The sequence below is a fragment of the Sorangium sp. So ce281 genome (genome assembly GCF_051527395.1).
Taxonomy (GTDB): Bacteria; Myxococcota_A; Polyangia; order Polyangiales; family Polyangiaceae; genus Sorangium; species Sorangium cellulosum_B.
The window spans coordinates 11,220,875-11,336,217 of the sequence record NZ_CP150322.1 but is presented as its reverse complement, the minus strand read 5'-3'; the positions used below and the strand labels follow the sequence as shown (position 1 = coordinate 11,336,217).

Sequence of the window (115,343 nt, the reverse complement as noted above, 5' to 3'; positions counted from 1 at the left end):
AAGAAGATCACCGCCCCGGCGACGAGCGCCGCGCCGGCGGGGCGACGTTGCATCATCGGGTTCGCCTCGGGGTGAGCCGCCGGGCCTCTCTCGTGTCGCCTCATGTCGAACAGCCTGCACCGTCGCGTTCGAGACCACCATGACATTGATCGCAACGGTTTCAGACCTGATAGATCTGAAACATGGAGCTGCGTCACCTGCGGTACTTCATCGCCGTCGCGGAAGCGGAGCACTTCGGGAGGGCGGCCGAGCAGCTTCACGTCTCGCAGTCGCCCTTGAGCCGGCAAATCGCTCAGCTCGAAGCGGAGATCGGCGTCGAGCTCTTCGTGCCCTCGGGACGCGGGGTGAAGCTGTCCGCCGCCGGCCGGAGCTTCCTCGAAGGTGCGCGCGCGACCCTGGCTCGCGCCGCGCTCGCGGTCGAGGACGCCCGCGCGACGGCGCGAGGCCGTATCGGGAGGGTCGTGGTCGGATTCGACGGCGCCCTGGCGGACACCCTCCTTCTGCCGGGGATCGTGCAGGCGTTCCGCGCGCGTCATCCGCGGGTCGAGGTGCGCCTTCGGCCGCTGCCGAGCGAGGAGCAGGTCGCCGCGCTGCGCGATGGCAAGATCTCGGTCGGGTACGGCTATCATTCGCCGGACGACAACCCGCTCTACCGCTTCCGCGTGCTGTATCGCGAGCGCGTCGGCGTCGTGATGTCGAAGAGCCATCGCCTCGCTGCACGGCGCACGCTGAGGGTCGCGGACCTGAAGCAGGAGCGCTTCCTCTGGCCTCCGCGCAAGGAGGGCCCGCGCCTCCAGGACGACATCATCGCCGCCTTCCGAGCGCACGGTCAACCGCTCGAGCTGGCCCACGAGGAGGCCAGCAGCGATGTGATCCTCATGCTCGTGGCGAGCGGCGAAGGTCTCAGCTTGTTTCCCGAGAGCGCCGCGCCGACGCTCCTTGCCGGGGTGGTGTTCAAGCGGGTTCGGGACCTCGATGTTGTCATCCTTGGCCGCGCGGTGTGGCGCGCCATGGACGATAACGACCCGCTCGTGCGGTCGCTCCTCGAGATCACGAATTCGGTGCATGGATCCTGCGCATAGGGGGCCGTGGAACGTTCGCCCGGGTCAAGCTCCGCGGGGACGGCGCCTGGCGAGCCGTCTTCGGCCCAGGCTCGCGACGATCACGGGAGCGGGCCGTAGGAGAGCAGGCCCACCTTCGGGGTCTTCATCGACAGCAGCGTGATGAGCCCGAAGTTGGTGAGGAGGGCGTGCTTTTCCGAGCCCAACGTCGCGAGCGCGACGCTCGCAGGCCCATCGAGCAAGCCGCCCCTGGCGAGCACGGCCGCTTTGCCGTCTGTCCCGACCCGGACGAGCGCGTTGCCCCCGTTGCCGGCGACAAGGATGCTCCCGTCGGCGTCCACGGTGATGCCGTCGGCGCCCTGGAGCGGCAGGCATGTCGCCGGATCCGAGGTGGAGAACTCGACCGCGACGTCCGGTGTCCCGTCGGCCTTGATCGGGATCTTGATGAGCGCCGCCTTGTCCGTATTGGCCACGTAGAAGGCGCTGCGCGAGAGCGCGAGGCCGTTGGCGCCAAACGGGATGCCGAGGACCGTCTTGCAGGGGTTCGTCGCGGCGATGTCCCCCTTCAGCAAAGGGTCGGTGAGCCAGTTGGTCACCGTCTTGCCGTCGGGGCTTATCTTGAAGATCGCGCCCAGGGCCGAGTCCGTGACGAAGAGGTTGCCATCCTCGTCGAAGACGAGCCCATTGGGCAGGTTCATGGCCGCGTCGGCGGCGAAGGCCGTGGTCACCGGACCGCCCGCCGCCGGGATCTTGTAGATGCCGGGCGCGTACGACGCCGGGTCGAGCGACGCGGCGGCCACGTAGAGATCGCCGGCAGCAGACTGGGTGATGCCGGTGACGAAGCCCGTGTTCGCGGGCGGCGCCGGCACGGTGGCGAAGGCAGACACCTTGTTGTCAGCGAGCGAGACGGCGACGATCTCCCCGGTCAGGGCATAGCCCATATACGCCGTCTTGCTGTCGGCGGTGACCCAGAGCCCCTCGGGGAGCTGAAACTTTGCTGCGTCGAGCTCGGCGTGGACATTGAGCTCCGGCGTCGAGACGCTGTCGCCGCTGCCGCTGCTCGTGGTGTCGTCTCCGCCGCACGCGACGAGAGATGCGCTGAGCCCCAGCGCCGTCAGGAGGATCGAGCGGGAGAGTGCCATGGTCGATTTCATGAGAGCTCCTTCGGTAAGATGCATTTACTATCAGGGCGGCTGCCGCCCCTCGGTGGGACGTGAAGGACCGTGAAAGGTCGTGCCCGCGCGAACGAGCGAACGAGCGAACGAGCGTCCGCCCTCGCGCCGCGAGGTCTCGCCAGCGCCCGCGACAGGCGGTAGCGCCGCGCGCGCGCCGTCGATGGCGATGGCGATGGCGATGGCCTGAAGATGAAGCGGCCTTCGTCGTTGCGGTAGAGTCCTCCGCCGGTTAAACTGTTCTGCTCACAGGACAATGCTGACCACCTCCCTGGACGATCTCCTCTCGATGGCGATCTTTGCGCGCGTGGTGGAGCGCAAGTCCTTCACGGGCGCGGCGAGCGCGCTCGGGCTCTCGAAGTCGGTCGTCAGCGCGCGGCTCGCGGCGCTCGAGGAGCGGCTCGGCGTACGGCTGCTCCACCGCTCGACGCGGCGCCTCGCGCTCACCGAGGAGGGCGTGCGGCTCTACGAGAGCTGTGAGCGCATCCTCACAGCCGCCGACGAGGCCGCGTCCGCGATGCATGGCGTGAGCCGGGTCCCCGAGGGGCTCTTGCGCGTGTCGGCGCCCATCTCGTTCGGCATACTGAAGATCGCTCCCTTGCTAGGCGACTTCGCGGCGCGCTTCCCGCAGGTCCGCCTCGAGCTCTCCCTCTCCGACAGCCTCGTGAATGTCGTCGGCGGGGGCTTCGACGTCGTGGTGCGTTTTGCGCGGCAGCTCGATGAGGCGCGTGTCGCGCGCAAGATCGGGTCTTACCGTCGTGGGGTCTATGCCTCGCCCGGCTACCTCGCGCGCCACGGCGCGCCGCAGGTGCCCGGCGATCTCGTCCGGCACAACTGCATCCGTCTCTCGGGGTAGTCGAGCGAGTGGGTCTTCGAGTCCGGCGCGGAGACGCTCGCCGTGCCGGTCAGGGGCAATCTGGTCGTGGACAATGTCGTCGTGCTCAGGCAAGCGCTCGTCGACGGGCTCGGCCTCGCGATGCTGCCGTACTTCGCCGTAGCAGCGGATCTGGCAGCCGGTCGGCTCCAGCCTGTGCTCTTGAGCCATGTCGGGCAAGAGATATCGATCTTCGTCGTCTTCCCTCACCACCTCCACCAGCCCGCCAAGGTCCGGGCGTTCGTGGAGCTCCTCGTCGAGCGCCTGGGGAACGAGGCAGGAGCAAGCGCCGCGCCGGGGAGAAGGAAATCCAAAGCAGCTCGGACATGACAAGCCCCGATTGCGCGATTGGCCCGCAGGCTGTGGAGTGACCGCGGCAACATGGTCATGTGCTGAAGCGCGCCTGCCCGTCGAGGCGGCGACCTCAGGCGCGATCCACCAGGCCGAACGGAGAGCGCCCCGCTCCGGCGGCCAGCCGTCGCCGCTGGTACGAGGCTTGCTTCGAAGATCAACATGAAAAAGCAGCAGAAGAATCAGCCGACACCGGCGACGAGCCAGCAGGAGCAGGCGGACCCGGCGGCGAAGAGAGAAACGAGGGAGTCCTCCCCGGAGGACGAGCTCGCCGGAGGCGCGGCCAAGGGGGCGCTCGTCGGAGGCCTCCTCGGAGGCGCCGGCGGCGCGGCCGTGGGCGGCGCGGCCGGCCTGATCGGCGGCGTGCTGGGCGAGGACGAGAAATCCGGCTGGTGACCGGCATCAGCCGCCCGGGTCGGTCGCCTGCGGCGACGCGCCCACCTTTTCGCCCCACCCCTTTTCGCCCCACCCCGGGCCGTCATCGATCGATGGAATGGCCGTCAATCGGAGATGGGGCACTGCTCGTAGCAGCGCCAGGCCTCCGTGTTGCGGTCCGTGCCGCCGGCGAAAGACGCCTTGATCTCGTCGCAGGGCGCGTCGAGCACGCACGACGCCCGACACGCCTCGTGATCGGAGCAGCCGGTGAGGTCGTCCTCGAGCTCGAGATCGTCGACCCCGCAGGCCTCGGCGTGCTCGACGGCATCCGCGCATGTCCCCGTTTTGCAGCCGGCCGCGAGGAGCGCGGTCGCAACGAAAATCGACGCCATGAGATAACTCTTTCGCATGGTCCAGCCCTGCAGCTCGCAACGTGTGGATGGAGGGGAGCCGGCCGGCCCATGCAGCGCGGCGCCCCGGAAGCGGCCCGCCGTTGTCGCCGGCCCCTTCGCCTTAGGAAGAACGTGACGGAGCCAGTCTGGGCACGGGCCGATGTCGATTGTTGAGTTCGCGTCTTGCTGGAATCCGGCGGAGGTTGAACCGGGCGCCGCACGCCGGCTCAGTAGCTCTCTGCGCACACGCCGTAACCGCACGGATGGACCATGAAGGCGCCGGCGACGGCGCTTAGCAAGCCCGGGAAGGTCGCGAGCGCCGCCCCCGTCTCGATGTCGTAGAGGACGCCGTCGTAGCGCGAGTAGAGCGCCGTCGACGAGACCGGCTGGATCCCGTAGTTGTCGCGCACGTCCTCGGAGTCGGTGCGGATAGGGATCCTCGGCAACGGCGGCGCGTCGACCGGGTTGCCGAGCTCGTCGTAGATCGTGGAGGCCTGGTACGTCCAGCGGCTGCTCTGGGCGAAGCGGGTGTATGACTGGACGAGAACGTGGGTGTCGTCGAGCCAGCCGATCGCGCAGCCGGGCACCACGTTGACGAGCGCGCCATCCTCGTAGAGCTGCGTGAACCCGCAGCCTTCCGAGGGGGCGGAGTCCGTGACGACGACGTGGTGACCGTCGGGGGAGACGAGCGGCGCCGGCCGGTGCCCGGTGTCCTGGAAGAGCGGCGCGCTGCCCGCCCAGTCGCTCACGACGCGCTCCGTCTTGTGCGAGTCGACGCGGTAGGTGCGGCCGACCGTGCTGCCGTCGAAGGACATCGAGAAGTCTTGAATCACCTCCTCGCGCAAGAGCGAGGCGAGCTGCGCGCCGTCCGGCAGCGAGAAGAGACGGAGTGATTTGTCCGTGACCAGCGAATCGAGGGCGGCGCGCGCCGCGAGCAGGTCGCCGTCCGCCGAGAGCAGCACCTTGTCGCTGTGGAACGGAACGACCGCCGAGGGTCCGGCGTCGAGCGCCGCCGTATCATAGACGAGCGTCTTCCCCGAACCCGTCGCGAGCGCCACGTGCCCCTCGCGAGCGCCTGCGACGGAGCGGAGCGTGCCGCAGCCGAGCAGCCCCGAACCCTCAGGGTCGGTGAGGGTGCCCTTGTACGAGATCGCGCCGTACACGTTCGAGACCGCCAGGCGCAGGTCCTGGTCGATGTGGACGCGGGCGTTCGCGACCAGCGGCGGCACGTGTTCACTCAGGGTCACCTCGGGGCCGTCGAGATCGATGATGTCGAGCCTCGACGCTTGCTTGTGGAGCAAGGCGAGCGCACGCTCGGTCGGCGCGAACGTGTAGCGATAGTCGGCTCGGTCAGGGTACTCGGCGACGGGGACGGCTCCGCCTCCGACGCGATAGACCATGAGCGGAGAGTCCGCTCTGTTGTCCGCGACCATCCAGAAATAGTCGCGCGTCCCCGCGAGTTGGTTGGTCGACGGCAGGTTGACGATGCCCTCCTGGATCCCCGCCTTCGAGTACACGCGCACCGTCGTGCCGACGGTGGTGAGAAATCGCTCGCCATCCTGGAACCAGGAGTGGAATTCGCCCGAGAGCTCGGGGGTGACCGTGGGAGGCGAGCCGTCAGCGGGGAGCACGGCGATGCTATTTTGCAGGGGAACAGGGGGCTGCGGTGCGATCCGGAGCGCGTCCGGCGCCGCGTGGACGTCGCCGTGGTGGCTCACCGCTGCGGACCAGCGCTCGACCCCCGCGGTGCTCCAGAGCGTGATCGTGCTGGTGGACTCGCGGCGCGTCCAGGCGTAGCTGCCGTCGCTCGCGAGCCCCGCCTGGTCGTACTCGGTGGTCACGGAGGCCAGGACGGAGCCGTCGATGGCGCTGCGCAGCTCGAAGGCGTGCTCGGGGTCCGTCTGGATCAGCACGATGTTGCCGCGGAGGGCCACGCCGCCCGGCAGCTCGAACGGCGGGATCCCGAGGTTCGGGCTGCCGGGGTCGAGGCCGCCCGGCGCGTGTCCGTCGGCGATCGCAGCGCTGGAGTCGGTATCCCAGAGCATCCAGCGATCGTAATCCCAGCTCAGCACGCGGCTTCCGGAGACGAAGAGCCGGCTGATGCCTTTCGGGTGACCGAGATCGAGAAAGGCCGCCCCCGGAGCCGCCCTCCGCGCCGGTCGTCGTTCCAGGAGCAGCTCCGCCTCCGCCGAGGTTTCCGCCCCCTGCGTCGGAGCAGCCGAGGAGAGCGACGAACGACACCGCGACAATCTGGGTGGATCTCGTGTGCATGGCGCCTTCGATGCCGCCGATCCCCTGGCCATTCATCGCCAAGGCAGCGCCAGGGGGCGTCGCAGGGCTCGAGTCTGCACAATCGACGTTGTTGTGCGCCCCCCTTCTACCACCCGAGGAGAGCGGGACAATGCGACCTTGAGAGTGATCTAGATACGGTCGAGCGCCTCCATCGCGTCGTCGGACAGCTCGAGATCTGCCGCCGCGAGGTTCTCGCGCAGGTGCTCGACGCTCGACGTCCCGGGAATGAGGAGGATATTCGGCGAGCGCCGCAGCAGCCACGCGAGCGCGACCTGCATCGGCGTCGCGCCGAGCTGACGCGCGACGTCGGACAGCGTCGAGGACTGGAGCGGCGAGAAGCCACCGAGCGGGAAGAACGGCACGTACGCGATGCCCGCCGCGGCGAGGCCGTCGATCAGCGCGTCGTCCTGCCGGTGCGCGAGGTTGTACAGGTTCTGCACGCACACGATCTCGGTCATCGCGCGCCCCTCTTCCACCTGCTTCGCGGTCACGTTGCTGAGACCGATGTGGCGGACCTTGCCCTCGCGCTGCAGCTTCATGAGCGCGGAGAGCGGCGCCTCGATCGAGCCTTCCGCGGGTCCCTGCGCGTCGAACAGGATGCGCAGGTTCACGACGTCGAGCGCGTCGACGCCGAGGTTCCGGAGGTTGTCGTGGACCGCGCTCGCGATGTCCTCGGCGGCGAACGCCGGCTCCCAGGAGCCCTGTGGGCCGCGTCTTGCGCCGACCTTCGTGACGATCACCAGATCCGTGGGATACGGGTGCAGCGCCTCGCGGATGATCTGGTTCGTGACGTGCGGCCCGTACACGTCGCTCGTGTCGATGTGATCGACGCCGCGCTTCACCGCCTCGCGCAGCACGGCGAGCGCGGCATCGCGGTCTCTCGGCGGCCCGAACACGCCCGGCCCGGCGAGCTGCATGGCTCCGTACCCGAAGCGCTTCACCGTGCGACTGCCCATCTTGAACGTCCCGACCCTGGCTAGATTCGTCATGGCTGTCGACGGTAGGCGGCGACGGGGTGTATGATAAGAGCCTAGAATCAGCACGGCCCGTACGGAAAGGCGAACAATGGCAGTGGATCTCGACGACGTCCGGGTCTTCGCCGCGGTGGCGCGCGCCGGCGGCTTCCGCGAGGCGAGCCGCACGGGCCGCACGAGCGCGTCGAGCGCGAGCGAGGCGGTGCGCCGGCTGGAGGGCGAGCTCGGCGTTCGGCTGCTTCATCGGACGACCCGCAGCGTCGCGCCGACCGAGGCCGGCGCGCGTCTCCTCGAGCGGCTCGGCCCTGCGCTCGCCGAGATCGCGGCGGCGCTCGACGTCGTGAAGAGCTCGAGCGAAAAGCCAGCCGGCACGCTCCGGTTGAACGTCCCCGTCGTCGCCGCGCGGCTCGTGCTCCCACGGATCTTGCCGCCGTTCCTCGCCGCATATCCCGATATCCGCGTCGAGGTGACGGCGGACGACACGCTCGTCGACATCCTCGCCGCGGGCTGCGACGCAGGCATTCGTTACGAAGAGACGCTCGAGAAAGACATGATCGCGGTCCCGATCGGCCAGCGCGAGCAGCGCCTGGCGCTCGCGGCGTCGGGCGCCTACCTCGAGCGGCACGGGCGCCCGACCCATCCGCGCAAGCTCCTCGATCACGCGTGTCTGCGCGGCCGCTTCCCGAACGGCGCGCTGTGCCCGTGGGAATTCGAGCGCGACGGCGAGGTCGTGAAGGTCGACCCGACCGGCCCGCTCGTCGGCAGCCTCGGGAGCGCGACGGACCTCCTCGTGGACGCCGCGATCGCGGGCACCGGCCTCATCTACTGGTTCGAGGACTGGCTGCACCCGCACCTCGAGAGCGGCGCCCTGAAGCCGGTCCTGGAGCGCTGGTGGTCGCGCTTCTCGGGCCCCTTTCTTTATTATCCGAGCCGCCGCCACATGCCCGCCGCGCTTCGCGCGTTCGTGGACTTCCTCCGCGCGGGCAGCAAGTAGTCATGGAGACAGCATGAAAAAGAGGTAGTCGACGAACGACGTGGGCAAGACGTTTATTCTACAACGCGACGCGCGCCCCTACCGCTCCCACCCCTCGCGGCCGACCTCCAGGCGCTCCGAGCGCTGCCTTCCGCCGCTCAGCGCGGCGTGCTGCTCGCCGCCGGCACCGCGGTCCGCTGCCCCGAGCCCGAGCGCGCGCCGCCCTTGATGCGCGCCTCGGTCACGACCTCGTCCCACTGCGCGTCGTAACCGTCGAAGTGGACCCGATAGGAGCCGGGAGCGACGACGCCGGTGATGACGGCGGGCTTGTACGAGCCCTTCCACTCGACCTCGATGCGGTCGCCGACCTTCCGCGCAGCGCCCTCGCCCGAGGCGCGCTGCTCCTCGTCGCGCAGGCGCCGGGCGCTCCCCTCGTGCAGGCATTGCTCGCGGTGGCAGGCGAGGCCTGAAGCGCAGTCGTCGTCCGCGCGGCACGGAGACCCGAGCGGCGCCTTCTTTCCGCAGGCGGCGAGCGCCCCAGGCACGGCGGCCAGGATCACGAGCGCTCTCAGGAAGGTAACGGCTCGAACGCGCACGACACGGCATCCCAGCAGAGCGGCCGCGGCCCGACAACAGGGATCGCGCGCCGGCGACCGGCGCCCCCACCGCCCCCGGCACGCCGCGCCCCGCCCCGCCACCGGGGCCGCCCTACCCGGGCCGCCCTCTGCTATGGTCGCCCCCGCTGTGCGTCTGCTCGCCGCCCTCGCGCCCGTGGCCCTGCTCGTCGCGGCGCCGCCGCTCCTGGGCTGCGGCGGCGGCCCCGCGAGGGACGCGGGCGTGTGCGCAGGCGCGGGCGTCTGCGGCGCCGGGTACTGCGTCGCCGGGCGCTGCCGGCCCGCGAGCGCCCTCCCCGCGCCCCTCGACGCGCGCCGCGTGCTGCTCCCGCCCGAGGACCTCGCCGTCCTCGTCGAGGACGACGCCGCGGCAGCGCCGGGCCTCCCCGACGCCGTCGCGCTCGGGCGCGCCGGGGGCGGTGAAGTCGTCCTGCTGCTCCGGTTCTCGCCGACCTTCGGCGTCGGCGCCGACATCGCGAGCGCCTTCGTCGTGCTGGAGCCGGCCCCGATGGCGCCCCCCGCCGAGCGCGCGCTCACCCTGGAGGTCGCGCGCGTCCTCGAGCCGTGGCGCTCGGAGACGGCGACGTGGGGCCGGCAGCCGCGGCTGTCGATCCCGGAGGCCGCCGCCATCGCGCGGCCCCGCCCGGCGACGCCGCTGCGGATCGACGTCACCTCGCTCGTGCGCAACTGGGCCAGGCGGCGCAAGGACGACCACGGCATCGCCATCCTCGCGGCGGGGAGCGACGCCGTCGGGGCCGCCTACTCGATGGGCATCTCCCAGGGCGTCGGCCCCCGCCTCGAGGTGTACGTACGGTGAGCAACGGCCAGGACGACGAGGACGACGACCTCGGCGCGCGGAACTCGCTCCCGCTTCCCCTGATCCGCCACGACCTCGGCGACAGGAGGCCGGCCGTGCCCAGCGCGCCTTCCCTGCCCAGCGCCCCGGCCACACCCGACGCCTCGAGCGCGGGCGCTCTTCCCGCGCCCGCCACGCCGACCGCGGGCGCTCTCCCCGCCCCCAGCACCTCCGCCGTCCCTCACGGCGCCCTCGCGCGCGGCCTGCTCGACGACGACGAGCCCGCCGTCACCCAGCGCTCGACGGCGAGCGGGCGCTCCCTCCCGCTGCCCCGCACCGCGCCGCCCCTCTCGCCCGACGAGGCCCCGCCGCCCACGCTGCTCCGGGTGAGCGACCTCCGCGTCTCGTTCGCCGCCGACGGCCGCGTCACGCGCGCCCTCGACCGCGTCTCGTTCACGGTGCCGCGCGGGCGCACCGTGGCGCTCGTCGGCGAGTCGGGCTGCGGCAAGACGGTGACCGCGCTCAGCATCCTGCGGCTCCTGCCCGCGCCCTACGCGTCCATCGACGGCGGCTCGATCGAGCTCGACGGCCAGGACCTCCTCGCGCTGAGCGAGCGCGAGATGCGCGCCGTGCGCGGCGGGAAGATCGGCATGATCTTCCAGGAGCCGATGACCTCGCTGAACCCGGTGTACACGGTCAGCGCCCAGATCGCCGAGGCCATCCGGCTGCACCGGCCCATGTCCCGCGGCGACGCCCGGCTCTACGCCGTGAACCTCCTGCGCAAGGTCGGCTTCCCCGAGCCCGAGGTCCGCGCGAACAGCTACCCGCACGAGCTGTCCGGCGGGATGCGCCAGCGCGTCATGATCGCCATGGCCCTCGCGCCGGAGCCCTCGCTGGTCATCGCCGACGAGCCCACCACCGCGCTCGACACGACCACGCAGGCGCAGATCCTCGACCTCCTCGAGCGGCTCAAGGCAGAGACGTCGATGAGCCTCCTGCTCATCGCGCACGACCTCGCGGTCGTCGGCGAGCTCGCGGACGAGATCGTCGTCCTCTACGCCGGCGTCGTCGTCGAGCAAGGGCCGGCGCGCGACGTGCTCGCGGCGCCCTCGCACCCGTACACGCGCGCGCTCCTCAGGAGCATCCCGGCGCGCGGGCTCCGCCCGCACCGCGTGCGCGGCGAGCGCTCGCTCCGCCTGCCGACCATCCCGGGCGCGCTGCCCGATCTGCGCGATCCGCCGCGCGGCTGCCGCTTCCAGGACCGCTGCGACGCCGTGTTCGACCGCTGCCGCGCCGAGGCGCCGGACCTGGTCGCCGTCCCGCCCGGCGCGGGGCACCACGCGGCGCGCTGCTTCCTCCTCACGGGCCCGGGGCGCGCGGGCAACGAGGGCGCCTCGTGACGCGCGACAGCGGATCCCCGCCGCCCACGCAGCGCGACGAGCCCGCCGCGCCGCCCCCGCGCCCTGCAGCCGCGGCGCCCCCGGAGGGCGCGGAGAGCGCGCCGGGCGAGCGGCCGCTCGTCCAGGCGGAGGGGCTCTCGAAGTTCTACCCGGTGCAGCGCGGCGCCTTCGCGAAGCCGACGTTCGTGCAGGCCGTCGTCGAGGCGACCTTCCACGTCCACCGGGGCGAGGCGCTCGGCCTGGTCGGCGAGTCGGGCTCCGGCAAGAGCACCCTCGGGCGCCTCGTGCTCCGGCTCATCGAGCCCACGGTCGGCCGGGTCCTCTTCGACGGCCACGACCTGAGCGCCCTGTCGAGCCGCGCGCTCAGGGCCATGCGCCGGCGGATGCAGATCGTCTTCCAGGACCCCTACGGCTCGCTCAACCCGCGCATGACGCTGCGCGAGATCGTCGGCGAGGGCATCGTCATCCACCACCTCGCGAGGAGCCGCGACGAGGAGACCGCGATGGTCGAGGGCGCGCTCCAGAAGGTCGGCCTGCGGCCGGACATGATGGAGCGCTTCCCCCACGAGCTCTCGGGCGGGCAGCGGCAGCGGGTCGCGATCGCCCGCGCCCTCGCCGTGCGCCCGGACTTCATCGTCTGCGACGAGCCCGTGAGCGCGCTCGACCTCTCGGTGCAGGCCCAGATCGTCAACCTGCTGGAGGAGCTCCAGGACGAGCTGTCGCTCGGCCTGCTGTTCATCTCGCACGACCTCCGCGTCGTCGAGCACGTGAGCCACCGCATCGCGGTGATGTACCTCGGCCGCATCGTGGAGATCGGCCCCACGCAGGGCGTGGCCGGGCGGCGGCACCACCCGTACACGCGCGCGCTCTTCGACGCGACGCCGTCGATCGAGCGGGGGAGCAAGGCGCGCCGCCTGCTGCCGGGCGCACCCGGGAGCGCGATCAACCCGCCCGACGGCTGCGTGTTCCACCCTCGCTGCCGGAGGTCCGAAGAGGGCAAATGCGACGTCGAGATCCCGCCGCTCGAGGAGCTCGTCCCCGGCAGCGGCCACCGCGTGGCGTGCTGGCACCCCGAGGTCGAGTGACGGCGGCGCGCCGGCGCATCGCGGGATGAGCCGGCCCGGCCGCTGGTTCGCGCGTTGAAATGTCGCCGGGATGGCCCGGAACAGCTGGCTCGCCGGGAATGGCGCCCTGGGAGCGGAGCAGCTCACCTCTCCGCCACGGCTCAAATTGGCACAATCGGAGATCCGGTGTGTCACGCGCCGGAGGCGCTCCTGCGGGATCTGCGTTTGTTGCGCGAGGCACCCCTTTTGCTGCACGCCCCGCGCCGCCGCGCGCGAGGTTCGGTGGCGGAGCCACGAGGTGATGCGATGACGAGCGACGTGCTTCGCGTGCTGGCGGCAGCCCTGCTGTCCGGTGCGTGCCTGATGGGATGCAAGAGCAGCGTGAATGACGGCGTTGACGCCAGCGGCGGCAACGGCGGCAGCGGCGCCAGCAGCAGCGGCGGCGGCGAGGACGGCACCGGCGGAAGCGGCGGCCACAACGGCGGCAGCGGCGGCGACGACAGCGGCAGCGGCGGTGACGACGACAGCGGCGAGGACGGCACCGGCGGCTGCGGCGACGGCAGCGGCGGCGGCTGCATCGACCTGTCGGACTGGCCGTGCGAGGTGCGCGACGTCGAGGGCACGATCCCCGGCGTGAAGATATCGATCGAGTCGCGCCGGTGCTCCTACCACGAACGAGAGCCGGCGGAGTTCATCTTCACGGTCACGACCGACTCGAGCGTCCCCCCGATCGACGTCGCGGCCTCCACCGGCTGCGGGCGCTGCGTCGAACCGACGAGCGATCCGCTCTCGTTCGTCTCCTACAAGATCAGCGGCCTCTCGTGGGGCGCCGATCCGCAACCGCAGCTCTACTGCCTGTGCGACGTGGGCTGCTGCGCTCCCGACGAGGCGGTGACCGTGCAGGTCGACGCGACGACGGTGACGCAGACGATCCGCTGGTCCGGGCGGCAGTGGACCGGGCCGTCCGACACGAGCAACCCGGAGGGCGCCTTCTTCCGGGCGGGGAGCTACGATGTCGAGGTGACGTTCGACGGGCAGGAGCAGGGCTCCGTGACGGCGAAGCTGCCGATCGAGATCTACCCCTGAAGCACGGCCGACGCGGCGCCCGCAGGCAGGCCGTGGCCCAGGGTGGCACAGTCGGCGCCCCGGGGTGGCGCGCGCCACGGCCTGTCCCTCCGGAGCCCGCGCGCGCCTCGCGGAGCATCTCCCTTGCTGCCGATCGCGCGCCGCCGCAGACAGGCGGCGTGGCGCGAAGGAGGGAGAGGTGAGGGAATGGCAAACGACATGCTTCGAGCTCTGGCGATAGCCTTGCTGTCCGCCGCGTGCGCGACCGGATGCGGCGGCGGCAAGGAGGGCGGCGGGAGCGGCGGCGACGGCGCGAGCAGCAGCAGCGGCGGCGACCGCGGGCTGCCGCCGGGGGCCGAGCCGTGCGCGGTGCGCGACGTCCAGGGCACGATCCCGGGCGTGACGATATCGATCGAGTCGAGCCGCTGCGTCTACTGGAGGGGCGAGCCAGCGGAGTTCGTCTACACGGTCACGACCGACTCGAGCGTCCCTCCGATCGAGATCGCGGCCTCCGACGGGTGCGGGCACTGCGTCGTGCCGAGCGCGGATCCGCGCTCGTTCGTCACGTACCAGATCACCGGGCTGTCGACGGCGGGGGATCCACAGCAGTACTGCCTCTGCGACACCGGGTGTTGCGCTCCCGACGCCGCGGCGAACGTGCAGGTCGACGCGACGGCGGCGACGCACACGATCTCCTGGTCGGGGCGGCAGTGGAGCGGGCCATCGGACACGGACAACCCGGAAGACGAGTTCTTCGCGCCGGGGACCTACGATGTCGAGGTGACGTTCGACGGGCAGGAGCAGGGCTCCGTGACGGCGAAGCTGCCGATCGAGATCGTCCGCTGATCGCGCGCGCGCCGGCGATCCCGCGGGGGATCCCCGGCGCGCGAGGCGGCGCCGCCGGGCCGCCCGGGCTTTCTGCTAAGGTCCGCGGGCATGCATGCCTGGCGCGGACACGCCTTCGGTCCCCCCGAGATCCTCGTCTGGGAAGAGGTGGACGACCCCCCGCTCGCCGAGGGGGAGGTCCGGATCGAGGTGGCCGCCGCCGCGATCAACTTCCCCGACGTGCTCTTCACGGCGGGCGCGCACCAGGTCAAGCCGACTCCGCCGTTCATCCCCGGCTTCGAGGTCGCCGGCGTCGTCGTCGAGAGCCGCGAGCCGTCCCTCCCGCCGGGCGCCCGCGTGGCCGCGACGCTCCCCGGCTCGGGGGGGTACGCGACGCGCGCGATCGCGGGGCCGCGCACCACCTATGCGCTCCCGGACGCGATGCCGTTCGAGGACGCCGCGGCGATGACCATCACCTACCAGACAGGCTATTTCGCGCTCCACCGTCGCGCCGGCGTCCAGCCGGGCGACACGGTCCTCGTGCACGCCGGCGCGGGCGGCGTCGGCAGCGCGGCGATCCAGCTCGCCAAGGCGGCCGGCGCGACCGTCATCGCGACCGCCGGCGGCGAGCAGAAGACGGCGGTCTGCCGCGCCCTCGGGGCGGACGTCGCGATCGACTACCGGCGCGAGGACTTCGTCGCCGTCGTGAAGGAGCGGACCTCGGGCCGGGGCGCCGATATCGTCTTCGACCCCGTCGGCGGCGACGTCTTCGATCAATCGACGAAATGCGTCGCCTTCGAGGGCCGCATCGTGGTGATCGGCTTCGCCTCCGGCCGCATCCCCGCGGCGCGCGCGAACCACCTGCTCGTGAAGAACTATTCGGTCGTCGGCCTCTACTGGGGCACCTACAGCCGCGCCCGGCCCGATCTCACGCGGAGGGCGCAAGACGAGCTCTACGCGCTCTACGGCCAGGGCGCGATCAAGCCGCTCGTCTCGGCCGCGCCGCCGATGGCGGAGGCGAAGGCGGCCATGAAGGCGGTCGCGTCCCGCGCGACCACGGGCAAGGTGGTGCTCACGACCGCGCGAGGCGGCGGCGCGTGACGCGCTGTTCACGGAGACCCGGCCCGCCGCGCGGCGGGCTGGGTCCCTCGGCCTATCGCACGAACGCCGCCGCCGCTGCGGAGAGTTGGGAGAGCGGCAGCGGCGCGGAGGATGGGATCAGTTGCAGCCGCTCGCGGTGGACGCTTCCGGGAGCGCCGCAGGCGTGTCCTTGTTCTCCGTCGTCAGGCCGAAGCCGTACGGGAACAGCGCGCCGTCTTCCCCGCGGTTGACCCGCTGGCAATCGGTCGCAGGCCAGGAGAACGAGAGCTTGCCCTGGAACTGCTGCTTGCCGAACAGCACGTCGGCCACGCCGCCGCCCTCGGAGCCCGGGAGCCACGCGGCCACGAAGGCGTCCGAGCGGTTCAGCTCCTTGTTGACGTAGAGCGGACGGCCCGACAGAAAGACCGTCACGATCGGCAGATCCGGCTTGGCCGTGCGGATCGCCTGGAGGACCTGCAGATCCTCGGGGTGGAAGACCGCGTGCTCCAGCGTCTTCGCGTGCGGCGTGTCGTCCGTCGCGAGCTGGATGTCCCCGTACATCTCGGCATAGGGCGTCTCGCCGATCACCACGATCGCCGCGTCGAAGTTCCCCGAATTGGCGGCGGAGCCGTTGGCGCTCAGCATCGCCTGCCCGCCGCCGGCCGACACCAGGTCCTGGATCCCCTTGAAGATCGACGTCGCGCCGGGGAAGTCGGCGTCCGTCAGGTCGGTGCCCTGCCACGTCCGCGACCAGCCGCCGCACTGGTTCGAGATGCTGTCCGCGGATTTGCCCGCGACGAGCACCTTGGCCGACGCGGCGAGGGGCAGGACCCCGCCGGCGTTCTTGAGGAGGACAAGAGACTTCCGGACCGCCTCGCGCGCGAGGGCCCGGTGCTCCGCTTGCCCGAGCACCGACTGATCTCCCGCGAACATCCGCTTCGACGGCGCCTGCTTGGTCTTCTTCGGGCCGAGGAGCCCCGCCCGCATCTTGACCCGCAAGATCCGCGTCACGGCGTCGTCGACCCGCGCCATCGAGATCTGGCCCCCCTTCACCTGGCTGAGGGTGTTCTCGTAGAACGCCTTCCAGTCGTCCGGGACCATGATCATGTCCACACCAGCGTTGATCGAGGCGGCGCACGAGGCGTTGGTGCAGCCCGACACCTGGCCATGACCGTTCCAGTCGCCGATGACGAACCCGTCGAAGTGGAGCTTGTCCTTCAGCACCCCGGTGAGCAGATCGCCCTTCCCGTGCATCTTCTGGCCGCGAATGCTGTTGTACGACGCCATGACCGTCTGCGCGCCCGCCGGGATGGCGGACAGGTAGCCCTGCCCGTGGATCGTGCACAGCTCGGTGTCGGAGGCGAGGTTGTTCCCCTGGTCATCGCCCTTGTCCGTGCCGCCGTCACCGATGAAGTGTTTGGCCGTCGCGATGACGCGCGTCGCGCCGAGGAGATCAGGGCTGTTCGCGGCGCCCTGGATGCCCTGCACGACCCGGCCCGCATAGGCGTTCACGATCTCGGGATCCTCCGAGTAGCCCTCGTACGTGCGGCCCCAGCGGTCGTCGCGCACGGTCGCGAGCGTCGGCGCGAAGGTCCAGTCGAGCCCGGTCGCGAGGACCTCCTTGGCCGTCGCGGCGCCGATGCGCTCGAGCAGCTCGGGGTCGTGGGCCGCGCCGAGGCCGATGTTGTGCGGGAAGAGCGTGGCGCCGCGGACATTGTTGTTCCCGTGCACCGCGTCGATGCCCCAGATGATCGGGATGGCCACGCGGCCACCGCTGGTGTCCACCGAGGCGTTGTAGAAGTCGTCGGCGAGCTTCACCCAGTCCGCCGCCGTGGCGTTCTTGTTCTTCCCCGGCCAGGAGCCGCCGCCGTTCAGCACGGAGCCGATGTTGTACTGCTTCACCTCGGCCGGCGTGATCTTCTGGATCTCGGCCTGCACCATCTGGCCGACCTTCTCCTCCACCTTCATCTTGCCGAGCAGCTCGGTGATGGCCGCCTCGATCGCCGGATCCTGCGCGATCGCGCTCCGCACCTCGGGCCAGCCGTTGTCGCAGGGCAAGAGGCCGACGCTGTCCCCGGCGCCGCTGCCGCCGCCGCCGGTGCTGTCGCTGCCGCCGGTGCCGCCGCCACCGGTCCCGGAGCCGCTGCCGGAGGAGCCGGCGCCGGCGCCGGAGCCAGCACCAGCGCCGGAGCCGCTTCCGGAGCCAGCGCCGGCGCCGGAGCCGCTTCCGGAGCCAGCGCCGGCGCCGGAGCTGGCTCCGGAGCTGGTCGCGTTGTCGGACGTGTCGTCACCGCAGGCGGCCGGCGCGAGAACGACAGCCGCCGCCATGATCCAAGTTGCATACCGTGTGAGGCGCATGGGTGCTCCCCTCTCTTGTCGATGAGATGAAGGATGGGCTTTAAGGGTGAATTGTGACAGTCGAGCAAAGCGTCGATCGGGACGTGTAAGAAATATAAGACAGGAAGGGAACGTTCTAATCCATGACTCCACCCGCACGCAAGCCCCCCTCACGCCGCGGACGAGGGTTCGCCCGCGTGACCGCGTGACCATGCGCGCGTCGCCGCCGCGTCCTCGCCGCCGTCGCCATGAGCCCGAGCCAGGCCTCCCTCGTGCCTCGTGGCGCGCCGGATGACACGGTGCGTCCTGGGACGCCACCGGTTAACCATAGTCCGAGTCGGGCCGCAATATACAAACCCGATGGCGCAGCGCGGTAATCCACCCGTGGCATAACGCGACAACCCGTGCACGAGCGAGGACGCGACGGGCTCATCGATGGATGCGGGCTCACCGGGGTCGAGCACATCATCTCCGATCCGAGGATCGAGAGGCCGCGCGAGGAGACAGGGAGGAGCGCATGTGTCCGCGCGATGACGAGAGACGCTCAGCGCGGTTGACGTTGGCTGCGTTTCGTCGGTTGTCGAGGGGGTCGGCGCTCAGCGCTCCATCATGAAGAGGACGGTGAACAGCTATCATGAGCCGTGGCACCACGGGGATACGAGGCAACGGCGGCACCACGCCGCGCGCAAGCGCCAGCTCGTCGAGCCCGCCCACGCGCGGTCGACCCCCCGCAATGCTGATTCCAGCGGGGTGCGGCGCGATCGACGCGGTCAACGCAGCGGGGTCAGCGGACAGAGCCATGGGCTCACGCAGCACGGGCCGACGGGCGAGCCGAAGCGTCTACCGTCGCGATTCAGCGGAAGCATATTCCGCCAAGGGAACAATGATAGAATCGTGACGCCTGCGCGGCAGCATTTACCCGCGAGACTGCACGTGCCTATTCTCCGCGCATGGTCTTTATCCCGCGCACTTCCATTCGTCTCTTCATGACCACCGGTACGCTGCTCCTCGCGCTCGCCGCGTGCGGTGACGACGAGGTCAGCTTTGGCGCAGGCGGCGCAGGCGGTGAGGCCGGCGGCGGCACCTCCACCAGCACCAGCGCAGGAACTGGCGGCGGCACCACCAGCGGCACAGGCGGCGAGGGCGGCGCAGGCGGCGCTCCTGGCACAGGCGGCGCGGGCGGCGCAGGCGGCGCTCCTGGCACAGGCGGCGAGGGCGGCGCAGGCGGCGCTCCTGGCACAGGCGGCGAGGGCGGCGCAGGCGGCGCTCCTGGCACAGGCGGCGAGGGCGGCGCAGGCGGCGCTCCCGGCACAGGCGGCGAGGGCGGCGCAGGCGGCGCTCCCGGCACAGGCGGCGAGGGCGGCGCAGGCGGCGCTCCCGGCACAGGCGGCGAGGGCGGCGCAGGCGGCGCTCCCGGCACAGGCGGCGCGGGCGGCACAGGCGGCGCTCCCGGCACCGGCGGCGCGGGCGGCGATGACGGCGAGCCCGTACGGTGGTCCGACGTGGAGCCGATCCTGCTGGCGAAGTGCTCGCCCTGCCACACCCGCACGGATCCCGCGCCGGCCAGCGGCTTCGCCATCACCTACGAGTCCTCGCTGCTTGCCTCGAGCTCGGAGCAGTGCGCCGTGGACGCGGGTGAAGTTCCGAGGACGCAGGGGGGATGCACCATCATCCGCATCCACGGCCTCGACTCAGCCACCCGCATGCCGCGCAACCGCGGATGCACCGGCGACCCGACGCTCGACGCCGCGAATTCTGCCTGCCTGACCGCGGAGGAGCAGAAGACCCTCGAGGACTGGATCCTGGACGGTCAGCTCGACTGATCCGAGGAGGCCCGGTCCCCGCCGCGCCTCACGTCACCTCGGCTGCTCCAGGAGCGCTCCGTCTCGATACGCGTCGATGAGCCGCTCCAGGATCTCGATCTCCCGCTCGAGCTCCTCCCCCTTCTCGGTGTCTCCCACCCGGCGCTCGGCCTCGTAGACCTCCACGTCCGAGATCACGGGGATGATGTCCTCCCCCGCCTCCACGGCCTGCTCGACCGACGTGAAATGGTGGTGCTGCGCGAGGCGCGCCCCGCTCGCCTCGAGCACGAGCGTGTACCCCTTGTCGCCGTACGCCTCCGAGAACGCCCCATCGATCGTCACCGCGCGGCGCGACGCCTTGATCGGCGACTCCCCCCGCTCGACCCGGACCGGCACGTGCCCGTTCACGATGAGCCCGCGCTCCTCGTCCACACCGAACTCGCGGCACACCCGGCCGCAGAACGCGGCGCCGTGGATCAGGTGGAAATAAGGGTTCTTCGTCTCCCTGTGCGTCCTCTCGTCGGCGACGAAATACGACTCGAACGTCGTCATCCGGTCCTTGCCGAACATGGGCGAGAGCGGCCCGGTCCAGAGGTACCAGAGCATGTCGACGTCCTCCTGCGCGCCCGCCCGGAAGGCCCGGCGCACCGTCCGCTCCAGCGCGTCGAACAGCGCCCTGCCGCGGCGAACCTCGCCGTCCACCACGAAAGGAAGGAGCTCTCCCTCGCCGTCCACCGGGACACAGCCGTGGAAGATGAGCGCCCGATCGCGCCTGAGCCACGTCGTCCCCTGCTGCACCATCCAGCGCATCTGGCGGGACAGCGCCGGGCTCCTCAGGAAAGACTCCTTCAGAAGGGCGACGCACGCCGCCTCGTCCGGCGTCAGCGCGTACGGATCGCCGGGGTCGAGCGTCGGGAAGCGCGCGTCGAGCAGCGGAAACACCTCGCCGTCGATCGCGACCGTGCCCGCGCGCGCGTCGATGCGATGGAGCAGGCAGCGGTGCTCGAGCGCGTACTCCGGGCGGCGCCGGCAGAGCTGCCCCTCCAGCTTGAACTGCAGGACGGCCGCGGCCTTCTGCATCCGCGCCATCAGGAGGGCGTCGCGCAGGCCCTCGCCGCGGACCGCGAAGCGCTCCGCCGGATCGTCGGCGTAGGCCGTGCGCGCGAGCCGATCGAGCGGCGCCACGGAGATGCCAAAGCCCTCTTCCAGCTGCGACAGGCGCCCGTACCGCAGCGAGAGCCGGACGACCGTGGCGATGAGCGCCTCCTGGCCGAGGCTCGCGCCCATCCAGCTCACGTCGTGGTTGCCCCACACGACCCGCACGCGCGGCTGGCGCATCAGGTACTCGATCACCTTGTCGAGGCGGGGGCCGCGATCGCCGAGATCGCCGGCCACCACGAGCTCGAAGACGGTCAGGTTCCGGATGGCGCGCGCCGTGGCGCGCAAGATCTCGATCTCGCGGCCGTGCTGCACGAACGGATCGATGAGCGCGTCGAGGTAGCCGCCCTCGCCGAGGGTGGCGCGCGCCGACACGAGCTCGCGGAGCAGGCCCCGCATGTCCTCCGGGAACGCCGCCTCCACCTGGCGGAGCGTGTAGCGCAGCGACAGCTGGCGGATGACCTCGATCTCGCGCGCGAGCGTCCAGAGCAGGAAGTCCCGCCGCTCCCCCTCGCTGCGGGACGCGACGCGGGCATGGCTCTCGCGAGGGTAGTAGACGGCCGAGAGCAGCGCGCGCTCCTCGGCCGCCGTGAGCCGGTCGCCGAAGACCCGCTCGACCAGCGGCCGCAGGCTCCCCGAAGCGTTGTTGATGATGTGCTTCAGCTTCCTGTGCTCGCCGTGGACGTCGCTGACCACGTGCACCGTCCCCTTCGGGAGCGACAGGATCGCCCGCAGATGGCCGATCTCCGAGAGCGCGGCCTCGGTCGTCGGGTACCGGGCCGCGAGGGCCCGGAGCAGCGGCAACTCCCGCGTGTCCAGCATGGCGTCGCAGCATAGAGCAAGGCCGCGGGTCGACGCACGCACGCGACGTGCTCCGCGCGCCGCGCTGAGCAGCCGGGCAAGCGCGCAAGGCGAGCGCATGCGCCTGACTCTGCCGCGTTTCTCCTTGCGGCCACGCGGCGTCCTACTAGCAAATGCAATGGGAGCCCATGCAATCTCGGGGCTGCGAGGCCGCACCTCCGCGCCGAGCGGCCTCGACGCCGGCCCCGCATTCACCAGCGAACGCCCTCTTCCCACATGAGCAAGTCTATCCTGATCATCGATGACGACGTGGATCTGGCGACGACCCTGGCCGAGACGCTGCGCGACCTCGGTTATGAGGCGACGCCTTTCTTCAGCGGGCGAGAGGCGCTCGAGCGGCTCCTCGACGGCGAGCGGCCCGGAGTGATCCTGCTCGACCTGATGATGCCGAAGATGAACGGCTGGAAGGTGTGCGACGAGCTCTGCGCGGTCCCCGCGCTGGAGGAGATCCCCGTCGTCATCATGACCGCGGCGTCGAACATCAAGCAGCCGATGCCGGCGCACGCGCGCGAGGTGCTCAGCAAGCCGTTCGAGCTCGACGCCCTGCTCAGGACGATCGACGCCGCCTGAGCGGCGCGCGCCGCCCCGAGCGTCGTGGGGGCGCGTCGCGCGTCGACCGCAAGTCCGTATGAAATAGGGGTGCAGCGCGCGGCCATCGCGCCATCGCCGCAGAAGGCAGAGGGCTCCGGCCGCCGCGCCGAGGCGGCCTGGGCGCCGAGCCCCGGGCTACCGCTTCTTCTTCGCCTTCGGCGGTGTGCTCGGCTTGATATCGATGCTCGTGGCCCCCTGGCACGGCACCTGCGCTGTCACACCCGCGCTGAGCCACTCGGGGAACTTCGTCTTCCCGACCCGGCCGACGCGCACGAAGAAGCGGCCGCAGCGCACGGCCAGCGCCTGGTTCACATCCCCCGCGTACTTGCCGGTCATGTAGACGCTCCCCGGCTGCGGAAACCCCACCGTGAGCAGGCCCTGATCCTTGGGCAGCGACGCAGGATTGCCCCCCTGCCGCGCCTGGCTCGCGGCCTCCTTCGCCGCGGCCTCCTTCGCCGCCGCCGCCTCCTTCGCCGCGGCCTCCTTCGCCGCCGCCGCCTCCTTCGCCGCGGCCTCCTTCGCCGCCGCGGCCTCCTTCGCCGCGGCTTCCTTCGCCGCCGCCGCCTCCTTCGCCGCGGCCTCCTTCGCCGCCGCGGCCTCCTTCGCCGCGGCTTCCTTCGCCGCCGCCGCCTCCTTGGCCGCGACCTCCTTCGCCGCCGCGGCCTCCTTGGCTGAGAGCGTCTTCGCCGCCTGCGCCTTCCCGGCCGGAGCCTTCTTCATGGGGGGCGACTCGCTCGCCGCGGACGTCGCCGCGGCGACGGGCTCGACGATCGCGGGCGCCAGGTCCACCGCGACAGCCGGCTCGGGCGGATCCCGCCGCGCCACGTAGATCCAGAGCCCCGCCACCACCGTCGCCGTGATCGCCGACACCGCGATCGTCCCGGCGGGCGACAGCGAACGCGGCGCTTGCCATGCCAGCGCAGGCAGCCGCGGGCGCCGCGACGACGCGCCGGCCGGGGGCGACGACTCCACCGGAGAGCCGCCGCGACCCTCCGCGCTCGGCCTCGGGTACGGCACGCCCCCGGGCGGCGTCAGGCCCGATGAGCCGTCCAGCGGCACCGTCACCCCGGACGGCGTCAGCCCCGTTGCGCCCATGGGCACGGTCACGCCAGAGGGGGTCACCGGCGAGCCGGAAGGCGGCTTGGGCGGCGCCCCCAGGAACGCGGGCGCGAGATCCGCCGGGAGGGCCGGCGGCGGACCGAAGCGGATCGCCTCCGGGATCACCGAGGTGGTCGGCACGAAGCGGGCCACCTCCGCGCCCGTGCCAGGCATCGTCGTGCCGTCCTCCTCGAATATCGGATCGACCTCGGTCAACGTCGGCGGCCCGCCCTCCGGCGGCCCCTCGTCGACCGCCGCCGCGTCGCGCTCCGCCGCGCGCTTCGACGCCTCGAACAGGCGGCCGAACGTCTCGCGATCCGGCAGCGCGGGCCTTCGTCCGTCGACGCCCTTCGCGCCGTCGCCCCTCACCTCGGACGCCGCCGGCACCGGGATCGTGATCGGCTCGGGCGCGCCGATCGACGCCTTGCCGTCCTGCCGCGCCGACCCGATCAGCGCCTCGGACGCCCCCGCCGAGGGAGGCGCGGTCTTCGCCTGCGCGCCGGGAGTCCGCAGCCTCGCGGCGCCGCCGTCCCTGGCCGCCTGATCCCTGGCGAAGAGATCCTTCGCGAGCCGCTTCGCCGCGTCCGCCGCGGGCCTCGCGGTCTGACCTCCCTTGCCCTTGACCGGGATCGTCGGCCGCCGGTCCTCCTCGTGATCCGCGTCCTCGATCTCGATCGTCGCGTGCGCCGATTGCACGCGCGTCACGAGCTCGGCCTTCCCCTTCTCCGGGCGAGCGACCTTCGCGAGCGCCTGCTCGATCTCGTGGACGGTGATCTTCCGATCGTCCGGCGCCGGCGCGAGGGCCGTGTCGAGCAGCGCCACGATCGGGCGCGGGATCTCCGGCCGGATCGTGGCGATCGCCTGCGGTCGCGTGCCGTCCGCGGGCGGCCGCCGCCCCGTGAGCAACGACCAGAGCAAGAGCCCCACGCCATAGATATCGGCCTTCACCGTGACGCGCTCGGCGCGCGCCTGCTCGGGCGCCATGTAGCCCGGCGCGCCCTTGACCACGCCCGCGATCGTATCCGGCGTGCGCCCGAGGATCTTGCCGATGCCGAACCCCGTCAGCCGCACCTGCCCGTCCCACCCGATCACGATGTTCTCCGGGTGGAGGTTGCGATGGATGATCGGCGTGGGGCTGCCGTGCTCGTCGACGGACCCGTGCGCGTGCGCGAGCGCCCCGGCGATGCAGTGGACCAGGTAGTAGACCGCCGCGTCGGCGAGCTTCTGCTGCCGCGACGCGAGGTGCTGGTGCAGCCGATTGAGGTTCACGCCCTCGACGTGCTCGAGCACGAGGACGAGCCGGCCGGCGTGCTCGAAGAAGTCGAACATCCGCACGATCGCCGGGTGGTTCATCGTCGCGCAGATCGACGCCTCGCGGGCGAGCTCGTCGGCGAAGCGCGGGTCACCCTCGGCGGTGTTCGGGACGAGCTTCAGCACGCAGACGCGGCGAAACCCGAGCGGCCCATCCAGTCGCCCGAGATAGACGCTGGTAGGCCCAGAACCGGACAGGCGCCGGAGAATCTTGTAGGCCCCAATCGTCTCGGGAGCGGGCTCCGTCGGAAACATCCGGGGCCGATCATACCCAAGCGGGGCGAAGCCCCCAAGCCAACGACCAAGACCGATCACTTCGCGGCGCCGGGAGGCGTCCCCGGGCGCCTCGGTACGAGCCCATGCTCCACGCGCCCTGTACGGCGCGTCGCTCTCTCGTTCGCCAGAGAGCGGTACAGCTGATCAGCAGATGCCCGAACAGCTGTGACGGATCCCCGTGGAGAACCCTCCGGCCGCGCTCGCGCGGCCGCGCCTCCGGCCTTCGAGCGGCGCGGGGCCTGGGCTATAAGCCGCCGCGATGAAGCTCCGCGCCTGGCATCGATTGCTCGCCGTCGTCCTCCTCGCGGGCTGCGAGGCCGCCGTCCCGCCTCCTCCGCCCGCGCCGCCCCCGCCCCCGTCGCCGAGCGCCGCCCCGGCCTCGGCGCCTGCGCCCGCGCCCGCGCCGGCCACGCCGGCGTCGCGGTTCCCCGCCGGGTGGCCTTACCCCGAGGGCGCGCCGCCGGTCCGCGGCCCCTCGATGGTCACGAGCGACGCCGGCCTCGCCACGAAGGTGGGCGCGGAGGTCCTCGCCTCGGGCGGCAACGCCGTCGACGCGGCGGTCGCGACGGCGTTCGCGCTGGCCGTGGTGCACCCGACGGCCGGCAACCTCGGCGGCGGCGGGTTCATGGTCGCGCGCGTCGGCGACAAGGAGCACGCGCTCGACTTCCGCGAGACCGCGCCGGGCAAGGCGACCCACGACATGTACCGGGGCAAGGACGGCAAGGCCACGGAGAGCGCGCGCGTCGGCCACCTCGCGGTCGGCGTGCCCGGCAGCGTGGCGGGGCTCTGGGAAGCGTACGACAAGCTCGGCTCCAAGAAGAAGACCTGGGCCGAGCTCGTCGCGCCCGCGATCCGGCTCGCGAAGGAGGGCTTCCCGGTCGACGAGAACTTCGCGACGACGGTCAAGGCCGCGTCGGGCAAGCTCAAGCGCTTCCCGGCGTCGGTCGCGCTGTTCCTGCCGGGCGGCGCCCCCATCGAGATCGGCGCCACGTGGAAATCGCCCGAGCTCGCGGCGACGCTCGAGCGCATCGCGGAGAAGGGGCCCGGGGGCTTTTACGAGGGCAAGACCGCCGAGCTCTTCGTGGCCGAGATGCGGCGGGGCAAGGGCATCATCACGGCCGCGGACCTCAAGGGCTACAAGGCGAAGTGGCGCGAGCCCGTCGTCTTCGAGTACCGCGGGCGCCGCGTCGCATCGATGCCGCTCCCGTCGTCGGGCGGCCTCGCCCTCGCGATGATCGCGCACCAGCTGGACGGGCTCGACGTCGCCAGGCTCGGCTGGCACTCGCCGTCGCACGTGCACGTGGTCGCCGAGGCGATGCGGCGGGTGTTCCTCGCGCGCAACGAGGTCCTCGGGGATCCCGATTTCGTGAAGAACCCGGTGGAGGAGCTGCTCTCGGTCGCGTGGGCCGAGAAGCAGCGCGCCACGATCGCGGCCGACCGCGCGACGCCCACGGACGAGCTCGCCCGCGGCGCGGCGGTCAAGGACTCGGGCGGGCGCGGCCCGCACACGACGCATTTCTCGGTGGTCGACGCGCAGGGCAACGCCGTCGCGCTGACCACGACGCTGAACGGCTGGTACGGCTCGGGGGTGACGGTGACCGGCGCCGGCTTCGTGCTGAACAACGAGATGGATGACTTCGCCGCCGTGCCCGGCACCCCGAACCAGTTCGGCCTGGTGCAGGGGGAGGCCAACTCGATCGCTCCCGGCAAGCGCATGCTCTCGTCGATGTCGCCGACGATCGTGACGGGGAAGGACGGGCGCGTGGAGCTCGTGCTCGGCGCCGCCGGCGGCCCGACGATCCTCACTGCGGTGTTCCAGATCCTCTCGAACGTGGTCGACTTCGGCTTCGACGTGACCACGGGGGTCAACGCGCCGCGCTTCCACCACCAGGACTACCCCGACAAGCTGTTCGTCGAGAAGGGCGGCTTTTCCGACGAGCTGAGGAGCGCGCTCGGCGCCATGGGCCACACCCTCGACGACCGCGGGCACATCGCCGACGCACCGTCGATCGGCCGCGAGGGCGCCGCGTTCGCCGGCGCGCGGGAGCCTCGGCGGCCCGGCTCCGAGGCGGCCGCCGGGAAGTAGCGCCGGCGGGGCGCCGCGCCCCACATCGGCTCACGCGACGCCTGCGTATCCCACAACGGGCGGGATCCATGGCCTGCTCCGGACCGGCAGACCGGCGCCGCGGCGCGCTCGGGGGCGCCGCCAGGCGGGGAGCCTCGACAGCGAGCCACGCCCCGTCGATGGACCCACCCGACCCACGTGACCCACCCGACCCACGTTGTCGCCCGCCGGGCGACGCATGTTCTCGGGACAACATCGCAACGATCAACCGGTCAGGCGTCTCCCTGCCTCTCTCCCAGGGGCCAATCGCCGCTCATTTCGATGGCCTACCGCCTCGAGACGCGCCGCGCATCAGGCAATTCCCTAAGGGAATCCCTCCTTGTCTGGCGCACGTTGGCCGTTCCCCGTTCCCGGCACGCGCGTGCACCACAGGCACGCGCGTGCGCCACAATGGACTGTGGCGCCCCTCCTCGTGGCGTCATCGCGTGATGCGCTCCCGGCGGCCCTCTGCGCCACGGAGCGCCGTGAGTCCGGGCGGCGAGGCGACGCTGTGTCGCATTTGCTCCTTCCCTCGAGCCGAGTCGTGCTTCGCTCGCCTGACGCGCGGCGTCTCGGCGGCGGAGCCCGCCAGGAGCGCTCGATCCGCGCGCGGCGCCGCGGCGGTTCGACCTTGACACAACCCGTCCGTTTCGATTGCGTAGGGCGATGCGCCCCGCCGAGCATGTTCGCTGCCCCGGCGGATCGCGCGGCCGCCTCTCGCCTTCCTTGAGTTCAGCGCCCCGAGGAGCTGCCGTGAAGCGGGGGACTGCGGCTTGACACGGACCGAGATACCGACTGAACGCCGCGCTGGGTAAATAGCCCTGTCACTCCAGGGGGGTCGCCGTCATGGTGGAGCTGTTGAATCACGAGTTGCTCGAGACGCTGCACGATGGTGCTCGCAGCAGCGTCTATCTCGGCCGGAGGAAGAGCACGGGCAAGATGTGCGTCATCAAGGTCGCGCGCAAGGGTGTCAATGGCACCCGCAACGTGGCGATCCTGAAGCGCCAGTACGAGATCACGAAGCACCTCGACCTGGATGGGGTCGTGCGGGTCCACGAGCTCGAGGTCCGGCTCGATTACGCCGCGCTCGTCATGGAGTACTTCGCCGGCCGCTCGCTGCGGGCGATCATCGACGGCAACGGGCAGGGCGTCGGGCTCGCGCAGGCGGTGAGGATAGCGCTCCAGCTCGCGGACACGCTCGGGGCGATCCATGAGCGGAACATCGTCCACAAGGACATCAAGCCGAGCAACATCATCGTCGACAGCGACGTGCGCACGTCGAAGCTCACGGACTTCTCCATCGCCTCGCTCCTGCCCGGGGAGCGCGCGGCGGTCGTCGACCCCTGGTCGGTCGGCGAGGGCACGCTGCAGTACATCTCGCCCGAGCAGACGGGCCGGATGAACCGGTCGATCGACTTCCGCTCGGACTATTACTCGCTCGGGGTCACGCTCTACGAGCTCACGACGCGGCGCCTCCCGTTCGAGACGACGGATCCGCTGGAGCTCGTGCACCATCACATCGCGAAGACGCCTGTCGCGCCGCACCTGATCCGGCCGGCGATCCCGGAGGCGCTCTCCCGGGTGATCATGAAGCTGCTCTCGAAGACGGCGGAGGATCGGTATCAGAGCACCTTCGGCCTGAAGGCCGATCTGAAGGCCTGCCTCGACATGCTGGAGCACGGGACGCCGGCCGTCGACTTCGTACCGGGGACGAAGGACAAGCCCACGCGGCTCCAGGTATCGCAGAAGCTGTACGGCCGGCAGGAGGAGGTCGGCGCGTTGATGGCGGCCTTCAAGGACATCAGCGGGTCGGGTCCGGAGGCGGCCGAGGGTGGCCGCTCGGAGCTCGTCCTCGTGGCCGGCTACTCCGGCGTGGGCAAGTCGGCGGTGGTCAACGAGATCCACAAGCCGATCGCGAAGGAGGCGGGCTACTTCGCCGCCGGGAAGTTCGACCAGTTCACGCGCAACGTCCCGTACGCGGCCGTGCTCGCGGCGCTGCGGGAGATCGTCCGGCAGATCCTCACGGAGAGCAGGAATGAGCTCGCCGACTGGAAGGCCAAGATCCTCGCGGCGGTGTCGCCGAACGGCCAGGTGATCGCCGAGGTGATCCCGGAGATCGAGCTCATCATCGGGAAGCAGGAACCTGTCCGCGCCCTAGGCCCCGCCGAAACACGCAATCGATTCAACCTGACGTTCCGGAATTTCATCGGCGCGATCGCGTTGAAGACCAGAGCGCTCGTTCTGTTCCTGGATGATCTACAGTGGGCCGACACAGGATCCCTCAATCTTCTCCGCGTGCTCGTGGAGGACCCCGACATCCATTACCTGCTGCTGATTGGCGCCTATCGCGACAACGAGCTCGACGATGCGCATCCGCTGACAATGATGCTGAGCGCGCTCGTCAGCACCAATAGGCGCACGCTCACGCTGAAGCCGCTAGCACCCGAGCACGTAAATCAGCTCGTATCTGACACACTGGGCTCATCCCACGACGAATGTCGCCCGCTCTCGGAGCTGATCTACAAGAAGACGCACGGCAATCCATTCTTTACAATACAGTACCTGACAAACCTCAACCGCGAAGGGCACCTGCGTTTCAGTTCGGATCAGGGCGCATGGCGATGGAATTCTTCTGAAATCGAGAAATTCGCGTCCGCGGAGAACGTGGTCGATTTCATGATACGTATGATAGGCGGCCTGGACGATGCCACACAGCGGGTCCTGCGGTATGCAGCATGCATAGGCAATAGATTCGACCTGAAGCTGATCGCATTCATCGATGGCGCGGGTCTGGGCGCCACCGAGGAGAACCTATGGGCAGCGCTAGAGGCGGGGCTCGTCATCCCAGTCGACGGCGCCTACAAGGTCGCGCGGTTCCTCGACGGCGAGCAGGAGACCTCGGCCACGTACAAATTCTCCCACGACCGTGTGCAGCAGGCGGCATACGGGATGCTTCCGGAGAGCGAACGCGAAATCATTCATCTGAAGCTCGGATGGCTGATGCTCCAGCAGACGCCGCCCGAGTCGCTCGAGGAACGCATCTACGAGATCGTCGCACATCTCAACATGGCCGCGCCGCTCATCGTCGACACAGGGAAGCGCTATGAAGCCGCATCGCTCAACCTGAGAGCTGGGCAGAAGGCGAGGCTATCGACCGCGTACGGCCCCAGCGTGCAATGTCTCCGCGCCGCCGCCGCCTTTCTCCCAAAGGACTCCTGGGAGACGAACCATGAGCTGTCGCTCCGCGTTTACACAGACCTCGCCGAGCTCGAGTACCTGACCATCAACTTCAAGCGCGCGGAGGAATGCGCGGAGATCGTCGAATCCCGCGCCAAGGACGTCTTCGAAAAGATCGGGATATACGAGACTCGCATCGAGTTCTATATCTCACAAAACCGCATGCACGACGCCATCGAGATGGGGATGAGCGTGCTCGCCATGCTCCATGTTCCGCTCTCTGCGGCACCGCCTGCGAACCTCGACCTGGCTCGGCTGGCCCAGCTCCCGCCGATCACGGACAGGCGGATGCATGCAGCGATAAAGATGCTCTCCTCCATATTTCCAGCCGTCTATCTCGCGAGCCCCCACCTGCTGCCGCCCATCGCGTTCACGATGGTGGACATCTGCACGCAGTACGGAAACTCTCCTATCGCCGCATTCGCTTACGCCATTTACGGCATCATCCAGTGCGGCTTCATGGGGAACTTCGACGTGGGGCTCGAGCTTGGCCGCGCCGCGCTCGACCTTGTCCAGCGCTTCGGCGCGGTCGAGCTCGAGTGCAAGATTTACGCGTCCATGTATGTATTCATTCATCCCTGGAAGCGCCACTTGAAGGAGACGATCGATCCGCTGCTGCACGCTGTTCAGGTCGGCCTGGAGACAGGCGACATTGACTATGTTGGCTACAGCACGGCTCGCCATTCAACACACTCGCTATTTGCGGGGGTGGATCTGGCGACCACGGAGCTGCGGATGAAGCACTCCGTGGAGCTGTCGATCAAGCTCAACCAACAGTACTCTATATATTACAACAGAATCTGGAAGCAGCTAGTTCATGGGTTGCGAGAGGTATCAGCGGAGAAGTCGAGCCTCGTTGGGGAGAGCTTCGATGAGACGACGATGATCCCATGCCTCGGGCAAGCCAGGACATCCATGTTCTCGCTGCATCTCGCGAAGGGCATGCTGCTGTACTACTTTGGCAATCCAAGGCATGCTTACGATTCGCTCCGTGCCGGCGAGGAGTACCAAGACGCGGTCGCCGGCATCTACATCGTGGTCCAGCACAATTTCTATTACTCCCTCTCAATCCTCGCCGCCTTCGGGGGGCTCGCGGAGACGGAACGCGACGCAGCGCTCGCCAAGGTGGAGGCGAATCAACACAGACTCGAGGTGTGGGCGCGCTCTGCTCCCGAGAACAACCAGCACAAGCACGACCTGGTGAGCGCCGAGCATGCGCGCGTGAAGCGGGCCACGATCGAGGCGATGGAGCTCTATGACCGCGCGATCCAGGGGGCTCGGAGCCACGGGTTCATCCACGAGGAGGCCCTCGCGTGCGAGCTCGCGTCGTCTTTCTACCGCGATCTGGGTCGGAGAGAAATCGCCCATCACTACATGACGATGGCCTACCGAGGGTACTCGCTGTGGGGCGCCAAAGCGAAGTGCCAGAGCCTGGTTTCCGCGTTCCCTCAGCTCATGCTCGAGGAAACGCCCGAGCAATCGTCGTCGGTAGCGGGAACGACCACTCACGATGGGGCGGCCCTGGATCTCTTGAGCGTCATCAAGGCGTCGCAGGCCGTGGCGAGCGAGATCGTGCTCGAGAGACTGCTGGAAAACCTCATGAATATCGTGCTCGAGAACGTTGGCGCACAATCAGGCGTGCTCGCTCTAGCCCGCGGCGAGGAGCTGTTCGTGGAGGCCGAGGGGACTGTGGAGCCGAAGCAGGTTCACGTGCTGAAAGGCCTGCCGATCGCCTCCTGCAACAGAGTCCCGCTGTCCGTGGTGAGCTATGTGCAGCGAACGCTACAGAGTGTTCTGTTGGACAACGCAGCCGCGGATCCCCGATTCTCCGGCGATCCATACATCCAGGCGAGGCAGACGAAATCGCTTATGTGCATGCCTATCATTCGGCAGGGTCGGCTCGTCGGCGTGCTCTACCTCGAGAACAATCTGTCGCTCGGACTCTTCACGAAAGATCGCTTCGAGCTCCTGAGCCTCCTGTCAGCTCAGGCGGCGATCTCGATCGAGAACGCGAAGCTGTACGATAGGCTGGAGCAAGCGGTCGCCGAACGTACCGAGGAGCTTCGCATCTCCAACGATCAGCTTCGTGAGGTGAACGACAGACTGCAGGTGGAGCTGGCGGAGCGCGAGCGCCTCCAGGAGGAGCGCGTTCAGATGCAGGAAGAAATCATCCAGGCCCAGCGCGCCCGGCTGCATGAGCTGTCGACGCCGATGATTCCGATCACGGACGACATCATGGTGATGCCGATCATCGGGACCATCGATGACAAGCGAGCCGCGCAGATGCTCGAGACCGCGATGGAGGGCGTAGCGGCGAGCTCGGCGCGGGTCGTCATCGTCGACATCACAGGGGTCAGGACTATGGATACGAGCGTGGCGAGCAGGCTGATGAGCCTGGCCAGAGCCGTAGCGCTGCTCGGGAGCAAGGCGATCCTCACCGGGCTCCGGCCTGCGGTTGCGCAAAGTCTGGTCGCGCTCGGCGTGGAGCTCGGTACGATCGAGACGAGGTCGAACCTCAAGGCAGGCATCGCCTACGCGATGAGGCGAACCGCGACGACGAGGCACGCCTGAACGGCGTTGCCGTACGCCCGAGAGCTCAAATGCGCTTCCGCGCTACGCGCGCTCGAACTGCACGTGTGAAGTTGACCAGGGGTGCGCTAGCGGAAAGTAGAGAGGGCGGGGCTCTGCCCCCCGGTGCGCCGGTCGCAGCCCCCTCTTCTTGCACCCGCGCGCTAGTGCGACCAGCAGGCAGACCGCCTCGAAGAGCGCAAGCCCGTAGCCCAGGCAGAAATGCGAACCACCGCCGAACGGCGAGAGCTCCAACGGCGTGGGGGCTTTGGCTCGACCCATCCAGCGCCCGAGATCGAAACGATCGGGATCGGAGAAGACATTCGGATCACGCCCGAGGGCGGCCGGGCTGATCGCGAGCGGAGTACCGGCCTTGATGTGACGACCTGAGCTCACGACGTCGTTCACGGCTGTACGAAGTATGAACCACACCGGCGCATGCATCCGAAGCGTCTCACGGAATATGGCTTCAGCGACGGGAAAGCTGCGCAACTCCTTCGGCGACGCTGGCAGGGAACTGTCCGGCTGAGCTTCATACTCGTCCACGAGCGCGTCCCATAGCGCGGGTCGGCGCGCCAACAGGAAGAGCATCCACGCCAGGACCGAGGCGGACGTTTCATGCCCCGCCAGGAGCATGGCGCGCAGGTTGTCGACCAGCTCGTCGGTCGAGAGCGGTTCACCGCTTTCGTCGCGAGCGTTCACCAGCCCGCTCAGTACACCGCCCTCCGCGTGACCGTGGCGTGCCCGGGCGATGAGCCGCGCAAGCTCGGCGTCGAGCCACATCCGAGCTCGAGCCGAGCGATAGCGCGGCAGCCCCGGCAGGTGGCCCGGCACGGGAAAGAGACCGAGCGCGAAATCACGGTAAGCCACCTTCCAGTCTTGCAAGCGATCGACGGGCGCGCCAGAGATCCGGAGGATAATCTCAAGCGTCAGATCCTTCATTTGCGGCAGCACGTCGACAGAGCCACGCGACAGCCACCTATCGATACGCGCCTCGATCAGCGACGCCAGCGGCACGGTGAGCTCGGAGATTGAGAGCCCGTGAAGCGACAAAGACGGGCTCAAGGCGGCACGCATGTGGCGGTGCGGCGCGCCATCGGTCGTGAGCAGAGACCGGCCTGCCATCTCGTCTAGATCGCTGTATGCGCCGTCATTGCTGACCGAGGGAGAGCGCAGGAGTTCGAGGCTCTCCAGCCCCATGCAAAAGAGCCGCTCGCGGCCGAAGCCGAGGTCAACCCAGAAGACCGGTCCGACCGTCGCCTGGCTGCGACGGAAGAGCCCTGTCGCATCCAGGTAGAGCAGCGGGAGGTGACCTAGAACGGGAACTCCGCCTGGAGCAACCGGATGATCCTCGCGTTGCGCGCAAGGGCGGCTGATCCGCCGCAAGGCCGCAGGCCACCGTGCACGCGAGGTATGGTCACCGGAGTGCTCTTGGCGCGTCGATGGTTGGTCACGGAGTGGAGGCGTTAGAGGAATCGCGCTAGCTGGCTCGAACACGTTCGTATAATTCATGTTAATGCCTTTGCTGATTCGATGTACCTGATGCGCTCATCGCCTTGGTGACACTCACGAATCCGGGTCGACTGGAGCCTCGGAGCTCGGCGTTGCATGTAGCGAGCGACCTCGAGACCGCCCCGAGGCGTGTCCGATGGTCCCGCCGGCGCGCCGGCAGGACCGATCCCTGGCTACAACGCCATGACCTGTTCGACCTTGGGATCCCCGACGATGCGCAGGTCGAGGGTCCGGCCGTAGGTGTACCGCGCTGCCAGAAGTTGCCACTCCAGCAGCCCACGCATCACGATCTCGAGGTGGTGCAGCCATGCGCGCACGGTGACGCCATCGGCGCCTGTCCACCCGAGCATCCTTTGCTTGATGGATATGTAACGTCGCACTTCGTCGTTGTGCATGAACACCGCGGTATGCAGCGCCTCCTCTTCGCTCATTCCGCTGTGGTGCATCAGCAGCGCCGGGACGTTCAGCGCATACGGGCGCCCTCGCTCCTTGTGAAATGACAGGATATCGTTCGCCCACGATATGACGACGGCTGCGGCTTTGCGCAGCTCCCGCATCGCGGGGTGCGCCGCGATCGCGGCTGGCAGCTCATGGCCGGAGGCGACCTCGATCAGATCGAAGATCGGGTAAGAGCCAGATGAGTCGACTCGGAGCTCCACGTAGTCCCTCAATCTCGGATAGGTCCCGGCGGTGCGATGCTCGATCTCGGCGAGCACGCCGCAATAGAAGTAGGTACGCATCGACTCGCAGAACCGAGATCTCCAGGCCACGCTGCTGAGCGCGCGCAAGCGTACGGCTAGGTCCAGCGCGCCATGGAGAAGCCTGTCCTGCGTGGGCTCCCTCGAAATGTCCGGCTCGGCCAGCGCGCTCAGGTACTCGTCGAAGCGCGCCGGAAGCACGGACGGCTTCGCAGTCGGGTGAATCAGCGACTCCATCGTATCATCCAGCAGCAGGTACCAGCCGATGAAATCGCTGATAAACTGCGCTACGTTCCCCGTCGCCGCCGGATACGCCAGCACCGTAGCGAGATCCGAGCGCATGCGCTTCAGGCTTCGGTGGGCCGGCGAGTCCGGCTGCACTACACCTTGCTGGATTGCCCAGGCCGCCGTCCTGTCGAGCAACGCATCATGCCCGTAGCGCAGCTGCACCCGCCAGCTCGTGGGATAGTACAGACCGATCCTGATATCACGAGGTTGCATACGACCCCTCGTGGTACGCGCACGCTCCCAGATCGCCCTTGCCGATGAGCGTGCAGGGCCTCCCATCTGCGCAGGAGTCCTGATTCAGCAGGGCCTGGGGAGCGTCGATCGAGCTCGCGCTCCAGTCGGCAGCGCCTGGCGCGACGCTCTCCCCGGTGTGGCAGCCGGGATGTCGTGGCAGTCTGATGGCCAGATTCATCACATCCGTCCGATATGGGGACATTTGTTCGTGTGCTCGTTCTCCCCCCTCTTAAGGCGCTGCGCTCGTCAGGCTGCGAGCACAACAGTTCACGACCGTCGAATTTTTCGTGAGTGATCCCCGCAACGCAGGAAGCCTCCCGAACAAATCGTGGGATATGTCATGGCCTTTTCGTCGCCTCTACGGGGCCATCGCAGATAGAATGACCATCAGGTCAATCAGTCCAGCGCACCTTACGTGAGGACGTAGACCAGTTCATCAAGGTGACGCGAATCACACATGACAACTGACACGTCGCGCCGTGCAGCCGTACCCGGTTACCGGCGGAAGACCGCTCGATTCCATTGCAGCGTCAGCAGCGAGCGACAAATCGAACACGCAATCGGTCGCTCCAAAGGCATACCAATGCCGCGATCCGACGCATGGCATACGCCTAGCCGTTCGCTGCACGCGCGGTATCCCGTACCTCCATCACAGCGAGTGCGGAGGCTCGTCAGAGGACCTTCAACGTCCCCACCTTAGCGTTCCGCCCACATTATGCAAGACAATACGACACGGTACGATTGCATGACGTGATGCCGGCGCGCTTCCATGACTTCACCGTGCATTCAATTACAGCTATGCGGAAGCACCTAGGATCTCATTGCAATGATGTGTACGCGGGGACTCGACGCTGCGGCACGGCGAGCTTGAGGTCGCGCCGCGCAAGGCCATGAGTGCATCGCGCAGGGAGAGATCGTGGCCTCCGTAGACGCCATCCAGAATCCCTCTGCTCGCTCATGGCGTTGACCGTCGCCGGCTCGACGGGAAGGCGATAGTGGATCCTCGCGCAGCGATCCGTGAGACCCGAGTGCAACGCGGCCTCAATCGCAGGAGCGCCTGCACGATCGACCGGACAGCGCGGCTGCCCCGCGGGTAGGGGGGAACCTGCAGATGCACCGTCATGCCGGGTGCAGGAAGATGTTGGCGAGCGGTTGCACCGGTCGATGAGTTCTTCACGCGGCCAGCGGGCGCACCGTCCGACTGCGCGGGATGCGCTTCAACCGCGCGACGTCAGCGGCGGTGCGTTGAACCACGTCAGTAGAGCAATTGGGGTTTAAACTAGGAGAGTGGAGGCCGAACGACGCGAGCATTCGAGGTTTTCCCGATGCCGGGCTCTCCCTTCACCAGCGCGCTCATGCGCTCGGCGTCAAGGCGTCGATGAGCGCTCGCTCGAGTGCCCGAGCGAAGCAAGCGAGCTATCGGCCCCTCTCCGTAGCCATACAGGTGGGTGTTTCACCGTTACGCGCGTCCAATGATGCGCCAATATTCCTCCATTTCGCGGGACGATATCATCGTCCACAACCGAATGCGCAATGATTTTTGTCATTCGCGAAGGCACGTCGCGACGCTCACGCGGCTGGAGGCGCCGGTCGACACCTGGCCCCCCGCAGGCTCGCTCCTCGCGACCTCAGACGCGACCAGCGAACGCCGCCAAGCGTTCGCAGTGAACTCATCCGATATGACTGCTGTCATTTTGGTAGTACTGCAACAGCGCTCGGCCGCGAAGCGTCGCGATCGCCGCCGGAGCCCCACGCGCTATCCACCCGATTTCGTCCATGCTGTGCAGCAATGAAATTTGCGGCAGGTTCGGGTTTCATTCGTGAAGTCCGGTTGGCCGATCTCGCTGCGCGGCTCCGCGGAGGGAACGAGCCCCAGAAACGGACCGCAGCAGCAAAAAATGACGCCGGACGCGAGCGTCGGGTCCACCAGGAGCGCCATCTCCCAGAAATGCTGAAGCGGCCGTAATCCAACGGCGGTGATATTTGCTTTGCAGCGAAGCAGGATTGCATGAGGCCACAGGACCTACATGCAAAATGGACGCCTGGCTCTATCGGAGCGCTTTCACGGCACCGCGATGTCGATCCCATACAGCGGGCGTCGCGGGATCACGACCATCGGCAATCGTCCCTTGCGGCAGCCGACCCAACCGGAGACAGCAGGACGAGGGCCGGATGCGCATGGCGCCGGATGGAATCGGTCCTGCTGGAATGGCAGAGCCATCGTCCCGGCACGCATTCTTCCATCAAGGCCCTGGGGTGCTGATGTTGGCAGCCCTCTCCGGCGGAGAAGTCTTTTTCTGGGGGCCACCCCTCCCCCGCGGCGTGCCGACCCCCGCCCCAATCCCTCGGGCACGGGCGTCGCGCTGGGGGCGGGGACCCCACGATGGCGAGAGGCCAGCGGCGCGGAGCGAGCGGCGCTCCGCCTCGGTGCGCTGACAGCCACCGCAGGTGAGGAATCTAACATCTCCGGAAGACGGACCGCCCGGCACCATGGTCCACCGCTTGACGATGCGACCGACCGGTCATATGACTGACCGGTCGCATGCCGAAGAGCACGTTCTTTGGGTTGCCCGAGGAGCGGCGGGGCCGCCTCGTGCGCGAGGCGATCGCCGAGTTCGCGGATCGCCCGTACGCCGAGGCCTCGCTCTCGCAGATCGCGCGCCGCGCCCGCATCCCCAAGGGGAGCTTCTATCAGTACTTCGAGGACAAGCTCGATCTCTACCGGTGGCTCCTGACCGAGGAGGTGCCGCGGCAGAAGCGCGCGTTCCTCGGCGCCGCGTGCCTGGAGGGGGACTTCTGGGCTCGCCTGGAGGTCCACATCGAGCGCGGCATGGCGTTCCTCGTGGAGCACCCGCGCCTCGCCCGCCTGTCCGCCGCGGCCGCCGACCCCACGGCGACGGCCGAGGTCCGCGGCCTCCACAAGGCCATCTGCGAGGCCGGCGCCGCGGAGCTCCGGGCCCTGCTCGCGGAGGGCATCGCGAGCGGCGCCGTCCGTTCCACCGACACGAGCCTCGAGGTGGCGACCCGGCTGGTCGCCGCCGTCATCGGCCCCGGGCTGACCGACGCGGTGCTCCAGGAGCTCGGGGCCGAGCTCCACGACGTGCTGGCCTCCGACGCGCTGCGAAAGCAGCTCGGCCCGAAGCGCCGCCGTCGCCTCGCCCAGCAGGCGGTCCAGTTCATCCAGCGCGGCCTCGGCGCGAGCACCGCGTGATTCCACCAGGAAAGGGAGCTTCATGATCACCTACGACTTCGCCGGACGCGTCGCGTTCATCACCGGGGGCACCTCGGGCATCGGCCTCGCGACAGCGCGCGCGTTCGCGCGAGGAGGGGCGCGCGTCGCCGTCGCCGCGCGCGACGGCGACGCCGGACAGCGGGCCTGCGCCGCGCTCGAGCGAGAGGGCGCGCCGGCGCTGTTCGTCCAGGCCGACGTGCGGGACGACGCCTCGATGAAGCGCGCCGTGGAAGAGACGATGAGGCGCTTCGAGCGGCTCGATTTCGCGGCGAATTGCGCGGGCGTCGGGGGCGACATGGCCCGCCTCGAGCGCGCCGATCAGGCGGTGTGGGACGACGTCATGGCGACCAACGCCCGCGGGATCTGGCTGGCCATGCGGCACGAGATCCCGGCCATGCTGGCGTCGGGCGGGGGCGCCATCGTCAACATGGGCTCCATCTACGGCGTCGCCGGGAAGCCGGCGCACCACGCCTACGTCGCGTCCAAGCACGCGGTCCTCGGGATGACGCGCTCGGTGGCGCTCGAGGTGGCGCCGCTCGGGATCCGCGTGAACGCCCTCTGCGCCGGCGTCACCCGCACGCCCGCCATGCAACAGGCGGAGGCGTTCGCGCCCGAGCTGGTGCAGGCGCTGGTCGCGCAGCATCCGATGGCGCGGATGGCCACCGAGGACGAGATCGCCGCCGCCGCGCTGTGGCTGTGCTCCGAGGGCGCGGGCTACGTGACCGGCGGCGCGATCCCGGTCGACGGCGGCTTCCTGGCGGCGTGACCGCGCCGATTGCGTGGGCCTCGACCGTCTGTTAGAGAGCACGGCTGACGCAAGAGGAGAGTGCTCCGGTGAAGATCAGCTCCTGAATCGGTCTCCGTCGCAGGTCGCGAGCGCGACAGGTGGCATCCCTGCTCCCTGGCCGCGCGAGGCAGCCTGCCCGTCCCGTGACCGGGCCATGTGGCCCTCTGGATTCAGGAGCTCGTATGTCGTTGTTGCGCGCGCAGCGCCTCTCCTTCTCTTATTCCGACGCGTCCACGATCCTCGCGGACGTCGATCTGAGCCTGACGCCCGGGTGGTACGGGATCGTCGGGCCGAACGGCGCCGGCAAGACGACGCTCCTCCGGCTCTTCGCCGGCGAGCTCGCGCCCGAGGCGGGGAGCTTGCGGCTCGATCCGCGGGGCGCGACCGTCGCGGTTTGCCCGCAGGCCGTGGAGCACGCCGACGCGGCCATCCATGCGCTGGCCGACGCCGAGGACGGCGCCGCGCGCAGGTTGCGCGGCGAGCTCTTGCTGGATCCGGCGGAGCTCGGGCGCTGGGCCACGCTGTCGCCCGGCGAGCGCAAGCGGTGGCAGATCGGCGCGGCGCTCGCCGCGGCGCCGGACCTGCTCCTGCTCGACGAGCCGACGAACCACATCGACGCGGACGCGCGGGCGCTGCTCGCCAGCGCGCTCGCGGGGTTCCAGGGGCTCGGGGCGTGCGTCTCGCACGATCGCGAGCTCCTCGACGCGCTGACCACCGGCACGATCCGGGTCGAGCGGGCCGCGGCCAGGCTCTATCCCGGCGGGTACAGCGCGGCAAAAGCGCTCTGGGAGGCCGAGGCGCGCGGGCGCGAGGAGGCGCACCAGCGGCTGCGCGCCGAGGAGCGGCAGCTCCGGCGCCGCCTCGGCGACGAGCGGCGGGCGCAGGCCTCGGCCGACGCGGACCGGAGCACGAAGCGGCGGATGAAGGGCCCGCGCGACAGCGACGCCCGGGGCCTGCTCGCGGACTTCCGCGTGTCGTCGGCCGAAGCGCGGCTGTCGCGCAACGTCGGCGTGACCCGGCGCAAGCTCGAGAAGGTGTCGGCCGAGGCGGGAGAGCTCGAGCTCGAGAAGGCGGTGGGCCGCAGCGTGTTCGTCGACTACGAGCGATCGCCCGCGCCGTGGCTGTTCGTGCTCGACGCGCCCCGGATCCACGCCGGCGGCGAGGGCGAGGGGCGGACGCTGCTGCGGGACGTGCGGCTCTCGGTCGGCCGCGAGGACCGCATCCGGATCGCGGGCCCGAACGGCGCTGGCAAGACGACGCTGGTGAACGCGCTGCTCGCCGGCGCGCGCGTGCCGGCGGACAAGGTGCTCCATGTGCCGCAGGAGCTCGGCGAGGCAGAGCAGCAGGCGCTCCTCGCGAGGGCGCGGCGCCTCCCTCCGGAGGAGCGCGGGCGGGTGATGTCGCTGGTGGCCGCGCTCGGGGTGGAGCCGGGGCCGCTGCTCGGGTCGGCGCGGCCGTCGCCCGGCGAGGCGCGCAAGCTGATGATCGCGCTGGGCCTCGGGCAACACGCGTGGGCGCTCGTGCTGGACGAGCCGACCAACCACCTCGACCTGCCCTCGATCGAGCGGCTGGAGCGCGCCCTCGCCGACTACCCGGGCGCGCTGCTCCTCGTCACGCACGACAGGGCGTTCGGGCGGAGCTGCACGTCGATCCTCTGGACGGTGGCCGGGGGAGAGGTGCGGGTGTCGTCCGACGACGCCGGCGCGTGACCCGCGCCGGCGTCCTCGCGATCGTGCTCTCGAGGTTGCGTCGCGCTCAGTCGATGGCCGGCTTGCCGCCCATCTCCTTCAGCACGGCGTCCGCGCCCGACACCGCGTCCATCACCCACTCCATGTAGCGGTGATCGACGTGGATGGTCCGGGTGATCGACGGCATGAACAGCCAGTCGGACGCCATCGCCTCGTAGTTGCCGTCGAAGGCGAGGCCCACGAGCTCACCGCGCGCGTTCAGCGTGGCAGAGCCGGAGTTGCCGTTCGTGATGTCGAGATCGCTCAGGAAGCAGACCGGCACCTCGCCGAGGTCCTTGTCCACGTACGGGCCGAACCGCTTCTCGCGCGCGGCCTCGAGCAGGGTCGTCGGGGTGTTGAACGGCGCCTCGCCGGTGCTCTTCTTCACGACCTCGCTGAGGGTGGTGAACGGGCGAACCACCGGCTTGTCGGCCTCCGGGCGGTACCCCCGCACGGTGCCGTACGTGACGCGGAGCGTGCCGTTCGCGTCGGGCGCCAGGAGGCCGCCCCGGTGCGCGCGGAGCGCCTCGACGAAGCGCGGCTTCACGAGGGCCATCGCCCCGGCGTAGGCCTTGTCGCGCGCCTCGATGGCCTTGTCGACCGGCGCGAGCTCGAGCGCCAGGCGGATCATCGGATCCCGGCTCGCCCGGAGCTCCTCGAGCGTCGCCGTCTTGAGCAGCTGGATCCGGGTCGCCGCGTCCTCGAGCGCCGTCTTCTCGTAGAGCGCGTCGATCGCCGCGGCGATGCCGGCCTCCGTCTGTGCCTCGCCGCCCGCGAGGGTCCCGAGCAGCGCGGGCCTGTCCTTCGGATCGAGCCGCAACGCGCGCCGCGTGGCCAGCTTGAAGGTGCTCCGATCGATCGCGCGGTCGTACGACTTCTGCAGCGACGCCTGCGCCTGCTCGAGGCGCTCCCAGTTGCGCTGCTGGTACTCGGCCTCGCGCTCGGCGTCGGCCTTCGGCCGCTCCTCCGCCATGCGCACGAGGGTGACCGCGGCGTCGAGGAGCCTCGCCGACGAGGCGATCTCCGACACGGCCGCGTCATGGTCGCGCGTCGCCAGCTGCCCGGCGTGCAGCGCCGCGATCCGCTCGATCGCGCCGCCGTAGGCCGCCTTGCGCTCGGGGTCGGCGTCGATCCAGGCCTTGAGGTCGCCCTCCTGCTTGGCCTTCTCCTTGGCCAGGCCGCCCTGGACCAGCCCGTCGAGCAGGCCGCGCGTCTTGAGCAGGTAGTTGGCGTAGCCCTGGATGGTCGGCTCCGCCTTGATCCGCAGGGCCGGGTCGTTCTTGCCGAGCTCCTCCAGGAGGGCGACCGACTCCTCGTAGAACGACACCCGCTTCGGGTACAGCCAGGAGACCGCGGACTCGACCTCCGCCGCGGTCCGGAGCCGGTTCGTCGTGCCGGGGTAGCCGGCGACCATCACCAGGTCGCCCTGGTGGAGCGGCGACGACGCGAGCTTCAGGTGGTGCGCCGGACGGTAAGGCACGTTGTCCTCGGCGTGGGCCGCCGGCCGGTTGTCCTTGCCGACATAGGCCCTGAAGAAGGCGAAATCGCCGGTGTGGCGCGGCCAGCGCCAGTTGTCGATATCACCGCCGAAGTTGCCGATCGCCTCCTGCGGGACATAGACGATACGTACGTCCTTGATCTCGAGCTGCTCGATCAAGGACACCTCGCCACCGCCGAAGTACTCGGCGATGGAGCAGCGGAGCTCGGGGCGCCCCTCCTCGCACGCGGTCACGAGCTGCTTCTTGCGCTTCTCGATCTCCTCGTAGCGCTCGAGATCGCCCTGGATGGCCTCGATGCCGCGCCGCACCTCGGCGGTGACGTCGCGGAACGCGCGGGTCACGAGCACGCGCGCGGTGGGGCCGGCCCATCGCTCCTCGGCGCGGGATTTCGCGAGGTAGCCGTTCGTCAGGAGGTCCTGCTCCGGGGTGGAGTTGTACTGGAGCGCCCTGGTCGAACAGTGGTGGTTCGTGGCGATGAGCCCATCGGGCGAGACGAACGAGGCCGAGCAGCCGCCCAGGCTCACCACCGCGCCGAGCGGGGACGCCGTGGGATCGGCGAGCGACTCGGGATCGATCTCGAGCCCGAGCGCCTTGAGCTGGTCCTTGTGCTGCCGCATCTGCTCCGGCATCCACATCCCGCCGGGGTTCTCGAAGGGCGCCGCCTGACCGGGCTCGGAGCCCGGCGGCCTGGTATCGCCCGCTTGCGGCCGCTCCGAGCCGCAACCCGGCGCGAACGCGGAGACCGCGAACAACGCCAGGAGCGTATGACTACATAGAGAGGAGTGAGACATGCGGTGTTGTTACCATCGTCGGTGAACAACGCAACCACATGGTAAATTTATAGTGACACAAGACACAGTAGAACGAGCCTAGTACTGCAGGTCAGAAATCCTGCCAGGGATCTGCCTCCCGAGCGGAGAGAGTTCAACGCAAAGACGCAAAGGCGCGAAGACGCAAAAATGCCCGACATTTGTTCTTTCTTTTGCGCCTTTGCGCCTTTGCGTCTTTGCGTTGAACCCTCTCTCTTGATCCGTGACCGGACTCCTGGTGCTTTGAGCTGGTGCGGGCAGGAGACGTGAGGATCCGGCTCGCGGGAAGCGTTGCGTGCGTGGTGATGGACACCGGATCTCATCGATGTTCATCGAGGCGAGCTTCGCCTGCTTCAGCGGGCTTGCCGGGACTTCATGTTCTCTGCGTCGGCCGGCCGAACTGGCATCCACGGCATTCCGGACAAGGCGCGCGCGGGGTGACGCCGCGCCAGGGCGGCGCGGGGGGTCGGTCGAGCTGCTCGTGCGGTGTGGCTCAGTCGACCTGGTGAGCCCGGAACGCGGCGACGGCCCCGTGGGTCTCCAGGCAGCGGTGGATCCAGGCGGCGTCGCGCGCGCGCACGGCGATGAGCCGGACGTTGCCGGAGCCGTCGAGCGCCTGGAGGCCCTGGAAGCCGACCAGCGCGGCTTCCTGGAGCGTCATCACCTGCGCGCCTGTCTCGCTCAGGACCTCGTCGCTGAGCAGGCCGGCGCCGTCGGATCCCTCGGCGAGGTGCACCTCGAACACGGTCATCATGAGGCCATGGTCGCCGGGCGGCGCCGCGCCGACAAGGGCCCTCGTGCGAGGCGGATCGCCCCATGCGCCCCTTCACCGATTGCCGGCGGCCTCGCGCTCCGTCGCGCCCTGTCACGCCTTGCCGGCGGCCTCGCGCTTCGTCTCGAGCTCCTCCCAGCGGCTGACCAGGCGCGCCGCGTCCTGCTTGGCGCGCTCGAGCTCCGAGAGCAGCCCCGCCACGTCCGCGCCGCGGCTCGCGTAGAGCGTCGGGTCGGCGAGCTTCGCCTCGAGCTCGGCGACCTTCTGCTCGGCCGCGTCGATCCGCCCCACGATGCCGTCGAGCTCCGTCCGCTCCGCGAACGTGAGCTTCGGCTTGTCGCCGGCCCGCGCGGCCGCCTTCACCGGCGCCGCCGCCGGCCGGGCCTCCGCCGCCTGGGCCTTCGCGGCCCGCGCCTCGGCCTCGGTCTCGAGCGCGGCGTTCGCGCGCTGCTCGCGGTAGGCGTCGTAGTTGCCCGCGTACCGCACGACCCGGCCGTCGCCCTCGAACGCGAGGATCGAGGTCGCCACCCGGTTCAGGAACCAGCGGTCGTGGGTCACGACGAGCGCCGAGCCGTCGAGCTCGATGAGCATCTCCTCGAGCGCGGCGAGGGTCATCACGTCGAGATCGTTCGTGGGCTCGTCGAGGATGATCACGTTGACGCTCTGGGTGAGCATCTTCGCCAGGGCGACCCGCGCCCGCTCGCCGCCGGAGAGCGAGCCCACCGGCTGCCGCGCCTTGTTCGGATCGAACAGGAACCGCTCCAGGTAGCTGCGCACGTCCATGGATCGGCCGCCGACCTCGACGCGCGTGTGCGAGCCCGCGATGTTCTCGAAGATCGATTTGTCGAGGTCGAGCCCGCTCCTGTGCTGGTCGAAGTAGGCGACGCTCGAGTTCTTTCCGAGCACGACCTCGCCTTCCATGCGGGGCCCCTCGGCGGCCGCGCCGTCGCCTTCGGCGCCGAGCTGGCCGAGGATCGCGCGGAGCATCGTGGTCTTGCCCGTGCCGTTGCGGCCGACGACGCCGACGCGCTCGCCCTTGGTCAGGGAGAAGTCGAGGCCGCGCACGAGCCATTTGCCGTCGACCGCGAGGCCGAGCTTCTTCAGCTCGAGGATGGTCTTGCCGGTGCGCACCGACTCCACCGAGAGCTGCGCGGTCCGCTCCGCCTTGGGCGGCGGCGCGCTCTTGGTCGTCTCGGCGCGCTGGATGCGCGCCTTCTGCTTGCCCGTGCGCGCCTTCGGCTGGCGCCGGAGCCACTCGAGCTCGGTGCGCAGGAAGTTCTGCCGGTTCGACTCGGTGCGCGCCTCGAGCGCGAGGCGCTCGGCCTTCTGCTCGAGGTACTCCTCGTAGCCGCCGTCGTAGCTGTAGACCTTGCCCTTGTCGATCTCGAGCGTGCGCTCCGCCACGCGGTCGAGCAGGTAGCGGTCGTGGGTGATGAGGAGGAGCGCGCCGGGGTGCTCCTCGACGAGGTAGCGCTCGAGCCACTCGACGGTCTCGACGTCGAGGTGGTTGCTGGGCTCGTCGAGCACGGCGAGGGCGGGCCGCGACACGAGGAGGCGGGCGAGCGCGACGCGCCTGCGGTCGCCGCCGCTGAGCACGCTCATGGGCGCGTCGGGCCGGGTGACGCCGACGTGGCCGATGATGGCGTCGACCTGGTGCATCATGTCCCACCCGCCGAGCCGCTCGACGTCGGCCCCGGCCTCGGCCTGCTCGGCGAGGAGCGCCTCGGCGTCCCCCGAGCCGGCCGCGAGCGCCCGGCTCACCTCGTCGTGGCGGGCCTTGGCGGCGTGCCAGGCGGAGAGCCCGGCGAGCACCACGTCGCGCGCGGTGTCGGTCGGCTCGAAGACCGGATCCTGCGAGAGGACGCCGATCTCGGCGCCGCGGCGGCGCGCGATGGTGCCGCTGTCGGGCTGCTCGACCCCGGCGAGGATGCGGGCGAGCGTGCTCTTGCCGGAGCCGTTGACGCCGACGAGGCCCACCCGCTCGCCCGTGCGGATGTTGACCGAGACGCCGTCGAGGATGGTCTGCGGACCGAAGGATTTGTGGAGATCGTGAGCGGTGAGGACGGGCACAGGGCGCGGAGCTTAGCGCAGCCGGGGGTGCATGCGCCGGCTTTGCTGGGCCGGGGGCTGGGCCCAGGGACCGGATGGTTCGGCCCCGAGGGGCGTGGCGCCGCCCCGGCCCTGAGGGGACGCTGGAGTGAGATGCTCTCGGACGGCGGGCGCCAGCGCAAGCGTCAGGGCGCGACGATCCGCCCGGGCGCCCCCTCGGCGCCGTTCTGGGAGTGGCAGCTGTTGCAATCGCCGCTCATCTGCGCGGTGAGCATCTTGCGCTCCTTGTCGCCCTTCACCACCCGTGCGGTGATCGGGAACTTGATGGGCGTGCGATCTCGGGCGGTGTCGAAGAGGAAGTTGCCTGACGCGTTGACCGGCAGCTGGATCACCCGAGCGTCGGCGGTCGTGATCTCGACGACCACGTCCTCGGCCTCCCCGTCGACGCCGAGGCAGTCGTCGGGCTCGTGCCCGGTCGGGAAGACGGTGCCGACGATCGGCAGGCGCGTCGCGACCCGCGGCTCCTTCATCGAGTGACAGGTCCGGCACGCCATGCCTGGGTGCATGAGCGGCGATTCGTGATCGCCCATCGTCCAGTGCTCGTCGCTGCTGCACACCGGAGCGTGCGCGAACGGATCATCGCCGCCCGTGCCCCCCGTGCCGCCGGAGCCGCTCGCGGCGCCCGAGCCACCGGAGCCACCGGCGCCGCCCGAGCCGGTCGCGTCGCCTGAACCGCTCGTGCTGCTGCCCGACCCGCTCGTCGGGTCCTCGATCCCCGTGCCCGTCGTGGTCGTCGTGGTGCCCGACGTGGTCGGCCCCTCGCCGCTCGAGCTCGTATCGTCTCCGCCCGCCGAGCCCGTCCCGCTCTCCGCGCCGGTGCCCTCCCCCGCACCGCCGCAGGCCACCAAAAGGATCGCTCCAACAAGAGTGAAGAACCGTGTCATCGCATGAACCTCCATCCAGCCTGCCCACGGACGCTCGATCCCGGCATGTCGGGATGGGTCACGATCCGAGGCATGCAATTGCATGTCGCGACTCTCGATGATCTTTCGCGTCGACGCAATAGCTCGATCGCGCTCTCGCATGGAGGCTACCGACAGCGGGCGTCGTGTCATTGCACGGCGACGCCACCCCGCCGCGCGAAATGTACAGCATCACGGGCCACAAATGCTGTTGATATAACGTTTCGTTTTCAGGAAGCCGCGGACCTCACGAATGCTGTTGATGTAGCGTTTCGCTTTCAGGAAGCACGCCCACCTTGAGCTCGCCTCGTACGAGCCCACGACGCATCGCCCCACGACGCACCGCGACCCCATGGGGAGCGACGTTATGGTCCGGGTGGAGAACAACGAGGTCACGGTGTGCCAGCGCCACCGCAAGCGCATCATCGAGCGCCGGGAGGCACCTTCTCGGGGTTCTTGCGCCAGAACTCTCTCTGGCACCACGCCGGGAGGAGCTGCTCCACGATCACCCCTTCTGCGGAGAGCGCCTCTTCGTGCTCGTGCCAGTCGGTGTCGCACGCGTTCACGATGGTGCTCTGACCGCCTTCCGCCCGGTGCGCGAGGTGCGCCGCCACGAGCTTCTTGTCGGAGTTGTCGAAGCGAGCGAGCCGCTCTGGCACGACGGCGTACTCGCCGTCGTACTGCACGGAGACGAACGCCGCCGTCCGGAGCTTCTCCATCGCCACGACGATGCCGTAGTCCTGGGCCGTCAGCTTCTTCCTGTACTCGCGCAGGATGCCGCGGGCCCTGTCGATGATCAGACGGCGCCCGTCATCGGCGCGAAAATCCTTGAGCCACGCGAAGACGACCCTCCGCTCGCTCGTCGGGACGTGGGTGTCCTTGAACGGCGAGGCAGGATCGGCGGCGCTCGCGACGATGAGCACGTTGGTGTCGACGACATGATCAGCCACGTTGCTCGTCCTTCTCCATGCGGTCGAGCATCCGCTCCATCTGTCGCTCGACCTCGCCCACCGTGTCACCGAAGAACTTGTCGGGCCAGTTCGCGACCCGCCCGTACTCGTTCACCTCGAGCGGCTCGAGCACCGAATCCCCTCCATTGCACCGGGCAAAGTACATGGCGCACTCGTCCGGCGTGATGCGCTCCTCGGCCATCAACGTCTGGATCCGCCGGAAGAGGTGCTCCGAGTGCGTCTCGACGAGGAGCTGCACCCCGCGCTCTCGCACGGCCTCGACGAGCAGGTCGCCGAGCGCGGATTGCGCCAGCGGGTGCAGGTGGAGCTCGGGCTCCGACATGATCACCGTCGAGCCCTCGGGCGCGAAGTACGCCGCGGTGACCACGGGCAGGACCTGGGAGACCCCGAAGCCGACGTCGAGCAGGTTCGTCCGGTGGCCCTGGAAGGTGATCATGACCTGGAAGAACGTCGTCGCCTGGCGCTCGATCTCCATCCTGTCCGCGACCCCGAGCCGCGCGAGCCCCGCGGAGACCTGCTCGACGAGGCGGCCCCGCTCGGACCCGTCGGCGTGGCGGCCGACGAGGCTCGCGATCAGCGCCGGGATCGCGTGCTCGCCGCTCGATCCGAGCTGCCCTATCGAGCGCCCCGTCCACGCGTAGTGGCGCGTGGGCACGCTCCGGTGGGGCCCGATGTAGGCGAGCCGCCGGAGCTCCCGCGTCAGCGCGAGCGCGAGATCCTGCGCGTCCGCCCCCGCGGCGCCGAGGGCGGCGACCGCATCGGCCGAGAAGCCGACGGAGCGCTCGGGCTCGTAGGTCCGCCGAGCTCGCCGGTCGTCGGGCAAGGGGCCGCCCGGCGCGGAGAGCGCGTAGGCGCCGTCTCGCTGGCGCGCGACGGCGTAGGCGCCCTCGGCGGTGGCGTACGAGAGCCGCTCCACGTAGGGACTCTCCTCGTCGGCGGCGCCAACCTCCACCTCGTAGTCCACGGAACCGAGCGTGCGCGGCGCGGCCCCCTTCCCGATGCTCACGGGGCCGAACGTCAGGCGGAAGCCGAGCCCGGCGCGCACGTCGCCCCCGGAGACGACGTCGGAGAGCCTGCCGAGGTCCAGCATCTCACCGGGCTGCCCACCCAGGTTGAGCGCCAGGAGCCGGTCGGGCGACTCGATGGTTTGCTTCAGGAGCAAGAGCGGCTGGAGCAGGCTCGTCTTGCCGGCCGAGTTGACGCCGAGCACCAGCGTGAGCGGCCTGAGGTCGAACGCATGTGCGCCACGCCAGGACTTGAAATTCCGGAGTCCGAGCTTCGTGAACATCCTCTGCTTCCCTTTCCACGGAGGGCTCGCGCCGCAACGGGGTTCGCTGTTCTGTTGCTCGAGACGCCGGACGCGCAGCTCAGCGGTCCAGCGGATCGGCCCGGTAGCCCGGCTTCGGACCGGCCGACGCGGAGGGCGCCGCCGCGGGCGCCCCCGCGCCGCCCGCCTCACCTTCGGCCGCGACGAACCGGACCCGCCCGAACCGCCGCGTCCTGTGGAAGTTCCCCTCGCCCAGGATCGGCGACCACGCCGCCCCGCCGTTGTCCTGCATGGCGTAGAAGTTCATCCGCCACGCGTCCCCCGGCGACGGCGGCGCCGCCTTCGCCTTCGCGAACGAGCGCCACGGGATCTTCGCCTCGACCACGTACCCCACGTCCTCGTCCGATCCGTCGTCGAGCGTCCCTCTCAGCGCGACCGCGCTCGCGAGGCCCGCGCTCCACGCCTCATGGCCGAAAGGCCCGCTCGGGCCGCCCCTCGGAGCGTTGTAGTCGTCGAACTGCGAGTCGAAGACGAGATTCTGAGGGTTTATCTGGATTTCGTAATAGTCTTTGTTATCTCCGTCGCCGTCCGGATCGATCATCACCTCGACGGTGTCCCGCTCCCAGAGGTGCGGATCCCGCGCGCCCTCGGGGAACCCGCCGGTGATCGTCCTGTCGCCGACGTCGAATCCGACGTAGAGGAACCCGTCGTCCCAGAGCAGCCGCGCCTCGCCCTGCGTCGGCAGCGACCGATCCTCGCGGCCCGTGCCCACGTTGACGAACGGGCCTGTCGTCGCCGCCGCCTGCCACGCCGGCTCGTCGAGGCGGCCGTCGATGACGATCGCCGCGCCGGGCGCGAGCTTGCGCACCGAGAGCTCCTTCACGACAGCAGGCGGTCGTCTCTGGATCTGTCCGGCGCCCGGGCCGCTGCTCGCCGGCGCGCGACCCGTCGTCCCGGACGGCGCCGCCTCCTGCTCACCCCCGCCGCCCCGGGAGCACGCGGCGGCGAAGGCCACGGCGACCAGCGCGAGCGCACGAGCGCGAGCGTGCGCGCCTTCCGCGCCGTGCGCTCCGTCGACAGCGCGCCGCCGGCAGCAGGGCCCGCGCACGCGGCCGCCGCTACTTGCGCCCCTTCTTGCGGGCGTCGCGCTCGCGCTTGCGCTGCGCCTTCTTCGCGTTGCGCTCGGAGGCGCTGAGCGTCTTCATCTTCGTCATGTTCGGCCCCCCGGCGCCGGCGCCCGCGAAGCCGCCCATGCCCGGCATCCCCATCCCGGGCATCCCCATGCCCGGGAAGCCCATGCCCGGAAAGCCCATGCCCGGCATGCCCATCCCGGGCATGCCGCCGCCGGCCATCATCTGCTTCTGCATGTCCCGCATGTTCTTGGCCATGGCCATCTGCTTCATGCCGGGGATCTTGCCCATGAGGCCCATGTTCTGGCCGAGGCCGCTCATCATCTGGCGCATGAACAGGAACTTCTGGACGAGCTCGCTCACCGCCTCGGACTTCGAGCCCGAGCCCTTCGCGATGCGCTCCACCCGCTTCGGCTCGCGGACCAGCGCGTACGGGTCGCTCTTCTCGAAGCGGGTCATCGACTGGATGATCGCCTCGATGCGGACGAGCTCCCGGTCGTCGAGGTTCACGTCCTGGGGCAGGCCGCCCGGGAACATGCCGCCGAGGGGCAGCTTGTCGACGAGATCCTTCAGCGACCCCATCTTCTGGATCATCCGCACCTGATCGAGGAAGTCCTCGAGCGTGAAGTCGCCCTGGAGCATCCGCGCGGCGTCTTTCTCGGCCTTCTTCTGGTCGACGACCTCCTCGAAGTCCTGCATGAGGCCGACGACGTCGCCCATGCCCAGGATGCGGCTCGCCATGCCGTCGGCGCGGAACGGCTCGAACTTGTCCGTCGTCTCGCCGATGCCGGTGAAGAGCACCGGCGCGCCCGTCACCTCCTTGATGCTGAGCGCCGCGCCGCCGCGGGCGTCGCCGTCGAGCTTCGTCAGCACGACGCCGCCGATCGACAGCCGCTCGTTGAAGCCGCGCGCCGTCTTCACGGCGTCCTGGCCGATCATCGCGTCGACCACGAGGAAGATGTTCTCCGGCTTCGTCGCGTCCTTGATCTGCGCGAGCTCCTGCATGAGCGGCTCGTCGATCGCGAGGCGGCCGGCGGTGTCGTAGATGATGACGTCGCGGCCGAGCCGCTTCGCCTCGCCGCGGGCCGCGGCGCAGATGGCGACCGGCGACTCGCCCGGCACGTTGAACACGGGGATCTTGAGCGACTCGCCGAGGACCTTGAGCTGCTCGACGGCCGCGGGGCGCTGCATGTCGGCCGCGACGAGCAGCGGCTTCTTCCCCTGCTTCTCGAGGTAGCGCGAGAGCTTCGCGCAGCTCGTCGTCTTCCCGGATCCCTGGAGGCCGACCATCATGATGCCCGTGGGCCCGCCGTCGGCCCAGGCGATCTCGTCGCCCTCGTGGGTCATCATCGCCTCGAGCTGGTCGTGGCAGATCTTGACGAAGTGGTCGCTCGCCGAGACCTGGTGGACCTCGCCGGCGTGCTTCACGCGCGTCTCCAGGGTGCGGCCGAGCGCGGCCTCCTTGACCCGGGCAAGGAACGCCTTGACCACCCCGATCTCGACGTCCGCCTCGAGCAGGCTGAGCCTTACCTCGCGGAGCGCGACGTCGATGTTGCCCGCGGTGAGCTCCGTGAGCCCGGCGAGGCGGTTTCTGGCCTGACGAAAGCCCCGTGTCAGCGTGTCGAACATGGCAGGGCGGGTCTTAGCACAGGGGACCGCGAGCGCGGATCCCCTTGCCCTCTTCAACGCCGCGCGACGCGCTGCGCGGGCGCGGCCGGCGCCCTCCCCGGGGGCGCGCGGCGCGGGCGCCTCGGCCGGCGCGGACGCCCGCCGGCGCGGCCCCGCGGACGACGCGGCCCCGCGGACGACGCGGGCCGTCACATCTCGCGCCGGCCCGAGCGGCGGAGGATCGCGAGCGCCTCGGCGCACCTCGGCATGACCTCGGCGCTCTCTTTGACCTTGGCGTCCGCCGCGACGAGATCCGCCAGCGCGCCGGGCCCGGCGGCCCCGTCGGGCGCCTCGAGCAGGGCGCGGACGCGCGCCTCGGCGGCCGTCGCGTCGAGCAGCAGGCGGTAGGCCCGCGCGCACGTGTCCTTGGCGCTCGCGGCGGGGGGCGTCGACGCGGGCTGGCGCTCGAGCTCCGCGAGCAGCGCCTCGCGCGCTTCGCGCGGCTCGCTCGGGGCGTCGCGGAGGACGTCGATCGCATGCAGCAGGGCGTCCGCCTCCTGCTGCTCGGCCGATCGGCCGCACCCGGACGCCGCCTGGACCAGGGCGGCGGCGGCGAGCGCCGCGGCGATCCGCTTCGCTGCGGCGATCCGCCGGACGGCCGTCCCTGCTGCGCCCGCCGTCCCTGCGCTGCCGGTCGCGCCGGGGTAGTGGTCAAATTTGAACAGGAAGGCGGGAAGGCGCGAAGAAAACATTAATGATCTTCCCGCCTTCCCGCCTTCATGTGGACTCTCTCAGGGGCGAAGTCGACCACTACCCGCGCCGGGCCTCGTCGTCACGCTGGGCGCCCTCAGTCGGCCGGCTTCGCGGGCGGGCCCATCTGGATGCGCTCGCCGAGGTAGGAGCCGATCAGCGTGAAGAGCACGCCGATGAGCGCCATGATCACGTACATGAACAGCGGCATCGTCCGGACGGTCTGGCTGTGCAGGAGGTAGAAGACGGTCGGGATCGCGACGAGGAACGACGCGACGACCGGCTCGAGGAACGTCTTTCCCGGCGAGATCATGCCGAGGAGGACGCCGCCGATGAACCAGACGGGGATGGCGACGATCATCCCGTTGGACCCCTCGAAGTCGAGCTGCTGCACGATCATGGGGAGGCCGCCGACGAGGGCCGCGGTGAGCACGCTCTGCAGGACGAGGGCGATGAGGCACCACAGGATCGAGAAGCCCTCCTGCTGGTAGCGGCGGTGGCGGTCGAGCTCGGAGTCGCGGAAAGGCGCGAGCGAGCCCATCCTGGCGCCGCACGCGATGCAGCGCCCGCTCGCCGTCACGGAGGCGTTGTTCGCGCCGCACGACGGGCACACGATGGAGCTGTCGTTCTTCGAGGGCATCGCGGCTAGGCTAGGCAAGGCGCCGCGTGCGGGCAAGCGCGCGACGCGGCCCCCTGCGCCGCGGCCGGGCGAGCGCGCGGCGAGCTCAGGGGCGGCCCGCGAGGACGGTGGACCGCTTGACGGTGCGTGCGGCGCCTGGCGACCATGCGGGCCCATGGCACGAACGGCGCCGGTCCCGAACATCCCCGCGATTCCCGGCATGAACCCCGGCACCTTCATCCTGGGTGGCGGGGGTGGTGGAGGCGGCGGCCGCGGCCGCGGAGGACGGGGCCGCGGCGGCGACCAGGGGGCGGGCGGCAAGAGCGGCGGCAAGGGGCCGCGAGGCGGCGGCAAGAACGCGGGCACCTGCGGACCGGGGAGCGGCGGCGGGTGCCCGAATCCGTCGCACGGGCGCGGGGGCGGCACGTCGGCCGGTGACCCGGTCGATCCGGTGACGGGGCGGGTCTACACCGCGAAGGCCGTGGATCTGGCGCTCGGCGGGATGATCCTGCCGCTCCGGATCGAGCGGAGCTACTCGTCGGAGACGAGCGACGTGGATCTGGGGCTCGGGTTCGGGTGGAGCCACTCGCTGGCGTGGGCGATCGAGGACCGGCGGAGGACGCTGCGTGTCCTGGAGCCTCACGCGGCGCCGACCGAGGCGGAGATCCCCGAGCCGGGCCGTCCCGTCCCGATGCCGTGCGGCGTGCTGAGACGTCATGAGGGCGGCTACACGCTGGAGGCCGACGGCGTGTTGCTCGTGTTCGGCGAGAGGCAGGAGAGCAGGTGGCTCTTGTCGCGCATCGTGGACCGGTACGACAACGAGGTACGGCTCTCGTACGAGCGAGGGCGCCTGTCCCATGCGATCGATGCGGTGGGGCGGATGGTGCGGGTGCGTCGGCGAGCGGACGGGAGGATCGCCGCCTTCGAGGTGAACGACGAGTCGCCGGGCGGAGGGTGGCGCGCGTTTCGCACCTACAGTCATGACGATCGAGGAGATCTGATCTCGGCGCGCGACGCCGCGGGCAACGAGGAGCGGTACGAGTACGACGAACAGCACCGCTTGGTCCGGCGCCGCGAGCCGGGAGGGCTGGTGGCGGAGTTCCGCTATGGCGACAACGGCCGCTGCGTGGAGGCATGGTGTCGTCGCGAGGGCAACGACGCCCTCGATGGCGACGTGCCGGGCACGCTGGACGATCGGGAGACCAGGGCCAAGGGCTTCTGTCACGTCAAGATCGACGATTTCGACCACTTCGTCGAGGTGATCACCTCGCGCGCGAAACGGCGGATTGACGGCAACCACCTGGACAAGGTGAACAGCGTCGCGTGGGAGGGCGGCCTGCACGCCTACACGTTCGATGCCGCGGGCAACATGCTGGCGTATCGGGACGCGCTGGGACACACGTGGCGCTACGAGCGAGACGACCTGGGCCGGCTGCGCGTCGTGACGGATCCGATGGGCGCGAGGACCGTGTACGAATACGACGAGCGGGGCTTCATCGAGGAGGTGCGCGACGCCATGGGCGGGTTCGCGCGCTACGAGCGAAACGCGCGAGGCGATGTGGTGGCCGTCGAGGACGAGCTCGGGCCGGTGATCGCGTTCCGCTACGACGAGCGCGGCATGCTCGTCGAGGCGACGCTGCCGAACGGCGGTGTGACGCGGATGGTCTACGACGCCCTCGGCAACCGTGTGGAGGTGATCGAGCCGGACGGGACGAGGCGGAAGATGCGTTATGATTTCCTGGGACGGGTGACGGGCTTCGTCGACGAGCGGGGACACGAGACGTCCTATGGATACGACGGCAGCGGAAGGCTCGTCCGTGTGCGGAGGCCGAGCGGGGCGTCGGGATGGTATGGTTACGATGTCGACGGGAATTTGGCGGAGATAGCCGACGCGGACGGCCGGGTGACGACGCTGCGGTGGGGCGGAATCGGGGTCGTGACGGAGGTGGTGAGGCCGGACGCGAGCGCCGTGCGGTACTTCTACGATCGGGAGCAGGATCTGGTACGCGTGGTCGACGAGTCCGGCGAGGAGCACCGGTACGTGCGGTGCGGCGAGGGGCGGATCGGCGAGGAGCGGACGTTCGACGGGCGGCGCATCTATTGCCGGCACGATGTGATGGGACGGATCACGCAGATCCGGGATGGGCTCGGCACGGTCGACTTCGTCTATGACCCGTGCGGCCGGCTCGTGGAGCGGAGGTTCACGGATGGGCGGACGGAGAGCATCGGTTATGACCTGCTCGGCCGGATCGAGGTTGTGACGAGCGGCGACGTGATGTGCGAGTACACCCATGACGCGCGCGGGAGGGTGGTGCGGGAGACGGTGACGCGGGGCGGGCGGCGGACTGTGGTGGAGACGGCGCACGACGCGCTGGGCAAGGCGGTGCGCGCGAGCGGACCGTTCGGGCGGATGGAGATCGCGCGCGACGTGGTGGGGCGGCCGTTGGCGGTGGCTGTCGGGGACGTCGGCGCGCAGACCATGAAGGTGCAGCTGACCTACGATCCAGCGGGTCAGCTGGTCGACCGGCTGCTGCCCGCGGGAGGGCGCATCGCGGAGGGGTGGACGCCCGATGGGCTTCCGTCGGGGGTGCAGGTGACGGGCCTCGGGGCGACGCCCGCGGTGCGGCCGGGCGAGCCGGCGTGGGTGGGGCCGCTGCCGCACGCGGTGACGTTCGCGCAGAGCTACGGATGGTCGGCGGCCGGGCTGCTCGGCGCGGTGGGCAGCGGCGCGCCGGGCGCGGCCTATGTCGAGTACCTGCGCGACGCGCAGGGTCGGGTGGTGGGGCGGGCGCGGGTGGACGGGGCGCGGCGGGAGCTCATCGAGGGGTATCGCCACGGGCCGAGCGGAGAGCTCCAGGAGCAGGCTGCGCCGCGGGAATACGCGCCAGGCGGGCAGCTCAAGCGGCGAGGAAGCGCCGAGTTCCTCTACGACGAGCGGGGGCGGATGACGACCAAGCGGCTGCCGGACGGGCGGGTCACTCGCTTCGACTGGGGCGACGACGACCTGCTCCAGGCGGTACGCCTGCCGGATGGGCGGGTGGTGCGCTTCATCTACGACCCATTCGCGCGGCGACTGGAGAAGCGGGTGGAGCGGGGGCGCGACCGGGTGGTGGAGAGCGTGACGCGCTATACCTGGAGCGGGGATGCGCTGGTGCACGAGATCCGCGAGCTGTTCGGGGGAGCGGGCGGGGAGCCGGTGGTGGAAGAGCGGGCGTATGCGGTGCTGCCGGAGGGGGTGACGCCGCTCGCCGATCGGGTACGGCGGGGCGACAGCAACGAGATGCGGTACTACGTCGAGGCGCCGAACGGGATGCCGGCGGCGCTTGTGCGCGACGATGGGAGGCTCGTCGGCCGGATCGATGCTTCGCTGTTCGGCAAGGTCGAGGGGGAGCAGGCCGGGCTGACGCCCGTGCGGTTTCCGGGGCAGTACGCGGACGAGGAGACGGGGCTCTACTACAACCGGTACCGGTACTACGACCCGGAGACGGGGCAGTACCTGAGCCCGGAGCCCATCCGGCTGGAGGGGAGTTTGATGGCGTATGCGTACACCGACGGATGGCCCATCGACTTCGCCGACATCGATGGGTTGATGCGATGTACCATCACGCGCAGGGATGGCTCAGTCGTGGAGGATGTTAGTGGATTCAATGATCCACTGACCGGAAATAAAAGGACACCAGACCAGCTTCATCCAGCCGTTCTGGCTGCCTTGCCTCCGTCCAACGCTCGAGGTCCAGCATCGCGAACGCCTTCATCTGGCTGCGCCGAGCCGTGGGCGTTGTCCAGGCATCTTGACGACTGGGAATCCCGTAACGCGCCGAAGACTTGCCGGCCTGAAGATCCCAAATGGCGAGATAACCTCAAGGCTGCGCTCGGAGAAATCACCCCGCGCGGAGGCATCGCGTCTGCGGAGGGCGACTTGCCGCGAGCATCTTGTCCAAACTGCTCTCAAACGATCCCTCGCCTCTGGGCGCTCGCCGGCCAGATGCCGCCGAACGGCGTGATCGCCCCAGGCTACCAGGGAAAGAGGCGGAGGGGACCAGTCGGGCCGACGACCGATCCTGCTCCTCTCTATTTCCACCACCAGTCGTCGAATCATCTCGCCAGCACGACCGACTATGGCGATCGCCAGCTTGGCACCTGGAGCCGCGGCGAAAATGGATGGAAGCGCCGTCCCCAGAGGTGAGAACCATGCACATCTACTCGTCGCGCGTGATGAAGTATCTATCAGGGCCCCAGAGCCGTTTCAGACCATGGTCGCCCGATGCTTTACGGAGAGTCGAGCGCGAGCATGGGCCGCTGTCGAAGAAGCATTGGGAGATCGAGGAATCGCTGTTCGAGGCCGGAGGGCGTCGCGGCTCTCCAGTCATTGGATCCTATGTCTTCGGTGCTGCGGAGTGTCTTCGCGACGGCAATGCACCACTATACAATCGGAGCACATCTAGCGGATCGCGCCCAACTTTGTTTGCCTGCTCATCACGCGGCGGGCTCTATGTGTCGCCATCGGGATCGGTCGAAGATCATCGGGGGTACTTTGTTGGTCGCGAGGTGCACTCCGTGATCGAGCGACTCGCGATCATCGAGGGGCGAGAGTGGCTGCCCATGCGAGCGGTCCTCGTTGGCGACTGCCCAGATAAGACGCTGAAACGTTCGGATCTCAGGCCGATAAGGGAAGCTAGCGACGGCCACGTTGAGGTTTGGGCGAACGAAGATGCCCTGATTGTCACACACTCGCTCGATGGCAACAGAGCGTTCTTTGGATCATTCGAGTCGATGGATCGAGTCCTTCGAGCCCTGTCTTCATCGAGCATTCTTGTTTACATAGAATCGGACTCTCAGGTCGAGGTCGTGAATTCGGACGAGGTCGAGTGGACCGCTCAACTCGAGAGCAAGGCGCAGTACAACATGAGTGGGGAGCGATTCATCGGGAGCGACCCCTCCGCTCGACTGATGTTTGAGGCAACCGGACGCAAGGGGCGCATCGTCGAGAAGAAGGTATTCCATGGCGACCGCACAGAAGTCACGCGTTACGCTGCGGCCTCCAGATATCTTGAAAAACTCGTCTCAGCCCGAGTCACTCGTCACTGTGACATACACGGCCTGTTTCGCGACCCGGCGCTCGTCGGCGGATTCGACGCGCTAGCCGCCGAGCTCGAACGACGACGCTTGCCATTTTACGATGCGTGGTTCGAGTTCGAAGAGCAATTTGGTGGGATCGCCTGGGAAAGTGTCCGTCGCGACCGCATGGAGATGTCTTTGGGGATATGGCAGTGCTTGTCCGCCTCTGCGAAGGACGAGCCTGCGTGGCGAATCAAATCGAGCCAGCTCGCCCCAGATGTGTGGCCAACGGCGCGTAGCGGGGAACGTCACCTCATCTTGGCAGGAGCCATGGACAATTTTGATGATCAGCTATTCGTCGATGAACGCGGCGTCGTGTATCGACTCGTGGGACTGCTCGACGAGCTCAGCGCCGAAGCTACGAATGGCCGCTCGTTCCTCGAGAAAATGGCCGCCGAATGGGAGATGTATGGGTCGATTGAGGAATCGGCCCCTACGACGATCGATGCAGATGTGTCAGAGGAGCTCGCTGGGCGACTGTCGCTCTCGCCTCTGGAGGAGGCTTCGGACGCGGTGTCGCGCGTGTTTCGTAGTGACCAGCTATGGGTTTGGCAGCATCTCGCCTTTGCTCCCAACGCGGCGAAGACGACGTTGGTAGCGCGCACGCCGCAGGCCGTCGTCGATGCGGTCAAGATCGCGCGCGAGATAGATCCGAGCGTCGGTGTTTCGGTGCGCAGAGATATTCCGGGGGGGCAAGCGCGCCTTTCCGCGCTCCGTGCTGCGGGGATGAGTGTGCGGGAAATGTTCTGAACAGGTACCAATCCGTCGGCGTCGAAGCGCAGCGTCGAGCACGCCCTTCGCCTGCGTCTTGCGCGCCGCGACCGACGTCCTGCGCGCCCCTGTCCGCCACGCCCGAGCCCGCTCCTCCCCTCGTCCTCATCACCGCCGCCGGCATCATCGAGAGCGGCCGCGTCCTGCTCACGCAGCGCAGCGCAAGGCGGGCGCGCCCCCCGAGGGCGCCCGGGAGGTCCCCCGCGGCACGGCCGAGGCCGGCGAGGACCGGCGAGACGGCGGTGCACCGCGGCCGGCGCTCCGGCTATATACTCGATGAAGCGTGCCCACCGACCCGACCTCGACCCTGGAATCCATGACGTCCGGCCCGCGCGGCCCGGGCGGCGATGGCCTCGACGTGGCGGTGCCCGATCCGGAGCTGCTCGCGCTGCCGGCGCCGCCGAAGCAGGAGCGCACGGTCACGGTGGCGCTGATGGCGGCGACCGCGATCGCCGCGCTGTGGATGGCCGTCGCGCTGCTCGGGGAGGCGCGTTACGCGCTGTCGCCGGGCCAGCCGGCGGACGTGGGAGAGCTCGCGTCGCTGCGGCCGCAGGCGGACCTCGCGAACCGTTACGTGCGGGCCGCCGGACTGCTCGGGACGCGCGGCGCGATCCGGTACGGGCGCGCCGCGGAGGGCGACTCGTTCCGGCTGGCGCCGGTGGCGGGCAACCCGGCGCTGTGGGTGGAGATCCGGGTGCCGGAGGGGTTCGAGGGCCCGCGCTTCGTCCCGCCGAGCACGTTCGCGGGGCGGCTCGTGCCGTTCAAGAGCGCGGGCATCCGGCACGCGCGGCTGGCCGCCGAGGTGGAGGAGCAGGCGGGGATGGCCGTGACGGACGACGCCTGGCTGCTCATCGACGGCAGCTCGCCGCGCGCGTCGCGCTGGGCGGTCGCGCTCGTGGCGCTGTTCCTGGGCTTCGCGGGCTGGAACCTGGTCGGCATCGCGCGGGTGCTCCACCGCGTGCGGGACGCGAGGGACGCGCGCCGCGCTTCTTGACGCGCTCGCGGCAGGGGAGCAGGACGCTGCCTGCCCACCGATGCCCAAGGTCACCTTCGTCAACGAGCACAGGACGGTCGAGGCCGCGCCGGGTCGTCTCCTCAGCGAGATCGCGGCCGAGCTCGGGATAGCGGTCTGCCGCGAGGCGTTCCGGGGCACCGGCATCGGCGACTACACGTGCTGGGTGAAGGGGGAGCCTGGCGCGACGTCGCCCCCGACGTTCCTGGAGAAGCTGCTCGGCGCGCGGGGCCAGCGGCGGATGGCGAACAGGACGCGCGTGCTCGGCGACGTGCAGGTGTGGACCCAGGCCGGCCCTGGCAACCGGCTGCGCGCGCCGCGGCCGATCGCGCCGCCGCCGAGCCCCGCGACGGATCCGGAGGCCCCGCGCAAGCCGATCGACGCGAGCGGCAGCGCGGCGTTCCCGTACGGCGATCCGCGCGCGGTCGGCCACGGCAAGCGCGAGCCGATCGCGGCGGGCGCGCTCGAGGCGAAGGCCGCGAAGGAGAAGAAGGCGAAGGCGGCCACGGCGAAGGCGGCGGAGGGCGCGGCCGCGAAGGCGGCGGAGGGCGTGGCGCCGGAGGCCGCGGCGAAGGCGGCGGAGGGCGCGGCGAAGACACCGGAGACCGCAGCGCCGGAGGCCGCGGCGAAGGCGCCGGAGGCGAGCGCGGCGGAGGCCGCTGCCACGGCCCCGGAGGCGAAAGCGCCCGGGGCGAAGGCGACGGACATCGCGGCGCCGGAGGCTGCTGCGAAGCCGGCGGAGGGCGCGACCCCCGACACCGCCACCGCACCAGGAATCACGGGATCCGAAACCGCGGCGCAGGCGCTCGGACCTGCAACGACAGCCAAGGAGACCGGCGGAGGTGCATCGGAGTAGCGGTCGTTGCGCGCTCACGCCGACGCGAGCGAGGTCGAAGGCGTCGAGCGGCCTGTCTTCTCGACGATCCCCGCGCAGGCTGACGGGGCTATACAGGACTTGGGGGGTATGTTCTTGAGAGCTGCTTTAAGCCTGTGCTCGTAGCTCCAAGGTGCGAAGGCTCTCAACCATCCCCTCGACAACTCATCCTGTTTCTTCCGCGCTGGCCGAATTTGCCCTAGCCTCCCAGGCTGGAGGCTGCCCGCGATGAAAGCACGTCGGCGCAGACGAACATGACCGAGATATCGAGGAAGGCGATTGCGTCTTGGCAAGCGCATCTCCAGCAGGCGCAACGCGACGGCGCATGGCTCCAGGCCATGAAGGCTCTCGAGGAGCAACGCGAAGAAGTCGTGCCGCAGATCCGGGAGCTGCTCGACACCTTCCTCGCAGGCAGCACCGATCTCGAACGCTTCCGGGCGGAATTCGATCGGCGAAGCCGCACCGAATGGAGCACCTTCGGGCTCGGCGGGTTCGGCGGTGGCATGGTGCTGAACAAGCTGGTCAAGCACGTGCCCGATCACGCCACGCTTGCCGCGAAGCTCAAGGCCGCGCTCCGTGTCCCTGCCGACGAGGGTGCAGCCACGCGGCAGCTCCGGGAGTTCCTCGATTACCTCGCGGCGCTGGAGACCACCAATGTCACGACGGCTATCAGGGCCGACACGTCGCGGGTACCCTTCTTCGTGCCCTTCTGGTGGCATATCCAGGCCCCTCAGGAGTGGCCCATCTATTACAAGTCCGCGCGCTCCGCGTTCATCGCGGCGGGCCTCCTCGGCGAGGACGCGGGTATCGCAGACCAGTACACGCGTTTCCGTCGCGTCTTCCTGGAGCTCGCGAAGGCACTCGACATCGACGCCTGGCGCCTCGAGCAGCTCTGCAAGCGCGTCGGGGGCGCTGAGGGTGAGGGCACCCATGAGGAGAGCGTGATCGCCGCGCCCGACACGACAGAAGGCGGCGCGGAGCGCCGCGTCTGGCTGCTGGCGCCTGGAGAGGGCGCACGCCTCTGGGAGGACTTCAAGAAGGAATCCATCGCAGCGATAGGTTGGGATTCCCTGGGCAACCTGAAACGGTACTCCGACTTCGACGCGATCCGGAGGAAGCTCGCCGAGGGTCGAAACGACGGCAGGATCCCGACGAACGACGCGCTGGCCTGCTACGAGTTCGCGCGCAAGATGCAGATCGGTGACACCGTTGTCGCGAAGCGAGGCGTCCACCACATCGTCGGCTACGGCATCATCGAATCGGACTATCGCTTCGATCCCAAGCGCTCCGAGTACAAGCACGTGCGCACCGTGAAGTGGCTCAAGTCCGGCGACTGGCGTGTACGCGACAAACCGCTGGTACTGAAGACGCTGACCGATATTGGCAAGTACCCGCAGCTCGTGGCGCAAATCGAGAACGTGCTCGGGGTTCGCGGCGGCAACGGTCCCGAGCCTCCGGAGCCGACGAAATCGTACACGCTCGACGAGGCATGCCGTGACCTCTTCCTCGGGCGCATCCACATCGAACGGATGCTCGGGCTCCTGCGGAACAAGAAGAACCTCATCCTGCAAGGACCGCCCGGGGTGGGGAAGACGTTCGTGGCGAAGCGGCTCGCGTACCTGCTTCTCGGCGAGAAGGCTCCCGAGCGCATCGACATGGTGCAGTTCCACCAGTCGTACGCCTATGAGGACTTCGTCCGCGGCTACTGCCCGACCGAGGAAGGCTTCGTGCGGCGCGATGGCCCATTCCTCCGGATCTGCAACCGCGCTTTGCAGGATCTCGACAACTCCTACGTGCTCATCATCGACGAAATCAACCGCGGCAACTTGAGCAAGATCCTGGGCGACCTGATGATGCTCATCGAGGCCGACAAACGTGGCCAGGAGTGGGCGACGACGCTCTCGTACTCGACCGAGGACGAGGAGCGATTCTACGTCCCCCCGAACTTGCACATCATCGGCACCATGAACACAGCGGACCGCTCGCTCGCCCTGGTGGACTACGCCCTCCGGCGCCGCTTCGCGTTCGTCTCGGTCGCGCCGAGTTTCGAGACCGACGCGTTCGCCGCGGAGCTCTCGCGGATGCAGGTGCCAGAGGCGCTCGTCGGGCGGATCCGGGTGCGCATCAAGCTGCTCAACGACATGATCCGGGAAGATCGGCAGCTCGGCCAGGGCTTCTGTATCGGTCACAGCTACTTCTGCCAGGCTCCGGCGGGGCGGGCTCCTGCCGAGGACTGGTATGGGCAGATCGTCGAAACCGAGATCCGACCGCTGCTCGAAGAGTACTGGTTCGACGCGCCCGAGCGCGCCGCAGAGGCGCTCGCGCTCATGTACGACGATGAGCACTGACACCGTGGAGATTCCGATCCGGAACGTGTACACGCTGCTCGCCTACGCGTCCGGGTTCCTGGAGCTCTCGGCCGTCTCGGAGGTCGGCGCGATCGAAGCGGACACGCCAGCAGATCTCCTCGCGCGGCTGCTCGCGGACGGGCTCAGTGCGCTGCTCCGGCGTGGGCCGTACCGCGCGTACCTCGAACGCGCGGAGGACGTACGGCGGCCGCGTGGTGCCGTCGACGTCACGCGCACGGTCAGCTGCGCGCTGCGGTCGCGAGGGCGCGTGGGCTGCCGCTTCGACGAGCTGTCGTACGATGTCATCGAGAACCGCGTCGTCAAGGCAGCAGCCCGCTTGCTCAGCACGTGCCGCAACATCAAGCGCGAGCTCGCCCTCGCGCTGCGCGCCGCGTACTTCCGCATGGAGGACGTCGCGGACGTCGAGCTCAGCGCCGAGCTGCTGCGGCGAGCCCGCGTCCCCCGCGGGTATCGCCTCTACGGGATGCTGCTCGACATATGCCAGCTCGTGCTCGCTAACTTTCTCCCGGACGAGCAAGGGGACGGTTCTCGACTCCGGGACTTCACCCGTGACGACGAGCAGATGGCGCACCTGTTCGAGGCGTTCGTACGCGGCTTCCTCCAGCACCATCTGGCCGGCGCTCGCGTCGCCCGCGAGCACCCAAGCTGGGCCAGCGCTTCGGGAGAGCCCACGGCGCTCCAGCTCCTGCCGCGGATGATCACCGACGTGTCGGTCCGCTGGCCCGGGCAGTGCACCATCGTCGAGACCAAGTTCGTGAGGCGGCCCCTCAGGGAGCTCGCAGGCAGCGTACGGCTCAAGCTGCGATCGGATCACCTGTACCAGCTCTTCGCCTACGTGAAGAACACCCGCGAGCGGGAGCCCGCATCGATCAATGTGGACAGCATCCTGCTCTACGCGAGCGTCGGACGCGGCCTGTCCGAGACACTTTCGCTGGGAGACATCCGCGTCTCCGTCCGGACGCTCGACCTGTCGGCGAGCTGGACCGACATCCGTGCGGCCCTGCTGTCCTTGCCGTTACGACGCGGCGCGACGCGCATGGTGGCTGTGTGAGAACGCGCTCTCCGCGTGCACAGCGAGGCGCTCCGTCGAACCTGACGATGGCGTGCGGCTTCGCAGCGCCGTCGTGTACATCACACCTCGCGACATGCGGGCTGGGCGTGCCAAGACGATCACTCCTCGCAGCCGCAGACGCCTCCGTGATGTGAGCAGCAGCCACGATACGAGGAGCGGGCGCAGAGGCAGCTCGGCGAGAGCGTGCCGTCGCAGCACTGCACCCGGAGGCTCGCCTGTCGCCTCTCCTCGGCCGCCTCTTTCATCTGCCGCTGCCTTTCCTCCGCGGCTTCCTGGAGGTCCCGCCGCCGCTTCTCTTCCGCCTCCCGCCGCCGCCGGATCTCCTCCACACCCGCGTCGACATCCGGCCGCAATCGCGCGACCCGCGCGAGGAGCGCTGCGCAGGGCTCTGCCTGCTGCACGTCGGTGCCCCGGAACTCGTCCAGCGCGAGCTCGACACGGCTCAACGCAGCTTGAGCATCCTCCCACCGTCGCAGCGTTGCCCTGGTGGAGGCGACCTGCAGATCCCGCGCGATCGCTGGAGCGACGTCCTTGAAGCGGGCAGCGGCTCTCTGCTCCCTCGCCGCCCGCTCCCGCTCCTCCTCGGCGCGCTGTTGCGCCTTTCGGGCGGCTTCCTCCTCGTCACGCCGCTGGATGGCCTCGCGCTCTCTCCCGTCGACCTCGCCCTCCGTGCGCGCAACCTCCAGCGACGCCGCCCCGACGCAGGTGCTCCGCGCCTCCTGGAGATGCGACCGGGCCCGATCGAAGCTCGCGGCCTCGAGCGCCTCGTTCGCGCTGCGGCGTGCCTGCTCGCAGGCGGCGAGCGCTTCCCGGCGAACGCGCTCGTCGGCGCTGCGCTTCGTGATGAAGCCCGCGAAGCCCACGCTCAGCAGGCCGGCCACCGCGGGGTAGACCACCCACGGCGCCCGACGCGACGCCAGCGCAGCAGCCGCGAACGGCCGCGGTGCAGCCGCGGTGGAGACACCGATCGCGACCGTCAGGCCAGCGAGGATCCCTGCCCCGAGCACGACGAGCGCCACAGGCTCGGAGGTGGCGCCAATCACGTAGAGCAATAGCAGCGTGTAGACCTGGGTTCCGGCCCACCCGAGGGCGACGCCGAGCCTGGCCCTCGCCTCACCCGTGTATCGCCCCTCCGAGCTGGCGATCTCCCGGAGCACGAGCCGGCCGAGCAGGATCGCAGGCACGCCAAGGAGGGGTCCGAGCACCATCGCCGCAGCGCCCAGCTTGAAGAGCGTCTCGCTCGACGGATGAGGCCGCGGGAACAGCCCTTCCAGGTTGGGCACCGGGCTCGGGCCGGGCGGCGAGCTGGGCGGATCCCGATCTGCCACCGTCACGTCTCCAGCGCCGCGAGCGCATCCTCGAGCCAGCGGATCTGCTGCGCTTGCAGCTCGTCTGGGACCTCGTCGGAGCGGACGGCATCGAGCGCGGCGAGCAGATGGCGACGCTTCGCGGCTGAGGTCTTGAGCCCATCCACCTTCTCCAGGACGGCATCGACCTCGATCCGGGAGGCCTCGAGCAGGAGCTGATCGCGCAGCTCCTGGAGCGTGAGCCGCTCGAGGCCGAACCGCACGGCGCTCCTGCGCCCCGCGGGCCCCTTCGCGGCCTCGAGCCTTGCGAGCGCCTCCTCCAGCGCCTCCTTTTCCTGCACCCGCAGCGCCCGCTGGCGGCGCTCCTCCTCCTCGACGAGGATCGCCTGCCGGCGCGCCTGCTCTCGGGCGCGGAGCGCCTCCCGGCGTGCCGGCGCGTCCTCGTAGTCGCCGAGCGCCTCGTACTCCTCGTCAGCCTGCACCGGCGTGCCGGCGTCCTCCAGGGCGATCGCCAGCTTGTAGCGGACCGCGCGCGCGGTCTCCTCGTCCATGGGAAGCGAGAGCGCATGACGGAGCCCCACCGCCGCGAGGCCGTGCTGGCCCGCCGCGCCGAGCTTCTCCGCGTGGGCGATCGCGAGCTTCAATGCTTCTCGCTGCCGCGCTTCTTCCTGGTGTTTCCGCGCCTCGTCCTCGCGGCGCCGCTCCTCCTCGACCTCGGCCTGCAGCGCCGGGAGACGGTCGGCCGCGTCCTCCAGACCGCCCTGAGCGATCAGCGCCTGGTACTCGACGATGGCGGTGGAGCGAGAGTCATGGTCTTCCAGCAACCGCGCCAGCTTGTAGCGCAGGCTGCGCGACAGCTCCGGGGCACAGCCGGGCGCATCCGCAGCCTGCCGCAGCAACGTCGCTGCGTGTTCGATCTCGCCCAGCGCGACCCGTGCGTCCGCCAGCGCGCAAGCGCCCAGCGGGAAGGCAGGATCCGAGGCGGAGAGCTTGAAGTTGCCTACGGCCTCACGCGGATGCCCGTCGAGCACATGAATCTGGGCTCGCGCGACCTCGATGCTGCCAGCTCCCCCGCCTTCCGGGCGAAACGGCAACGGCGCAGGCAGCCCAGGGAAGGCCAGCGTCATGCCCGACGAGAGCCGGCCGATGCTCGGGACCCGCGCGGCGGCCCTTTCCAGGGCCGCGAGGGCGTCCTGGTAGCGCGCGCGGCACGCGGCGTGAGCTGCGACGAGCAACCACGCGTCGGCATCGTCCTGTCCGCGGTCCTCCAGCGTGCTGAGCAGCTCGGCGACCCTGGGATCCGATGCGTGGAGAGCGGCGATGGTATCGAGGAACAGCACCTCCAGGCGCTCGCGCGCTATCCGTCGAGCTATCCGGTAGATCGCGTAGGCTGCGCCCCCGGCGCCGAGGAAAATCCAGACGGCCGGGATGGTCAGGATCATGACGAGCGCGTACAGAAGCAGCGCGAGGAGGCCGGTCAGCGCGATGATCGCCAGGAGCACCACGAGAGGGTGTCCACTCCGCGACGCGCCCTGCCCGGAGGGCGGGAGACGCTCGCGGTATACGACATAACCCACGCCGACGAGCCCGAGCGCGATCCACGGGTACGGCGTCGCGAGGACCGCGGCCAGGGCGGAAATGATCGCGAACAGCGCGTAAAGCCCCAACCCGATCGCGAGCAGGAGCGCAAGCGCACCGGCCGATCCACCACGCCGCCCGCGTGTCCGCGGAAGACGGACGCGAGGGAAGGGTCGAGGGCTACGGCGTCCCATTCGCCACGTTCATTCTCGGCGGGGACGCCGCTGCTTGTCAATGTGCCCTTGCACCGCGGTGGGACAACATCTCCCGTGGTCCCACGATGGCGGTCGGTCGCTCGACGGCGCGACGGCGTGGTACCGAACCTGGTGGTCCCCGTTACCCCGGATCAGCAGAAGAACCGCCAAGCCGCCGAGGACGTCAAGGGGAGATGGGGAAGGGGGCCGTCCGGGCATCCCCCCCTATTCCCCGGTTTTCTTGGCGCCCTTGGCGGCTTGGCGGTTCGCTTCCCTGGCCGACTTCTCCCAGTAGAGATAACCGTCTTTGTTTTCTCTCCGCATGCCGCCTGCCGAGACCTCTAAGTCGACGTCATCTCCAGCATCATCACCCACGTTGGGCCCCTGCATGAGCAGCTCGTACAGCGTACCCTCCATCTCGAGCGCAGACGGCGCGAAGATCTCACTCACGGCCTCGGGGGGCGATATCCCCGCGAGCGACCCAGAAGACTGCCGCCGCCTGCCGCATCTCCCCTGCGACTTGCTCCGGTGTCTTGGGTGTATGGAACGCAGCTTCCCGTAGTTCTTCGGTGACCCTCATGCACGCCTCCTGTTGCTTCAGATCCCTTGCCCTATCTTCCGCGCAAGGCCGCCGTCCAATCACTGCCGAGCCCCGGCAGCGCTTCCCCCTGCCCCTGCCGGGCCTCCGCAGCCCTTCCCCCCACCCATGCCGGGCCTCCGCAGCCCTTCTCCAAACCCCTGCCGGGTCTCCGCAGCGCTTCCCCCAACCCCTGCCGGGTCTCCGCAGCGCTTCCCCCAACCCCTGCCGGGTCTCCGCAGCGCTTCCCCCAACCCCTGCCGGGTCTCCGCAGCGCTTCCCCCAACCCCTGCCGGGTCTCCGCGGCGCGTCTCCCTGCCCCTGCCGGGTCTCCGCAGCCCTTCTCCAAACCCCTGCCGGGTCTCCGCAGCGCTTCCCCCTGCCCCTGCCGGGGCTCCGCAGCGCGGGTGCTCCGGAAGGCGCACGCCCCGACGCCGCCCCAGGGTCGACAGCCGAGCATCGCTCTCCCCTGCGTCGACAGATCCCGCGAAGCAGCCCCCGATCTCATGTCGCAGCGCGCCGCGGGCGACGCGGCGACACGCGCTCCAGGTTGTGTGGCTGCCCTCGGCGCCCGGCGTGCTATGCACGCGCCGATGAGCGACGTGGTGGTGATCGGCGGCGGCGTGGCCGGGTGCGCCTCGGCGCTGGCCCTGGCGCGGCGCGGGCTGTCTGTCCGTGTCCTCGAGCGCAACCAGGGCGAGGGCGCTTCCTGGGCGGCGGCGGGGATCATCGGCCCCCAGCTCGAGGCCGCGGGCGACGGCCCCCTCGCGCGGCTCTGCCTCGCGAGCCGCGCCCTCTACGCGGAGCTCGCCGCGTCGCTCGTCGAGGCGACGGGCATCGACGTCGGGTACCGGCAGAGCGGCGCCCTCCGCGTGGCGTTCACCGCGGAAGGACGCGAGGAGATCGCGCGCGAGCTCGGGTGGCAGCGCGAGGCCGGCCTCGCCGTGGAGATCTGCGACGGCGACGGGGCGCGCGCGCACGCGCCGGCGCTCTGCGACGAGGTCGCCGGCGGCGCGTGGCTGGCCGACGAGGCGCGCGTCGATCCGCCGTCGCTCATGCGCGCGCTGCGCATCGCGGCGGAGCGCGCGGGCGTGCAGTTCAGCACCGGGGCGACCGTCCGGCGCATCGTGGTCGAGCGGGAGCACGCGCGCGGCGCGCAGCTCGAGGACGGGACGAAGGTCGAGGCGGGCTGGACGGTGCTCGCCGCCGGGAGCTGGTCGTCGCTGCTCGAGGCGTCGGGCCTCGCGCCCTCGGCCGTGCGCCCGGCGCGCGGGCAGATCGTCGAGCTCACGCCGGCGACGCCGGTGCTCTCGCAGGTGGTCTACGGCCCCGGCTGCTACCTGTCGCCGCGCGACGACGGGCGCGTGCTCGTCGGCGCGACCACGGAGTTCGCCGGCTACGTCACCGCGGTGACGTCGCGCGCCGTGCGCGACCTCCTGACCGCGGCGCTCCGGCTCGTGCCCGCGCTCGGCGACGCGCCGATCGGCAGGACGTGGGCCGGCCTCCGGCCCCACCCGAAGGACGCGCTGCCGATCCTCGGCGAGGGGGAGATCGCGAATCTGATCTTCGCGACAGGGCACTTCCGCAACGGCGTCTTGCTCGCCCCGGTAACGGCGAAGATCGTGGCGGCGCTGATCACCGGAGAGGAGCCGCCGCTCGATCTGTCGCCCTTCTCGGCCAGGCGGCCCGGCATCGCCGGCTGAGCGCGGCGGCGAGGTGTGCGCACCTGGCGCGGCGAGCCGACGGTCGTCCGCTCGAGCATCGATGCGCGGAGACCCTCGCGATGGTTCGGCGCGACAGCGCCCGAGCCCCCTGGACACTCTGCCCGATGGGAACGACGCCAGCGTGAGGCTGGCAATCCGCTGAGCTCCCTCGCGAGGCAAACGCTCATCGGGGAGCCTCGATCGCCAGCCGTGAATTGACCACAGCCCATTCGGACAGCAGACAAGATGCTGACAGACATCCTTTTTCCAGGAGGGCGGCCAGACAAGCAAGGCAATGAGCTGTCGACCAGGAGCAGGCTCCCCAGCACCGGCTTGACATCGCCGGGAAATACCGTATCTCATCTCCTTCAGCGCTTCGATCTTGCTTGGCAGCATCATCACCCACACTTTCTTGATATCAGTGAAGTGATCCACTGAAAGGAGAATACCTTGAGCTTACGCACTCTCTTTCCCACAATGTGTGTCGCCCTGGCGACAGCTCTCGCGGGCTGCGTCGTGGGCGTTGACACGGGCGTTGACGAGGGCGCTGCGACAGACAGCGATCACGTCGGTGACCAGCAGCCGTCGGCGCTCGCGTCGTCTGGCTGCACGGTTCGTCTCACGCCGACGAGCCTCGTCGCGAGCGTCGCGCAGGCCGAGAACCCGGCGGCGAACGTCGCCGATGGCAGCCTGGCCACCCGCTGGTCGGGCCGCGGCAAGGGCGCCTACGTGACGGCGGACCTGGGCGCGAAGCAGCGCATCTGCGGCATCTCTCTCGGCTGGTACAACGGCGGGGTCGATGGGCGCATCTACGACTACGCGCTCTCGACGTCCACGGACGGCCAGAATTTCTCGCCGCTCTTCGCGGGGAAGAGCCTGCCGAGCACCTCGCTCCAGCCGGTCGAGCTCCAGGCCGTCGACGCGCGGTACGTCCGCCTCACGGTCAACGGGAATACCGTGAACGACTACGCCAGCGTGACGGAGCTCCAGATCTCCGCCAGCGCGGCCCCCGCCGGCGCCTTCGTGCACCCGGGCATCCTGGTCAGCAAGGAGCAGCTGGATTTCGTCAAGACGAAGATCGGCGGCGGTCAGCAGCCCTGGACCAAGGAGTACCAGCTCGCCAGGGGCTCGAGGCACGCGAAGCGGGACTACGTCGCCAGCCCGGTGCCGGTCGTGAAGTGCTCCACGCCTGGCTCGAAGCAAAAGGCCATCGACCTGGGCTACGAGCAAGCGGGGTGCAGCGAGATGGTCAACGACGGGAACGCCGCCTATACGCAGGCGCTGCTCTGGTACTACAGCGGCGACGCACAGTACGCCGAGAACGCGAGGCGCATCCTCAACGCCTGGGCGCGCACGATGACCGCCATCCTGTTCGATCAGCCCCGCTTCCCGGACAACAACGGTCAGGTCTACGCCAACGGCCACTTCGTCGCTGGCTGGGCAGGCACCAACTTCCTGCGGGCCGCGGAGATCTTGCGCTACACGTACGGCGGCTGGACGGCCGAGGACACGGCGCTGCAAGAGAGCCACTTCAGGACCGTCTACTGGAACCTGGTGAAAGACGGCTGGACGGGCGGCGGGAACCGGACCTCCGTGATGAACGAGACGGCGCTCGGCATCGCGATCTTCACGAACGATCGCGAGAAGTACGAGTACGTCGTGAGCCAGGCAGAGCACTCCAGCAAGGCCATGATCTACATGCCGAGCGACGGCGGCCAGCCGCTCTATCCCATGTATCAGGGCCGGCCGCGCTACACCAACGACGCGAAGGGCGATCTCGCGGGGATCTGGAGCAAGCCGACGCGCTACATCGCCGGCCTGGAGCAGGAGACCTGCCGCGACCTCGGGCACATGCAGATGGGCACGAGCTCGCTGGCGAACATGGCAGAGACCCTCCGCATCCAGGGCGACGCTCGCAGCGCCTACGGCGACGACCCGGTTCATGACGAGAACCGCCTGCTGCAGGCGCTCGAGCTGAACGCCGATTACGTGCTGCAATACCTCGACAACACGGGCAATCGGGTCGGCGTGAAGGTGACGCCCGCGGGCTGGATGCCGGCGCGAAACTGGCCGTGCAGCAGCTTTTCCGAGTCCGCCGGCGGCGGCTCGGCGGTCATGGGCTGGGAGATCGGGTACAACGAGTTCCGCAACCGCCGCGGGATCAGCATGCCGAAGACCGAGGAGCTCATCACGCGTGTCAGGGCGATGAGCAGCGCTTCCACCCGGGTCGGCAACCACATCGGCTGGGAGGCGCTGACGCACGCGGGCGCGCCCTAGCCACCCCGCAGCGCCGGTCCTCCCGAGCACGGGCTCCCGCGCGCCGCGGGAGCCCGTCCCCTGCGCCGTCGCCCGCCGCCCACGATGTAAGCCGGGCCACGTCCTCGCCGAGAACCCGCCGGTCAGGAACTTTTCGATGGGCTCGCCGTGTCCTGGAGGTGTCCGGGAAACGAGGCGGCGTCAGCCTTCCTCCTCCCGGCCCGGCCCATGCGCACGTCTCCCCACGCCTCGTTCCTCGATCGGCTCCTCGCCGAGCTCCCGTGCCTCCTGCGGGCGGCGCGCCGCCTGACGCGCTCGGAGCAGGACGCCGAGGATCTGGCGCAGGCGACGATCGTGCGCGCGATCGAGCGGCACGCCGACCTGCGCGACGAGGGGCGCATGCGCGCGTGGCTGCTCCGCATCGAGCGGTCGGTGCTGCTCAACGCGACGCGCGGCGCGCGGCAGCGCCTCGAGGTGATCGAGGGCGGCCGCGGGGCCGAGTCGGTGCCGGAGCCGCAGGGCGATCTGGAGGCGGAGCTCGTCGAGCGCGGCTTCGCCGACGAGGTCGAGCGCGCGCTCGCGCGCGTGCCGCCGGAGTGGCGCGAGGCGCTGCTCCTGCGGGAGGTCGAGGAGCTTTCCTACGAGGAGATCGCCGATCTCCAGGGGTGCCCGGTGGGCACGGTGCGATCACGGCTCTCGCGGGCGCGGCTCGCGCTCGTCGAGGGCCTCTCCGAACGATGCGAGGAGACGTCATGGCAGGGTGCAACCGCGAGTGGTTCGAGAACATTTCGGCGTGGCACGACGGCGAGGTGACGCCCGAGGACGCGGCGCGGATCGAGGCGCACATCGCCGGCTGCGGGCCCTGCCGGCGCGCCGCGGAGGTCCTCGGCGGCGTGCGGCGCGCGCTCGTCGCGAAGGCGGACGGGGAGGTCCCGGAGCGCCTGCGCGAGCGGGCGGAGGCCGCGGCGCGGAACGCGCGCCCGCGGCGCCGCGGCCCCTGGGCGATCACGGCCGCCCTCGCCGCGGCGGCGGCGGCCGCCGCGCTGCTCGTCGGCAGCCCGGGCCGGGGCGTGAGCGCGGCGATGGCCGACGAGCTCGTGAGCCACCACGTGCGCGGCTTCGCGCGCGAGCGCCCGTGCGACTTCGAGTCCTCCGATCCGGGCGCCGTCGCCGGGTGGCTCGAGGGGAAGCTCGGCTACGCGGTGACCGTCCCGCCGGTGTCCGGCGCCCGGCTGCTCGGGGCGCGCCTCTGCCAGATCGGCGGCACGCGCACGGCGGCGCTCATGTATGAGAGCGGGGACAAGCCGCTCACGGTGTTCGTGCCGCCGCCCGGCTCCGGCGCCGCGACGGCGGCGCGCGCGCTCGCGGGGCGCAGCGTGGGGTGCACCCGGGGGCCGCTCGGCAACGCGATCTGCGCGAGGAGCGTGGAGCAGCCGGTGCTCGCGGTGGCTGAAGTGGACACAGCGGCGCTCGCGCCGGCGCTCTTCGGGCACTGATCCCGTCGATCGCGAGGACCCATGATGACGATCGGTTCATTGCTGGCGCTCTTCGGCGCGGGGCTCCTGACGTTCGCGTCGCCCTGCGTGCTCCCCATGCTCCCCGTCTACCTGTCGGCCCTCGGCGGCGCCGGGGCGCTCGGCGGTCCGGACCCGGCGGCGGCGAAGCGCGGCGTGCGCCTCGCCGGCGTCGGCTTCGCGATCGGCCTCGCGATCGTGCTCGTCGCGCTCGGCGCCGGCGCGTCGGCGATCGCCGCGGTCCTCGCGCCCCACCGGCGCGCGTTCACCGTCGCGTCCGGCGTGCTCCTGGCGCTCTTCGGCGCGAAGCTCCTGGGCGTGCTGCGCCTCCCGTGGCTGGAGCGCGAGGCGCGCCCGCTCCTCTCCCGCCTCCCGGGCGCGGGCGGCTTCTGGGGGGGCATGCTCTTCGGGATCGCCTTCGCGGCGGGGTGGACGCCGTGCGTCGGCCCGGTGCTCGGCGCCGCGCTGACCTATTCGGCCAGCGCGGGCGCGAGCCCGCTCACCGGCGCGATCCAGCTCGGCGCTTACGCCGCGGGCCTCGCCGCGCCGCTCGTCGCCGCGGCCTTCGTCGGGCCGGCTGCTGTCGCGCTCGCGCGCCGCGTGATGCCGGCCACGCCGGCCCTCCAGCGCCTGACGGGGGCGCTGCTCGTGGCTGCCGGGATCGCGGTCGCTGCCGGCCGTCTGGACGCCCTCTCGCCGGCGCCCGCGGCGGCCCTGGATGCGGGCGCGCCCTGCGAGAGCGGCCCCGCCGGCGCGTGCGCGGCCCCGGAGGGCGCCGTGGCGCAGGGCGCCGTGGCGCAGGGCGACGTGGCGCTGCCCGAGGGGATGCCTCGGCTGCTCGAGTTCGAGAGCGCTCACTGCGCGGTGTGCGAGCGCATGGCGCCGCTCGTGAAGGAGCTCGAGGCGCGCTGCGCCAAGGAGGCCGGCACCGTCCTGCGCATCCAGGTCGACGATCCGCGCGGGCAGGCCCTCGCCGCCCGCTACGGCGTGCGCTTCGTGCCGACGTTCCTCAGCGTCGACGCCGCAGGGCAGGAGGTGGAGCGCGCCGTCGGCGAGCTGCCTGCCCAGCGGCTCGCGAGCCTCATCGGCGACGTCCGCGGCGAGGCGTGCTCCCCCGCCTTGTGAGCCCCGACGGCGGGGCTAGGCTCCCGCGAGCCGCGCGCGCACCTTGGCGAGCACCGCGACGTCGGCGGGCGGGAAGAGCTCGTCCCGGAGCTCGGCCGCCTCGGCCCAGCGCACGTCGGCGACGTCGAGCGCGGCGGGCGCGGGCGAGCCCTCGGCGAGGGCGGCGGCGTAGAAGAGGAGGAGCACCGGCCTCTTCGGATAGCGGTGGTAGGTCACCTCGACGATGTCGCCGACCTGGGCCTCGACGCCGATCTCCTCGCGCAGCTCGCGGATCAGGGCGTCTCGCGGATCCTCGTCGGCCTCGACCTTGCCGCCGGGGAACTCCCACGCGCCCTCGAGGTGCGCGCCCGCCTTGCGCTGCGTGAGCAGGACGCGGCCGCGCTCGATGATGACGGCGGCGGCGACGAGGACCAGGGGAGGAGCGGGCTCGGGCGTGGCGGACATGGGCGCGTAGAATGTCGGTCGCGGCGCGCAAGACAAGGGCGAACGGCGCGCTCGACGCTGCGCTTCCCTCCGGAGTTTGCATTGCCTTTCTCGGCTGGGATTTCTCACCCTCGGACCCGAGCTCCGGCGGCGGCGGGAGCGGGGGCGCGACCGGCGGCACCGGTACGACCGGGGGCACGTTTGGCAGGCCAGCGCGGCCGGTCGCGCCCCGTCGTCACGGCGTGTAGCTGGGCAGCTCGATCACGTAGGCGTCGACGGTATCCCCGTTGCCCCAGTCGCTCCCGAACACAGCGCGCGTGCCGCTCGGGCTGGGCACGGTGTGCGGCTCGGCCCAGTACGGCTCGGCGAGGTGGGTGTTCTCCTTGCCCCAGCTCCGGTGGCGGCCAATCCGGCAGACCTTGCCCGTGCTCGTGTCGGCGATCAGGTTTTCCATGTCGAGCGCCCCTGTGCCCGACGTATCGCCGATCGACGACACGAACACCCACCCCGGCCGCTTGTACGCCATCCCCGAGATGTGCCCTGTCGGGGGGTAGGGCCACCCCGTCTCCGGACCGATGACCACCTTCGAGGTGCCCTCCGCGAGATCCCATGTGACGAGGAGCCCGATGTCGTCATTGCCGCCGGGACCGGGATCGTAGACAGCCCCGTTCCAGGTGTCGTGACCGTTCACCAGGCTCAGCGACGCGTGGCCGTACGGCTCCAGCAGGTCCAGCGTACGCACCACGTTCAGCTGCGGATCGGTCACGCCGCCGCTGTCGCTCAGGAACGCGAGCGTCCCGCTCGGCGCGACCTGGGCGGGGTTCTCGTCGAGCGCCTTCCTGGCGAGCACCGTGTTCTGGCCGATATCATAGATGAACACCTGATCGTCGCACGTGAGGCCGATGCGGTTCGAATCCCACGACATGAACAGCGGGTCGCTGCCCGCGCTCGCGCCGCCCGAGCAGAAGTCGAACGTCGTCACGACCTCCTTCGTCCCGGCGCCGACGTGGTAACGGATGAAGTCCTTGTCGTCCACGTAGAACAGGACGTCGGGATCGGAGGTGTGCCAGTACACCTGCTCGACGTCCGCAGGCGAGATGTCGAGCGCCTCGATGAACTGGTACGTCTTGCCGTCGTAGAGCTGGTGCTCGCCGGCCGCGACCGAGAAGAGGATGAGCCTCGACTCGTCCGCGTTCCACGCCGAGATGGTCGAGTACATCGGCTTGATGACCGGGTCGTTCCCGCCGTCCGGCGCGACCGCCGTGATCCGGCGGATCGTGGTGCCGAACTCGGCGTCGGTGACGGCCTCGCCGAGCGCCGGCCTGGCGAGCTCGGTCATCGGGCGCGCTTCCCTGTCCTGCACGAGGCCCGCGCAGAGATCGATCGGCTCGCCCGGGCCCGCGCCGCCCGCGCCTGCCGAGCTGCCCGTCCCCGTCGCGCCGGCGGCGCCCGTGCCGACGACGCCGCCGGATCCGGGCGTTCCTCCGGTCCCGCCGTCTCCGGCCGAGGAGCCGCCGTCGGAGCAGGCGGCGAGGAAGGAAGAGGAGACAAGGAGGGTGACAGCGACGCCGACTCTCATGGGGTTTCCTTGGCGCGAGCCACGATGCGTGACCGCGGCAGCATACCCCGAAGCAACGTCGGGCGTACGGGGCGCCGCAGGACGACGTCTGCACGCCGCTCACGGGCGTCGCCTGCCGGAATCGTGCTGGGTCATCCCACTGCGCCCCGCGGGTGTGGATCTAACTTGCTCATCCCGTGCGTGAATGAGATCCTCGACACCTGCCTATCGCCAGCCCGGCTGGGCTGCCACCACATCGAAGGGCCGTCCACCCCACGGTGCGTTGGCCAGCGTGAACGAGGGTATCATGAAGGGAACCGACACCTTGGCTGCAGCGATCCGGAAACTCGAGCCGTCCTCGTCGCGGCGTGGGGACACCCGAGCGGGAGGCGGCTGGCGCGGCCGGGCGGTGCTGCGCGCGGCCGCCGCCGGGACGGCCCTCCTCGCGATCGCCGCGCTCATCGCCGGATGTCCATTGTGCAACGGTAACGACGTCGGTTGCGAGGACGGCGTCCAGATCTCGGGGCCTATCGGGCTCGCCGCGAATACGCCGGCGCACATCGAGGTCCGAGCCTGCTGGAACGGGCGCTGCGGGGAAGCGACGCTCGGCTCGGCTCCGGGTGATTTGCCGAGCTCGCCGGGCCCTGCCAGCGGCGCGAACGCCGACATTGATGGCGGGCATTTCGGCTTCTCGCTCTTCGACGTCGACCCGACCAACGCAGAGTGGGAGCTCTCGATCCGTTTCTCGACGGACGTCGACACGGAGCTCGAGGACGGGGACGTCTATTCGGTGAGCGTCATCGACGCCGACACGCAACGCGAGCTCGTGATCTTCGAGCGCAGCATCTCCTACCGTGAAATCCAGCCCAACGGCGAGGGCCCCTCCTGCACGTCATGCTACGTTGCGGAGATCAAGCTCCCTCCGCCCGCTGCGCAGTGATCACGAGGTTGATTTCGTGAGCCGCTACTTCGCTCCGGCGAAAGGCGTCCCGGAAGATCCGGTGACCGGGGGCGCTCACTGCATTCTCACACCCTGCTGGGCCAAACGACTGCACAAGAGCGAGTTTCACGCCTTTCAGGCATCGCGGCGAGGTGGAGAAATGACGTGCCGGCTGCTCGGCGATCGCGTCGAGATGGAGGATGCCTGCGTCTTCTAGATGGAAGGCGAGGTGGAATTCTGAAGCTCATGCGCTCGCATCGCTTGTTGCCGTTCTGGTCACCCAAGGAGCCCATCCACGCGACGTCAAGACGCTTGCGGATGCCATACAACCTTCGCCGGAGGAACGAGCGGCAGGCCGGCCGGTCGCCGGCCCGACCCGAGGCGTTATGAGCTGGGAAGTCGATCATGTGTTCCTTGCGACGCCCGACGTGGGCATCGTCGAGCGGATGCTCGCCGAGTTCGGCCTGAGCTTCAGCCGTCACGCGGTGCATGAAGGTCAGGGGACCGCGAATGCGTGCGCGGCCTTCGAGAACGCGTTCTTCGAGGTCCTCGGCGTCCACGATCTGGAGGAGCTGCAGACCGAAATCGTTCGGCCGCTCGGGCTACACGAACGCATTCATTGGGCCGAGACCGGCGCATGCCCGTTTGGCATCTGTTTCAGGACCATCGATGCCGGAGGCGCCGGGGACTGGCCCTTCGAGACCTGGGACTACAGGCCGAAATACATGCCGGCGGGCATGAGCATGCCCATCGTGACGCCGCGAGGGTCCTTGGCGGAGCCCATGATATTCGTGGCGCCCCGGACCATCAGGCGGACCACCCCGATCGAGGCGCGATCGCATCGTGGCGCGCGCCGGACGCTGACGCGTGTACGTCTGCAACTGCCAGCGGAGAGCCCGCCGCTCTCGTCGGGCGTGCGTTGGTTCGTGGACCAGGGCATGCTCTCGGTCGATCGTGGGGCGACCTGCTCTCTCGAGCTGGAGTGGGATCACGGTCACGAGGGGCAATCTCACCAGTTCCCCGCAGAAGTGCCGCTCGTCGTGCGCTGGTAGAGCGGGCTTTCGCCGTACGTTGGGGGGAAGCACGAGCGCTCGCCCGGCCATGCGGTGGCGCGTCTGCCGGCGGCGGCGCCCGCGGCACGGGGAGCCCGGCCGCCCGCCGACCCCGGAGCCGCCCGGAGGCTGGAGCCGGAGAGCGAGCCCGCTTCCCTTTGCCGCCGAGGTGTGGGATGCGCCTGCCATGAGCGTCACGTACCGGGAAGCCGGGGTCGATATCGATGCAGGGGACGCGCTCGTCGAGCGCATCAAGCGGCTCGCGAAGCCGACGCGCATCCCCGAGGTGCTCGCCGACGTGGGCGGCTTCGCCGGGCTGTGCGCGCTGCCGGGCGGGCTGTCCGAGCCGGTGCTGGTCAGCGGCACGGACGGGGTCGGCACCAAGCTGAAGGTGGCGTTCGCGACGGGCGTCCACGACACCGTGGGCATCGATCTCGTCGCGATGTGCGTGAACGACGTGCTGACCGTCGGCGCGCGGCCGCTCTTCTTCCTCGACTACTTCGCGACAGGCAAGCTCGACGTCGACGTGGGCGAAGCCGTGGTCCGCGGCATCGCCGAGGGCTGCAAGCAGGCCGGCTGCGCGCTGATCGGCGGCGAGACGGCCGAGCTGCCGGGCATGTACGCGGACGGCGAGTACGACCTCGCCGGGTTCGCCGTGGGCGTCGTCGAGCGCTCGCGCATCCTCGACGGCAAGCGGATCGCGGCCGGCGATGCGGTCCTCGGCGTGGCGTCGAGCGGGCTGCACTCGAACGGCTTCTCGCTCGCGCGGCGCGTGCTCGAGAAGGAGATGGGCCTCACGATGAGCGACCGCGTGGCCGACCTCGGCGGCACCGTGGGCGAGGCGCTGCTGACGCCGACCCGGATCTACGCCCGCGCGATCACGGCGCTCCTCGCGGCCTGCGGCGACGCGGTCCGGGGGCTGTCGCACATCACGGGCGGCGGCCTGCCGGGGAACCTGCCGCGCGTGCTGCCGGAGGGGCTGGGCGCGCGGCTCGACCTCGGCTCCTACCAGCGGCCGGCGGTGTTCCAGGTGCTCCAGCGCGGCGGCCCCGTGGAGGAGGCCGAGATGCGGCGCACGTTCAACCTCGGCGTCGGGCTGGTCGCGGTCGTCGAGAAGGGCGCCGCGGACCGGGCCATCGAGGCGCTCGCGAAGAGCGGCGAGCAGGCCTGGGTGCTCGGCGAGGTGGTGCCGGTCGGCGACGTGCCGTTCGAGGAGCGCGTGCTGTTCGGATGAGCGGGCCGGCGAGGGCGATGCGCGGCGCGCGGGCCGGGATGCGCCGAGCGACCGCGCGGGCCGCGCGGCGCGAGCTCACCCGCCTTCGAGCCGCGATCGAAGCTTCTTGATCGCCTCGTCGATCGCCCGGTTCTTCTTGTAACAGGGCCTCACCGTCGTCTCGAGCACGACGAGGGTGCGCTCGTCCCCCTCGGAGACGGCGCGCTCGAGGAACGGGAGCTTCTCGCCGCACGTGGCGTCGCGCAGCTCGAAGGAGATCCGGACCGCGGGGGTCCCGCGGGCCGCGATCTCCGGATCGCGGAGCAGCTTCGCGGCCCGGGTGGCCGGCGTGGAGCGGCCGCGGGTCTCGACGATCTCGTAGAGCACGTCGATGCCCGCCGTCCCGAAGCGGCTCGAGAGCGCGTCGAAGACCTTGTCGGCGTGCTCCTCGCCCGTCTTCGCGATGGCGATGGCGACATTGCGCGCCGCGATCGCGAGCGCGCGCTCGCGGAGCGCCGTCGGATCGCGCTCCGCCAGCTGATGGATCGCATCGGCGGCCTTCACCCACCGGCGCGCCTTGACAGCGTCGGTGAGCGCCTTCCGGGCCGCTTCATCGGGCGGGGGTTCGGCCGGCGCGTCGGGCGCCGCCGGCGCAGCGGCCTCGGGCGCCGGCGCCGTGGGCGCGGGTGTCTCGGGGACGGCGGCGGCGTCGGCCAGGGCCGGCTCGCTCGTGGCGAGCGCGCTCGCGGGAGGCCTCGCGGAGCCGAGCTGGGGCTCCGGCTCGGGCGGGGCGCGCCCACCGCTGGCGAGCGCCGCGATCACGGCCGCCGCGAGGATACCGCCGCCCAGGTACGGGGCCAGCCGGCCCACGCGGCCGCCGAGGCCTTCGGGGCCCAGCCGCGACGCGCGAGCCTCCCGGGCTTCGCGCTTTCGCCTGGCCTTCTCCTCGCGCTCGCGCGCGGCCTCCTCGCGCTCGCGCGCGGCGCGCTCTGCCTCCTCGGCGAGCTTCCGCCTGGCCTCTTCGTCGCGCTCCTGGGCGACGCGCTCTGCCTCGGCGGCCTCCAGCTCCCGCAGCAGCGTCGGGGCGAAGGCTGGCCGCGAGCCGCTCATCCGCTCGGACGTCGGCTCCGAGACGGGCGCCGCATCCTCTGCAGGCGGCTCGTCCGGCGGCGGGGACGCGGGCGCCACGGGAGCCGGCTCGTTCTGCGGCGGCTGCGCCTTCACGGACGGCGCGGGCGGCGGCGATGACGCCGGCTCCGCGCCGGCCCCGGACGGCGGCTTCGACGACGCCGGCTTCGCGACGGATGCCGGCTCCACAGCGGATGAGGACAGCGGCTCCGATGGCGCACGCTCCGCCGCTGGCGACGACGGCGGCTTCGACGATGCACGCTCCGCTGACAGCGGCTTCGATGTGTCACGCTCCGCCGACGGCGGCTTCGATGTCTCACGCTCCGCCGCTGGCGACGACGGCGGCTTCGATGTCTCACGCTCCGCCGCTGGCGACGACGGCGGCTTCGATGTCTCACGCTCCGCTGCGGGCGACGACGGCGGCTTCGATGTCTCACGCTCCGCCGCTGGCGACGACGGCGGCTTCGATGCCTCACGCTCCGCCGCCGGCGACGACGGCGGCTTCGATGTCTCACGCTCCGCCGCTGGCGACGACGGCGGCTTCGATGTCTCACGCTCCGCCGACGGCGGCTTCGATGTCTCACGCTCCGCTGCGGGCGACGACGGCGGCTTCGATGACGCCGGCTCCGCAGCCGACGGCGATGGCTCCACGACCGCCGACGGCGACGGCTTGTTCGATGAGGGCTCGGCCGCACGGCGCTCCGCCTTGCCCGACGACAGCAATAGGTCGTCCAGCGACAGCCGCAGGGAGCCCAGCCCCGCTGCCTCCGTCGCCCCAGGCGCTTCGACGGACCGCTCCTCCTCGCTCGGCGACGGAGGCAGTACCTCCGGCGACGGCGGCATCGACATCAGCGACGCCCACTCCTTCAGCTCCGGCGACTCCTGCGACCGCGCCGGCGCCTCGGACAGCGGTGACGACGCGTGCGGAGGACGCTGGTCATCGGCCTCGGCAGGAGCGCCGTCGCCGGCGGCCTCGCGCGCGAAAGCGGCCTGCGCGATGAGCGCCGCGCCGCCCACCGTCGTCGGGCGCGCGTCGTCCGGCACGCTCGAGTCGTCGGCCGCGGAGGCAGCGTCGGCCCTGGCGACCTCCTGCGCGAAGGCGACCTGCGCCATGAACGCCGCGCCGCCCACCGCGGTCGGCCGCGAGTCCCGCGTCATCTCGGCGACGAGGGTCGGCGTGTTGCGCACCGGCGTCGGGCGCGAGTGGCTGAGGGCGTCTTCCTCGTCCTCGTCGCCGTCCACCGCCTCTACCGGCTCGGCGCCGCCCGTTCGACCCTCCGGAAGCTCGCCTGACGCGCGCGCTCTCTCCGCCTCCTTCGCGCTCGCGCCGCTCCCGGCCGGCTCACCTGCCGCCCGCTCCGCGGCAGGCGCCAGCGCGTCCGCGACATCGTTGAACGAGACGAGGCACGAATCGCCAAGGACGATCGCCGAGGAGCCGCTGGCGCTCGCGTCGGGCGCGCCCGACGGCGCGCTGGGCACGGGCGGCCGGTTGCTCGGCACGCGCGCCACCTCCGCGATCGCGGGCACCGACGTCATCTCCCCCCTCGACGACATCTCCGCCCGCGGCTCGTGCACCGCGATCCCCGACGCGGCGCACGCGTCGTCGAGCGCTGCGATCACCTCCTCCGCGGTTCCGAAGCGGGCGCGCGGATTCTTCTCGAGGAGGAGCCGCACGACCGCCTCGAGGGCAGGCGGGACCACGACGCCGGGCGAGTGCGCGGCGATCGGCGGCACGGGCGCGCTCCGCTGCTGGTTGAAGAGCTCGACCGGATCCTTGGCCAGGAACGGGTGCTTGCCGGCCAGCATCTCGTAGAAGATCAGGCCCAGGGCGTAGAGATCCGCGCGCTCGTCGACGAAATCCATCCCGAGCGCCGACTCCGGGGCGAGGTAGGCGATGGTCCCGAAGATCACGCCGGCCGTGGTGAGCCGGACCGGGAGCGAGTCCGCGCCCGCCCGCGCGGACTCCGGCGAGCCGACGGACCGGCGCAGCTGATCGACGCTCACCTTCGCGAGGCCGAAGTCGATGAGCTTCACGAGGTCGCCCTGCGGCTCGACGACCATCACGTTGCGCGGCTTCACGTCGCGGTGGACGATGCCCATCGCGTGGGTCGCGTCGAGCGCGGCCGCGAGCTGCCTGGCGATCAGGGCGGCGCGCGCGGCGGGCACCGGCCCCCGCCGGATGATCTCGTGGAGCGTCGTGCCGCGCACGTACTCGAGGACCAGGAAGAACGAGCCGTCCTCCGCCTCGCCGAAATCGGTCGCGGTCGCGACGTTCCGGTGCTGGATGTGGGCGCCGGCGATGGCCTCGCGCTCGAAGCGCTGCACGAGCTCGGGGAGCCGCTCGGTGTCGGGGTGCAGGATCTTGATCGCGACGCGCTTGTGCATGTGCACGTGCTCGCCGCGGTAGACCGCGCCCATGCCGCCCATCGCGATGACCTCGTCGATGCGGTAGCGCTTCGAGATCACCCGCCCGAGGTAGGACCTCGCCCGGTGCTTCGCGGCCTCGTCGGCGGTAAGGGTCGGCTCAGGCGGGCGTTCCGACATCGTGGCGGCGCCACCCTACCCCGAGCGGCGCGGCATTGGTAGGTGGCCGGCCAGAGGGGCCCGGCCCCGGCGAGGCGCGAGCGTGCGCAGCCGCAAATGACAGCGCAAGCGGCCCGGAGGTCGCCTCGCAGCCCTCGATGCGCCCCTCCGGGGGAGCCGGGCGGCCGCTTCCGCCCCGGATCTCTCCCGCGCCCGCCTCCGCCGTAGTATCTGCCCCCCATGCCCCCCCTCGCTCTCGGCGTCCTCATCTCCGGCCGCGGCTCGAACCTCCAGGCGATCCTCGACGCGATCGCCGCCGGCCACCTCGACGCCCGCGTCCGGCTCGTCCTGTCCAACCGGCCCGACGTGGAGGGCCTCGCGCGCGCCGAGCGCGCCGGGGTCCCCACGCGGGTCATCGCGCACCGGGACTTCGCCGATCGCGACAGCTTCGACGCCGCCGCCGTCGACGCCCTCCGCGAGGCGGGCGCGACCTGGGTCGTCCTCGCGGGCTTCATGCGCCTGCTCACGACGACCTTCCTCGACGCCTTCCCGCACCGGGTCGTGAACATCCACCCGTCGCTCCTGCCCTCCTTCCCCGGCATCGACGCCCAGCAGCAGGCGCTCGATCACGGCGTGCGCGTCACCGGCTGCACCGTCCACCTCGTGGACGCCGGCACCGACACCGGGCCCATCCTCGCGCAGGCCGCCGTCCCCGTGCTCGACGGGGACGACCGCGACGCGCTCGCCGCGCGCATCCTCGTCCAGGAGCACGCCCTGCTCATCCGCGCGCTCTCGTGGATCGCCGAGGGGCGCCTCCAGATCGCGCCGCCTGACGTGCCGGGCGGGCGCGCGCGTGCGACGCTCGCCGGCGTCGAGACCGCGCTCGGGCTCGCCCAGGGCGGCCCTGCGCGCGGAAACGTCGGGGAAGCCGGAGAAGCCGGGGAGGTCGGAGAAGTCGGGGAAGGGGCGTGATCCACAAGCACTACGACGTCATCGTCCTCGGCCGGTCCATCGGCGCGCTCACGGCCGCGGCGCTCCTCGCGCGCCGCGACTTCACCGTGATGGTCGTCGGGCACGGCGAGCGCCCGCCCACCTACCGCCTCGACCAGCACGTCCTCCGCCGGCGCGCCTTCACGATGCTCGCCGAGCCCTCGCCCGCGTGGCGCCGCTTCCTCGTCGAGCTCGCCCAGTCGCAGACCTGGAAGCGCCGCATCGTCCCGGCCATGCCCATGCTGCAGGCCGTCGCGCCGCGCCGGCGCCTCGACGTGCCGCCCGACATGGTCCTCTTCGGCCGCGAGATCGACCGCGAGTTCCCCGAGCTCCGGCGGGTCGTCGACGAGCTCTACGCCGAGCTCGCCCACGTCAACGGCGCCGCGGACGACGCCTTCTCGCACGACGCCCTCTGGCCGCCGGGCACCTTCTGGGAGCGGCGCGAGACCGCGCGCTACGCCGGCATGCTCCCGTACGCGCGCGCCGAGCCCGACGCCGACCTGCTCGTCGAGTTCCCGCGCGGCCACCTGTTCCGCTCGATCGTCACGCAGTCCGTCCTCTTCGCCACCGACCTCTCGGCGCTCCCGCCTCCCTTCGCGGTCGCGCGCCTGCACGGGGCGTGGACGCGCGGGCTGATGATGCTCCCGCGCGGCGAGGAGGAGCTCGAGGAGTTCCTCGTCGAGCGCATCCTCGCCCACGGCGGCCGCTGCCTGCTCGACGAGCGCGCCGCGTCGGTCCACGTCCGCCGCGGCACCGCCGCGGGGGTCGTCCTCGACGGCGACGACCACCCGAACGGCAGCAGCTTCGTCATCACCGACATGGACGGCGAGACGCTCGCGAGCCTCTCGGGCGGCGAGGGCATCCACAAGCGCGCGCTGCGCGAGTGGCCGCGGATCACCTCGTCGGTCGGCCGCTTCGTCGTGTCGCTCATCGTGCGCCGCGAGGGCTTGCCCGAGCCGCTCGGCCCCGAGGCGCTGCTGTTCCCCTTCCCGTCCGCGTCGGCGGGCCGCTCGCCCGCGCCGCCGCGCGTGTCGAGCGACGGCGCCTCCGGGGGCCGGCCGAGCTCGCCGCGGCAGACGCGGCCGACCGGGCCCGGGCGCCCCGTGGTCCACCTCCAGCGCTGCGATCTGCCCGCTCCCTCGACCGACACGCTGCTCGTGGCGGAGATCCTGCTCCCCGACCGGGGCCCGCTGTCGCTGCTCGAGGCGCGCCAGGCGGTGCTCGACGCGCTCGCGGCCGAGCTCCCCTTCCTCGAGCGCCACCTCGTGCTCGTCGACTCGGTGCACGACGGGCTGCCCGTGTGGCTCTACGACGGCCAGCGCCGCCGCCTCATCGAGCGCGCCGCGCTGAAGGGCGCCGCCCCGGGCGCCGAGCCGATGGTGCGGCAGCTCGAGGTCGACCCGCCCGGCTACCTCGGCCTCGCGGGGGAGCCGATCCGCGGGCCGATCGAGCGCACGCTGCTCGTCGGCCGGAGCGTGCTGCCCGGCCTCGGCCAGGAGGGCCAGCTGCTCGCCGCCTGGGGCGCAGCGAGGCTCGTCACCCGGACCGACCGGCGGAAGGAGCGGATGCGGCGCGACATGTGGAGCAAGGTGGAGATCGGGTAGCGACGTTGAGGCCGCCCCCCCCGGCGAGCTGCTCAGCTGCATCCCTCGAAGACGCGGTGACCTGCGCGCGGCCTCGCCGGCTCCCGTGCTAGCGGGACTCCGCTCGTGCCGACATCTCACGCCGCCACCTTTCCATGTCACGCCGCCATCGTGACATGTCGCGTGACATGTCACGCCGCCACCGTGACATGGAAAGGTGGCGGGCCCGCCCCTCAACCATCCGCACCGGCACCTCGATCGCTTCCTGCTGCGCCATTTGCAGGCCCTGGGGAGGCTGATGGTTCCCCTCGTGGCCGAGGCAGGGCGCCCACGAGCCTGGCACACCAATTGCAACAACATAGCGTGTCACTTGGCGCTGTGCCGGTGCTCGGCGTGACACGAGAGGTCTCCGCTCATGGAACCATGGCGGCCGCTCACACAGGCAAGACCGGAAGATCGTCGCGCTGCGGGCCGAGCTCGGAGTCCATGCTGACGCTGAGGAGCTCTGACGTAAATCTGCCAGGGCTCTTCTGCTTGCGCTCCAATCACCATCACTTCCCATTACGTCTAACAACCTCGAAGGAACGCTAAATGTACAAGTCGATTCCCCTCTTCATCGTCGGCGCGGTCGTAAGCGCAGCGCTGGCCAATTCCTCCGACGCGGCGGCGCTGCACGAGCGCGTATCGGGGACCAACTGCGCCTACGGAAATGGAACCACGACCGGCAATTTGATTGCCATCGGGAGCGCCATCTCCAACAGTTCAACGAGCGGCGCGGAGAGCGTCTCTTGCCCGGTTACCGACGATGATCGCTTCCGTAAGCAGGACATCGCCTCGCTGAACATTCACGGCTACAATGGCGGCATCAGCATCTTGGGTCAATCGGCCGAGGTCGACGCGTCCACCTGCGTGCAGTACTATGGATCCACGGGTGGAGCCTGCACCACGCCGGTGAGCACGTCGGGGAATGGAAACTACACGCTCAGCCCGCCGACGACGTACTGGACGAGCACCTACTACGCGGACTTCGGATACATTCGCATCAAACTGCCGCCGAAGGGGGCCAATGCGAGCACCGTCAGGGGCTACTACACCGCGGACTAGCAGACAAGATCTGCGATAACACCAGAAGGGGGCAACGAGCTGCGTATCGCGAGAGGGAACGCCGAGTTGCCCCCTTCTATTCATTACAATCAAACATCGAAGCCCAGCGCCGGGCGCCATTCGAGCAGGCGCGCCGTTTACTGAAGCGGATGCGCTCGACCTCGTCGACCGCATCCCAACAACAGGAGATGTCCGTGATTTCTTTTCGTAGCGTCATCTCGGCCATGATGCCCATTCTGGCGGGCGCTCTCGCCGGTGCGATAGCGACAGTGATTGTCTCCCGTGAAGCCGCGGACGAAAAGTCGCGAAAGAGCACGGCCGTCGCCGGCGAATCCAGAACGCGCTATGTTCCTCGATCTATCAGCAGCGTGAACCCGGGGATCGGCGCGACGGACCTGAGGGAGCTGAAGCAGCGTCTATCGGCGCTGGAAGAGCGAGACGAGCAGCAAGACTCGGATCAGAAGGACTCCCACGAGCGTACCGAGATGCCCGACCCCGTGGAGTGGAAAGCCCAGAAAGAAAGTCACCATCGCGAGATCATCGCGGCGCATCAGCGTGCGGCCGAGGATGCCACGTGGGCTCCCCAAGCACGAGCTTCCCTGCTGAAGGAGATACGCACCGTCGGCTCGGGGAGCTTTGACGTGCGCGACGTAGATTGTCGGACCAACACCTGCGCCGCCGTCCTGGAGTGGAAGAATTACGACGAAGCGGTCAACAATTGGTCGACCGCCGTGGAGCACAACTACGAAGTAAGCTGCAATCGAGAGATCCTGCTCCCGGAGCCCTCCGATCGGAGCACGCCGTACCAGGCCACGATGGTCATGACCTGTCCTCGCGATTCAGGGTGAGCCATTTGACTGACGCGCGACGAGCGGCTCCCGCTCGCGCCGCGCGTCCCAGCGATAGACGCCTCGAGACGCCGCTCAGATCGACCGGGGGAAGACCTGGAAGAACCCGTCGCGCTCGACCACGGTGAGCGGCACGTCGAACAGGCGCGACAGGTTGTCGTCGGTCAGCACCGCGCGCTTCGGGCCATCGGCGAAGACGCGGCCCCTCCGCAGCAGGACGACCCGCCCGATCTCCGGCGGGATCTCCTGCACGTGGTGCGTCACCAGGATCAGCGTCTTGCCCTGCCGCGCGAGGCGCCTCAGCAGCTCGACGAGCTCGAACGCGGCCTTCAGATCGAGGCTCGTCGTCGGCTCGTCGAGCACCAGCGCCTCCGGGTCGTGCACGAGGGCGCGCCCGAGCAGACAGCGTCGCTGCTCGCCGGCGGACATCTCCGCGATGGGCTTGTCGCCGAGGTGCGCGACGCCGAGGTCGCGGAGCACCTCCTCGGCGCGCCGGCGCTGCGCGGCCGTCGCCGGCTCGTGCTCGTGCAGCCCGGCGCTCGCGAAGAAGCCGGAGAGCACCACGTCGGAGCCCCGCACACCCCGGGGATAGGCCATCTGCAGCTCGTACGACACGAGCCCCAGCCTGCGCCTGAGCGCGAACACCTCCCACCTTTCGCGACCGAGTATGCGCACATGCGAGCCTTCGCGGTGGACCGGATAGATTTCCCGTGAGAGCAGCCGCAGCAAGGTCGACTTCCCGGCGCCGTTGGGCCCGAGGATCGCGGTGTTCTCCCCCTGCTCGATCCGCAGCGACAGCCCCTCGAAGACGCGCGTGTCGCCGCGGAAGACCTCGGCGTCCTCGATCTCGATGAGCGCGGGCGCGCTCATCGCTTCACTCCACATTCCTGGCTCATCGGGCGCAGACTACCCGCTTGCCAGCGCCCCGCACCGAGAAATCAGGCCGTTCGCGGTGGATCGTCCGTGCCCCGGTTCGGCGATCCACTCCATCGGCCCACTCTCCATCTCTCGCGGACAGGCACCGTCGGAATGCGCCCGTGAACCGGCGTTCTCCGCGCTGGAGAGACGATGGCCCGGCCGTTGCTACGATCTACGAACCTTCCTTTCAACAAGCGCCCCGTGCCAAGCCGACGCTGGCACTCGGGAGTGGAAAAATCCGATGCGGCGCGGAGCCGCTCGGTCACTTGGAGATTGACAATGACGAAGATCAAGGGTTCGTTTTTCGGTGCTGGGGCAGCTGCGTGCCTGCTCGCCGCTCTCGGCGGGTGCATCGTTGCCGCGGACGATGGTTCCAGCTCCGAAGAGGACGAGATTTTCGCCGATGAGGCAGCGGCGGCCGCGGCGGCATCGCAGATGCGCTTCGGCGTCGCTCCGCAGTGGAGCCAGACCTGGTCGCCGCCCCAGTCCGGCCCCGCCAACGTCGATGTGGTCGCCGTCGGGGACTGGTTGCAATCGGGCGGCTTCACCAGCACACACAAGACCAAGCTTCAGAAGATCGTCAACGCGGGGAAGACCCCCTACTTCTTCGGCTACATCGCCACGGACATGACGAAGAAGGGGCTCGGGTCCGAGAACGATTGCGACGGCAACAGCGGCGCACCGCTGTGCCAGAGGGGCGCGGCGTACGTGCGCGCCAACATCGCCTCGATGGCGAGCGCCTACCAGAAGGCGGCGGCGGGGATCGGCGCGGCCCTCGGAGGGCGCGAGGCGCTGATCCACATCGAGCCGGACTGGTACCAGTTCTCGCAGACGGCGCAGCAGAACGCGCTCACGGAGACGGAGTCCGACAGCTACATCAACCAGATCCTCGGCGCCATCAAGTCGGGCTGCCCCTCGTGCAAGGTGGTCATCGACTTCAGCCCGTGGTTCAGCCCGTCGGCCACCAAGTGGGCGTCGTCGGTCGGCGACTTCTACGACGGCTGGGATCGCAGCGTGGTCAAGTACGTCGGCCTCACGGGCAAGCAATTCCCGTTCACCACGGGCAAGATCGACAACTTCACCTACAAGGAGATCACCACCGCGCTCAGCCTGCCGCTCGTCATCGTGGACGCGTACACGTTCGGCGGCGGCCCGATCAACGTCGACTCCACCTGGCTGAACGAGAGCAACGTCGCCAAGGCCATCGACATGGGCGTCGCGATCGTCATGCTCTCCCAGACGGGCGACGTCGCCGGCTATGACAGCTTCATCGCGCGGGTGAAGGGCAGCTCCAGCTCCAGCAGCTCAACCTCCAGCTCCAGCTCCACCTCCAGCAGCTCCAGCTCCAGCAGCACGACGACCAGCAGCAGCAGCGGTGGCGGCGGCAGCGGCGGGACAGGCGGCTCCGGCGGGACAGGCGGCTCCGGCGGCGGCACCGGGACGGGCGTACGCGTGGAGGGCGGCAATATCGACGTCGCCGTCACGACGTCGTCCTCGTGGTCGAACGGGTACTGCAAGAACGTCACGCTGACGAACAAAGATAGCCGCGACGTCACCTGGAAGCTCTACGTGCCAAAGGACGGCACCATCTACAACCGCTGGAACGTCAAGGACTCCGTCGAGGGCAGCAACTTCGTGTTCGTCGGGGTGGACTGGAACGCCAAGATTGTGCGTGGCTCCAACACCAGCTTCGGATTTTGCGCGAACCGCTGACAACCGGAGAAAGGACGACGCGCGGCCGACGGCAGGACGAGCCCCGCGGCCGCGCGTCGCCTCGGCCCGCATCGACGAGCTGAGCGACACAGAGCAGACAGATACGTCCTCCGGGTCAGCCTCTCGACGTCCCGCATCCCGCTGTCCTCCCCCGGCTCCCGCGCCTTTCCCGCCTCCCGCGCCGTTTGATATCGTGGGCGCACCGTGCCCCCCGCCCCGCAGCATTCCTACCTGGCCGGCGACGGCCCGCTCCGCTTCGCCCGCGCCACCGCGCCGCGCGCGCACCGTCCGGTCGGGGCCGCCCCATGCCGCTGAAGCTCCGGGTCACCTGGCGCAATGCGGGCAGCCCGCTGCTGCCCGACGCGCTCGCCGACGTGCAGGCGACGGTCGATGACGCGCCGCTGCCGCTCGCCGGCGCGAGCCCGGGGCGGCGCGAGTTCGTGATCCCCGCCGGGGCGTCGCGCGTCGCGCTCAGCGCGCGCTTCTCGGCGGCGTTCGACGCCTTCGAGGACGTCCCCGCCCTGGAGGAAGAGGTCCTGTCGGTCGACCAGGCGTTCGACGTGGCGGGCGGCGGGACGGCGCTCAGCCCCGCCCCGGACCCGGCGCTCGGGCAGGCTCACCCGCTCGTCGACGTGCAATCCGCGCCCGGCCTCGCGCTCGCCCAGATCAGGACGGATTTCGTCGATATCACCCCGTTCTGGATGGCCTACGCCGGGTACGCGGACGAGTACCAGCGCGAGCACCGGCCCGGGACCGAGCTCGTGGCCCTCGCCGCCACCGCGGGAGATCCGAAGATCTGGTTCGCGAGCATCCCGGAGGCCTGCAAGGCGCCGCCGGACGGCGGGATCTCGGCCCTCGTGTTCTACCGGCCGGAGGGATACGCCCATACCCGAATCGACCAGCGCCACGAGATGTTCGGGCTGAATCGATACCTGCTCGCGCCCGACCCGTCTCCCGGCGCCTCGTTCTGGGCGCGCGACGTGTTCGAGCGCGATCCGCGCGACCAGTCCCGCTGGGTCTATGTCCGCTGCGGCTTCGAGGAGGCGCTCGCCGCGAGCGGCAGGGCGGTGGTCATGCTGCACCCGTGGCCGAGCGGCGCGAGCTTCGGCGCCGCCACGACCGCGAGCCTGCCCGGCCTCGCCGAGGCGGCGCTCCGCTTCCTCTGCGGCGCGCGGAAGATCGGTACGGGACAGGGCGGGCCACGGCTCGGCAAGCTCGGGCTCGCGGGCTTCAGCGCCGGCGGACTGGCCCTGTGGCAGGCGCTCGCGGCCAACAAGGACCGCGTGAGCGAGGTGTTCGCGTTCGACGCCCGCGGCATCGCCAAGAACGAGGCCTTGCTCGTGCGCTGGCTCGGCGGCGACGCCTCGCGCCGCCTGCGGATGACCGGCGGCCACCAGCTCGACGCGAACGCGGCGCTCCAGCGGAAGCTCCCCGGCCCCTCCAGGGAAGCGCGCCTGACCAGCCTGCCGCCCGACAGGAGCGGCTATCTCCCCGGGGCGAACCCGCGCTGGGATCACGTGTGCTCCTCGCTCGAGGCGAGCGAGAAGGATACCTATCTTCACGCCGACTGGGTATGGCACCAGTTCGCGATGTTCGGGGGCTTCCCGGAGCCAGGAGAGCAAGCCGCCGTCACCTTCCTCCAGCGCTTCCTCGAGGCGTCGGAGCTCTGAGGCGCACAGCGCCCGAGGCCGAGATCCGGCCGGCCGGCGGCCGGGCATGTCAGATTCAAACGCAAAGGCGCAAAGACGGCACGGACTCAATCGACAAATTCCAGTGGCGGGCTTCGATCGCCCGCTCGTCCTGTAGGCCACCACGCGCCTGCCGAGCTCGGAAGCCTGGCGGCGGAGACGGGGGGAGCGGTGGCTGAGTCGGGGCGCATCACGTCGCCTGGCTGAGGCCCGTGGCGCGCCTGCTAGGCCGCGCGGCATGCGGCGCAGCAGACGCATCGAGGTCACATTTGAGCCCACGCACCGGTCGGCGGAGCAGCTGAAGCTGGCCTACGCCATCGTGGTGCCGCCGACCCGGCGCGAGGTGCGTTCGGAGGTCGACGCGCTGGCGCGGCGACAGCCGACTGAGGTGCCTCGAGCGCGTGGCAAGGGAGGGAAGGCTGCATGAAGAAGGTCGCGCTGTACGCGCGTGTTTCGTCGGATCGGCAGACCAAGCAGGCCACGGTCGACAGCCAGGTGGCGGCGCTGAAGGAGCGAGCCTTGGCCGATGGCCATCACGTCTTGCCGGCAGACGTGTACGTCGACGATGGGTGCAGCGGCGCAACGCTGATCAGGCCGGCGCTGGAGCGGCTTCGCGACCGCATCGCCGAGGGGGCGGTCGATCTGCTGTACGTCCACAGCCCCGACCGACTTGCGCGACGCTACGCCTACCAGGTGCTGCTGCTCGAAGAGTTCTCTGCACGCGGCGTCACGGTCGTGTTTCTGCAAGGCGCGTCCGGGGTGAACGCCGAGGACCAGCTGCTGGTTCAGGTCCAAGGGATGCTCGCCGAGTACGAGCGAGCGCGGCTCGCGGAGCGATGCCGTCGCGGGAAGCTGCACCGGGCCAGGCAAGGGATGGTCAACCCGCTGTCGACCGCTCCGTATGGCTACCGCTACGTGCGTCGCTCGGATGCCGAGTCGGCGCACTACGAGGTCGTGCGGTCGGAGGCGAACGTCGTGCGCGCCATCTTCGACGCCTTCGTGCACCAGCAGATGCCTCTGCAGGCGATCGCGCGCCGGCTCAACACGCAGCAGATCCCGACACCCAGGGGTGGCTGTTGGAGAGGGGCAAGGGTGTACGAGCTGCTCCGCAACCCGGCCTACATGGGACAAGCCGCCTACGGCAAGCGCGAGTCGGTTGAGTCGCGGCCGCTTCGACCTCGACGGAGCAAGCTCCGGATAGCGCGCGGTAGTGCGAGGACATTCCGGCGAAGACCGGCCGACCAGTGGATCTCGATCCCGGTGCCGCCGATCGTGTCGGCCGAGGTCTTTGCCGCCGCGGGCGAGCAGATGATGCGTAACAGGCAGCTGTCGCAGCGGCACGCGCGAGGGCAACGCTACTTGCTGCAGGGCCTCGTTGTCTGCGCGCGCTGTGGTTACGCCTTCTGCGGCCGATCGGTCTCGAAGCCGTCGAGCTCGGTCATCTACCGCTACTACTGCTGCAACAGTGTGCAAGCGGTGCGCGACGGAGCTGCGCGTGCTTGCAACAACCCCTCGGTACGCGCCGAGATGCTGGACGCGCAGGTCTGGGATTCGGTGCGGCAGGTGCTGCAAGAGCCCGAACGACTCGAAGAGGAGTGGCTGCGCCGCAGTGCCGACGACGGCGCCGCGACTGATGCGCAGCTCGAGCGCGCTCAAGCCGAGCGATGGGTCGTCCACCACCAGCGCAGCCTCAAACGGCTGCTGGATGCCTACGAGGCAGGCGCGATTTGCTTGGAGGAGCTGCGGCCGCGCGCCGAGCGCCTGCGCGAACAGATCCGAAGGGCAGAGCAGGCCGCCAAGGAAGCCGAGGACAGGCTCTCCCACAACGCGGTCCTGAGCGCCGTGGTCACGCGGCTGCAAGACTTCGCCGAGCGCGTTGGGCAGGGTCTGGAGCACCTCGATTGGCAGGGGCGCCGTCAGTTGATCCGAACCCTGGTGGCACGGGTGGAGATCGACGAGGAGCAGGCGACGGTCGTGTACCGGTTGCCCTCGTCTGGCGGACGTCCGGGTGGCGGCCACCTGGATCCGAGCGTGCCGTCCAGCTCATCGGCCGGGTCCCCGGGTTGTCGATTGAGTCCGTGGCGTCAAGACGCAAAGACGCAAAAAAGAGACGGGGATGAGCGCGACGAGATGGCCACGGTCGTCGACATGGCATTCGAGGGCAACACTCCCCCCTTTTCTCTCGTCTTTTTTGCGTCTTTGCGTCTTTGCGCCTTTGCGTTCAATTCTCTCACGCCGGAGCGATGAGCCGCGCCAGCACCCGCATGTCCTCGTCGTCGCCCATCCTCGCGAGCGCGCCGCGTGCCCTCACCAGCGCGGGCTCGACGTAGCGCAGGTACGTCGGATCCACGCCGATGCGGTCGAGAAAGACGAAGCGCCCGGCGTCCTTCAGCTTGCGCTGGACCGTGAGCACATCGAACTCCCGGCCGAGCGCGTCGCGCGCCGGCCGGTCGAGCGAGGCGGCGGCCGCATAGTCGTCCAGCCGGGCCTCGACGAAGGAGCGATCCAGGTCCTGGGCGCTGTCGTTGAGGAGCGTCGCCAGATCGTAGGCGCGCGGGCCGAGGAGGGCGTCCTGGAAGTCGAGCCAGGCGATCTCGAGGCCCCCGCCCGCCGCGTCCACGACCATGAGGTTCTGGCTCTGGTAATCGCGGTGAACGAAGCCCCGCGGCCACGCGGCGATGCGCCGGGCGAGGCGCTCCGAGACGGCGTCGAGCTCGGCCCGCGCGGCGTCGCCCAGCCGGAGCCCGCGCGCGTCGAGCGCCCACGCGCGGAAATGGTCGAGCTCCCAGCGCAGGAGCGTCTCGTCGAGCGCGCACGCGTCGACGATCGAGCCGCTCGGGAGCGCCGCGAGCGCCCGCTGCGCCCGGGCGAGATCGCGCGCGGCCAGCGCGTAGACCTCGGCGCGGCGGGCGGGCGCGCGCTCGACGAAGGCCGAGAGCGTCGCGTCCCCGAGATCCTCCAGGAGGAGCAGGCCGCGCTCGCAGTCCTCGGCGAGCAGCGCCGGCACCCGGACGCCGCGCTCCCGGAGGAGCGCGCGCACCTCCAGGAACGGCCACCGCGGGGGAGCGGCGCCGACCGCGACGCCGTCGGCCCCCGCGCTCGGCGCGAACATCGCGACCGCCGTCCCGGCCGGCGTCACGACGCGCAGATAGCGCCGGCACGACACGCCCCCGCGCAGCGGGACCATCGACGACGGGACATGGCCCGTGGCCCGCTGGACGAGCCGGAGCAGGGCGTCGGTATCGAGCTCGCGCACCCGGTGCAGGAACGAGCCAGACGCTCAGCAGGCGCCGGCGCAGCCGTCGGCGCTGTTGAACCAGAGACCGCCCGAGTCCTCGCACGCGCTGCGGTCGTACCTGCCGGAGCAGCAGCGCTCCTGGCTCTCGCACACCTTCGCGGCCCCCTCGCCGCTCCGGAAGCAGCACTTCCGGCTCTCGGGCGTCTCGGGCGCGGCAGGATCCTCGGGCGCGGCGGGCTCCCCGGGCGCGGTCGCCTTCTCGATGACCACCGGCACCGCGGGCGCGACGAGCGTCGCCACCGTGTCGCAGCCGAACGAGGCAATCATGACGAGGAGGGCGAGCGCCGATCCCAGCGCACGAGCGTTTCCAGCCGGCTTCATGATCGCCGTGGGTGACATGGGCGCAGTGCGGCGGCAAGTTCGTGACGAGCGCCGTGCTATAACGCCGCGGAATGGCGAACGGTGCGACGAAGAGCGCGATGATGGGCGCGACGAAGAGCGCGATGAACCGTGGGACGAGCGGCGCGACCGGGCCCGTGAGGGTCACGCCGCTGGACGGAGCCGCCGCCGCCGCCGTCGCGTGGCGCAGCCGGGGCGAGCTCCACATCACCGTCATCGTCAAGGCCACCTTCGCCTTCGCGGCGGACGCGGAGATGCCCAGGGTCGAGCCGCAGCAGGTCGTCCACGGGGAGGTCCATCACGGCAACAACCCTGGGCGGAGCGTCCGGCTCACGAGCGATCTGGCGCCGCACCTGGAGCGCGCCGACGTGCTCTTCACCGGCCACGCCCACGCGCCGCCGCCCGGCGCGCCCGTGCACGCCTTGCCCGTGCGACTCGCGATCTCCGATGAGGGCGGGCCCCTCCTCGACAAGGAGCTCCTGGTCAAGGACAGGGCCGGGTTCCAGCGGATGCCGCTCGTGTACGAGCGGGCGCTCCGCGGCGAGAACGACCAGGAGAACTTCCTCGGCGTGCAGGCGACGGGCGACGCGTCCGAGCCCGAGGCGAACATCGTCGATCCCCTCCAGCCGGGGCGCGCGGCCGGCTTCGGGCCCATCGCGCGCGCCTGGCCCGCGCGCAGGCGGCTGCTCGGGGCCACGCCCCGCAAGGCGCTCGACGCCGCCATCGCCGAGATCCCCGATCCCTTCGAGTGGGCGTATTACCAGGCGGCGCCCCCCGATCAGCGGACGCGTTACCTGCGCGGCGGCGAGTGGATCGAGCTCCACGGGCTCCACCCCACGCTGCCGCGGCTCCGGACGCGGCTGCCCGAGGCGCGCGGCCGGGCGCGCGTCCACGGCCTCTCCGCCTTCGGCGTGGGCGAGGGCCACCCGCTCGAGCTGAACGCGGACATTCTGCGCATCGACGGCGACGAGCAGCGCTGCACCCTCGTCTTCCGGGGCAGCCTGGTCGTCCCCGACGAGGCCGCCCTCGCGGCGGCCACCCTCGTGGCGGGGGTCGAGCTCCCCGGCGAGCCGCTCGAGTGGCCCGAGCTGCCGGCGGAGCAGGGCATCGCGGCCCAGGATCTCGCGAAGGCAGCCGACGCGGCTGGCCGCGCGCGCGGCGTGGGAGGCGACGGCGACGGCGGCGACCCCCTGGGCGCGACCCAGGCCGCGCCGGCCGCCGGGGCGCGCACGGTGAGCCTCTCGGACGCTGGCGCGGTGGCCGCTGCCCTCGCCTCGGCGGCGGCGACGCCGTTCCGCCCCGGGTCGGCTCCCGGCGACATCGCCGGGCCGGCCGAGGGCGCGCACGGGCCGCGGGTCGACACGGGGACCCTCTCGATCTCCTCGGTGGAAGAAGGGCCGAAGGGGTCTCCCGCCGCGACGCTGGCGCTGCTGCCCGAGGAGGACGCCGGCGCGACGGACCAGCCCGCGCTCCCGTTCCAGCCGGCGCCCCCGGGCGGCGCGCTGCCTCCCTCGATGATCAGCCGGGAGCCGGTCACGGCGGAGGAGCGCGCGGGCTCTGGCACGCTCGCGCTCGCGATGGAAGACGACTGGGAGCCGGTCGCCGGCGCGCCCGGCCCCTCCGGCGCCGGCGCGCTCGCGGCCCCCCCTGCGCTCGTGCCAGCCGCCGTGGAAGCGCCAGAAACGGCGGCAGCGCCGCTCCCGGCTCCTGAGCCGGCGGCGCCACCTCCGGAGCCGCTGCTGCCGGAGCCGCCTCCCCCGCCGAGGCCAACGCTGAGCGCCTCGCCTGCGCGCTCCCCCGAGGCGGACGAGCCGCCGCCGGCCCCGCCGCCCCGCAGGCCGCCGCCTCCACCGCCCGAGCGCCCCGCGCTGCCGACCCCTTCCCCCGCCTTGAAGAGGAGCCTTTACGAGCGCTTCGATCGCAAACGGTAGCTCGCCGAGCCCGCATCGACGAGCGTGAGGGGCGCCCGCGGGCGAGGCGCCCCTCAGCAGGAGCCCCTCCCCCACGTCACGAAGGATGGATCGACGATGACGACGCGCAGCCCCTCCGATTCAGATGCCCCTCAGCAGGAGACCCTCTCCCACGTCACGGACGATGATTCGACGAGGACCGCGAGCAGGCTCGCCGATTCAGACGCCCCTCAGCAGGAGACCCTCTCCCACGTCACGAACGTTGAACCGACGGAGACGGTGAGTAGGCTCGCCGATTCTGGCGCCCCTCAGCAGGAGACCCTCTCCCACGTCACGAAACTTGAACCGACGAGGTCGGTGCGCAGGCTCGCCGATTCAGACGCCCCTCAGCAGGAGACCCCCTCCCACGTCACGAAACTTGAACCGACGAGGTCGGTGCGCAGGCTCGCCGATTCAGACGCCCCTCAGCAGGAGACCCCCTCCCACGTCACGAAACTTGAACCGACGAGGTCGGTGCGCAGGCTCGCCGATTCAGACGCCCCTCGGCAGGAGACCCCCTCCCACGTCACGAACGATGGTTCGACGACGACGATGCGCAGGCTCGCCGTTTCAGACGCACCTCGGCAGGAGCCCCTCTCCCCCGTCACGAACGTTGAACCGACGAAGACGGTGAGTAGGCTCGCCGATTCAGACGCCCCTCGGCAGGAGACCCCCTCCCACGTCACGAACGATGGTTCGACGACGACGATGAGCAGGCTCGCCGTTTCAAGCGCCCCTCGGCAGGAGACCCTCTCCCAGGTCACGAAGGAGGGATCGACGGGGACGGCGAGCGGGCTCGCCGATTTGCTGAACATTCGACTCGAGCTCTCCGGCTTCTCGTCCGACCTCCTCCAGGTGAGCAGGCTGTCGGGGCGCGAAGCGATCTCCCAGCTCTTCACGTTCGACGTCGAGGTGGTCTGTCCGAGCGACGCCGGGGTCGACGGGCAGACCTTCACGGGCGAGAGCGTCGCGATCGTCTTCGAGCAGAACAGGGTCGAGGTGCGGCGCGTCCACGGGATGGTCGCGGAGGTCCACGACATGCTCGCGAACCTGCGCGACCACCGGGCGTACCGCCTGCACATCGTCCCGCGCGCCTACCGGCTGGCGCTGGTCGAGACCACGGAGACCTCGATGAACAAGGCGGTGCCGGATCTCATCAAGCAAAAGCTCGACCTCGTGGGCCTGAGCGGGAGCGACGTGGAGCTCAGGCTGACGGGCACGTACGCGCCGCGGGAGTTCGTGGTGCAGTACCAGGAGACCGATCTCGCCTTCATCAGCCGCCTGGCCGAGCACGCCGGGATCAGCTTCTTCTTCGAGCACCAGGACGGGCAGGACACGATGGTCTTCACCGACGGCGCCGGCTTCGAGCCCGCGGCCGGCGCCGAGTCCGTCCAGTTCCGCGAGCACAATGAAACGCGCGACGTCTTCGAGCTCGAGGCGAGATCGCGGCTGGTGCCGAGCGTGTATGTCGCCCGCGACTACAACTACCGGCAACCGATGCTCGATCTGACGTCGGAGCACGTCCTCCCCACGGGGTACGCGGGGGGCGTGATCGAGTACGGCGGCCATTACAAGACGCCGGCGGAGGGGAAGGCGCTGGCGCAGGTCCGGGCCGAGGAGCGGCAGGCGACGCAGCTCGTGTACGCGGGCAGGAGCGCGGTGTGCGGGCTCGGCGCGGGCGCGCGATCGACGCTGGAAGGGCACCCGAACCTGGAGTCGCTCGACCTGCTCTTCGTCGAGGTGGAGCACCGCGCGACGCTGCTGACCGGCAGAGACGAGCCGCGGCGCTACGTGAACACCTTCCGCGCGATCCCGGGCAAGAACACGTACCGGCCGCCGCGCGTCACCCCGACGCCCCGGATCGGCGGCGTCGTCACGGGGATCGTCGACGCCGGGCCGGGGGGCGGGGGCAACAACGCGCAGATCGACGATCAGGGCAGGTACATGGTCCGGTTCCTGTTCGATACGGGGGCTGCGGGCGGCCTGACGTCCAGGCCGGTGCGCATGCTCCAGAACCACGCCGGAGCGAACTACGGCACGCATTTCCCGCTCAAGCCGGGGACCGAGGTGCTCATCGCCTTCGTGAACGGCGACCCGGATCGGCCGGTCATCGTGGGCGCCGCGCCCAACCCGCTGACACCCTCGCCGGTCAACAGCGCGAACCGGTCGACTCACCGGATCAAGACGCAGGGAGGTATCGTCTTCGATCTCGTGGACGAGTGAGCCGCGCACGGCCCCCCCGGGCGGCGAGCGATGGCGCCGCTCAGGGAGCGGGCTTCTTGCCGGGCGCGGGGCCTGCGCCGTGGGAGGCGCCCTGGGCGCCTGTCATGGCCCGGATGGCGTAGTTGAGGGCGGCGCGCAGGTTGCGTTGCGTGTTGAGCTGGGTGAGGTCGAGGCCGAGCGCGACCATGGTCTGGGCGACCGTCGGCTTGATGCCGGCGACGATGCCGTCCGCGCCGAGGAGGCGGATGGCGGTGATGAGCTGGATGAGGTGGCTCGCGACCCGGGTGTCGACGACCTCCACGCCGGTGAGGTCGAGGATGGCGAAGCGCGCCCGCTTCTCGACGATCTGCGCGAGCAGGCTGTCCATGACCTCGGCCGTGCGGACGCTGTCGACCGTGCCGACCATGGGGAGCGTGAGCACGCCGTCCCAGACCTCGATGATCGGCGTCGAGAGATCGCGGATCACCTTCTGCTGCGCCGCGATCTGGTCGAGCTGGATGCGCAGCTCCTTCTCGACGAGCCTGGAGTCCGACACGTCGAGCGAGACCCCGAGCACGCCGTCGACGCTGCCGCCGGGCTCGCTGCGGAGCGGGATGAGCCAGGTGTCCCAGTCGGCGCCGTGCGCCTCGCCGCGACCGCGGCGCACCTCGCCGTCGTACCATTTCCGCATCTCGGCGGCGGCCTCCGGGGAGGCCGCATAGAGGTCGTACACGCTGCGCCCGACGTGCTGCCCCCGTGTGAACCCGGCCTTCGCGACCGCCTTGCCGTCGTGATAGAGGTAGATCCCGTCGCCGTCGAGCGCCCATATCGTCAAGGGATCCACGTGCTCGGCGAGGCCGTCGACGATGCGCGCCTTGAGCCGGAGCGTGCTCAGCTCGTCCTCGGTCATCGGGGTGGCGGCGGCGGCCGCGGGCGCGGGGCGGAGCGAGCCGAGGACGGCGCTCCGGTCGGACGACCGGCTGGCGCTGCACGACAGCGCCCGGTAGGCGCCGCCGCCGTCGCGCAGGCGCACGCTGAACGAGACGGGCTCGTCCCTCTGAAGGAGCGACGACCAGGCCGCCGAGAGCGCGGCACGATCGTCCGGGTGCGCGAGATCCGCGAGGCGCGCGCCCCCCTCGACCCCGGGGCCCAGCGCCTCGCGGAGTCCGCCGCTCCCGTGGAGCAGCGCTCCGTCGGCCGAGGCGATGAAGAGCAGATCGGGCGAGCGGGCGAAGAGCTCGCCGAGCAACACATTGGGGGCAGATTCCATCAGTCTCACGACTCCTCAGCGAACAGAGAAGGATAAGTGTAGCGTGAACGGAGCAGGCTGCGAAAGAGCTCCCAGGCGGTCGTCATGCGATTGAGCCGGGAGAAACGCGCCACGAGGTGGGGGCGCTAGCGTGGCGGGCGCTGCGCGGCAAGACGGTGAGCCGGCTCGCCGCTGAATGAGCTACGGCGAGGTGGGCCGAGGACGGCAAGGCGCCGCTTGCGTGGACCGGAGCGGGAGAGGTGGTGAGAGGTGCGGTGCTCGAGGGCGGACCGCAGGTCCTCCACGATCTCTCCGGCGATCACGTCCGCCGCCCCTTCCAATTCACCTGTCAGTCGATGCTGCCGCCGAGCAACGGCTCGAACGCGTGGTAAGCCTCATAGCTCTTGAAGTGCCGCGCGTAGATGTCCGCGCCGTCATCAAGAGTGTCCGAAAGAACACGACTTACATCCACAACGTGCTTCAGCCTCCAGTGAATCTCCTGCCCTAGAGCATTGTTGAAGCACGTCTCGTGCGCACGGCTGTGTTGCTCGGCGCGCGCGCGTGCCTGCTCCTCACTTTCGGCGCGCACCAGCGCGAAGCACTCTTCGTACATGGGTGTGTACGACGGGTCCGGTGACCAAGACTCGTAGAGGATAACGGCAACATAGAGATCGTTGTTCGGGCTGGATTCCATGGATGAGCTCGCTTGTCGATGCGGCTTTGACCGGGGAGTGCAACGCCGCGTGATGCCGAGATCAGCCTGCCCTGTCGCGGGGCGCGGCGGTAGGGGCCTACCTGTCCGGACGCTTCCCTTTTCTCAAGTCGGCCACCTTCCGCCGCGCAGGCGGCGGCCCCGTTGAAGCCGACCGACCAGGCGTGGCTGAGGTGAAGCCCGCGAGGTGCCGCGATCGCGCGCTCGCCGGCGTCCACCTCGACCCCGCGGCCGGTCCGCAGGAACGGCTTCATGTGCAGGTGCTGGACCTTCGTGGCTCTCCGCGGCTTCTCGTTGACGGTATAGGACGGCGACGAAGGCAGAGTAGCTCAGCGGTCGCGAGCGGTCACACAGAGGGGATGCCCCGGGACGGACCGGGTGGGGTCACGAAGCGAGGTCGTCACGGCGAGGTGCTTCCGGCCGACGCTCGCGCCCTCAGATCGGCCTCCACCGTCTCGAACTGCTCGAGGGCGGACCGCAGGTCCTCCACGATCTCTCCTGCGATCACGTCCGGCGCCGGCAGGAGGTCCGGAAGCCCGGCGGAGTACTTCTCGGTCTGCCCCTCCACACCGGTGAGCGTGGTGCCGACCTCCTTCGCCTCGATCACGCCGACCGCCTCCCCGTCGACATAGAGCAGGTAGTCGGCGAAGCCGTGACCGCGCTTCAGCGGGAACTCCCGGACGGCGACGCAATGCGCCGCGTCGAGGTTCATCACCTGCCTGTCCTGCACGGCCCAGCCGGCAGCCGTCAGCGCGTCGTCGATGTTCTTCCGGGCAGCATCTTCGGGACGAGTCATGGGCTGGATCAGGAAGCATAACGAAAGCAGCAGGTTCCCGTCGATACCGAGGCGTGGTGGGGGAGCCATTCCACCCGGAAGCGCCGGGTAGGATATCGACGCCGGAGCAGGCGGGGAACGGGCGAAGGAAGGTGAACGCAGCGCCGGTGCAAAGGTGGAGAGAGCTCGCGCCGCGGGTCGCGATCGCGGAGCCGCCCGGCGCCGCGCGCTCCGAGGAGCTCCAGCCGGCAGCGGCGAGCATCATTCCGGCTCTCGCCGGCGCTTGCGATGCGCTCGCGGATCAACGAGCCTGTCGGGCCATGTTGCGGCCGTTCTGGCCGCGTTCCCCGACAAGGAGGGATAGATATGGCGTCGAAATTGGTGACCGACAGGGACAAGTCCAGCCGCGCCGTGGCCGCGTCGGCCGAGACGCACGCCGACGAGATCGCGAAGGGGATTGCGGGCGAGCTCGCGCCCTGCCTGAGGTCCGGCGAGAAGATGCCCGACGTGGCGTTGCTCATGCGCCTCGTCGCGCGCCGGCTCGCCACGGACACGGCCGCGCTCGTGGCGGCCGACGACGCGCACGAGCGAGAGCTCGCGGACGACGCCGCGCCCCGCGAGGCGCGCGACGAGGCGGCCGCCCGGCTGCGCTCGGTGCTCGTCGACGGGCGCGCCGCCGTCGACGCGGCGTTCGGGCCGGCGGGCCTGCGCAAGCTGCGGCTGGACGGGGCCGTCGCCGAGGACCCTTCCGTGCTCGTGACGACCGGCGAAGGGGTCGTGAGCGCCCTGCGGGACGCGGAGATCAAGCTCCCGAAGCCGAGGCGCGCGTCGATGAAGCTCGATCGCGCCGCGCTCGCCGACGAGATCGCGGCCGAGCTGCCGGCGCTGAAGAAGGCGCTCGCGAAGGTCGCGACCGAGGAGCGCGAGAAGGAGGCCACGCTGCGCGCGAAGCAGCACGCCATGCGCAAGAGCGACAGGAGCTTCGGCCAGGGCGCCGCGCTGCTCGCGGCGAGCTTCACGTTCGCCGGCCTGGAGGATCTCGCCGCCAAGGTGCGCCCCTCCGGCCGCAGGCCCGGCCGGACCGCGGCCGAGGAGGACGACGCGCCGCCCCCCGAGGCGCCCGCCTCGCCCGGATCGCCTCCAGCGCTCGAAGGCGACTGACCGCCGTCCGCGCCGGCCGAGCCTGAAAGCGGCCCCTCCGCTCCCCAACTCGCGCTGCCACGGCCGGGAAACGCGATGATCCCGCGGCAAAGCGCGCTCTGAACCGTTCCCCTCGGGCCTCGCCGCGGGCGCAGCCCTTCCGAAGCGATCGGCGGCCTCGGGGCCGCCGGAACTCGCCTTTCTGACGGCTCCCGTGTCGTCTCGCCCCGGGCTCGTCGCTTGTGGAGCGGCTCCAGCGTCGTCTCGCCCCGGGCTCGTCGCTTGTGGAGCGGCTCCAGCGTCGTCTCGCTCTGGGCTCGTCGCCTGTGGAGCGGCTCCAGCGTCGACTCGCCCCGGGCTCGTCGCTTGTGGAGCGGCTCCAGCGTCGTCTCGCCCCGGGCTCGTCGCCTGTGGAACGGCTCCAGCGTCGACCGCCGCACCTCCCTGCTTCACCTGCGCTTCGGTGGACGGCCATGGCGTCACCACAGACGCCCGTCGGATGCACCGGAGGACACCTCCCCGGTCCGGCGACGGTCCTTGCGTTGGCGACGGACGATATGGCGCACGAGGGCGCGATCCAGGGCCGAGCAATGTCCCAGCGCTTTCGTGAGCACGCTTGCACCTGGGAAACGGGCGCGCGAGCGTGCTTGGGCGAGAAAAATCGCGGGGTGGAGACAATGAGATGAGAACGGTGCGATTGGCGACGATCGTTGCGGCGGCCCTTGCCGCCCTGGTGCTTGGTGCGACCGTGCCCGGGTGCCTGTGGGATCGCGACGACGAACCCCTGAGCGGGAGGATCTGCGCGATTCCGAACACCGGCGTCGTCGAGCGCTGCGTCGATGCGAGCGAGGGCCCGGCCAGCGCGTGGAGCAAGGCCGAGGCGGACGGCGAGCTGCCGATCTTCATGTGGGCGCGGTGGTCGGGTCGGGTGACGCCCGAGGAGCTCATCGCGAACGAGGCGGAGCTCGGGGCCTGGTTCGACACCGTCGATCGGGTCGTGTCCTATGTGCGCGACGAGCAGAAGCACGCCGAGTCGCTCCGGGCGACGCTCCACGGCGAGCTCGGTAAGCTGCTCCGGCTGATCAGGGATAGGCAGGAGGAGGCCCTCCAGGCCGAGCCGATCCATGCGGCCGACAACTTCAAGGAGGCGATGACCGGCAAGGCGAGCGCCGAGCGGGAGCCGCTCGTCGCCGCGATCGCGGCGGACAAGCAGGCGATGACCGCCGTGCAGGCCATCTTCGATCGCGCCAGGGACGAGGGCGCGCCGCTGCGATCCAGGTATGCGGGCGCGGCGGCGCGCTTCGCCGCCTACCGCGCGACCGAGGCGGCGGAGACGGCGGCGTACGCGGCGCTCTCGGCGCAGGCGTCGCGAGCGGCGATAGAAGGGCTCGACGGCGTGGAGCAGGCGGTGCTCGCGGCGGCGCGCGAGGCGAGCCGCGCGCCGAGCGAGCTCGCCGCGGAGGTGATGACGCTGTCGGCGGAGCTCCGGGCGCTCGCGGTCTCGTTCGAGGAGGCGATCGCGCCGCACAAGGAATTCCTCGCGACGCACGGCGCGGTGGTGCCTGACATGACGTCGGGGGCGCTGCGCTCGCTGAGCGCGATGCTGGGGTATGTGCAGCGGCGGGTCGCCCGGAGCGACGCGACGGCGACGGCGCTGCTCGGCGGCATCGCGCTGCGCCGGCAGGCGCTCGTCGCGCTGGAGGCAGACGAGGGGGCGCGCGAGGCGAGCGCGCGGTCGCGGATCCGCCGGGCCTCGGAGGCGTTCAGCGAGGGAGCGCGCGCGCGGGCGGCGGCGCTGTCGGCGGCGCCGCCGATGAGCGAGAAGCTCGGGCTGCCGCTCTTGGCCGAGCGGTGCGGGGAGCTCTTGGCGCTGGTGCAGATGCGGCCGCTCTGCGAGACGGCGTCGTCCTCGTGGCGAGAGGCGGGGTGCGCGGCGCTCCGAGGGCGGTTCGACGCCGCGGAGGCCGAGCTCAGGACGGGCTTGCCGCAGAAGATCGCGGCGGGCCTCGCGGCGCTGCGGGAGCAGGGGATGGGCGCGGCGGAGCTCGACGCGGCGCAGGCGAAGCTCGACGCGGGCGACGTGAAGGGCGCCGCGATCGCGTATGACGCCGCCGTGCGCGGGGCGGAGGGGACATGAGAGGCTCGAAGGACGTCGCGCTGCGCGGCCGGAGCTCCGTGGTGGTCCAGAAGCTCGTCGCGCTTGTCACGGCGCTGGCGGTGCTGGCGCCGTCGTTCACGTGGGCCGGCACGCCGTACACCCTCCTCTGGAGCAACCGCCAGGATGTCGACTCGTGCGCGAGCGGCGAGCTGGAGACGGAGGGCGACGCCCTCTTCGAGGTGAACCAGACGCCCCTGCCCACCTACGGGATCCCGGGCGCGCTGCAGCTCGAAAGCGACGGCTCTCGGAGCAACACGCTCGAGGCGGAGTTCGACTCGGTGCTGCTCCGCACGGGGGCCAACCAGTTCGACTTCGGGGTTCACACCGTCAACGGGGGCAACTGGTGTACCCACGCGCACGACGTGGTGCACCTCGTCTCGGAGCCGCTCGGGCTCAACAAGCCGCTCTTCGACATCCGCCGCGATGGGGCCGGCTTCGAGGGCAGCACCGTGGCCGACCTCGGCCTCGCGGAGATCAACCCCGCGCTCGCGCGCGACATCGCGGAGCTGGAGGTCGCGCTCGGCAAGCTGATGGAGGCGATCCTCCGGAACGCCGCCAAGATAGCGGACCTCCGGGCGCGGATGGACCTGCTGCGGCAGCTCGATCTGGAGCTGCACGACCTGGTGAACCGGCCGCTGGACGAGATCTCGCGGACCGACCTCGACGCGATCCTCGACCGGTACAAGGACGTTGTCGACGCGGAGACGCGGGCGGCGATGGAGCAGCTCGTCGACGACCTGAAGAAGAGCGTCAGCGACCTGGAGGACGAGCTCGGGCGGCTGATCGACGAGTTCGGGGCGCAGGCCGACGAGGTGGCGGACCTCGCGACGCAGGATGCGCGCGCCGAGGGGTGGAATCCGGATGATCCGTGGGTGTACGCGCTCGGGGAGAGCGAGGTGCCGTGGGTCGAGGTGCCGGACATCGCCGAGGTGGACGGTGCGTTCGACGAGGGGAGAGACCCGTACGCGGCGTATGCGGACGGCGTGATCGCGGCGCTGGAGAAGGACGTGAGCGGGGGCGCGGTGGTCGCGCGGGCGGACTTCGTGGCGAACGTGCGGGCGTGGCGGGCCAACAGCGCGGCGCTGGAGATCGCGCTGCGCGACCGGATGGGCGTGTCGCTCGCGGAGACCAACGCGTTCCTGAAGGCGCAGAACCGGATCACCGGGTTCGTGCGGCAGTTCATGGATGCGTCGGACTGGTTCGTGGACTCGCCGATCCCGCCGGACCTGCGGGCGCAGGTCGATACGGTGCTGAAGCCGCGGTTCGACGCGCTCGCCGACCAGATGAAGGACAACCTCAACCTGTGGACAGGCGACGGGTTCGACCTGGAGCAGACGCAGCTCTACCGGACGATCAGCGCGTTCGCGGGGGCGATGTCGACGGTCGCCGAGGGGTTCGGGGCGTACGCGGACGTGATGCAGACGCTGGTGCACGCGACGACGCGCATCGGCGTGGGCTTCGTGCCGGTGGTCGGGCCGGCGCTCGATCTGTGCGAGGCGGTGACCGGGAAGGCGTGGTGCTTGCCGTCGGGGGAGGAGCTCAGCACCGAGGAGCGGATCTTCTCGGGGATAGGGTTCGGGCTCGGCGCGGTCGGGCCGATGTGGCGCGCGGTCAGCCGCGCAGGCGGGCTGACGCCGGATGCGATTCGGGTTGCCGAGGAGATCGCGCAGTTTGGCGACGAGCTCGCCACAGCGCTGCGCGCACCGCGGCGCACCTGGTACAAGACGCTGCGCGGGGCGGTCACGAGCAAGCCGCTCGACGCGATGGAGAAGGAGGCTGCCAAGTTCATGCTGGACGACGGGCGGGCGCTCGTCGGGGTGGGGGATGACGGCGTGCGCACAGTGCTGGATATCCCGAAGCAGTCACCCCCTCGCACCGACCTTGCCAAGGCTCCCGATTTCCTGTCGGTCACCAAGGGGAACGCGCTCGCTCTCTCCGAGGTGAAGTCGATTGAGGAGGGGAGCATCGACATCGATAAGGCGCTCAAGCAGTTGACGAACGGACTGGAGGCAATCAAGAAGAAGGGACTCGCCGGAGATGTCCAGAGGGTCGAGCTGATCATGCCCAAGGGCGCGCCGCTCAACAACGAGGATCTGAAGATAGTGAACGGCTACTTGGTCAGGGTGAGCACGGGCGAGCGCATCACCATCAAAGGGTTCAAGAATCTGGTGATGGTCATCCAGCTATGAGCGATTCGGGTCCTTGGTTCTATGCCTGGTGTGACGAGGCGGCCAGAGTTGAGGCGTTCGAGGCGGCCCTGGTCGCCCTCGTCCACCCACAGGGGCGCTGCGATGTCGACATTAGCTCGCTCGACACTCCTGCCAGGACATGGCGTCACTCGGCTCTCATCGACGAGGTTGTCACGATGACACGTGCCGCCTTTGCTGCGGATACGCACATCTCCGTGGACTTCGGAGTGCAGCTGAGATCTGGGCGTTGGTCCTGCTTCGGCATCGAGTGCTTCGGCGAGGAGTACGAGCGCCGGTACCCATCCGGCCCGCTGCGCGGGTCGCCGTTCGACCGGAGGGATGTGCTCCCGTGGCGCCTCGAGATCGCCTTGGGCGGGCGCCTGGGCGGCGTGGAGATCGAGGCGGCGGTCGCGTCGATGCAAGTCCAGCAGGACATCGAGGATCTCCTGATCCGCCTCTGCGCGCCGGAGGTGCATGCGCGCGTGAAGACCGGCGCGTGCGTGGGTGTCGGGGACTGGGGCGCCCCTGTCGAGACATGCGCGACCTACCACGCTGACGTCGCGTCGATCGCGCGCGACCTCGCCCTCTCATGGATCCATCTGAACGAGGGTTACAAAACGCCAACTACGGCGGGCATGTCGCTCGACTCGCTGCGCGCGCGCATCGACGCTGCTCCGCGTGGGGCGCGTGTCGGTATCGCAGGCGACGTCGAGCTCGTGCGCCAGCACATGCGGATGGACTGGGCCGCATCGGCATCGAGAGACATGCGGCCTACGCGCGCCGAGGCTGTTCGTCGCGGAGCGCGCGCCGTCACTGAGGGAGACGCCGAGCTCACGCGCGAAACCGTCATCAAGGCGCTTGATATGCCTCCGAGCCTGCTCCTCGATGCGCTCGAAGCCTCCGCAGTACCGGACGACGCATGGCGCTCGGTCGAATCGGCCGCCCTTGAGACCATCGCAGCCACGAAGGAGGGCGCGCCCACCTACGAGGCGGACGTCACCTCGCGCAAGCACGTCCAGTTCATCGAGCGCCACGCCCCCTACCACGTGCGGCGTCTGCCGAGCGGCGGTGTCATGCTGGCGACACACCCCTACCGCACGCTCTGGCCGCTCTGGGCGGACGCTCTCTTCCTGCTCGACCTGATCTCCTGATGCCGGTCGTGCGACGTCGTCGCTTATCCGGACTCCGCACCCGGGCCGCAGGTACCAGACGGCGCCCCCTCCCTGAGCGCGCGGAGCGCGCGATTTGGGAGGGGCGGACCGCGCGCAGGCGCGGAGCGCCGAGCACGGGCCGGGGGTGGGCATCCGCTCTCTCGGAGCCGTCCTCCGCCCTTGCAGAGCCGTCTTCATCGACGGCCAACCCCGAGGGATGGAACCCGGACGATCCGTGGGGGTACGCGCTCGGGGAGAGCGAGGTGCCGTGGGTCGAGGTGCCGGACATCGCGGAGGTGGAGGGGGCGTTCGAGGAGGGGAGAGACCCGTATGCGGCGTATGCGGACGGCGTGATCGCGGCGCTGGAGAAGGACGTGAGCGGGGGCGCGGTGATCGCGCGGGCGGACTTCGTGGCGAACGTGCGGGCGTGGCGGGCCAACAGCGCGGCGCTGGAGATCGCGCTGCGCGACCGGATGGGCGTGTCGCTCGCGGAGACCAACGCATTCCTGAAGGCGCAGAACCGGATCACCGGGTTCGTGCGGAAGTATTGCGTTGTTGTGCCGAAATTTATCACGGGGAGCGGCTGCCTTGTGCCTGCGGGCTCGGCGGTACACGGGCGGGCCTTTCGCCGTGACATGCTCCAGGCGCTGAGCTTGTGCTATTCTTCACGGCAAGAGACGCGCGGCGTGGTCTCGCGGTGCGGCGTGCGAAGAGCGGTGATCGGAGCTCTGGAAGTCAGATAGGTGCTCTCGATGCGTCGGTATATGAACCAAGCGCGGAGTGAACGGGGACCCGATTTCTATGCGTGGTGTGACGAGGCGAACCGGTTCGACGCCTTCGCGGCGGCCCTCTCCGCGCTCGTCTACCCGGGGGGACTCTGCGATGTCAGCCTCTCCACGCCTGGATCCTCCGAACACCTGTCGCGCAGCAGGGTTCCCCTCGACGAGGTCATCGCGGTGACACGTCCCGCTTTCAAGGCACGCTCGCAGATCTGTGTGGATTTCGGCACGAAGTGGAGATGGCTGGCCAGGTATGGTCTGAGCCTGGACTGCTATGGTGAAGAACACGAACGCCGGTGGGCCAGCGGCCCTCTGCGCATACACACCTACGAGTGGAAGGGGCTCTACCCATATTGCCTCGAGATCGCCATCGGCGACGGTGTGCGCTCCGTGGAGGCCGAGGCGGCGATGATCTCGATGCAATTCGAGCAGGACATGGAGGAGATCCTGCTCGGCCTGTGCGCGCCGGACGCGCGTCCCCGCGTGACGACCGGCGCGTGCTCGGCCGCCTTCAGCTGGTCCGCACCCGTCGAGGCGTGCGCGACCTACCACGCCGACGCCGCAACGGTCGCGCGCGATCTCGCCCTGTCGTGGGTGCACATCCACGACGGCGACATCGTGGAGCGCGCCGCGGGCTTGTCCTTGGACGCGCTACATGCGCGCGTCGAAGCCGCTCCCAGAGGGGCGCGCGTCGGGGTTGCGAGCGCCGTCGAGCGCGTCGGCGAGCACTGGGGCCTCGACCGCGATGCGTCCCGATCGCGGGCCGAGCGGTCGACCCGCCCGGACGCCATCCGGCGCGTCCCACGCGCCCGCCTCGTAGGCGACGAGGATCTCACGCGCGAACAGGTGCTCGCGGCGCTCTCCATGCCGGCGGCTACGCTGGTCGACGCGCTCGAAGCCTCGGCGGTGCCGGACGAAGCATGGCGCTCCGTCGAGCCTCGCGCGCGCGAGCTCGTCCAGGAGATCATCGAAGAGCCCAGGGAGGGCGAGGCCTCCTACGAGGTGAACGTCGCCACGGGGAGACACGTCCGGTTCATCGAGCGCCACTCGCCCTACTACGTCCGGCGCCTTCCAAACGGCGGCCTGCTGCTGGCCACCCACCCCTTCCGCACGCTCTGGCCGCTCTGGTCCGACGCCCTCTTCGTACTCGGCCTCATGTCCTGACGCAGAGTCTCCCCCGCTCTCTCCACCTCAAGCTTTGCACCTGTCGCACCTGCGCCTGCGATATGGCCGGTCTCCGCTCGCACAGACTCCGCCCCTCCAGCCCCCGCAGGCGCCCTTCCAACGGCGGCTCCCGCCGTGTGATAGCCTCGCAGGACGCATGGCACCCTACCGCTCCTCTCGCGAGGACCGCGCCGCGCCCCCGCCGCCGCCCCCGGGCCCGGTCGCCGACATGGTGCAGCAGTTCGCCGACCCGTACGCCTTCCTGCGCGAGCTCGTGCAGAACGGCATGGACGCCGGCGCGCGGACGATCGCCGTGCGCGTCGAGGCGCTGCCCGGCGCGTGCGCCACCTCGGTCACCGACGACGGGTGCGGCATGAGCCGCGAGGACATCGAGGGGCCGCTGCTCACCCTCTTCAGCTCGTCGAAGGAAGGCGACGCGACGAAGATCGGGAAATACGGCGTCGGCTTCGTCTCCGTGTTCGCCCTCCAGCCAGAGCAGGTCGACGTCGAGACGTGGCGCGACGGGGAGGCTTGGCTCCTCCGGCTGCACAGCGACACGAGCTACGAGCTCGAGGACGCCGGACCGCGCCAGGGCAGCGGCACGCGCGTGACCCTGATCCAGCGGCTCGGCCGGGAGGCGTTCGTGGAGCACGCGCGCCGCGCGCACGCCGCGCTCCGCCGCTGGTGCCGCCACGCCGACCGCGAGATCACCCTGAGCATCGCAGACCACGAGGGGGGCTCCCGGACGGGCGCGCTGCGCATCGACGCGCCGCTCGCCGTCGCAGCGCCCGTCTCCGTGACCGCCGTCGAGGAAGAGACCACCGTCGTGGTCGGCCCCTCCGCCGGCGCTCAGCACCTCGCGCAGCCCACGAGCGGGGACCCCGCCGTCGAGCACGGCCAGAGCTTCGCCGGGTTCTACAACCGCGGGCTCACGCTGTTCGAGACCGCGGACGAGCTCTTCGGCGGGCTGTCGGGCGTGCGGTTCAAGGTGATGAGCCCCCACCTCCAGCACACCCTGAGCCGCGATAACGTGCGCCGCGACGACGCGTTCTGGGACGCGATCGCGCGCGTGCGCGAGCTCGTCAAAGGTCCGCTCCGGCGCGAGCTCGCCGCCCGCCTCCCGCAGGCCGCGGCCGCGGCAGCCGCCGGCGAGGCCGAGGGCGCGGCCGCCTACGCGGCGATGCTGGAGGCGGCGCTGTCGCCGCCGACGGCGCTCGATCCGGACGAGATCCCGTTCCCGCTCGCGAGCCCCGTCGCGGGCGACCGGAGCCGCGCGGGGCTCCGGGCGCTCGCGCCAGGGCGCGAGCCGCTGCTCGTGGCCAGGCGAGCCGACGCGCTGACCGCGGCCATGGCCCGCGGCGGGCTGCCCGTCGTGCTGTGCAACCACCGCGCGACCAGGGCGCTGCTGAAGCGGTGCTTCCCGGCGGCGCGCGTCGAGAAGGCGCACGCCGCCTACCTGCTCGTGCGCGAGGAGCGCGAGGAGCCGAAACGCGCCCGCGCCGCCGACGCCGCGCTCCTCCAGGTGATCGCCGACGCGCTCGCGCGCGCCCGGCACGGGGTCGCCCGGGTGAGCCTCTGCCAGGTCGAGGGCGCCCTCCGCCAGCGCAGCGGGTTCCTGCTGCCCGGGAGCGGGGAGCGCGCCGGGCCCGAGCAGAGCTGCCACGCGGCGCGCGAGGTCGTGCGCCGCGCGGCGCGCTTCCCGCCCGGACACGCCCTCTACCTCAACGTCGAGAGCGACACCGTGGCCCTCGCGCGCCGGCGCGCCGCCGTCGACGCGGTGACCGCCGGCAACCTGCTCGCCCGCGCGCTGCTCGTCGAGGCCAAGGGGGCGCTCGATCCCGAGGACAGCGACCGGCTCCTCGACCTCTCGGCGAGCCCGCCGCCGCGCGCGGGGGCGGCGCGCGGCGGGAAGGCGCCCGCAGGCGGCGCGCGCCCCGCGCCGAGGAGGTCGCCGCGGTGAGCCGGGTCGTCGCCCGCGGCGCGATCCGCGTCGATGCCCGCCGCGCCGTCCAGAAGCTCAGGGAGCACCTGCTCGTCGACCTGGACCTCTACCTGCTCGAGCTCGTCCGCGCCGCCGCGGCCGGGGGCGCGACGCGGATCGATCTCCGGTACGACGCCGACGACGTCGTCGTGACCTTCGACGGAGAGCCGCCCGACGGGCCCGCCCTGGCGCGCCTCCTCGACCACGTGCTCAACGCCGCGCCCGACGCCGCGTCCCGGAGGCTCCGCCTGCTCGCGCTCGGCGTGAACGCGGCGCTCGGGCTGCGCCCGGCGCGCGTGGACCTGCTCACGACGGGGCCGTCCGGCGAGGCCAGCGGCGCGAGCTGCACGCGCGTGCGCTTCACGCCCGCCCTGCTCGAGGCGCCCGCCGAGGCCCCCGCGCCGGCCGCCGGCCCCGCCTGCGAGGAGGTCCCGAGGCCGCCCGGAATGCCCGCGGCCGGCCTGCGCATCGAGGTGCGGCGGAGGCTCGGCTGGTCGGTGCTCCGCCGGGCGATCACGGGCGATAGCCCGCCCGAGCTCGCGCACCTCGCCGCGGCCACCGGCGATTTCCCGATCCCGATCGCGCTCGCCGGCGAGCCGCTGCGCCGCGCTCTCCCGGGCGGCGATCTCGCGGTGCTCGTGCGCGTGCCGTTCCACGTGCGCGGCGCGCGCAGAGCCGCGCTGGAGATCGTCGCGCCCCCCGAGCCCGCAGGAGGTCCGGCCAGCTCGGCGCCCCGCTCGCGCCCCCTCGCCGCGCCCATCTCCACGCCCCTCCCCTCCGGCCTCCCCGCCGCCGACTTCCTCGAGCACGGCGTGCGGCTCGTCCGCGAGCGCTGGAGCTTCGCCCCGCGGTTCCCGTCGGCGCCCTACCAGGGCGTCGAGCTCCCGGTCCGCGTCGTCATCGACGCGGACGCGCTGCCCACCAACGCGTCGCGCTCGGCGGTGCGCGAGGACGCGCCCCTCCGCGCGCGGCTCCGCGAGGCGGCGGCCGGCGCGCTGATCGACGCCATCAAGGCCCTCGCCGCGCTCGTCTGCGGCGAGGGCGCGGTCCCCGACGGCGCGCTCGTCGTCGACGAGGACCGCGGCCGGCTCGCGGACGCGCTCGCGGCCTTCGCCTGCGTCGCGACCGGGGCGGCGCGGGCGGGCGCCGAGCTGCCCGCCGAGGCACAGGCCGTGCGCGAGCTCCCGCTGCTCCGCGACGGGCACGGGCGGCCGACGTCGCTCGCGGCGCTCGACGCGCTCGATGCGCCGCGGCTCTTCCTGTTCCGCGGCGACGCGAGGCTCCCGAAGCAGCTCGCCCCCTGGGCCGGCGACGTGGTCTGGAGCCCGGGGGGTCTCGTCGAGCGCGCGCTCGCCGGGCTCCCGCTCGCCGACGCCGAGGCCATGATCGAGCAAGCGAAGCTCGGCGCCGAGCGCCGCAGGGCGTTCCTCCTGCACGCGACCGGCGATCCCGTCGTGCCGCCCTCCCCGGAGCACGCGTTCCGCGACGCCTTCCAGGTGGACGAGGGGCCGCTCGCCGGCCTCCGCGGCGAGCTCGCGGTC

At 70.5% G+C, this 115,343-nt stretch carries 82 protein-coding genes and 3 pseudogenes (2 of these 85 running past the window's edge); 51 read left to right on the top strand and 34 right to left on the bottom strand.

All coding sequences use genetic code 11. The features are described 5' to 3' along the window. Positions 1–56, bottom strand: partial view of a DUF998 domain-containing protein gene (locus WMF27_RS43485; RefSeq protein ID WP_437762984.1) — the start only. Its footprint begins 664 nt before the window's first position; 56 of the gene's 720 nt are visible here — the first part of the coding sequence; it begins with the start codon at positions 54–56; its stop codon lies beyond the left edge, outside the window. A 126-nt stretch (positions 57–182) separates the two neighbouring features. On the opposite strand from WMF27_RS43485, the gene WMF27_RS43480 reads away from it, so the two are divergent. Further along, complete coding sequence (locus WMF27_RS43480) at positions 183–1,082, top strand: LysR family transcriptional regulator (RefSeq protein WP_437762985.1); 900 nt, start codon at positions 183–185, stop codon at positions 1,080–1,082. 80 nt (positions 1,083–1,162) lie between these two features. Here WMF27_RS43480 and WMF27_RS43475 read toward each other — a convergent pair whose 3' ends face one another. Continuing rightward, entirely contained in the window at positions 1,163–2,215 is a 1,053-nt protein-coding gene (locus WMF27_RS43475; protein WP_437762986.1) for an SMP-30/gluconolactonase/LRE family protein, read from the bottom strand. A gap of 274 nt (positions 2,216–2,489) precedes the next feature. Here WMF27_RS43475 and WMF27_RS43470 point away from each other — a divergent pair, with 274 nt between their 5' ends. The 3 genes and pseudogenes from WMF27_RS43470 (at position 2,490) to WMF27_RS43460 (ending at position 3,854) form a co-directional block, all read left to right on the top strand. Continuing rightward, positions 2,490–3,089, top strand: a complete 600-nt coding sequence (locus tag WMF27_RS43470) for a LysR family transcriptional regulator (RefSeq protein WP_437762987.1) — start codon at positions 2,490–2,492, stop codon at positions 3,087–3,089. A gap of 21 nt (positions 3,090–3,110) precedes the next feature. After that, positions 3,111–3,437: pseudogene (locus WMF27_RS43465) on the top strand (LysR substrate-binding domain-containing protein); the annotation flags it as partial. A 183-nt stretch (positions 3,438–3,620) separates the two neighbouring features. Beyond that, complete coding sequence (locus WMF27_RS43460) at positions 3,621–3,854, top strand: hypothetical protein (RefSeq protein WP_437762988.1); 234 nt, start codon at positions 3,621–3,623, stop codon at positions 3,852–3,854. Between the two features lie 104 nt (positions 3,855–3,958). On the opposite strand, the gene WMF27_RS43455 is transcribed toward WMF27_RS43460, so the two are convergent. The 3 genes from WMF27_RS43455 to WMF27_RS43445 form a co-directional block, all read right to left on the bottom strand. Further along, on the bottom strand, positions 3,959–4,243 hold the full coding sequence (locus tag WMF27_RS43455; RefSeq protein WP_437762989.1) for a hypothetical protein: 285 nt from the start codon (positions 4,241–4,243) through the stop codon (positions 3,959–3,961). A 209-nt stretch (positions 4,244–4,452) separates the two neighbouring features. Continuing rightward, on the bottom strand, positions 4,453–6,270 hold the full coding sequence (locus tag WMF27_RS43450) for a hypothetical protein (RefSeq protein ID WP_437762990.1): 1,818 nt from the start codon (positions 6,268–6,270) through the stop codon (positions 4,453–4,455). Between the two features lie 375 nt (positions 6,271–6,645). Beyond that, positions 6,646–7,506 carry an aldo/keto reductase family oxidoreductase gene (locus WMF27_RS43445; RefSeq protein ID WP_437762991.1) on the bottom strand — a complete coding sequence of 287 codons (861 nt, stop codon included), beginning with the start codon at positions 7,504–7,506 and terminating at the stop codon, positions 6,646–6,648. Between the two features lie 76 nt (positions 7,507–7,582). Here WMF27_RS43445 and WMF27_RS43440 point away from each other — a divergent pair, with 76 nt between their 5' ends. Next, positions 7,583–8,485 carry a LysR substrate-binding domain-containing protein gene (locus tag WMF27_RS43440; RefSeq protein ID WP_437762992.1) on the top strand — a complete coding sequence of 301 codons (903 nt, stop codon included), beginning with the start codon at positions 7,583–7,585 and terminating at the stop codon, positions 8,483–8,485. A 137-nt stretch (positions 8,486–8,622) separates the two neighbouring features. Here the strand turns inward: WMF27_RS43440 and WMF27_RS43435 are convergent, their stop codons facing one another. After that, a complete protein-coding gene (locus WMF27_RS43435) occupies positions 8,623–9,060 on the bottom strand; it encodes a hypothetical protein (protein WP_437762993.1) in 438 nt (145 codons plus the stop codon). A gap of 133 nt (positions 9,061–9,193) precedes the next feature. On the opposite strand from WMF27_RS43435, the gene WMF27_RS43430 reads away from it, so the two are divergent. From WMF27_RS43430 to WMF27_RS43405, 6 genes are all read left to right on the top strand, one after another. Next, complete coding sequence (locus WMF27_RS43430; RefSeq protein ID WP_437762994.1) at positions 9,194–9,895, top strand: DNRLRE domain-containing protein; 702 nt, start codon at positions 9,194–9,196, stop codon at positions 9,893–9,895. Then, complete coding sequence (locus WMF27_RS43425) at positions 9,892–11,274, top strand: oligopeptide/dipeptide ABC transporter ATP-binding protein (RefSeq protein WP_437762995.1); 1,383 nt, start codon at positions 9,892–9,894, stop codon at positions 11,272–11,274. The genes WMF27_RS43430 and WMF27_RS43425 overlap by 4 nt, the downstream gene beginning before the upstream one ends. Next, positions 11,271–12,359 carry an ABC transporter ATP-binding protein gene (locus WMF27_RS43420; RefSeq protein ID WP_437762996.1) on the top strand — a complete coding sequence of 363 codons (1,089 nt, stop codon included), beginning with the start codon at positions 11,271–11,273 and terminating at the stop codon, positions 12,357–12,359. Before WMF27_RS43425 ends, WMF27_RS43420 begins: the two co-directional genes overlap by 4 nt. 285 nt (positions 12,360–12,644) lie before the next feature. After that, entirely contained in the window at positions 12,645–13,424 is a 780-nt protein-coding gene (locus tag WMF27_RS43415) for a hypothetical protein (RefSeq protein ID WP_437762997.1), read from the top strand. 198 nt (positions 13,425–13,622) lie between these two features. Beyond that, entirely contained in the window at positions 13,623–14,249 is a 627-nt protein-coding gene (locus WMF27_RS43410) for a hypothetical protein (protein WP_437762998.1), read from the top strand. Positions 14,250–14,339: 90 nt separating this feature from the next. After that, on the top strand, positions 14,340–15,329 hold the full coding sequence (locus tag WMF27_RS43405) for an NADPH:quinone oxidoreductase family protein (RefSeq protein ID WP_437762999.1): 990 nt from the start codon (positions 14,340–14,342) through the stop codon (positions 15,327–15,329). A 117-nt stretch (positions 15,330–15,446) separates the two neighbouring features. On the opposite strand, the gene WMF27_RS43400 is transcribed toward WMF27_RS43405, so the two are convergent. Then, a complete protein-coding gene (locus WMF27_RS43400; RefSeq protein WP_437763000.1) occupies positions 15,447–17,666 on the bottom strand; it encodes a glycoside hydrolase family 3 protein in 2,220 nt (739 codons plus the stop codon). A gap of 965 nt (positions 17,667–18,631) precedes the next feature. Here WMF27_RS43400 and WMF27_RS43395 point away from each other — a divergent pair. Beyond that, entirely contained in the window at positions 18,632–19,468 is an 837-nt protein-coding gene (locus WMF27_RS43395) for a hypothetical protein (protein ID WP_437763001.1), read from the top strand. Positions 19,469–19,501: 33 nt separating this feature from the next. Here the strand turns inward: WMF27_RS43395 and WMF27_RS43390 are convergent, their stop codons facing one another. Then, entirely contained in the window at positions 19,502–21,427 is a 1,926-nt protein-coding gene (locus tag WMF27_RS43390) for a fructose-bisphosphatase class III (protein ID WP_437763002.1), read from the bottom strand. A gap of 255 nt (positions 21,428–21,682) precedes the next feature. Here WMF27_RS43390 and WMF27_RS43385 point away from each other — a divergent pair, with 255 nt between their 5' ends. After that, a complete protein-coding gene (locus WMF27_RS43385; protein WP_437763003.1) occupies positions 21,683–22,036 on the top strand; it encodes a response regulator in 354 nt (117 codons plus the stop codon). Positions 22,037–22,192: 156 nt separating this feature from the next. Here WMF27_RS43385 and WMF27_RS43380 read toward each other — a convergent pair whose 3' ends face one another. Beyond that, positions 22,193–24,721 carry a protein kinase domain-containing protein gene (locus tag WMF27_RS43380; protein ID WP_437763004.1) on the bottom strand — a complete coding sequence of 843 codons (2,529 nt, stop codon included), beginning with the start codon at positions 24,719–24,721 and terminating at the stop codon, positions 22,193–22,195. A 280-nt stretch (positions 24,722–25,001) separates the two neighbouring features. On the opposite strand from WMF27_RS43380, the gene ggt reads away from it, so the two are divergent. Both ggt and WMF27_RS43370 read left to right on the top strand, forming a co-directional pair. Continuing rightward, entirely contained in the window at positions 25,002–26,828 is a 1,827-nt protein-coding gene (gene ggt, locus WMF27_RS43375; protein ID WP_437763005.1) for a gamma-glutamyltransferase, read from the top strand. 864 nt (positions 26,829–27,692) lie between these two features. Continuing rightward, positions 27,693–32,654: an AAA family ATPase gene (locus WMF27_RS43370; RefSeq protein ID WP_437763006.1), complete on the top strand. Its 4,962-nt coding sequence runs from the start codon at positions 27,693–27,695 to the stop codon at positions 32,652–32,654. Positions 32,655–32,696: 42 nt separating this feature from the next. Here the strand turns inward: WMF27_RS43370 and WMF27_RS43365 are convergent, their stop codons facing one another. Together WMF27_RS43365 and WMF27_RS43360 are read right to left on the bottom strand one after the other, a co-directional pair. Continuing rightward, complete coding sequence (locus WMF27_RS43365) at positions 32,697–34,037, bottom strand: cytochrome P450 (RefSeq protein WP_437763007.1); 1,341 nt, start codon at positions 34,035–34,037, stop codon at positions 32,697–32,699. A gap of 299 nt (positions 34,038–34,336) precedes the next feature. After that, positions 34,337–35,362, bottom strand: coding sequence for a terpene synthase family protein (locus tag WMF27_RS43360; RefSeq protein WP_437763008.1), 1,026 nt, complete (start codon positions 35,360–35,362; stop codon positions 34,337–34,339). A 1,493-nt stretch (positions 35,363–36,855) separates the two neighbouring features. Here WMF27_RS43360 and WMF27_RS43355 point away from each other — a divergent pair. From WMF27_RS43355 to WMF27_RS43340, 4 genes are all read left to right on the top strand, one after another. Continuing rightward, entirely contained in the window at positions 36,856–37,176 is a 321-nt protein-coding gene (locus WMF27_RS43355) for a hypothetical protein (protein ID WP_437763009.1), read from the top strand. 749 nt (positions 37,177–37,925) lie between these two features. Continuing rightward, on the top strand, positions 37,926–38,594 hold the full coding sequence (locus WMF27_RS43350; RefSeq protein WP_437763010.1) for a TetR/AcrR family transcriptional regulator: 669 nt from the start codon (positions 37,926–37,928) through the stop codon (positions 38,592–38,594). Between the two features lie 22 nt (positions 38,595–38,616). Next, entirely contained in the window at positions 38,617–39,381 is a 765-nt protein-coding gene (locus tag WMF27_RS43345; RefSeq protein WP_437763011.1) for an SDR family NAD(P)-dependent oxidoreductase, read from the top strand. Positions 39,382–39,584: 203 nt separating this feature from the next. Beyond that, on the top strand, positions 39,585–41,111 hold the full coding sequence (locus tag WMF27_RS43340) for an ATP-binding cassette domain-containing protein (protein WP_437763012.1): 1,527 nt from the start codon (positions 39,585–39,587) through the stop codon (positions 41,109–41,111). 46 nt (positions 41,112–41,157) lie between these two features. On the opposite strand, the gene WMF27_RS43335 is transcribed toward WMF27_RS43340, so the two are convergent. The 10 genes from WMF27_RS43335 to WMF27_RS43290 all read right to left on the bottom strand — a co-directional run bounded on the left by WMF27_RS43335 (position 41,158) and on the right by WMF27_RS43290 (position 53,586). Continuing rightward, on the bottom strand, positions 41,158–43,380 hold the full coding sequence (locus WMF27_RS43335) for a S46 family peptidase (RefSeq protein WP_437763013.1): 2,223 nt from the start codon (positions 43,378–43,380) through the stop codon (positions 41,158–41,160). Positions 43,381–43,930: 550 nt separating this feature from the next. Next, positions 43,931–44,191 carry a hypothetical protein gene (locus tag WMF27_RS43330; RefSeq protein WP_437296350.1) on the bottom strand — a complete coding sequence of 87 codons (261 nt, stop codon included), beginning with the start codon at positions 44,189–44,191 and terminating at the stop codon, positions 43,931–43,933. A gap of 111 nt (positions 44,192–44,302) precedes the next feature. Next, positions 44,303–46,279: an ABC-F family ATP-binding cassette domain-containing protein gene (locus WMF27_RS43325; protein WP_437763014.1), complete on the bottom strand. Its 1,977-nt coding sequence runs from the start codon at positions 46,277–46,279 to the stop codon at positions 44,303–44,305. 164 nt (positions 46,280–46,443) lie between these two features. After that, positions 46,444–47,202 (bottom strand): hypothetical protein, encoded by a 759-nt coding sequence (locus tag WMF27_RS43320; protein ID WP_437763015.1) that lies wholly within the window; start codon positions 47,200–47,202, stop codon positions 46,444–46,446. 440 nt (positions 47,203–47,642) lie between these two features. Continuing rightward, positions 47,643–48,170 (bottom strand): hypothetical protein, encoded by a 528-nt coding sequence (locus tag WMF27_RS43315; RefSeq protein WP_437763016.1) that lies wholly within the window; start codon positions 48,168–48,170, stop codon positions 47,643–47,645. Beyond that, positions 48,163–49,479, bottom strand: a complete 1,317-nt coding sequence (locus WMF27_RS43310) for a DUF3696 domain-containing protein (protein ID WP_437763017.1) — start codon at positions 49,477–49,479, stop codon at positions 48,163–48,165. The genes WMF27_RS43315 and WMF27_RS43310 overlap by 8 nt, the downstream gene beginning before the upstream one ends. Positions 49,480–49,558: 79 nt before the next feature. Beyond that, positions 49,559–50,473: a carbohydrate-binding family 9-like protein gene (locus WMF27_RS43305; protein ID WP_437763018.1), complete on the bottom strand. Its 915-nt coding sequence runs from the start codon at positions 50,471–50,473 to the stop codon at positions 49,559–49,561. A gap of 103 nt (positions 50,474–50,576) precedes the next feature. Beyond that, entirely contained in the window at positions 50,577–52,217 is a 1,641-nt protein-coding gene (ffh, locus tag WMF27_RS43300) for a signal recognition particle protein (protein WP_437763019.1), read from the bottom strand. Between the two features lie 188 nt (positions 52,218–52,405). Beyond that, complete coding sequence (locus WMF27_RS43295; RefSeq protein WP_437763020.1) at positions 52,406–52,948, bottom strand: hypothetical protein; 543 nt, start codon at positions 52,946–52,948, stop codon at positions 52,406–52,408. A gap of 95 nt (positions 52,949–53,043) precedes the next feature. After that, on the bottom strand, positions 53,044–53,586 hold the full coding sequence (locus tag WMF27_RS43290; protein WP_044967211.1) for a hypothetical protein: 543 nt from the start codon (positions 53,584–53,586) through the stop codon (positions 53,044–53,046). A gap of 154 nt (positions 53,587–53,740) precedes the next feature. Here WMF27_RS43290 and WMF27_RS43285 point away from each other — a divergent pair, with 154 nt between their 5' ends. From WMF27_RS43285 to WMF27_RS43260, 6 genes are all read left to right on the top strand, one after another. Next, on the top strand, positions 53,741–57,751 hold the full coding sequence (locus WMF27_RS43285) for an RHS repeat-associated core domain-containing protein (protein WP_437763021.1): 4,011 nt from the start codon (positions 53,741–53,743) through the stop codon (positions 57,749–57,751). A 5-nt stretch (positions 57,752–57,756) separates the two neighbouring features. Beyond that, positions 57,757–59,433 (top strand): hypothetical protein, encoded by a 1,677-nt coding sequence (locus tag WMF27_RS43280; RefSeq protein WP_437763022.1) that lies wholly within the window; start codon positions 57,757–57,759, stop codon positions 59,431–59,433. A gap of 304 nt (positions 59,434–59,737) precedes the next feature. Continuing rightward, positions 59,738–60,448 carry a hypothetical protein gene (locus WMF27_RS43275; RefSeq protein ID WP_437763023.1) on the top strand — a complete coding sequence of 237 codons (711 nt, stop codon included), beginning with the start codon at positions 59,738–59,740 and terminating at the stop codon, positions 60,446–60,448. Positions 60,449–60,488: 40 nt separating this feature from the next. Continuing rightward, complete coding sequence (locus WMF27_RS43270) at positions 60,489–61,322, top strand: hypothetical protein (RefSeq protein ID WP_437763024.1); 834 nt, start codon at positions 60,489–60,491, stop codon at positions 61,320–61,322. Between the two features lie 356 nt (positions 61,323–61,678). After that, positions 61,679–63,688: an AAA family ATPase gene (locus WMF27_RS43265; RefSeq protein ID WP_437763025.1), complete on the top strand. Its 2,010-nt coding sequence runs from the start codon at positions 61,679–61,681 to the stop codon at positions 63,686–63,688. Between the two features lie 4 nt (positions 63,689–63,692). Further along, positions 63,693–64,760: a 5-methylcytosine restriction system specificity protein McrC gene (locus WMF27_RS43260; protein ID WP_437763026.1), complete on the top strand. Its 1,068-nt coding sequence runs from the start codon at positions 63,693–63,695 to the stop codon at positions 64,758–64,760. A gap of 119 nt (positions 64,761–64,879) precedes the next feature. On the opposite strand, the gene WMF27_RS43255 is transcribed toward WMF27_RS43260, so the two are convergent. The 3 genes from WMF27_RS43255 to WMF27_RS43245 form a co-directional block, all read right to left on the bottom strand. Continuing rightward, complete coding sequence (locus WMF27_RS43255) at positions 64,880–66,109, bottom strand: DUF4190 domain-containing protein (RefSeq protein ID WP_437763027.1); 1,230 nt, start codon at positions 66,107–66,109, stop codon at positions 64,880–64,882. 2 nt (positions 66,110–66,111) lie between these two features. Next, positions 66,112–67,755 (bottom strand): hypothetical protein, encoded by a 1,644-nt coding sequence (locus WMF27_RS43250; protein ID WP_437763028.1) that lies wholly within the window; start codon positions 67,753–67,755, stop codon positions 66,112–66,114. Positions 67,756–68,085: 330 nt separating this feature from the next. Beyond that, positions 68,086–68,310, bottom strand: a complete 225-nt coding sequence (locus WMF27_RS43245; RefSeq protein ID WP_437763029.1) for a hypothetical protein — start codon at positions 68,308–68,310, stop codon at positions 68,086–68,088. Between the two features lie 720 nt (positions 68,311–69,030). On the opposite strand from WMF27_RS43245, the gene thiO reads away from it, so the two are divergent. The 5 genes from thiO (at position 69,031) to WMF27_RS43220 (ending at position 75,035) form a co-directional block, all read left to right on the top strand. Next, on the top strand, positions 69,031–70,140 hold the full coding sequence (gene thiO / locus WMF27_RS43240; RefSeq protein ID WP_437763030.1) for a glycine oxidase ThiO: 1,110 nt from the start codon (positions 69,031–69,033) through the stop codon (positions 70,138–70,140). 516 nt (positions 70,141–70,656) lie between these two features. Then, positions 70,657–72,417: a discoidin domain-containing protein gene (locus tag WMF27_RS43235; protein WP_437763031.1), complete on the top strand. Its 1,761-nt coding sequence runs from the start codon at positions 70,657–70,659 to the stop codon at positions 72,415–72,417. A gap of 207 nt (positions 72,418–72,624) precedes the next feature. Further along, entirely contained in the window at positions 72,625–73,209 is a 585-nt protein-coding gene (locus tag WMF27_RS43230; RefSeq protein WP_437763032.1) for an RNA polymerase sigma factor, read from the top strand. After that, positions 73,149–73,892: a zf-HC2 domain-containing protein gene (locus tag WMF27_RS43225; RefSeq protein ID WP_437763033.1), complete on the top strand. Its 744-nt coding sequence runs from the start codon at positions 73,149–73,151 to the stop codon at positions 73,890–73,892. The genes WMF27_RS43230 and WMF27_RS43225 overlap by 61 nt, the downstream gene beginning before the upstream one ends. Positions 73,893–73,913: 21 nt before the next feature. After that, positions 73,914–75,035 carry a cytochrome c biogenesis protein/redoxin gene (locus WMF27_RS43220; protein ID WP_437763034.1) on the top strand — a complete coding sequence of 374 codons (1,122 nt, stop codon included), beginning with the start codon at positions 73,914–73,916 and terminating at the stop codon, positions 75,033–75,035. A 15-nt stretch (positions 75,036–75,050) separates the two neighbouring features. Here the strand turns inward: WMF27_RS43220 and WMF27_RS43215 are convergent, their stop codons facing one another. Together WMF27_RS43215 and WMF27_RS43210 are read right to left on the bottom strand one after the other, a co-directional pair. After that, a complete protein-coding gene (locus WMF27_RS43215) occupies positions 75,051–75,479 on the bottom strand; it encodes a (deoxy)nucleoside triphosphate pyrophosphohydrolase (RefSeq protein ID WP_437763035.1) in 429 nt (142 codons plus the stop codon). A gap of 214 nt (positions 75,480–75,693) precedes the next feature. After that, entirely contained in the window at positions 75,694–77,037 is a 1,344-nt protein-coding gene (locus WMF27_RS43210; RefSeq protein ID WP_437763036.1) for a hypothetical protein, read from the bottom strand. Between the two features lie 286 nt (positions 77,038–77,323). Here WMF27_RS43210 and WMF27_RS43205 point away from each other — a divergent pair, with 286 nt between their 5' ends. The 4 genes and pseudogenes from WMF27_RS43205 (at position 77,324) to purM (ending at position 80,242) form a co-directional block, all read left to right on the top strand. Then, positions 77,324–77,956, top strand: coding sequence for a hypothetical protein (locus WMF27_RS43205; RefSeq protein ID WP_437763037.1), 633 nt, complete (start codon positions 77,324–77,326; stop codon positions 77,954–77,956). A gap of 4 nt (positions 77,957–77,960) precedes the next feature. Then, positions 77,961–78,173, top strand: a pseudogene (locus WMF27_RS43200) (PhzF family phenazine biosynthesis protein); the annotation flags it as partial. Positions 78,174–78,342: 169 nt separating this feature from the next. Continuing rightward, entirely contained in the window at positions 78,343–79,008 is a 666-nt protein-coding gene (locus tag WMF27_RS43195; protein ID WP_437763038.1) for a VOC family protein, read from the top strand. Positions 79,009–79,195: 187 nt separating this feature from the next. Further along, positions 79,196–80,242 carry a phosphoribosylformylglycinamidine cyclo-ligase gene (gene purM / locus WMF27_RS43190; RefSeq protein WP_437763039.1) on the top strand — a complete coding sequence of 349 codons (1,047 nt, stop codon included), beginning with the start codon at positions 79,196–79,198 and terminating at the stop codon, positions 80,240–80,242. 75 nt (positions 80,243–80,317) lie between these two features. Here purM and WMF27_RS43185 read toward each other — a convergent pair whose 3' ends face one another. After that, the gene (locus WMF27_RS43185; RefSeq protein WP_437763040.1) at positions 80,318–83,893 is read right to left on the bottom strand and encodes a protein kinase domain-containing protein; all 3,576 of its coding nucleotides are present in this window, start codon (positions 83,891–83,893) and stop codon (positions 80,318–80,320) included. A 219-nt stretch (positions 83,894–84,112) separates the two neighbouring features. On the opposite strand from WMF27_RS43185, the gene purN reads away from it, so the two are divergent. From purN to WMF27_RS43165, 4 genes are all read left to right on the top strand, one after another. Next, complete coding sequence (gene purN, locus WMF27_RS43180) at positions 84,113–84,844, top strand: phosphoribosylglycinamide formyltransferase (protein WP_437763041.1); 732 nt, start codon at positions 84,113–84,115, stop codon at positions 84,842–84,844. After that, the gene (locus WMF27_RS43175; protein ID WP_437763042.1) at positions 84,841–86,466 is read left to right on the top strand and encodes an NAD(P)-binding protein; all 1,626 of its coding nucleotides are present in this window, start codon (positions 84,841–84,843) and stop codon (positions 86,464–86,466) included. Before purN ends, WMF27_RS43175 begins: the two co-directional genes overlap by 4 nt. Before the next feature lie 570 nt (positions 86,467–87,036). After that, positions 87,037–87,549, top strand: a complete 513-nt coding sequence (locus tag WMF27_RS43170) for a hypothetical protein (RefSeq protein ID WP_437763043.1) — start codon at positions 87,037–87,039, stop codon at positions 87,547–87,549. Between the two features lie 194 nt (positions 87,550–87,743). Beyond that, on the top strand, positions 87,744–88,397 hold the full coding sequence (locus tag WMF27_RS43165) for a hypothetical protein (protein ID WP_437943559.1): 654 nt from the start codon (positions 87,744–87,746) through the stop codon (positions 88,395–88,397). A gap of 75 nt (positions 88,398–88,472) precedes the next feature. Here WMF27_RS43165 and WMF27_RS43160 read toward each other — a convergent pair whose 3' ends face one another. Further along, positions 88,473–89,267 carry an ABC transporter ATP-binding protein gene (locus tag WMF27_RS43160; protein ID WP_437763045.1) on the bottom strand — a complete coding sequence of 265 codons (795 nt, stop codon included), beginning with the start codon at positions 89,265–89,267 and terminating at the stop codon, positions 88,473–88,475. Between the two features lie 327 nt (positions 89,268–89,594). Between WMF27_RS43160 and WMF27_RS43155 the strand changes: the two genes are divergently transcribed. The 3 genes from WMF27_RS43155 to WMF27_RS43145 all read left to right on the top strand — a co-directional run bounded on the left by WMF27_RS43155 (position 89,595) and on the right by WMF27_RS43145 (position 94,963). After that, positions 89,595–91,028, top strand: a complete 1,434-nt coding sequence (locus WMF27_RS43155) for a cellulose binding domain-containing protein (RefSeq protein ID WP_437763046.1) — start codon at positions 89,595–89,597, stop codon at positions 91,026–91,028. Between the two features lie 305 nt (positions 91,029–91,333). Continuing rightward, on the top strand, positions 91,334–92,698 hold the full coding sequence (locus WMF27_RS43150; RefSeq protein WP_437763047.1) for a hypothetical protein: 1,365 nt from the start codon (positions 91,334–91,336) through the stop codon (positions 92,696–92,698). Between the two features lie 441 nt (positions 92,699–93,139). Further along, the gene (locus tag WMF27_RS43145) at positions 93,140–94,963 is read left to right on the top strand and encodes a recombinase family protein (RefSeq protein ID WP_437763048.1); all 1,824 of its coding nucleotides are present in this window, start codon (positions 93,140–93,142) and stop codon (positions 94,961–94,963) included. On the opposite strand, the gene WMF27_RS43140 is transcribed toward WMF27_RS43145, so the two are convergent. Both WMF27_RS43140 and WMF27_RS43135 read right to left on the bottom strand, forming a co-directional pair. Then, entirely contained in the window at positions 94,947–95,972 is a 1,026-nt protein-coding gene (locus WMF27_RS43140) for an aminoglycoside phosphotransferase family protein (protein WP_437763049.1), read from the bottom strand. The genes WMF27_RS43145 and WMF27_RS43140 overlap by 17 nt on opposite strands. A gap of 24 nt (positions 95,973–95,996) precedes the next feature. Next, on the bottom strand, positions 95,997–96,353 hold the full coding sequence (locus WMF27_RS43135; protein ID WP_437943558.1) for a hypothetical protein: 357 nt from the start codon (positions 96,351–96,353) through the stop codon (positions 95,997–95,999). Between the two features lie 53 nt (positions 96,354–96,406). On the opposite strand from WMF27_RS43135, the gene WMF27_RS43130 reads away from it, so the two are divergent. Next, positions 96,407–98,284, top strand: a complete 1,878-nt coding sequence (locus WMF27_RS43130; RefSeq protein ID WP_437763050.1) for a DUF2169 family type VI secretion system accessory protein — start codon at positions 96,407–96,409, stop codon at positions 98,282–98,284. Positions 98,285–98,727: 443 nt separating this feature from the next. Here WMF27_RS43130 and WMF27_RS43125 read toward each other — a convergent pair whose 3' ends face one another. Then, a complete protein-coding gene (locus WMF27_RS43125; RefSeq protein ID WP_437763051.1) occupies positions 98,728–99,117 on the bottom strand; it encodes a hypothetical protein in 390 nt (129 codons plus the stop codon). On the opposite strand from WMF27_RS43125, the gene WMF27_RS43120 reads away from it, so the two are divergent. Further along, positions 99,107–100,525, top strand: a complete 1,419-nt coding sequence (locus WMF27_RS43120) for a type VI secretion system Vgr family protein (RefSeq protein WP_437763052.1) — start codon at positions 99,107–99,109, stop codon at positions 100,523–100,525. The two genes, WMF27_RS43125 and WMF27_RS43120, sit on opposite strands and share 11 nt — an antisense overlap. Positions 100,526–100,565: 40 nt before the next feature. On the opposite strand, the gene WMF27_RS43115 is transcribed toward WMF27_RS43120, so the two are convergent. From WMF27_RS43115 to WMF27_RS43105, 3 genes are all read right to left on the bottom strand, one after another. After that, positions 100,566–101,774, bottom strand: a complete 1,209-nt coding sequence (locus WMF27_RS43115) for an STAS domain-containing protein (protein WP_437763053.1) — start codon at positions 101,772–101,774, stop codon at positions 100,566–100,568. Positions 101,775–102,102: 328 nt separating this feature from the next. Then, positions 102,103–102,447 carry a DUF4288 domain-containing protein gene (locus WMF27_RS43110; RefSeq protein ID WP_437763054.1) on the bottom strand — a complete coding sequence of 115 codons (345 nt, stop codon included), beginning with the start codon at positions 102,445–102,447 and terminating at the stop codon, positions 102,103–102,105. A gap of 418 nt (positions 102,448–102,865) precedes the next feature. Continuing rightward, positions 102,866–103,261, bottom strand: coding sequence for a hypothetical protein (locus tag WMF27_RS43105; protein WP_437763055.1), 396 nt, complete (start codon positions 103,259–103,261; stop codon positions 102,866–102,868). A 345-nt stretch (positions 103,262–103,606) separates the two neighbouring features. Between WMF27_RS43105 and WMF27_RS43100 the strand changes: the two genes are divergently transcribed. The 8 genes and pseudogenes from WMF27_RS43100 to WMF27_RS43065 form a co-directional block, all read left to right on the top strand. After that, on the top strand, positions 103,607–104,401 hold the full coding sequence (locus WMF27_RS43100) for a hypothetical protein (protein WP_437763056.1): 795 nt from the start codon (positions 103,607–103,609) through the stop codon (positions 104,399–104,401). Positions 104,402–105,062: 661 nt separating this feature from the next. After that, positions 105,063–106,517, top strand: a complete 1,455-nt coding sequence (locus tag WMF27_RS43095) for a hypothetical protein (protein WP_437943557.1) — start codon at positions 105,063–105,065, stop codon at positions 106,515–106,517. Then, a complete protein-coding gene (locus WMF27_RS43090) occupies positions 106,514–108,727 on the top strand; it encodes a hypothetical protein (RefSeq protein WP_437763057.1) in 2,214 nt (737 codons plus the stop codon). The genes WMF27_RS43095 and WMF27_RS43090 overlap by 4 nt, the downstream gene beginning before the upstream one ends. Beyond that, positions 108,724–109,878, top strand: a complete 1,155-nt coding sequence (locus WMF27_RS43085; RefSeq protein ID WP_437763058.1) for a hypothetical protein — start codon at positions 108,724–108,726, stop codon at positions 109,876–109,878. The genes WMF27_RS43090 and WMF27_RS43085 overlap by 4 nt, the downstream gene beginning before the upstream one ends. Positions 109,879–110,081: 203 nt before the next feature. Continuing rightward, positions 110,082–110,426: pseudogene (locus tag WMF27_RS43080) on the top strand (hypothetical protein); the annotation flags it as partial. 216 nt (positions 110,427–110,642) lie between these two features. Continuing rightward, on the top strand, positions 110,643–111,821 hold the full coding sequence (locus WMF27_RS43075; protein ID WP_437763059.1) for a hypothetical protein: 1,179 nt from the start codon (positions 110,643–110,645) through the stop codon (positions 111,819–111,821). Between the two features lie 157 nt (positions 111,822–111,978). Further along, positions 111,979–113,781, top strand: coding sequence for an ATP-binding protein (locus tag WMF27_RS43070; RefSeq protein ID WP_437763060.1), 1,803 nt, complete (start codon positions 111,979–111,981; stop codon positions 113,779–113,781). Then, positions 113,778–115,343 carry the 5' end (the start) of a hypothetical protein gene (locus WMF27_RS43065; protein ID WP_437763061.1) on the top strand. The gene runs 3,756 nt beyond the window's last position, so 1,566 of the gene's 5,322 nt are visible here — the first part of the coding sequence; the start codon lies at positions 113,778–113,780; its stop codon lies beyond the right edge, outside the window. Before WMF27_RS43070 ends, WMF27_RS43065 begins: the two co-directional genes overlap by 4 nt.

What these genes read in the sequence shown, in the direction of transcription:
- WMF27_RS43215 (WP_437763035.1), bottom strand. Translation starts at nt 75,479, where the DNA reads ATGTCCGCCACGCCCGAGCCCGCTCCTCCCCTGGTCCTCGTCGCCGCC.
- purM (WP_437763039.1), top strand. Translation starts at nt 79,196, where the DNA reads ATGAGCGTCACGTACCGGGAAGCCGGGGTCGATATCGATGCAGGGGAC.
- WMF27_RS43095 (WP_437943557.1), top strand. Translation starts at nt 105,063, where the DNA reads ATGAGAACGGTGCGATTGGCGACGATCGTTGCGGCGGCCCTTGCCGCC.
- WMF27_RS43100 (WP_437763056.1), top strand. Translation starts at nt 103,607, where the DNA reads ATGGCGTCGAAATTGGTGACCGACAGGGACAAGTCCAGCCGCGCCGTG.
- WMF27_RS43265 (WP_437763025.1), top strand. Translation starts at nt 61,679, where the DNA reads ATGAAGGCTCTCGAGGAGCAACGCGAAGAAGTCGTGCCGCAGATCCGG.
- WMF27_RS43400 (WP_437763000.1), bottom strand. Translation starts at nt 17,666, where the DNA reads ATGCGCCTCACACGGTATGCAACTTGGATCATGGCGGCGGCTGTCGTT.
- WMF27_RS43090 (WP_437763057.1), top strand. Translation starts at nt 106,514, where the DNA reads ATGAGAGGCTCGAAGGACGTCGCGCTGCGCGGCCGGAGCTCCGTGGTG.
- WMF27_RS43290 (WP_044967211.1), bottom strand. Translation starts at nt 53,586, where the DNA reads ATGCCCTCGAAGAACGACAGCTCCATCGTGTGCCCGTCGTGCGGCGCG.
- WMF27_RS43145 (WP_437763048.1), top strand. Translation starts at nt 93,140, where the DNA reads ATGAAGAAGGTCGCGCTGTACGCGCGTGTTTCGTCGGATCGGCAGACC.
- WMF27_RS43310 (WP_437763017.1), bottom strand. Translation starts at nt 49,479, where the DNA reads ATGTTCACGAAGCTCGGACTCCGGAATTTCAAGTCCTGGCGTGGCGCA.
- WMF27_RS43345 (WP_437763011.1), top strand. Translation starts at nt 38,617, where the DNA reads ATGATCACCTACGACTTCGCCGGACGCGTCGCGTTCATCACCGGGGGC.
- ggt (WP_437763005.1), top strand. Translation starts at nt 25,002, where the DNA reads ATGAAGCTCCGCGCCTGGCATCGATTGCTCGCCGTCGTCCTCCTCGCG.
- WMF27_RS43470 (WP_437762987.1), top strand. Translation starts at nt 2,490, where the DNA reads ATGCTGACCACCTCCCTGGACGATCTCCTCTCGATGGCGATCTTTGCG.
- WMF27_RS43110 (WP_437763054.1), bottom strand. Translation starts at nt 102,447, where the DNA reads ATGGAATCCAGCCCGAACAACGATCTCTATGTTGCCGTTATCCTCTAC.
- WMF27_RS43390 (WP_437763002.1), bottom strand. Translation starts at nt 21,427, where the DNA reads ATGCTGGACACGCGGGAGTTGCCGCTGCTCCGGGCCCTCGCGGCCCGG.
- WMF27_RS43155 (WP_437763046.1), top strand. Translation starts at nt 89,595, where the DNA reads ATGACGAAGATCAAGGGTTCGTTTTTCGGTGCTGGGGCAGCTGCGTGC.
- WMF27_RS43330 (WP_437296350.1), bottom strand. Translation starts at nt 44,191, where the DNA reads ATGATGACCGTGTTCGAGGTGCACCTCGCCGAGGGATCCGACGGCGCC.
- WMF27_RS43205 (WP_437763037.1), top strand. Translation starts at nt 77,324, where the DNA reads ATGAAGGGAACCGACACCTTGGCTGCAGCGATCCGGAAACTCGAGCCG.
- WMF27_RS43360 (WP_437763008.1), bottom strand. Translation starts at nt 35,362, where the DNA reads ATGCAACCTCGTGATATCAGGATCGGTCTGTACTATCCCACGAGCTGG.
- WMF27_RS43075 (WP_437763059.1), top strand. Translation starts at nt 110,643, where the DNA reads ATGAACCAAGCGCGGAGTGAACGGGGACCCGATTTCTATGCGTGGTGT.
- WMF27_RS43460 (WP_437762988.1), top strand. Translation starts at nt 3,621, where the DNA reads ATGAAAAAGCAGCAGAAGAATCAGCCGACACCGGCGACGAGCCAGCAG.
- WMF27_RS43085 (WP_437763058.1), top strand. Translation starts at nt 108,724, where the DNA reads ATGAGCGATTCGGGTCCTTGGTTCTATGCCTGGTGTGACGAGGCGGCC.
- WMF27_RS43355 (WP_437763009.1), top strand. Translation starts at nt 36,856, where the DNA reads ATGATGCGCCAATATTCCTCCATTTCGCGGGACGATATCATCGTCCAC.
- WMF27_RS43135 (WP_437943558.1), bottom strand. Translation starts at nt 96,353, where the DNA reads ATGTCACCCACGGCGATCATGAAGCCGGCTGGAAACGCTCGTGCGCTG.
- WMF27_RS43380 (WP_437763004.1), bottom strand. Translation starts at nt 24,721, where the DNA reads ATGTTTCCGACGGAGCCCGCTCCCGAGACGATTGGGGCCTACAAGATT.
- WMF27_RS43455 (WP_437762989.1), bottom strand. Translation starts at nt 4,243, where the DNA reads ATGCGAAAGAGTTATCTCATGGCGTCGATTTTCGTTGCGACCGCGCTC.
- WMF27_RS43450 (WP_437762990.1), bottom strand. Translation starts at nt 6,270, where the DNA reads ATGCTCTGGGATACCGACTCCAGCGCTGCGATCGCCGACGGACACGCG.
- WMF27_RS43210 (WP_437763036.1), bottom strand. Translation starts at nt 77,037, where the DNA reads ATGAGAGTCGGCGTCGCTGTCACCCTCCTTGTCTCCTCTTCCTTCCTC.
- WMF27_RS43185 (WP_437763040.1), bottom strand. Translation starts at nt 83,893, where the DNA reads ATGTCGGAACGCCCGCCTGAGCCGACCCTTACCGCCGACGAGGCCGCG.
- WMF27_RS43405 (WP_437762999.1), top strand. Translation starts at nt 14,340, where the DNA reads ATGCATGCCTGGCGCGGACACGCCTTCGGTCCCCCCGAGATCCTCGTC.
- WMF27_RS43475 (WP_437762986.1), bottom strand. Translation starts at nt 2,215, where the DNA reads ATGAAATCGACCATGGCACTCTCCCGCTCGATCCTCCTGACGGCGCTG.
- WMF27_RS43220 (WP_437763034.1), top strand. Translation starts at nt 73,914, where the DNA reads ATGATGACGATCGGTTCATTGCTGGCGCTCTTCGGCGCGGGGCTCCTG.
- WMF27_RS43440 (WP_437762992.1), top strand. Translation starts at nt 7,583, where the DNA reads ATGGCAGTGGATCTCGACGACGTCCGGGTCTTCGCCGCGGTGGCGCGC.
- WMF27_RS43415 (WP_437762997.1), top strand. Translation starts at nt 12,645, where the DNA reads ATGACGAGCGACGTGCTTCGCGTGCTGGCGGCAGCCCTGCTGTCCGGT.
- WMF27_RS43295 (WP_437763020.1), bottom strand. Translation starts at nt 52,948, where the DNA reads ATGTTTTCTTCGCGCCTTCCCGCCTTCCTGTTCAAATTTGACCACTAC.
- WMF27_RS43150 (WP_437763047.1), top strand. Translation starts at nt 91,334, where the DNA reads ATGCCGCTGAAGCTCCGGGTCACCTGGCGCAATGCGGGCAGCCCGCTG.
- thiO (WP_437763030.1), top strand. Translation starts at nt 69,031, where the DNA reads ATGAGCGACGTGGTGGTGATCGGCGGCGGCGTGGCCGGGTGCGCCTCG.
- WMF27_RS43280 (WP_437763022.1), top strand. Translation starts at nt 57,757, where the DNA reads ATGCACATCTACTCGTCGCGCGTGATGAAGTATCTATCAGGGCCCCAG.
- WMF27_RS43170 (WP_437763043.1), top strand. Translation starts at nt 87,037, where the DNA reads ATGTACAAGTCGATTCCCCTCTTCATCGTCGGCGCGGTCGTAAGCGCA.
- WMF27_RS43340 (WP_437763012.1), top strand. Translation starts at nt 39,585, where the DNA reads ATGTCGTTGTTGCGCGCGCAGCGCCTCTCCTTCTCTTATTCCGACGCG.
- WMF27_RS43385 (WP_437763003.1), top strand. Translation starts at nt 21,683, where the DNA reads ATGAGCAAGTCTATCCTGATCATCGATGACGACGTGGATCTGGCGACG.
- WMF27_RS43105 (WP_437763055.1), bottom strand. Translation starts at nt 103,261, where the DNA reads ATGACTCGTCCCGAAGATGCTGCCCGGAAGAACATCGACGACGCGCTG.
- WMF27_RS43270 (WP_437763024.1), top strand. Translation starts at nt 60,489, where the DNA reads ATGCCCAAGGTCACCTTCGTCAACGAGCACAGGACGGTCGAGGCCGCG.
- WMF27_RS43230 (WP_437763032.1), top strand. Translation starts at nt 72,625, where the DNA reads ATGCGCACGTCTCCCCACGCCTCGTTCCTCGATCGGCTCCTCGCCGAG.
- WMF27_RS43395 (WP_437763001.1), top strand. Translation starts at nt 18,632, where the DNA reads ATGACCACCGGTACGCTGCTCCTCGCGCTCGCCGCGTGCGGTGACGAC.
- WMF27_RS43410 (WP_437762998.1), top strand. Translation starts at nt 13,623, where the DNA reads ATGCTTCGAGCTCTGGCGATAGCCTTGCTGTCCGCCGCGTGCGCGACC.
- WMF27_RS43195 (WP_437763038.1), top strand. Translation starts at nt 78,343, where the DNA reads ATGAGCTGGGAAGTCGATCATGTGTTCCTTGCGACGCCCGACGTGGGC.
- WMF27_RS43445 (WP_437762991.1), bottom strand. Translation starts at nt 7,506, where the DNA reads ATGACGAATCTAGCCAGGGTCGGGACGTTCAAGATGGGCAGTCGCACG.
- WMF27_RS43160 (WP_437763045.1), bottom strand. Translation starts at nt 89,267, where the DNA reads ATGAGCGCGCCCGCGCTCATCGAGATCGAGGACGCCGAGGTCTTCCGC.
- WMF27_RS43225 (WP_437763033.1), top strand. Translation starts at nt 73,149, where the DNA reads ATGGCAGGGTGCAACCGCGAGTGGTTCGAGAACATTTCGGCGTGGCAC.
- WMF27_RS43115 (WP_437763053.1), bottom strand. Translation starts at nt 101,774, where the DNA reads ATGGAATCTGCCCCCAATGTGTTGCTCGGCGAGCTCTTCGCCCGCTCG.
- WMF27_RS43480 (WP_437762985.1), top strand. Translation starts at nt 183, where the DNA reads ATGGAGCTGCGTCACCTGCGGTACTTCATCGCCGTCGCGGAAGCGGAG.
- WMF27_RS43125 (WP_437763051.1), bottom strand. Translation starts at nt 99,117, where the DNA reads ATGTTCAGCAAATCGGCGAGCCCGCTCGCCGTCCCCGTCGATCCCTCC.
- ffh (WP_437763019.1), bottom strand. Translation starts at nt 52,217, where the DNA reads ATGTTCGACACGCTGACACGGGGCTTTCGTCAGGCCAGAAACCGCCTC.
- purN (WP_437763041.1), top strand. Translation starts at nt 84,113, where the DNA reads ATGCCCCCCCTCGCTCTCGGCGTCCTCATCTCCGGCCGCGGCTCGAAC.
- WMF27_RS43370 (WP_437763006.1), top strand. Translation starts at nt 27,693, where the DNA reads ATGGTGGAGCTGTTGAATCACGAGTTGCTCGAGACGCTGCACGATGGT.
- WMF27_RS43350 (WP_437763010.1), top strand. Translation starts at nt 37,926, where the DNA reads ATGCCGAAGAGCACGTTCTTTGGGTTGCCCGAGGAGCGGCGGGGCCGC.
- WMF27_RS43285 (WP_437763021.1), top strand. Translation starts at nt 53,741, where the DNA reads ATGGCACGAACGGCGCCGGTCCCGAACATCCCCGCGATTCCCGGCATG.
- WMF27_RS43430 (WP_437762994.1), top strand. Translation starts at nt 9,194, where the DNA reads ATGGTCGCCCCCGCTGTGCGTCTGCTCGCCGCCCTCGCGCCCGTGGCC.
- WMF27_RS43130 (WP_437763050.1), top strand. Translation starts at nt 96,407, where the DNA reads ATGGCGAACGGTGCGACGAAGAGCGCGATGATGGGCGCGACGAAGAGC.
- WMF27_RS43320 (WP_437763015.1), bottom strand. Translation starts at nt 47,202, where the DNA reads ATGACACGGTTCTTCACTCTTGTTGGAGCGATCCTTTTGGTGGCCTGC.
- WMF27_RS43070 (WP_437763060.1), top strand. Translation starts at nt 111,979, where the DNA reads ATGGCACCCTACCGCTCCTCTCGCGAGGACCGCGCCGCGCCCCCGCCG.